Annotated in this window: 102 protein-coding genes and 1 tRNA gene (2 of these 103 cut by a window edge); 49 read left to right on the plus strand and 54 right to left on the minus strand. The window is 70.5% G+C overall.

Annotated elements, in window-relative coordinates; genetic code table 11:
* The 5 genes from FHY03_RS10985 to FHY03_RS11005 all read left to right on the plus strand — a co-directional run.
* Window positions 1–81, plus strand: partial view of a hypothetical protein gene (locus tag FHY03_RS10985; protein ID WP_183930765.1) — the final stretch only. It extends 1,116 nt beyond the left edge of the window; the window shows 81 of its 1,197 coding nt (coding positions 1,117–1,197); its start codon lies beyond the left edge, outside the window; its stop codon occupies window positions 79–81.
* Window positions 82–147: 66 nt separating this feature from the next.
* Window positions 148–507, plus strand: a complete 360-nt coding sequence (locus tag FHY03_RS10990; protein WP_183922324.1) for a hypothetical protein — start codon at window positions 148–150, stop codon at window positions 505–507.
* A complete protein-coding gene (locus FHY03_RS10995) occupies window positions 504–1,232 on the plus strand; it encodes a C39 family peptidase (protein WP_183930766.1) in 729 nt (242 codons plus the stop codon). Before FHY03_RS10990 ends, FHY03_RS10995 begins: the two co-directional genes overlap by 4 nt.
* Window positions 1,229–1,909 (plus strand): hypothetical protein, encoded by a 681-nt coding sequence (locus tag FHY03_RS11000; RefSeq protein ID WP_183930768.1) that lies wholly within the window; start codon window positions 1,229–1,231, stop codon window positions 1,907–1,909. Before FHY03_RS10995 ends, FHY03_RS11000 begins: the two co-directional genes overlap by 4 nt.
* Window positions 1,909–3,246 (plus strand): transporter, encoded by a 1,338-nt coding sequence (locus tag FHY03_RS11005; protein ID WP_183930770.1) that lies wholly within the window; start codon window positions 1,909–1,911, stop codon window positions 3,244–3,246. Before FHY03_RS11000 ends, FHY03_RS11005 begins: the two co-directional genes overlap by 1 nt.
* Window positions 3,247–3,252: 6 nt before the next feature.
* Here FHY03_RS11005 and FHY03_RS11010 read toward each other — a convergent pair whose 3' ends face one another.
* Together FHY03_RS11010 and FHY03_RS11015 are read right to left on the minus strand one after the other, a co-directional pair.
* Window positions 3,253–4,017: a hypothetical protein gene (locus tag FHY03_RS11010; RefSeq protein ID WP_183922315.1), complete on the minus strand. Its 765-nt coding sequence runs from the start codon at window positions 4,015–4,017 to the stop codon at window positions 3,253–3,255.
* A gap of 54 nt (window positions 4,018–4,071) precedes the next feature.
* Window positions 4,072–4,806, minus strand: coding sequence for an SDR family NAD(P)-dependent oxidoreductase (locus tag FHY03_RS11015; protein WP_183922313.1), 735 nt, complete (start codon window positions 4,804–4,806; stop codon window positions 4,072–4,074).
* A 90-nt stretch (window positions 4,807–4,896) separates the two neighbouring features.
* Between FHY03_RS11015 and FHY03_RS11020 the strand changes: the two genes are divergently transcribed.
* The 5 genes from FHY03_RS11020 to FHY03_RS11040 all read left to right on the plus strand — a co-directional run bounded on the left by FHY03_RS11020 (window position 4,897) and on the right by FHY03_RS11040 (window position 7,936).
* Window positions 4,897–5,298, plus strand: a complete 402-nt coding sequence (locus tag FHY03_RS11020) for a helix-turn-helix domain-containing protein (protein ID WP_183922311.1) — start codon at window positions 4,897–4,899, stop codon at window positions 5,296–5,298.
* Between the two features lie 95 nt (window positions 5,299–5,393).
* Entirely contained in the window at window positions 5,394–5,972 is a 579-nt protein-coding gene (locus FHY03_RS11025) for a LemA family protein (RefSeq protein WP_183922309.1), read from the plus strand.
* Window positions 5,973–5,981: 9 nt separating this feature from the next.
* Window positions 5,982–6,791 (plus strand): YgcG family protein, encoded by an 810-nt coding sequence (locus FHY03_RS11030; RefSeq protein ID WP_260158880.1) that lies wholly within the window; start codon window positions 5,982–5,984, stop codon window positions 6,789–6,791.
* The gene (locus FHY03_RS11035; RefSeq protein ID WP_183930771.1) at window positions 6,791–7,450 is read left to right on the plus strand and encodes a TPM domain-containing protein; all 660 of its coding nucleotides are present in this window, start codon (window positions 6,791–6,793) and stop codon (window positions 7,448–7,450) included. Before FHY03_RS11030 ends, FHY03_RS11035 begins: the two co-directional genes overlap by 1 nt.
* 57 nt (window positions 7,451–7,507) lie before the next feature.
* A complete protein-coding gene (locus tag FHY03_RS11040; protein WP_183922306.1) occupies window positions 7,508–7,936 on the plus strand; it encodes a thioesterase family protein in 429 nt (142 codons plus the stop codon).
* Window positions 7,937–7,940: 4 nt separating this feature from the next.
* Here FHY03_RS11040 and FHY03_RS11045 read toward each other — a convergent pair whose 3' ends face one another.
* From FHY03_RS11045 to FHY03_RS11065, 5 genes are all read right to left on the minus strand, one after another.
* Window positions 7,941–8,132 (minus strand): hypothetical protein, encoded by a 192-nt coding sequence (locus FHY03_RS11045; protein WP_183922304.1) that lies wholly within the window; start codon window positions 8,130–8,132, stop codon window positions 7,941–7,943.
* Window positions 8,133–8,179: 47 nt separating this feature from the next.
* A complete protein-coding gene (locus tag FHY03_RS11050) occupies window positions 8,180–8,830 on the minus strand; it encodes a peptidylprolyl isomerase (protein ID WP_183922302.1) in 651 nt (216 codons plus the stop codon).
* Window positions 8,831–8,879: 49 nt separating this feature from the next.
* On the minus strand, window positions 8,880–10,004 hold the full coding sequence (locus FHY03_RS11055; protein WP_183930773.1) for an alpha/beta fold hydrolase: 1,125 nt from the start codon (window positions 10,002–10,004) through the stop codon (window positions 8,880–8,882).
* A 41-nt stretch (window positions 10,005–10,045) separates the two neighbouring features.
* A complete protein-coding gene (locus tag FHY03_RS11060; protein WP_183930775.1) occupies window positions 10,046–11,272 on the minus strand; it encodes a histidine-type phosphatase in 1,227 nt (408 codons plus the stop codon).
* 149 nt (window positions 11,273–11,421) lie between these two features.
* The gene (locus FHY03_RS11065) at window positions 11,422–12,732 is read right to left on the minus strand and encodes a gluconate:H+ symporter (RefSeq protein WP_183930777.1); all 1,311 of its coding nucleotides are present in this window, start codon (window positions 12,730–12,732) and stop codon (window positions 11,422–11,424) included.
* Window positions 12,733–12,855: 123 nt separating this feature from the next.
* Between FHY03_RS11065 and ubiA the strand changes: the two genes are divergently transcribed.
* Complete coding sequence (gene ubiA, locus FHY03_RS11070; protein ID WP_311721370.1) at window positions 12,856–13,761, plus strand: 4-hydroxybenzoate octaprenyltransferase; 906 nt, start codon at window positions 12,856–12,858, stop codon at window positions 13,759–13,761.
* 7 nt (window positions 13,762–13,768) lie between these two features.
* On the opposite strand, the gene msrA is transcribed toward ubiA, so the two are convergent.
* The 4 genes from msrA to pabB form a co-directional block, all read right to left on the minus strand.
* Window positions 13,769–14,431 (minus strand): peptide-methionine (S)-S-oxide reductase MsrA, encoded by a 663-nt coding sequence (gene msrA, locus FHY03_RS11075; protein WP_183930779.1) that lies wholly within the window; start codon window positions 14,429–14,431, stop codon window positions 13,769–13,771.
* 89 nt (window positions 14,432–14,520) lie between these two features.
* Window positions 14,521–14,661, minus strand: coding sequence for a hypothetical protein (locus FHY03_RS11080; protein ID WP_183930781.1), 141 nt, complete (start codon window positions 14,659–14,661; stop codon window positions 14,521–14,523).
* Between the two features lie 205 nt (window positions 14,662–14,866).
* Complete coding sequence (locus FHY03_RS11085) at window positions 14,867–16,066, minus strand: pyridoxal phosphate-dependent aminotransferase (protein ID WP_183930782.1); 1,200 nt, start codon at window positions 16,064–16,066, stop codon at window positions 14,867–14,869.
* Between the two features lie 49 nt (window positions 16,067–16,115).
* Complete coding sequence (gene pabB / locus FHY03_RS11090) at window positions 16,116–17,861, minus strand: aminodeoxychorismate synthase component I (RefSeq protein ID WP_183930784.1); 1,746 nt, start codon at window positions 17,859–17,861, stop codon at window positions 16,116–16,118.
* Between the two features lie 192 nt (window positions 17,862–18,053).
* Between pabB and FHY03_RS11095 the strand changes: the two genes are divergently transcribed.
* The 6 genes from FHY03_RS11095 to FHY03_RS11120 all read left to right on the plus strand — a co-directional run bounded on the left by FHY03_RS11095 (window position 18,054) and on the right by FHY03_RS11120 (window position 22,038).
* Window positions 18,054–18,713, plus strand: coding sequence for an MBL fold metallo-hydrolase (locus FHY03_RS11095; RefSeq protein WP_311721371.1), 660 nt, complete (start codon window positions 18,054–18,056; stop codon window positions 18,711–18,713).
* Between the two features lie 266 nt (window positions 18,714–18,979).
* Window positions 18,980–19,159, plus strand: coding sequence for a 50S ribosomal protein L32 (gene rpmF, locus FHY03_RS11100; RefSeq protein WP_028967316.1), 180 nt, complete (start codon window positions 18,980–18,982; stop codon window positions 19,157–19,159).
* 43 nt (window positions 19,160–19,202) lie between these two features.
* Window positions 19,203–20,237, plus strand: coding sequence for a phosphate acyltransferase PlsX (gene plsX, locus FHY03_RS11105; protein ID WP_183922286.1), 1,035 nt, complete (start codon window positions 19,203–19,205; stop codon window positions 20,235–20,237).
* Window positions 20,234–21,214 (plus strand): beta-ketoacyl-ACP synthase III, encoded by a 981-nt coding sequence (locus tag FHY03_RS11110; protein WP_183922284.1) that lies wholly within the window; start codon window positions 20,234–20,236, stop codon window positions 21,212–21,214. Before plsX ends, FHY03_RS11110 begins: the two co-directional genes overlap by 4 nt.
* 42 nt (window positions 21,215–21,256) lie before the next feature.
* Complete coding sequence (locus FHY03_RS11115; protein WP_311721630.1) at window positions 21,257–21,604, plus strand: integration host factor subunit alpha; 348 nt, start codon at window positions 21,257–21,259, stop codon at window positions 21,602–21,604.
* A 2-nt stretch (window positions 21,605–21,606) separates the two neighbouring features.
* Entirely contained in the window at window positions 21,607–22,038 is a 432-nt protein-coding gene (locus FHY03_RS11120) for a MerR family transcriptional regulator (protein ID WP_183931337.1), read from the plus strand.
* Here FHY03_RS11120 and FHY03_RS11125 read toward each other — a convergent pair.
* On the minus strand, window positions 22,035–22,475 hold the full coding sequence (locus tag FHY03_RS11125) for a MarR family winged helix-turn-helix transcriptional regulator (RefSeq protein WP_183930786.1): 441 nt from the start codon (window positions 22,473–22,475) through the stop codon (window positions 22,035–22,037). The genes FHY03_RS11120 and FHY03_RS11125 overlap by 4 nt on opposite strands.
* 126 nt (window positions 22,476–22,601) lie before the next feature.
* Between FHY03_RS11125 and FHY03_RS11130 the strand changes: the two genes are divergently transcribed.
* Both FHY03_RS11130 and gloA read left to right on the plus strand, forming a co-directional pair.
* Window positions 22,602–23,027 carry an organic hydroperoxide resistance protein gene (locus tag FHY03_RS11130; protein ID WP_183922278.1) on the plus strand — a complete coding sequence of 142 codons (426 nt, stop codon included), beginning with the start codon at window positions 22,602–22,604 and terminating at the stop codon, window positions 23,025–23,027.
* A 13-nt stretch (window positions 23,028–23,040) separates the two neighbouring features.
* Entirely contained in the window at window positions 23,041–23,553 is a 513-nt protein-coding gene (gene gloA / locus FHY03_RS11135; RefSeq protein ID WP_183922276.1) for a lactoylglutathione lyase, read from the plus strand.
* A gap of 146 nt (window positions 23,554–23,699) precedes the next feature.
* On the opposite strand, the gene FHY03_RS11140 is transcribed toward gloA, so the two are convergent.
* From FHY03_RS11140 to argH, 5 genes are all read right to left on the minus strand, one after another.
* Window positions 23,700–24,653 (minus strand): zinc transporter ZntB, encoded by a 954-nt coding sequence (locus FHY03_RS11140; RefSeq protein ID WP_183922274.1) that lies wholly within the window; start codon window positions 24,651–24,653, stop codon window positions 23,700–23,702.
* Window positions 24,650–25,408, minus strand: a complete 759-nt coding sequence (locus FHY03_RS11145) for a bifunctional precorrin-2 dehydrogenase/sirohydrochlorin ferrochelatase (RefSeq protein ID WP_183922934.1) — start codon at window positions 25,406–25,408, stop codon at window positions 24,650–24,652. The genes FHY03_RS11140 and FHY03_RS11145 overlap by 4 nt, the downstream gene beginning before the upstream one ends.
* A 34-nt stretch (window positions 25,409–25,442) precedes the next feature.
* Window positions 25,443–26,699 carry a diaminopimelate decarboxylase gene (gene lysA / locus FHY03_RS11150; protein ID WP_183930788.1) on the minus strand — a complete coding sequence of 419 codons (1,257 nt, stop codon included), beginning with the start codon at window positions 26,697–26,699 and terminating at the stop codon, window positions 25,443–25,445.
* Window positions 26,700–26,910: 211 nt separating this feature from the next.
* On the minus strand, window positions 26,911–27,156 hold the full coding sequence (locus tag FHY03_RS11155) for a hypothetical protein (protein ID WP_183922270.1): 246 nt from the start codon (window positions 27,154–27,156) through the stop codon (window positions 26,911–26,913).
* Entirely contained in the window at window positions 27,153–28,532 is a 1,380-nt protein-coding gene (argH, locus tag FHY03_RS11160) for an argininosuccinate lyase (RefSeq protein ID WP_183931339.1), read from the minus strand. Before argH ends, FHY03_RS11155 begins: the two co-directional genes overlap by 4 nt.
* Before the next feature lie 16 nt (window positions 28,533–28,548).
* Here argH and FHY03_RS11165 point away from each other — a divergent pair, with 16 nt between their 5' ends.
* A complete protein-coding gene (locus tag FHY03_RS11165; protein ID WP_183930790.1) occupies window positions 28,549–29,145 on the plus strand; it encodes a TlpA disulfide reductase family protein in 597 nt (198 codons plus the stop codon).
* A gap of 221 nt (window positions 29,146–29,366) precedes the next feature.
* Here FHY03_RS11165 and FHY03_RS11170 read toward each other — a convergent pair whose 3' ends face one another.
* From FHY03_RS11170 to FHY03_RS11180, 3 genes are read right to left on the minus strand one after another with little or no spacing between them, the layout of a single operon-like run.
* Window positions 29,367–30,482: a lactonase family protein gene (locus FHY03_RS11170; protein WP_183930792.1), complete on the minus strand. Its 1,116-nt coding sequence runs from the start codon at window positions 30,480–30,482 to the stop codon at window positions 29,367–29,369.
* A gap of 19 nt (window positions 30,483–30,501) precedes the next feature.
* Window positions 30,502–30,876 (minus strand): response regulator, encoded by a 375-nt coding sequence (locus FHY03_RS11175; RefSeq protein ID WP_221190127.1) that lies wholly within the window; start codon window positions 30,874–30,876, stop codon window positions 30,502–30,504.
* Window positions 30,873–32,444 (minus strand): sensor histidine kinase, encoded by a 1,572-nt coding sequence (locus FHY03_RS11180; protein WP_183922264.1) that lies wholly within the window; start codon window positions 32,442–32,444, stop codon window positions 30,873–30,875. Before FHY03_RS11180 ends, FHY03_RS11175 begins: the two co-directional genes overlap by 4 nt.
* A 105-nt stretch (window positions 32,445–32,549) precedes the next feature.
* On the opposite strand from FHY03_RS11180, the gene FHY03_RS11185 reads away from it, so the two are divergent.
* On the plus strand, window positions 32,550–34,481 hold the full coding sequence (locus FHY03_RS11185; protein ID WP_183930794.1) for a CocE/NonD family hydrolase: 1,932 nt from the start codon (window positions 32,550–32,552) through the stop codon (window positions 34,479–34,481).
* Between the two features lie 22 nt (window positions 34,482–34,503).
* On the opposite strand, the gene FHY03_RS11190 is transcribed toward FHY03_RS11185, so the two are convergent.
* The 3 genes from FHY03_RS11190 to FHY03_RS11200 all read right to left on the minus strand — a co-directional run bounded on the left by FHY03_RS11190 (window position 34,504) and on the right by FHY03_RS11200 (window position 36,458).
* Window positions 34,504–34,692, minus strand: a complete 189-nt coding sequence (locus FHY03_RS11190) for a hypothetical protein (protein ID WP_132908595.1) — start codon at window positions 34,690–34,692, stop codon at window positions 34,504–34,506.
* Window positions 34,693–34,920: 228 nt separating this feature from the next.
* Window positions 34,921–35,355 (minus strand): NIPSNAP family protein, encoded by a 435-nt coding sequence (locus tag FHY03_RS11195; RefSeq protein WP_183922250.1) that lies wholly within the window; start codon window positions 35,353–35,355, stop codon window positions 34,921–34,923.
* Between the two features lie 80 nt (window positions 35,356–35,435).
* Window positions 35,436–36,458: a serine hydrolase gene (locus tag FHY03_RS11200; protein ID WP_183930796.1), complete on the minus strand. Its 1,023-nt coding sequence runs from the start codon at window positions 36,456–36,458 to the stop codon at window positions 35,436–35,438.
* Between the two features lie 344 nt (window positions 36,459–36,802).
* Here FHY03_RS11200 and FHY03_RS11205 point away from each other — a divergent pair, with 344 nt between their 5' ends.
* The gene (locus FHY03_RS11205) at window positions 36,803–38,875 is read left to right on the plus strand and encodes a M13-type metalloendopeptidase (protein WP_183930798.1); all 2,073 of its coding nucleotides are present in this window, start codon (window positions 36,803–36,805) and stop codon (window positions 38,873–38,875) included.
* A 181-nt stretch (window positions 38,876–39,056) separates the two neighbouring features.
* Here FHY03_RS11205 and FHY03_RS11210 read toward each other — a convergent pair whose 3' ends face one another.
* The 7 genes from FHY03_RS11210 to FHY03_RS11240 all read right to left on the minus strand — a co-directional run bounded on the left by FHY03_RS11210 (window position 39,057) and on the right by FHY03_RS11240 (window position 49,179).
* Window positions 39,057–39,731 (minus strand): GIN domain-containing protein, encoded by a 675-nt coding sequence (locus FHY03_RS11210; RefSeq protein ID WP_183930800.1) that lies wholly within the window; start codon window positions 39,729–39,731, stop codon window positions 39,057–39,059.
* Window positions 39,719–40,489, minus strand: coding sequence for a head GIN domain-containing protein (locus FHY03_RS11215; RefSeq protein WP_183930802.1), 771 nt, complete (start codon window positions 40,487–40,489; stop codon window positions 39,719–39,721). Before FHY03_RS11215 ends, FHY03_RS11210 begins: the two co-directional genes overlap by 13 nt.
* Before the next feature lie 110 nt (window positions 40,490–40,599).
* The gene (locus tag FHY03_RS11220; RefSeq protein WP_132908544.1) at window positions 40,600–41,133 is read right to left on the minus strand and encodes a CarD family transcriptional regulator; all 534 of its coding nucleotides are present in this window, start codon (window positions 41,131–41,133) and stop codon (window positions 40,600–40,602) included.
* Between the two features lie 548 nt (window positions 41,134–41,681).
* The gene (locus tag FHY03_RS11225) at window positions 41,682–43,241 is read right to left on the minus strand and encodes a sulfatase (RefSeq protein WP_183922240.1); all 1,560 of its coding nucleotides are present in this window, start codon (window positions 43,239–43,241) and stop codon (window positions 41,682–41,684) included.
* Window positions 43,242–43,243: 2 nt separating this feature from the next.
* Complete coding sequence (locus FHY03_RS11230; protein ID WP_183930803.1) at window positions 43,244–45,580, minus strand: TonB-dependent receptor; 2,337 nt, start codon at window positions 45,578–45,580, stop codon at window positions 43,244–43,246.
* A gap of 321 nt (window positions 45,581–45,901) precedes the next feature.
* Window positions 45,902–46,441 (minus strand): histidine phosphatase family protein, encoded by a 540-nt coding sequence (locus FHY03_RS11235; protein WP_183922237.1) that lies wholly within the window; start codon window positions 46,439–46,441, stop codon window positions 45,902–45,904.
* Window positions 46,438–49,179: an ATP-dependent DNA helicase gene (locus FHY03_RS11240; RefSeq protein WP_311721376.1), complete on the minus strand. Its 2,742-nt coding sequence runs from the start codon at window positions 49,177–49,179 to the stop codon at window positions 46,438–46,440. The genes FHY03_RS11235 and FHY03_RS11240 overlap by 4 nt, the downstream gene beginning before the upstream one ends.
* 409 nt (window positions 49,180–49,588) lie before the next feature.
* Here FHY03_RS11240 and sucC point away from each other — a divergent pair, with 409 nt between their 5' ends.
* The 9 genes from sucC to FHY03_RS11285 all read left to right on the plus strand — a co-directional run bounded on the left by sucC (window position 49,589) and on the right by FHY03_RS11285 (window position 59,257).
* Window positions 49,589–50,788, plus strand: a complete 1,200-nt coding sequence (gene sucC / locus FHY03_RS11245) for an ADP-forming succinate--CoA ligase subunit beta (protein WP_183930805.1) — start codon at window positions 49,589–49,591, stop codon at window positions 50,786–50,788.
* Window positions 50,789–51,224: 436 nt separating this feature from the next.
* Window positions 51,225–51,974, plus strand: coding sequence for an electron transfer flavoprotein subunit beta/FixA family protein (locus FHY03_RS11250; RefSeq protein WP_183930807.1), 750 nt, complete (start codon window positions 51,225–51,227; stop codon window positions 51,972–51,974).
* A gap of 11 nt (window positions 51,975–51,985) precedes the next feature.
* On the plus strand, window positions 51,986–52,915 hold the full coding sequence (locus FHY03_RS11255; protein ID WP_183922229.1) for an electron transfer flavoprotein subunit alpha/FixB family protein: 930 nt from the start codon (window positions 51,986–51,988) through the stop codon (window positions 52,913–52,915).
* Between the two features lie 212 nt (window positions 52,916–53,127).
* A complete protein-coding gene (locus FHY03_RS11260) occupies window positions 53,128–54,756 on the plus strand; it encodes an NAD(P)/FAD-dependent oxidoreductase (protein WP_183930809.1) in 1,629 nt (542 codons plus the stop codon).
* A gap of 164 nt (window positions 54,757–54,920) precedes the next feature.
* Window positions 54,921–55,322, plus strand: coding sequence for a DUF2147 domain-containing protein (locus FHY03_RS11265; protein WP_183930811.1), 402 nt, complete (start codon window positions 54,921–54,923; stop codon window positions 55,320–55,322).
* Window positions 55,319–55,480, plus strand: coding sequence for a hypothetical protein (locus tag FHY03_RS11270; protein ID WP_183922224.1), 162 nt, complete (start codon window positions 55,319–55,321; stop codon window positions 55,478–55,480). Before FHY03_RS11265 ends, FHY03_RS11270 begins: the two co-directional genes overlap by 4 nt.
* Window positions 55,480–56,220 (plus strand): 16S rRNA (uracil(1498)-N(3))-methyltransferase, encoded by a 741-nt coding sequence (locus FHY03_RS11275; RefSeq protein WP_183930813.1) that lies wholly within the window; start codon window positions 55,480–55,482, stop codon window positions 56,218–56,220. The genes FHY03_RS11270 and FHY03_RS11275 overlap by 1 nt, the downstream gene beginning before the upstream one ends.
* 134 nt (window positions 56,221–56,354) lie before the next feature.
* The gene (locus FHY03_RS11280) at window positions 56,355–57,728 is read left to right on the plus strand and encodes a glutamate--cysteine ligase (protein WP_183922219.1); all 1,374 of its coding nucleotides are present in this window, start codon (window positions 56,355–56,357) and stop codon (window positions 57,726–57,728) included.
* Window positions 57,729–58,039: 311 nt separating this feature from the next.
* On the plus strand, window positions 58,040–59,257 hold the full coding sequence (locus FHY03_RS11285) for an aspartyl protease family protein (protein ID WP_183930815.1): 1,218 nt from the start codon (window positions 58,040–58,042) through the stop codon (window positions 59,255–59,257).
* Between the two features lie 33 nt (window positions 59,258–59,290).
* On the opposite strand, the gene FHY03_RS11290 is transcribed toward FHY03_RS11285, so the two are convergent.
* On the minus strand, window positions 59,291–59,485 hold the full coding sequence (locus tag FHY03_RS11290) for a hypothetical protein (RefSeq protein WP_183931378.1): 195 nt from the start codon (window positions 59,483–59,485) through the stop codon (window positions 59,291–59,293).
* 41 nt (window positions 59,486–59,526) lie between these two features.
* Here FHY03_RS11290 and FHY03_RS11295 point away from each other — a divergent pair, with 41 nt between their 5' ends.
* Window positions 59,527–60,318, plus strand: coding sequence for a class I SAM-dependent methyltransferase (locus FHY03_RS11295; RefSeq protein WP_183930817.1), 792 nt, complete (start codon window positions 59,527–59,529; stop codon window positions 60,316–60,318).
* A gap of 534 nt (window positions 60,319–60,852) precedes the next feature.
* Here FHY03_RS11295 and phaR read toward each other — a convergent pair.
* Window positions 60,853–61,410 carry a polyhydroxyalkanoate synthesis repressor PhaR gene (gene phaR / locus FHY03_RS11300; RefSeq protein WP_183922213.1) on the minus strand — a complete coding sequence of 186 codons (558 nt, stop codon included), beginning with the start codon at window positions 61,408–61,410 and terminating at the stop codon, window positions 60,853–60,855.
* 70 nt (window positions 61,411–61,480) lie between these two features.
* Here phaR and FHY03_RS11305 point away from each other — a divergent pair, with 70 nt between their 5' ends.
* Window positions 61,481–62,503 carry an alpha/beta hydrolase gene (locus FHY03_RS11305; protein ID WP_311721383.1) on the plus strand — a complete coding sequence of 341 codons (1,023 nt, stop codon included), beginning with the start codon at window positions 61,481–61,483 and terminating at the stop codon, window positions 62,501–62,503.
* A 23-nt stretch (window positions 62,504–62,526) separates the two neighbouring features.
* On the opposite strand, the gene alr is transcribed toward FHY03_RS11305, so the two are convergent.
* Window positions 62,527–63,573 carry an alanine racemase gene (alr, locus tag FHY03_RS11310; RefSeq protein WP_183930819.1) on the minus strand — a complete coding sequence of 349 codons (1,047 nt, stop codon included), beginning with the start codon at window positions 63,571–63,573 and terminating at the stop codon, window positions 62,527–62,529.
* Window positions 63,574–63,656: 83 nt separating this feature from the next.
* Between alr and FHY03_RS11315 the strand changes: the two genes are divergently transcribed.
* Window positions 63,657–64,241 (plus strand): NADPH-dependent FMN reductase, encoded by a 585-nt coding sequence (locus tag FHY03_RS11315; RefSeq protein ID WP_183930821.1) that lies wholly within the window; start codon window positions 63,657–63,659, stop codon window positions 64,239–64,241.
* Window positions 64,242–64,263: 22 nt separating this feature from the next.
* Here the strand turns inward: FHY03_RS11315 and FHY03_RS11320 are convergent, their stop codons facing one another.
* The 4 genes from FHY03_RS11320 to FHY03_RS11335 form a co-directional block, all read right to left on the minus strand.
* Complete coding sequence (locus FHY03_RS11320) at window positions 64,264–65,280, minus strand: serine hydrolase (protein WP_183930823.1); 1,017 nt, start codon at window positions 65,278–65,280, stop codon at window positions 64,264–64,266.
* Complete coding sequence (locus FHY03_RS11325) at window positions 65,277–66,797, minus strand: permease (RefSeq protein WP_260158881.1); 1,521 nt, start codon at window positions 66,795–66,797, stop codon at window positions 65,277–65,279. The genes FHY03_RS11320 and FHY03_RS11325 overlap by 4 nt, the downstream gene beginning before the upstream one ends.
* Before the next feature lie 102 nt (window positions 66,798–66,899).
* The gene (locus FHY03_RS11330; protein ID WP_183922205.1) at window positions 66,900–67,271 is read right to left on the minus strand and encodes a response regulator; all 372 of its coding nucleotides are present in this window, start codon (window positions 67,269–67,271) and stop codon (window positions 66,900–66,902) included.
* Between the two features lie 91 nt (window positions 67,272–67,362).
* Window positions 67,363–68,361, minus strand: a complete 999-nt coding sequence (locus FHY03_RS11335) for an SDR family oxidoreductase (protein WP_183922203.1) — start codon at window positions 68,359–68,361, stop codon at window positions 67,363–67,365.
* A gap of 173 nt (window positions 68,362–68,534) precedes the next feature.
* Here FHY03_RS11335 and FHY03_RS11340 point away from each other — a divergent pair, with 173 nt between their 5' ends.
* Window positions 68,535–71,627 (plus strand): PAS domain S-box protein, encoded by a 3,093-nt coding sequence (locus FHY03_RS11340; RefSeq protein WP_183922924.1) that lies wholly within the window; start codon window positions 68,535–68,537, stop codon window positions 71,625–71,627.
* A 383-nt stretch (window positions 71,628–72,010) separates the two neighbouring features.
* Window positions 72,011–72,265: a hypothetical protein gene (locus FHY03_RS11345; RefSeq protein ID WP_183922201.1), complete on the plus strand. Its 255-nt coding sequence runs from the start codon at window positions 72,011–72,013 to the stop codon at window positions 72,263–72,265.
* A 610-nt stretch (window positions 72,266–72,875) separates the two neighbouring features.
* Here FHY03_RS11345 and FHY03_RS11350 read toward each other — a convergent pair.
* Window positions 72,876–75,419: a DEAD/DEAH box helicase family protein gene (locus FHY03_RS11350; RefSeq protein ID WP_183930825.1), complete on the minus strand. Its 2,544-nt coding sequence runs from the start codon at window positions 75,417–75,419 to the stop codon at window positions 72,876–72,878.
* 1,234 nt (window positions 75,420–76,653) lie between these two features.
* On the opposite strand from FHY03_RS11350, the gene FHY03_RS11355 reads away from it, so the two are divergent.
* On the plus strand, window positions 76,654–77,931 hold the full coding sequence (locus tag FHY03_RS11355) for a DUF6575 domain-containing protein (RefSeq protein ID WP_183930827.1): 1,278 nt from the start codon (window positions 76,654–76,656) through the stop codon (window positions 77,929–77,931).
* Here the strand turns inward: FHY03_RS11355 and FHY03_RS11360 are convergent.
* The 4 genes from FHY03_RS11360 to cpdR form a co-directional block, all read right to left on the minus strand.
* Window positions 77,901–78,452, minus strand: a complete 552-nt coding sequence (locus tag FHY03_RS11360) for a recombinase family protein (RefSeq protein WP_183930829.1) — start codon at window positions 78,450–78,452, stop codon at window positions 77,901–77,903. The genes FHY03_RS11355 and FHY03_RS11360 overlap by 31 nt on opposite strands.
* A 1,364-nt stretch (window positions 78,453–79,816) precedes the next feature.
* Window positions 79,817–80,839: a site-specific integrase gene (locus tag FHY03_RS11365; protein ID WP_183930831.1), complete on the minus strand. Its 1,023-nt coding sequence runs from the start codon at window positions 80,837–80,839 to the stop codon at window positions 79,817–79,819.
* A gap of 122 nt (window positions 80,840–80,961) precedes the next feature.
* A tRNA-Val gene (locus tag FHY03_RS11370) sits at window positions 80,962–81,036 on the minus strand.
* Window positions 81,037–81,094: 58 nt separating this feature from the next.
* Window positions 81,095–81,472, minus strand: coding sequence for a cell cycle two-component system response regulator CpdR (cpdR, locus tag FHY03_RS11375; protein WP_183922199.1), 378 nt, complete (start codon window positions 81,470–81,472; stop codon window positions 81,095–81,097).
* A gap of 155 nt (window positions 81,473–81,627) precedes the next feature.
* On the opposite strand from cpdR, the gene FHY03_RS11380 reads away from it, so the two are divergent.
* On the plus strand, window positions 81,628–82,470 hold the full coding sequence (locus FHY03_RS11380; protein ID WP_183930833.1) for an N-formylglutamate amidohydrolase: 843 nt from the start codon (window positions 81,628–81,630) through the stop codon (window positions 82,468–82,470).
* Between the two features lie 195 nt (window positions 82,471–82,665).
* Here the strand turns inward: FHY03_RS11380 and FHY03_RS11385 are convergent, their stop codons facing one another.
* From FHY03_RS11385 to FHY03_RS11395, 3 genes are all read right to left on the minus strand, one after another.
* On the minus strand, window positions 82,666–83,208 hold the full coding sequence (locus FHY03_RS11385) for a cytochrome b (protein WP_183930835.1): 543 nt from the start codon (window positions 83,206–83,208) through the stop codon (window positions 82,666–82,668).
* A 21-nt stretch (window positions 83,209–83,229) separates the two neighbouring features.
* A complete protein-coding gene (locus FHY03_RS11390) occupies window positions 83,230–83,997 on the minus strand; it encodes a SapC family protein (RefSeq protein WP_183922193.1) in 768 nt (255 codons plus the stop codon).
* An 81-nt stretch (window positions 83,998–84,078) separates the two neighbouring features.
* Window positions 84,079–85,494, minus strand: coding sequence for an FAD-binding oxidoreductase (locus FHY03_RS11395; RefSeq protein WP_260158932.1), 1,416 nt, complete (start codon window positions 85,492–85,494; stop codon window positions 84,079–84,081).
* Between the two features lie 109 nt (window positions 85,495–85,603).
* Here FHY03_RS11395 and FHY03_RS11400 point away from each other — a divergent pair, with 109 nt between their 5' ends.
* From FHY03_RS11400 to FHY03_RS11415, 4 genes are all read left to right on the plus strand, one after another.
* Window positions 85,604–86,077: a hypothetical protein gene (locus FHY03_RS11400; RefSeq protein ID WP_183922189.1), complete on the plus strand. Its 474-nt coding sequence runs from the start codon at window positions 85,604–85,606 to the stop codon at window positions 86,075–86,077.
* A gap of 283 nt (window positions 86,078–86,360) precedes the next feature.
* Complete coding sequence (locus FHY03_RS11405) at window positions 86,361–87,818, plus strand: DEAD/DEAH box helicase (RefSeq protein WP_183930839.1); 1,458 nt, start codon at window positions 86,361–86,363, stop codon at window positions 87,816–87,818.
* 66 nt (window positions 87,819–87,884) lie between these two features.
* Complete coding sequence (ppk2, locus tag FHY03_RS11410; protein ID WP_183922185.1) at window positions 87,885–88,661, plus strand: polyphosphate kinase 2; 777 nt, start codon at window positions 87,885–87,887, stop codon at window positions 88,659–88,661.
* A 326-nt stretch (window positions 88,662–88,987) separates the two neighbouring features.
* On the plus strand, window positions 88,988–91,117 hold the full coding sequence (locus tag FHY03_RS11415) for a M3 family metallopeptidase (RefSeq protein WP_183922183.1): 2,130 nt from the start codon (window positions 88,988–88,990) through the stop codon (window positions 91,115–91,117).
* Between the two features lie 215 nt (window positions 91,118–91,332).
* On the opposite strand, the gene FHY03_RS11420 is transcribed toward FHY03_RS11415, so the two are convergent.
* From FHY03_RS11420 to FHY03_RS11430, 3 genes are read right to left on the minus strand one after another with little or no spacing between them, the layout of a single operon-like run.
* The gene (locus tag FHY03_RS11420) at window positions 91,333–93,108 is read right to left on the minus strand and encodes a heparinase II/III family protein (protein WP_183922181.1); all 1,776 of its coding nucleotides are present in this window, start codon (window positions 93,106–93,108) and stop codon (window positions 91,333–91,335) included.
* 4 nt (window positions 93,109–93,112) lie between these two features.
* Window positions 93,113–93,775, minus strand: coding sequence for a ribulose-phosphate 3-epimerase (gene rpe / locus FHY03_RS11425; RefSeq protein WP_183930841.1), 663 nt, complete (start codon window positions 93,773–93,775; stop codon window positions 93,113–93,115).
* 31 nt (window positions 93,776–93,806) lie between these two features.
* Window positions 93,807–95,129 carry an RsmB/NOP family class I SAM-dependent RNA methyltransferase gene (locus tag FHY03_RS11430; protein WP_183930843.1) on the minus strand — a complete coding sequence of 441 codons (1,323 nt, stop codon included), beginning with the start codon at window positions 95,127–95,129 and terminating at the stop codon, window positions 93,807–93,809.
* An 86-nt stretch (window positions 95,130–95,215) separates the two neighbouring features.
* Between FHY03_RS11430 and FHY03_RS11435 the strand changes: the two genes are divergently transcribed.
* Window positions 95,216–95,377, plus strand: a complete 162-nt coding sequence (locus FHY03_RS11435) for a DUF1674 domain-containing protein (RefSeq protein ID WP_183922175.1) — start codon at window positions 95,216–95,218, stop codon at window positions 95,375–95,377.
* A 66-nt stretch (window positions 95,378–95,443) separates the two neighbouring features.
* Here the strand turns inward: FHY03_RS11435 and FHY03_RS11440 are convergent, their stop codons facing one another.
* Entirely contained in the window at window positions 95,444–97,465 is a 2,022-nt protein-coding gene (locus FHY03_RS11440; protein ID WP_221190129.1) for a TonB-dependent siderophore receptor, read from the minus strand.
* Between the two features lie 219 nt (window positions 97,466–97,684).
* Between FHY03_RS11440 and FHY03_RS11445 the strand changes: the two genes are divergently transcribed.
* Window positions 97,685–98,458, plus strand: a complete 774-nt coding sequence (locus tag FHY03_RS11445) for a DeoR/GlpR family DNA-binding transcription regulator (protein WP_183922171.1) — start codon at window positions 97,685–97,687, stop codon at window positions 98,456–98,458.
* Window positions 98,455–99,594 (plus strand): MFS transporter, encoded by a 1,140-nt coding sequence (locus FHY03_RS11450; RefSeq protein WP_183930847.1) that lies wholly within the window; start codon window positions 98,455–98,457, stop codon window positions 99,592–99,594. The genes FHY03_RS11445 and FHY03_RS11450 overlap by 4 nt, the downstream gene beginning before the upstream one ends.
* Window positions 99,595–99,603: 9 nt before the next feature.
* On the opposite strand, the gene FHY03_RS11455 is transcribed toward FHY03_RS11450, so the two are convergent.
* The gene (locus tag FHY03_RS11455) at window positions 99,604–100,989 is read right to left on the minus strand and encodes an alpha-L-fucosidase (protein WP_221190131.1); all 1,386 of its coding nucleotides are present in this window, start codon (window positions 100,987–100,989) and stop codon (window positions 99,604–99,606) included.
* A 300-nt stretch (window positions 100,990–101,289) separates the two neighbouring features.
* On the opposite strand from FHY03_RS11455, the gene FHY03_RS11460 reads away from it, so the two are divergent.
* Both FHY03_RS11460 and FHY03_RS11465 read left to right on the plus strand, forming a co-directional pair.
* Window positions 101,290–103,413 carry a TonB-dependent receptor gene (locus tag FHY03_RS11460; protein WP_183930850.1) on the plus strand — a complete coding sequence of 708 codons (2,124 nt, stop codon included), beginning with the start codon at window positions 101,290–101,292 and terminating at the stop codon, window positions 103,411–103,413.
* Window positions 103,413–104,510: a PepSY domain-containing protein gene (locus tag FHY03_RS11465; RefSeq protein ID WP_183930852.1), complete on the plus strand. Its 1,098-nt coding sequence runs from the start codon at window positions 103,413–103,415 to the stop codon at window positions 104,508–104,510. The genes FHY03_RS11460 and FHY03_RS11465 overlap by 1 nt, the downstream gene beginning before the upstream one ends.
* A 189-nt stretch (window positions 104,511–104,699) precedes the next feature.
* Here FHY03_RS11465 and FHY03_RS11470 read toward each other — a convergent pair whose 3' ends face one another.
* The 3 genes from FHY03_RS11470 to FHY03_RS11480 form a co-directional block, all read right to left on the minus strand.
* Window positions 104,700–106,178, minus strand: coding sequence for a UxaA family hydrolase (locus FHY03_RS11470; protein ID WP_183930854.1), 1,479 nt, complete (start codon window positions 106,176–106,178; stop codon window positions 104,700–104,702).
* 278 nt (window positions 106,179–106,456) lie between these two features.
* A complete protein-coding gene (locus tag FHY03_RS11475) occupies window positions 106,457–107,485 on the minus strand; it encodes a ferritin-like domain-containing protein (protein WP_183922161.1) in 1,029 nt (342 codons plus the stop codon).
* An 11-nt stretch (window positions 107,486–107,496) separates the two neighbouring features.
* Window positions 107,497–108,480: a ferritin-like domain-containing protein gene (locus FHY03_RS11480; protein ID WP_183930855.1), complete on the minus strand. Its 984-nt coding sequence runs from the start codon at window positions 108,478–108,480 to the stop codon at window positions 107,497–107,499.
* Window positions 108,481–108,777: 297 nt separating this feature from the next.
* On the opposite strand from FHY03_RS11480, the gene FHY03_RS11485 reads away from it, so the two are divergent.
* Entirely contained in the window at window positions 108,778–110,511 is a 1,734-nt protein-coding gene (locus tag FHY03_RS11485; RefSeq protein ID WP_183930857.1) for a GMC family oxidoreductase, read from the plus strand.
* Window positions 110,508–111,212, plus strand: a complete 705-nt coding sequence (locus FHY03_RS11490) for a gluconate 2-dehydrogenase subunit 3 family protein (RefSeq protein WP_183930859.1) — start codon at window positions 110,508–110,510, stop codon at window positions 111,210–111,212. The genes FHY03_RS11485 and FHY03_RS11490 overlap by 4 nt, the downstream gene beginning before the upstream one ends.
* A gap of 158 nt (window positions 111,213–111,370) precedes the next feature.
* Here FHY03_RS11490 and FHY03_RS11495 read toward each other — a convergent pair whose 3' ends face one another.
* Window positions 111,371–112,125: the 3' portion of an LL-diaminopimelate aminotransferase gene (locus tag FHY03_RS11495; RefSeq protein ID WP_183922152.1), read on the minus strand. 454 nt of this gene lie beyond the right edge of the window; only the last 755 of its 1,209 coding nucleotides appear in the window; its start codon lies off the right edge, out of view — the gene reads right to left on this strand; its stop codon occupies window positions 111,371–111,373.

Here is a 112,125-nt window from a genome sequence, read left to right on the forward strand (position 1 = left end):
CTCAACCAGAACACCGGCGTCGGTGCCTCGCAGAACGCGAGCGTGTCGGTCGCGGTGTCGACCGGCGACGTCACCTTCTGATGCCCCCCGGGCCGGCGGCGATGCCCCTCGCCGCCGGCCCACCTTCGACCAACCAGGAGCGTGCCGATGCCCCGCCTCATTCCCCTCTGCCTCTGGGCATCGCCGCTGCTCCTCGTCGGCGCGCTCGCCGCCGCGCCCGCCGCAGCACAGACCGAGGCGACGCCGTTCGCCACCGCGGCGCTCGACGAGGACGCGCTGGCGCACATCGCCGGACGCGAGGACACGCGCCAGTCGGCGCTGGCCGAGCAGAACGCCGGCGTCGCGCACAACAGCGTCGGCGACAACGTCCGCACCGGCGACGCCACGATCGACGGTCAGGCGTTTCAGAACATGTCGGGCCTGTCGGTGCTGAGCGTCAACACGGGCAACAATGTCGCGATCAACGCCGCGATGAACGTCACGATCGCGCTCTCGCCCACCCCATGACCTTAGCCGCGCCCGTCCACCGCCAGATCGCGGCCGTGCTGCTGGCGCTCGGCGCCACGGCATGCGCGGGCGACGTCGCGCCCGGCTCGCGCTTCGTCGGCGGCGCCGGCGCCGGGCCGGTCGGCGACTATCGCGTGCCGGTCCGCTCGATGGCGGAGCGGCGCTTCGACGGCATCGTGCGCCAGCGCTACGATTTCAGCTGCGGCTCGGCCGCGCTCGCGACGTTGCTGCGCTATCATTACGACCTCGACGTGCGCGAGGATCTCGCCTTCCGCGGCATGTGGCTGCGCGGCGACCAGCAGCAGATCCGCCGGCTCGGCTTCTCGCTGCTCGACATGAAGCGCTGGCTCGCCAGCCGCGGGCTGCGCGCCGATGGCTACAAGGTGTCGCTCGACAAGGTGCGCCAAACGGGTGTGCCGGGGATCGCCCTGATCGCGATCCGCGACTACCGCCACTTCGTCGTGGTGAAGGGCGTGAGCGCGCGCGAGGTGCTGCTCGGCGATCCCTCGAGCGGCGTCACCGTGATGCTCCGCGCCGCCTTCGAACAGGCGTGGAACGGCATCTATTTCGTGCTCGCCGACGACCAGCCGCTCGCCAAGACGCGGTTCAACCGCGAGGCGCAGTGGCTCGCCTATGCGCGCGCGCCGATCGGCGGCCGCTTCTCCGATCCGGTCAGCCAGCAGGCGCTGTCGATCACCGCGCCGTCGTACGGGGACATATCATGAGCGGCGCGGCGCTGATGCTGCTCGGCCTGGGTCAGGCGCTGTTCGGCGCGCTCGCGCCCGTCCCCGACTCGGCGCTGGCGGAGGAGCGCGGCGGCTTCATGCTGCCGGGCGGGATCGACGTCGCGCTGACGGTGCAGACGCAGACCGCGGTCGACGGCGCGGTCGTGCTGCGCACCGTGTTCCAGGCGAGCCAGGGCACGCCGACGCTGACCGTCTATGCGCCGCGCGCGGGCGAGACCGTCGCCGCCGCGCCCGCGGTGGCGACCAGCGGCGCCGGCGCACGGGCGCCGAGCGTGACATACGACACGCGCACCGGTTTCCAGGTGACGCCCGGCACGAGCGCGCCGGGCGTCGCCGTCGCCGCGGCGGGAGCGGCGGCGTTGCCCGCGGGACTCGAGGCGGTCGCCGGGGGCATGACCGACCATGGCGTGATCACACAGGCGCAGCAGGGGGGCACACGGACGGTGGAACTGAGCGGCAGCGATCTCACGGTGACTCATCTCGCCGGCAACGTCTTCGGCACCGCGATCGCCAACTCGGGAAGCGACCGCGTCATCGACACGCAGACCAGCGTCGCGATCGATCTCGGCGCGGCGGGCGCCGAACTGCTCGCCGGCTCGGCGCTGCTGCGAGTCGGCGAGATCGCGGGCGCCGCCACCGCGATGCGGGCGCAGTGATGCGGCGAGTCGCGCTCGCGCTGCTCGCCACGACGATCATCACCGCTCCCGCCGAGGCGCAGCCGGCACGCCGGCGCGCGCCGCTGCAGCGCCAGCTCGATCAGGCGCTCCAGTTGATCGAGGCGCAGCGCGCGCGGCTCGACGCGCAGGCGGCGGAGCTCGCCGAGCTGCGCCGCCGCGTCGACGCCCAGTCAGAGGCGGTCGCGCGCGCCGAGTCGGCGCCGCTGCCGCAGCTCGCCGCCGCGCCGCCGCGCGCGCCGGCGGTCGCCGCGGCGCAGGGCGCGGCGCCGGGCGCACCGGGCGACGCCGCGGGCGTGCTCCAGCCCCCGCTCGAGAGAGTCGGCCAGGCGCCCGAGGACGCCGAGCAGCCGATCCAGCTCGCGGTGCTCGACAGCCAGTCGAGCGTGGTCACGCGCAAGGGCCAGCTCACCGGCGAGTTCCAGGTCGATTACGCGCGCGCCGATCGCAGCCGCGCGGTGTTCCGCGGCGTCGAGCTGGTCGAGGCGGTGCTGGTCGGCGTATTCGACATCAACGAGAGCCGCCAGGACGTGCTCACCGCCTCGGCGGCGCTGCGCTATGGCCTCACCGACCGGTTCGAACTGGGCGTGCGCGCGCCCTTCATCCACCGCGCCGACGCCTCGATCATCGCGCCGATCGCGGGCAGCACCAACAACGACCAGGCCGCGACGATCGACAGCTCGGTCAAGGGCACAGGCATCGGCGACATCGAGCTGACCGCGCGCTACCAGCTGCTCAGCGGCGGCAACGGCCGGCCCTATCTGATCGGCAACCTCCAGGGCGTGCTCCCGACCGGCACCGATCCCTTCGCGATCCGCCGCGACGACCTCGGCCGGCCGACGCGTGCCGCCACCGGCGCTGGCTTCTGGGGCGTCGCGCCGAGCGTCACCGCGATCCTGCCGAGCGATCCGGTCGTGCTGTTCGGCACGCTCGGCTATACGTTCAACCTGCCGCGCGACGTCAACACGCGCATCCCCCCGGTGGTGATCACCTATGTCGACCCGGGCGACGCGATCTCGGGCTCGGCGGGGATCGGCATCTCGCTCAACCAGCGCACCACGGTGAACTTCGGCTACGCGCATACCTGGGCGTTCGGCACGCGGACGCGCACCATGCTGATCGAGCCCACCGCCGCCTGGCCGGGCGAGCGCGAGACGATCTCGCGCGACCTTCAGATCGGGCGCTTCCTGTTCGGCGTGACCTATCGCGTCACCGACCGCGCCAGCCTCAACTGGTCCGTCGAGGTCGGCGCCACCGAGGACGCGACCGACCTGCGCACCGTGCTGCGCGTGCCTGTGGTGCTGCTGACGGGGCGGTGAGGGGGGTCAGCGCAGCTCGCCGTCGGCGTCGTATTTGAGTTCGAGGTAGCGGCCCTGCACCGCGATCCCGTCGAGCGCGCCGCGGCCGAGCTGCGAGTCGACGCGCGCGAGCTCGCCGTCGAGCAGACGCAGCCCGTTCTCGAGCAGCAGGTCCGGCGCGGGCGCTCCGTCGCGCGCGCTGCCGCGCAGCGAGATCGGCACCGCGCGCCAGCCGTCCACCAGATCGGGCAGCTCGACCGCGATCAGCGCGCGGACCTGCGCCGCCGCCGGGCTGCGCGGGTCGAGCTGGGCGAGCCGCGGCGCGAGCGTCTCGAGCCGCTGCGCCATCGTCTCGCTCAGCCGCAGCGCGGGCGGCGGCAGCCCGCGGCGCTGCGCGGCGAGCCACAGCGCCGCCTCGGCGGCGAGGTCGGGCAACGCCGCGCCGGCGAGCGCCTCGCGCCCCGGCGCGCGCGGTGCCGCGCGGATCAGCACCAGCGTCGTCAGCAGCAGCATCAGCGCCGCGGCGACCGCGAGCGCCACCGCGGGCGCCACCGCGATCGCGAGCAGCGCCCACACCAGCAGCGACGCCGCGGCGGCGAGCACGACCCGCACGAGCAGCCGGCGGTGACGCCGCGCGCGCGCCTCGCGTTCGCGCCGCGCCTGCGCGCGCCCCTCGGGCGAGACGCGGCGCAGCAGCTCCTCGGCCTGGGTGAGGCCGACGTCGGCGAAGCCCGCGGCGACGCTGCGCGCGCGCTCGACCATCGGCGTGCCTTGGCGGGGATCGGGTTCCATCCCCGGAGGTTGCCGCTGTTCGGCGGCGCGGTCCAGTGAGTCGCCGCGGTGTGCTCAGATCTGCGCCAGGCCGCCGTCGGCGAAGACCTCGCTGCCGGTCATAAAGCTGCTGTCGGACGAGGCGAGGAAGGTCGCTACCGCGGCGATCTCGTCGGGCTGGCCGACGCGACCGATCGGCGTGCCCGCGCCCAGCTCCACCATCGCGTCGCGGCCGACCACCTCCTGCGCCAGTTCGGTCAGCGTCGGCCCGGGCGAGAGCACGTTGACGCGGATGCCGGTGCCGCGCAGGTCCTGCGCCCAGCTGCGCGCGAAGTTGCGCACCGCCGCCTTGGTCGCGCTGTAGACGCTGAACGCGGGCGTGCCCATCGAACCGGTCGTCGAGCCGGTGAGGATGATCGAGCCGCCCGCGCGCATCAGCGGCAGCGCCGCCTGCACCGTGAACAGCACGCCCTTCACGTTGATGTCGAAGGTGCGCTGATATTGCTCCTCGGTGATCTCGCCGAGCGGGACGAGGTCGCCGTGGCCGGCGTTGGCGAACAATATGTCGAGCGTGCCGCGCTCGGCCCTCACTTGATCGAACAGCCGCGCGAGGTCGGCGAGGTCCGACACCGATCCCTGCACTGCGCGCGCACTGGCGCCAAGCGCCTCCACCGCGCGGTCGAGCGGCTCTCGTCGGCGCCCGGTGACATAGACGAACGCACCCTCGTCGACGAAGCGCTTGGCAGTGGCGAAGCCGATGCCGGTCCCGCCGCCGGTCACCACCGCGGTCTTGCCATCCAGTTTCTTCATGGTCGTCTGCTCCGTTCTTTTGAACTGGCGCAGAGCTGATCACGTGCCTACCTGGTGACAAGTATGCACCTTTTGGTAAGTACCCGAAATATGACGAACACTACCGATCTTCCCGCGCCCGGCTTCAGCTGCGGGCTCGACGCCACGCTCCGCGTCATCGCGGGCAAGTGGAAGCCACTGATCATCTACTTTCTCATGCAGGGGCCGAATCGCTACGGCGCGCTCAAGCGCGCGGTCCGCGGCGTCAGCGACAAGGTGCTGATCCAGCAGCTTAAGGAACTGGAGGCGGACGGCATCGTCATCCGGCGCGACTATCACGAAGTGCCGCCGCGCGTGGATTACACGCTGACCCCGCTCGGCCACGGCCTCGCCGCCGCGCTGGCGCCGCTGTGCGAGTGGGGCAGCGCGAACATGGCGGCGGTGACGCGCCTGCTCGAGGAGCGCGCGCGCTGGCAGGCGCCACCCCCCGCGCTCGCGCCCGTCGGCGGCTGACGGCCGCGAGAAGATCGTTACTCCCCTGGTAACTTTTACCGCTACGCCCGCGTTGGCGCCGGCGTATAGTTCGCGGGAAACGAGGGGATTACGAGATGATGCACCGCCGCGCCGCCGCGCTCGTGATGGCCCTGCCGCTCGCCGCCTGCGGGGTGAACAGCGTCCCCACCGCCGAGGAGAACGCCAAGGCGCGCTGGGCCGACGTGCAGAACGAATATCAGCGCCGCGCCGACCTGATCCCCAACCTCGTCGCGACGGTGAAGGGCTATGCCAAGCAGGAGTCGGACGTGCTGACCCGAGTCACCGAGGCGCGCGCCTCGGCCAATCGCGTGCAGGTGAGCGGCGACCAGCTCAGCGACCCGGCCGCGGTACAGCGCTACGCCGCCGCGCAGAACGCGGTGACGCTGTCGCTGCAGCGACTACAGGAGGCCTATCCCGACCTCAAGTCGAACCAGAACTTTCTCTCGCTCCAGTCGCAGCTGGAGGGGACCGAGAACCGCATCACCGTCGCGCGGCGCGATTACAACCAGGCGGTGCAGGACTATAACACGCGGATCCGCACCTTCCCCGACGCGGTCGGCGCCAAGATCTTCTACGGCGCCAAGCCGCTGGTCCCGTTCCAGGCGACGAGCCCCGGCGCCGAGCAGGCCCCAACCGTCAACTTCGGCAGCTGAGCCGCGACGATGATCGCGGGCGTGCTCGGGCGCGACTCGATGCGGCGCTGGTGCGCGTTGCTGGTGGCGCTGCTGTGGCTGGCGGTGGCGGCGAGTGCGGCCGCGCAGCAGTTCCCGCCGCTGACCGGCCGCGTCGTCGACGCTGCCAAGCTGCTCGACGCCGACCAGATGCGCCAGCTCGACCAGCTCTCCGCCGCGGTCGAGCAGGCCTCGTCGCGCCAGCTCGTCGTCGCCACCGTGCCGAACCTCCAGGGCTATACGATCGAGGACTATGGCTATCGGCTCGGCCGCGCCTGGGGCATCGGCCAGAAAGGCGCCAACAACGGTGTGATCCTGCTGGTGGCGCCGAATGAGCGCAAGGTGCGGATCGAGGTCGGCTATGGGCTCGAGCCGATCGTCACCGACGCTTATGCCAGCATCGTCGTCAACCAGACCATCCTGCCGCGCTTCCGCGACGGCGACATGGCGGGCGGGATCGTCGCCGGCGCGCAGCAACTCGCCGAGCAACTCAAGCTACCGCTCGAGGCCGCGGAGCGCCGCGCGGCGCAGGCCAGCGCCAAGCCGGCGCGCGCCGAGAACGGCGGCGACTGGATGGTCGCTGCCTTCTGGATCGCGGTGGTGCTCGTCTTCGTGCTGCTGCCGCTGCTGCGCCGCTCCGCCGGGGGGAAGCGCTATCGCGGCGGGTTCGCGCCGGTGGTGATCTGGGGCGGCGGCGGATCGGGCTGGGGCGGCGGCGCGTCGGGGGGCGGCTTCTCCGGCGGGGGTTTCTCCGGCGGCGGCGGCTCGTTCGGCGGCGGCGGCGCGAGCGGTAGCTGGTGATGGCGCGGCTGGTGCTCAGACCTGCGGAGCGCGCCACGGTGACCGAGGCCGTCACCGCGGCCGAGCGCGCCACCGACGGCGAGATCGTCACCGTGGTGAGCGAGCGGTCCGATGCCTATCACGACGTCGCGCTCCATTATGCGCTGCTCGCCATGCTGGCGGCGCCCGCGGTGGCAGCGCTGTGGCCGGCGTCGCTTACGCCCGGGAATGGCTGGGGCGAGTCGCGCGCGACCGCACTGGCGCTGCTGCTCGTGGCACAGGCCGCCACCTTCCTCGTCGCGCGACTGCTGCTCGCCTGGATGCCGCTACGGCTGGCGCTCACCCCGCGCGCGACCAGGCGGCGCCGCGTGCGGCGGCGCGCGCTGCTCTATTTCCGCCTCGCCGCCGAGCGCCGCACCGCCGGGCGCGAGGCGGTGCTGCTCTACCTCTCGGCCGACGAGCGCGCCGCCGAGATCGTCGCCGACCGCGCGGTCCACGCCGCGGTGCCGCCCGAACGCTGGGGCGCGGCGATGGCGGCGCTGGTCGATTCGGTGCGGGCAGGGCAGGCGGGCGAGGGCATGGTCGCGGCGGTGGGGGCGATCGGCGCGATCCTGGCCGAGCAGCTGCCCAAGAGCGCGACCGACGTCAACGAGCTGCCCGACCGCGTGATCGAGCTATAAGGCACGCGGCCCGCCGCGGTTGACCCGACGCCTCCGCGCCCTCACAGCGCGCGGCCTATGACCCGTCCCGGCTTCGCCTTCTCCACCCGCTTCCGCGTGCGCTACGCCGAAATCGACGGTCAGCGCGTCGTCTTCAACTCGCGCTACCTCGAATATGCCGACGTCGCCGCGACCGAATTCTGGCGCGCCAGCGGCATCGCCGAGGCGCTCGGGCCGGTGTGGGAGGACAGCGAGTTTCACATCCGCCGCGCCGAGCTCGACTATCTCGCGCCCTTCACCTGGGGCGACGAGGTCGAGGCGCATGTGCGAGTCGAGAAGCTCGGCACCACCAGCATGACACTGCGCTTCGAGCTGACCAACCCGGCCACCGGCGCGCTGTGCAGCGTGATCACGATGGTGAGCGTCAACGTCCACCTGCCGACCGGCCGGCCGGTGCCGATCGCCGACGCGGTGCGCGCCTATGTCGAGGCGCTGCCACGCGGGTGAGAGGCTATTGGCCGTCGCTCGGTCCACGGCCGGCGCCGACTGCGCTGTCCTCGCCGGTGGCGCGGCCGCCGTCCTTCTTCGGATAGGCCTCGGGCGTGGTGCCGCCCTGGTTCTTGACCGCCTGCTCGTCGCCCGCGTCGCGGACCTTGCCGTCCTGGCGGAAATCGCCGCCCGGCTTGTTCGGCTGTTCGCTCATGTCACTCTCCTTCGCTGCCCCCCTAACGAGCCGAGAGCGCCAGGAGTTCAGCCGTCGCGGCGGCGCTCGATCAGCCAGGGGCGCGGGCGGCCGGTCGGCTTGGCGGTGCCGTCGAGCCGCGTCGCCTTGTTGACGCGGACCGGCTGGAGCATCAGCGTGCCCTTCATCCCGCCCCCGGTGGGCTCGGCCAGGATGCGCTTCACCGTCGCCTGCCCCGCCACCACTCGACCGAAAGCGGCATAGCCCGGGTTGGTCGGTGTCCAGTCCATCGAGGGGATCGCGCCGACGGTGATGAACCAATTGCCGTTCGCCGCGCCGGGTGGGCCGAGTCGCGCCATCGAGATCGTCATGTCGAGATGCTTGATCCCGGTCTGCTTGGTCGATTCGTGCGGGATCGTGTCGAGGAAGCGGCGCGCGTCGGTGCGGATACCCGACTGGACGAAGCCGTAGCGTGGGTCGCGCTTGTTGCGTGCGGTGCGGTAGAAGCTGACGCCGTCGAACCGCCCGTCGTCGACGTAGCGCATGAAATTGGCGGTGGTCACCGGCGCGTGGCGCGCGTCGAGCGCGAGCACGATCGGGCCGTCCGCGGTGTCGAGCCGGACCCGCACCCAGCCGGGCGTGGCGCGATCGGCGCGCTGCGCCGCGGCGGGGGGGGAGAGCAGCGCGGCGAGCGCGACGAGCGGGAGCAGGGGACGCATGCGCTCGGCGCTAGGTCGCGCGGCGCACGCGCGCAAGCCGGCCGCGCGATCAGCGCGGGGCCGAGCGCGCGAGCAGCGCGACGAGGTCGTCCTTCCACAGCCGCGCCCAGGTGTGGCTGCCGTGGCCGCGCGTCGCCACGCTCTCGGGGATCAGCCGAAAGCGGGCATCGCGCATCCGCTTCACCGCCCGGTCGGGATAGTCGAGCGCGCGCGGGTTGATGAAATCGTCCGCCGAGTTGATCCAGGTCAGCGGCGCGGTGATCGCCTCCAGCCGCGGCCACGGATCGTAGCTGCGCGACGAGTCGAGCGCCCAAATCAGGTCGTTGGCGTCGAGCCCCTTGAGCGAGGCGGCGACGCGCTGGCGCGCGTAATCGGCCGCGGCGTCGCGCGTCGGATAGGCGTCCTGAAGGTAGATCGGCGCGCCGCCTGCGACGAACAGCAGCGCGGCCGCGCCGCGCAGCCCGGCGAGCGGCTGCGCCTGATAGCGACCGCCGGCATAGGCCGGGTCGGCGGTGATCGACTCGATCGCGAGCTGGCGCCACATCCGGTTGAGCCCGGCGATCTGTACTGCCTCACAACCGAGCGGCATCAGCGCGCGCGCGGCATCGGGCCAGCGCTCGCCCCACTGCAGCGCGTGCATGCACCCCATCGACGTGCCCATCAGCAGCCGCAGCCGCTTGATCCCGAGCGTCTCGGTCACCAGACGGTGCTGGAGCGCGACCATGTCGTCGTAATCGTAGCGCGGGAACGCGGGGCCCATACCGTCGGACGGCTTGGACGAGCCGCCGTGCCCGATATTGTCGGGCAGGATGACGTAGTAGCGCGTGATGTCGAGCGGCTGGCCGGGGCCGTAGAGCGCGTCGGCGAACTGCGGCTGGAGGAACTGCTTGCCGGTGCCCCCGGTGCCGTGGAGCACCATCACGGCATTGTCGATCTCGCCGCGCGAGTCGCGATGTGGCGTGCCCAACGTCGTGTAATGGAGCCGGACCCGCGCCATCGTCCCGCCCGCGGCGAAGGTCACGTCGCGCAGCTCGGCGTCCGCCTCGCGGGTCGGCCAGATGCGTGCGGCTGCGGGCTGCGGCGCCGCGGCAGTGATCGGCGGGCGCTGGCCCTGCTGCTGGGCGAGCGCGGGCGAGGCGGCGAGCCCGATCAGGGCGAGGAGTGAGCGGATCATGCCACCTTGTCGGCGAGCCGCCGCGGGGGCGCAAGCCGCGCTCAGCCCGCGGTGCGCGCGCGCAGCAGCCGAACGACGTCGCCGAGCGGGCAGCTTCGCTCCGGGCCGCCCGCGCAACTGGGGATCGCGAGCCGGGTCACGGTGCCGCCGCGCGCGAGGCGACGCAGCTGCGTCGGCGACTGGGTGCGATAGGTCGCGCGGACGAAGCGCGCCCCGGCGCGGCCGCGCAGGAGCTCCAACACCAGCGCGCCACCGGGGGCGACGTCGCCGGCGGCATAGCCCGGCGCGGTCAGCGTCACCCCCAGCACCGCAGCGAGCGCGGTGACGTTGGTGTCATGCCCGACCAGCAGCTCGATCGCGGGGCCGTCGCGCGCGGTGAGCCGCTCCTCGATGCGGCGCGCGAGCGGCCCCGCCTGGCGCGCCGCCATGTAGGGCGGTCGCGAGAAGACGTCGAACAGCGCGGCGTGGAGCGCGCCGAGCCGGCGCAGCGCCGCGGCGTCGACCCGCGCCCAGGGCGTGCGCGCGGTCAGCCCCTCGGCATATTGCAGCAGCAGCACCTGCGCGGTGCCCGAGACGTCGCGGATCGGGCCGCTCAACTCGATCGCGCGCCCGTCGGCGCTCGGGCGCAGCGTCGCCGGCGGATCGGGTCTACAGCCGGCCGGATCGCCGCAGCCGAGCGCGCGGTCGAGCTCGGCGCGCTGCGGCCGGAAGCGATCTGCCATCTGCTCGACCCCGCCGGTATAGGCCTGGATCGACTCGATCGCGGCGCGCGGGTCGAACGGCGCCGCCCCCGCGCGCAGCGGTTCGAACAAGGGGTCGACCTCACCCGGGCCGCGATGGCCGACCGGCACGACGCAGCCGGGCACGAGCCCCTCCACCAGCGCGGCGCCGCTCGCGATGGTCCGCTCGGCGGTGTTCGTCCAGACGCTCAGCTGGCCGGGGTCAGGGCAGCGCCCGCGCGCGGTGAGCCCGAGCGAGTCGAGCCAGCGGCGCGCCAGCGCGCCCTCGTTCCGCAGTGCGCGCGCGCCGTGTGGGGTGAGCCGCTCGGGGGCCACCGGCCAGCGCGGCCACGGCGCGTCGGTGCGCGTGCCCTCGGGCACCTCACCCGGGATCGGCGCGCGCACGCCGTGGCGCACCAGCGCGACCACCCGCTCGACGCGGAGCTCGTGCGGTCGCACCGCGCCGCGCGGGGCGGCGTCGAGCGGCGCGGCGAGCAGGAGCGCGAGCGGCGCCAGCGATCGTGTCCAGCGTGTGATCCGTCCCGTCATGCCCGCCTCCGCCACCGCTCGCGGAAAACATTATAGCCGCGCGGTGCTGGCCACCGTTGCAACGGTGTGACGACGATACCGTGACAGCGCGTAATAAACGTCGCCTGAGCACGCGCCGGAGCGCCGCGACGAACCGTCCGCTCGCTCGGTTACACCACCGCGTCGAGCAGCAGCACGAACACCAGCCCGAACGTGCCGACCAGCGTCTCCATCAGCGACCAGGAGCGGAACGTGTCGCGCAGGCTCAGCCCGAAATACTCCTTGAACATCCAGAAGCCCGAGTCATTCACGTGGCTGCACATCAGGCTGCCGGCGCCGATCGCGAGCACCATCAGGTTCGGGTTGGCGCCGCTGGTGGCGAGCAGGGGCGCGACCAGCCCGCCCGCGGTGAGCCCCGCCACGGTCGCCGAGCCGAGCGCGATCCGGATCACGCAGGCGAGCAGCCAGCCCAGCACCAGTGGCGGGATCGGCAGCGTCGCCAGCTCGGCGGCGAGCACGCGGTCGGCGCCGCTCTCCACCAGCACCTGCTTGAGCGCGCCCGCGCCGGCGATGATGAGCAGGATGGGCGCGATGTCGCGCGTCGCGCCGGCGAAGCTCTCCATCATGCGCGGCAGTGGCAGGCCGCTGCCCGCGCCCAGCGCGACCATCGCGATCGCGATCGCCACCAGCAGCACCACGGTCGGGTTGCCGACGAAGCGCACCGCCGCGGCGAGGTCGGGCGACAGCGCGAGATAGCCGAGCGCGGTGGTGCCCGCGATCAGACCGACCGGCAGCAGCGCGCACAGGAAGCTCACCGCGGTGCCGGGCAGCCGGCGCTCGACCGAGTCGTCGCTGCCGAACAGTGCCGAGGGCGGCGACTGGATGTTCTTCAGCGTCATCGCGAACAGCGGCCCCGCGATCAGCAGCGTCGGCACGCCGACGATCAGGCCGTAGATCAGCGTCTGGCCTAGGTCGGCATGGAGCTGCGTCACCAGCGCGGTGGGGGAGGGGTGCGGCGGCAGGAAGCCGTGCGCGATCGACAGGCCCGCGAGCAGCGGCATGCCGACATGCACCGGCGGCAGCTTGGCCCGCGCCGTGATCGAGAAGATCAGCGGCACCATCAGCACGAAGCCGACATTGTAGAAGAGCGGGATGCCGACCAGGAAGCCGGTCGCCGCCATCGCCAGCGGCAGCCGCCGCGGGCCGAACAAGGCGATCAGCGCGTCGGCGATGCGCCGCGCCGCGCCGCTGTCAGCGATCAGCTTGCCCGCCATCGCGCCGAGCACCACGATCACGACCAGCGGGCCGATCGTGTCGCCGATGCCCTTCTCGATCGCCTTGGGGATGGTCTCGAGCGGCACGCCGAGCAGCACGCCCCCCAGCAGCGCGGCGACAACGAACGCGACCAGCGGCGGCGCCTTGGCGAGCGCCACCAGCAGGATCAGCAGCACGATGACGAGCGCGATGGCGAGCAACGTCATGCCGGGCGAGCTACCATGGATATCCTCTCCCGCGGGGACGGTTCACCCGTGACCATGACGGCGGCGCCGTCGCACCGCAACCGCGGCTTTGGTCGCGGGGCGGGACGCGCTAGAGCGACGCGCGTGACCGAGATCGTCCCCGACAGCCAGCACCGCGGCCTCGTCGCCGCGCTCCCGCCGCTCCCGCGCGCGCTCGCGCTGCTCGCGCGGCTCGATCGACCGATCGGCTGGTGGCTGCTGTTCTGGCCGGGCGCCTGGGCGGTCGCGCTCGCCGGTGGTGCGGTGGAGCGCTGGCCGCTGCTGCTGTGGCTGCTGCTCGGCAGCGTGGCGATGCGCGGCGCCGGCTGCGTCTACAACGATATCGTCGACCGCGAGCTGGACGCCAGCGTCGCGCGCACGCGCCACCGCCCGCTCGCCAGCGGGCAGGTGTCGCTCGGCACCGCCTGGGCGTGGCTGGTGGCGCTGTGCCTGATCGGGCTGGTGGTGCTGCTCCAGCTGCATCTCTACGCCGCGATCGTGTCGCTCGCCGCGCTGGCGCCGGTCGCGGCCTATCCCTTCATGAAGCGGATCACCTGGTGGCCGCAGGTGTGGCTCGGGCTGGTCTTCTCCTGGGCGGCGCTGGTCGGCTGGAGCGAGGTGTGGGGCGCGCTCACCATGCCCGGCCTGCTGCTCTACGCCGGCGCGATCTGCTGGGTGGTGGGCTATGACACAATCTACGCGCTGCAGGACCGCGAGGACGACGCGCTGATCGGGATCGGCTCATCCGCGCTGGCGATGGGGCGGCACGTCCGCGCCGGCGTCGCGCTCTGCTACGCGCTCGCGCTGGTGCTGTGGGCAGCGGCCTTCTGGCAGGTCCGCGCCGACCTTCTGGTGCTCGCCGCGCTGGCGCCGATGGCGCTCCATCTCGGCTGGCAGGCGGCAACGCTGGTGCCCGACGACGGCGCCGGCGCGCTCGCGCGCTTCCGCAGCAATCGCTTCGCGGGGCTGCTGATGTTCCTGGCCTGCGCCGCGGTGGGGACGCGCCTGTAGCGCGCGCTCAGCTCGCCAGGCGCGGGAAGCCGGCGCGGAAGGCGGCCACCTTGGGCTTGTCCCAGCGCACGATATAGGGGTGGTACGGGTTGCGCTGGAAGAAGTCCTGGTGCTCCGCCTCGGCCGGGTAGAAGGCGCCGCTCTCCACCTTGGTCGCGATCGGGCGCTGGAACGCGTGCGCGGCGCCGAGCTGCGCGATATAGGCGTTGGCCACCCCGCGCTGCTCGGGCGTCTGCGCGAAGATCGCCGAGCGGTAGCTGGTGCCGACGTCGGGGGTCTGGCGGTTCACCTGAGTCGGATCGTGCGCCACCGAGAAAAAGACGCGCAGCAGCGTCGCGTAGCTCACCACGCGCGGATCGTAGCGGACGCGGATCGCCTCGGCGTGACGCGTCGTCTCACTGCTGACGTCCCGGTAGTTGGCGGTCGCGGCGGTGCCGCCCGCATAGCCGGCAGTGACGTCGCGCACACCGCGGACCTGCTGGAACACCGCTTCCATGCCCCAGAAGCAGCCGCCCGCGAGCACGGCGGTCTGCAAGCCCGGCGTCGGCGCGACGTCGCGCGCGGCGGCGGGGATCGGCACCGCTCGTTCCGCCGCCGCCGCGCCGCAGCCGGTCAGCGAGAGGGCGCCGAGCGCGAGCGCGGCGAGGCGGTAGGAAAGGGGCTTGGTCATGCCGCGGAAGATGGGGAGCGCGCGGCGCGCCGGCAACATGGATCAGCGCCTTTCCTCGCCCGCGCGCGTCGCAAGCGACACGCCGGCGATCAGCGCGCGACGTGGGTCGCGGCGTAGGGGTTGGCGGGCGTCTCGGCCTGGCTGGCGTGAATCCCGAGCATCGCCGCCGCGCCGATCAGGAAGCCGCCGGCGAACTGGCGCGCGAAGCTGGACTTGATGAAGCGGTTCATGGCGTTACTCTCTTCTCTCCGGCCGCTCGCACGGCCGCTCCGGTTCGGCTGGCGCGACACGCGCCTTAGGGCTGGAGGGATACGGATCGGGCGATGAACGGACTCCGATCGAGGCGTTCATCTGGCGCCCATATAGGCGCGGCTTTTCCGCGCCGATATGTCAACGTTCGAACAGAATCGTTTCCGTTCGTAACCGTTACGCCGCTCAGCGCAGCGCGGCGCAGGCTTGCTGGATACGGTGGCACGCCTCGGTCAGCAGCGCCTCGGAGGTGGCGTAGCTGATCCGCATCGCCGGCGAGACGCCGAAGGCGACACCCTGCACCGCGGCGACCTTGGCGTCGTCGAGCAGATAGCCGACGAAGTCGCTGTCGGTCTCGATCTTCCGCCCCGCCGGCGTCGCCTTGCCGATCACGCCGCTCACGTCGGGGTAGACGTAGAAGGCGCCCTCGGGCGTGGGGCAGGTGATGCCGTCCGCATGGTTGAGCATGCCGACGACGAGATCGCGGCGCTTCTGGAAGGCGGCGGCGCGCTCCTTGAGGAACGACTGATCGCCGGTCAGCGCCGCCACCGCGGCGGCTTGGGCGATCGAGCAGGGGTTGCTGGTCGACTGCGACTGGAGCTTGCTCATCGCCTTGATCAGCCACGGCGCGCCGCCCGCGAAGCCGATCCGCCAGCCGGTCATCGCATAGGCCTTGGAGCAGCCGTTCACCGTCAGCGTGCGCTCGTACAGCGACGGGCAGACCTCGGCGATCGTGGCGAAGCGGAAGTCGTCATAGACGATATGCTCGTACATGTCGTCCGCGAAGATCCAGACGTGCGGGTGGCGCTCGAACACCGCGCCCAGCTCCCGCAGCTCGTCGACGGTGTAGGCGGCCCCAGTCGGGTTCGACGGCGAGTTGAGGATCACCCATTTGGTGCGCGGCGTGATCGCCGCCTCCAGCATCGCGGGCGTCAGCTTGTAGCCGACATCGGCGCCCGCGGCGACGATCACCGGGGTGGCGCCGGCGAACTGCACCACGTCGGGATAGCTCACCCAGTAAGGCGCGGGTACGATCACCTCGTCGCCGGCGTCGAGCGTCGCCACCAGCGCGTTGAACAGCGTGTGCTTGCCGCCGACGTTCACACTGATCTGCGCGGGCGTGTAGTCGAGCGCGTTGTCGCGCTTGAACTTGGCGACGATCGCTTCCTTGAGCTCGGGCGTGCCGTCGACGTTGGTGTATTTGGTCTTGCCCGCGCGGATGGCCGCGATCGCGGCCTCCTTGACGAAATCGGGCGTGTCGAAGTCGGGCTCGCCCGCGCCCAGTCCGATCACGTCGACCCCGGCACGCTTCAGCTCCAGCACGCGGCTGGTGATCGCCAGCGTCGGCGAGGGATTGATGCGGTCGAGCGCGGCGGAGGTGTGCATGGCGGGCGCCTTCGTTGAGGAAGCGCGCGTGCCTATGCGACGGGCGTCCTCATTGTGCAACCGCGAGCGTGGCCGGCATCAGCCCGCGCAGCGCATTGCCAAGCAGGAACCCGCCGGCTAGGTCGTCCGGGGTGAGATCACGCTCGATCGCGCGGCCCTGCGCGATCAGCTCGGCGCGCAGCACGCCGGGAAGCAGCGGGCCCGTGCGCGGGGTCACCAGCGTCTCGCCGCGTTCGACGAAGACGGTCGTGAAGCTGCCCTCGGTGAGGCATCCGTCGGGCGCGATGAACACCACCTCGTCCGCGCCCGCGGCGCGGCGCGCGCGATCGTAGAAGCCGCGGTCGCTGGTCTTGTGGCGCAGCCGCCAGTCCTGCGGCGTCACCGGCAGCGGCGCCAGCGCGACGCGCAGCGGGGCGAGCCGCGGCATGGGCGGCGGGGTCACCTCGATCGCGATCGCACCCGAGGGCGCCAGCAACAGCCGCACGCGCGCGCGCTCGCGCAACCGGAAGGTCGCCGCCTGCAGCTCGTTGCGCGCGGCGTGGCGGTCGAAGCCGAAACCGAGCGCCGCCGCGCTCGCCTTCATCCGCGCGAGATGGCGGTCGACCAGCAGCAGTCCCTCGAGCGGGTCGAAGGCGATCGTCTCGATCAGGTCGGGCGTGGTCACCGCGCGCGCGACGAAGGCGGCCTTGGCGAGCGCCTCGTCCCACTCCTCGTCGGCGCGCGAGTCGGCGACGATCCCGCCGCCGACGCCGAGCAGCGCCGCGTCAGCGCCCGCGGCGAGCGTCAGCGTGCGGATCGCGACGCTGAACTGCGCGTCGCCGCCCGCGTCGATCCGCCCGATCGCGCCGGTGTAGACGTCGCGCGCGCTGCCGCGCTCGATCGCCGCGATCGCCTGCATCGCGCGCACCTTCGGCGCCCCGGTGATCGAGCCGCACGGGAACAGCGCGGCGAGCACGTCGGCGGCGTCGCACCCCGGTGCCAGCGCGGCGGTGACCGTCGAGGTGAGCTGGTGGACGCTGGGATAATGTTCCACCGCGAACAGCGCGGGGACGGCGACGCTGCCCGGGGAAGCGACTCGCGCGAGATCGTTGCGCATCAGGTCGACGATCATGAGATTCTCGGCGCGCTGCTTGGGGTCCGCGGCGAGCCGCTCGGCCGCGGCGCGGTCCGCCGCTGGCTCGCTCTCGCGCCGTGCCGTCCCCTTCATCGGGCGGCAGGTGAGCCGGTCGCCGTCGAGCGCGACGAACAGCTCCGGCGAGAAGGACAGCAGCCAGTGCTCCCCTGTGGCGACGATCGCGCCCCAGCCGGCGCGCGCGTGCGGGCGCAGCCGTGCATAGAGTGCGAGCGGGTCGCCCAGCACGGGCACGCGCGCGCGGAAGGTGAGGTTGAGCTGGTAGAGGTCGCCCGCCGCGATCAGCGCCTGCGCTTGGGCGAACATGGCGTCGTAGTCGTCGCGCGTCGGCTCGGGCTCGGGCGCGCCCACCCAGCTCGCCGCCGCCTCGGGCAGCAGCGCGGCGACGTCGTTTACCGTCTGCCAGCCGTCGAACAGCCCGAACCAGGCGAGCGGCGGTGCGCCGTCCGCGCGCGCGACGCCGCCCGCGCTCGGCTCGAAGGCCGCGCCGGCGGCATAAGAGAGGAAGCCCGCGGCGTCAGACCCCGCCGCCTCGCGCAGCACCGCCGGCACTTCCGAGAGCGTGTCGGTGCGCAGCACGCGGCGCGGGTTCGTGTAAAGCCGCGCCGGACCCGCACCCGGTCGCGCGTCGTCGAGCAGCACGAAGGGCGGTTCGAGCACCATCGCACGGTGATGCCCGCGCGCCGCCGCGCCGGCAAGTCGGCTCGCCGCGACTCGTCGCTGCGAAGTCGCGGGAAGAGCGACAATTCGGCTCCGGATGCGCGCGCCGATGGCTGTGACAAGCGCGGGCGCCGCGGCTATGCGGGGCGCGCGCGGCGCTCCGGACCGCGCCAGAAGCGATCTCAGGAGCGAGCAATGAGCGACACCCCGCTGCGCGCGGCGATCATCCCGGTCACCCCGCTTCAGCAGAATTGCACCCTGATCTGGTGCACCGCGACGATGCGCGCCGCGGTGGTCGATCCCGGCGGCGACCTGCCCAAGATCACCGCCGCGATCGCGCGTGCCGGCGTGACGGTAGAGAAGATCCTGCTCACCCACGGCCATATCGACCATGCCGGCGCGGCCAAGCCGCTCGCCGACTCGCTCGGCGTCGCGATCGAGGGGCCGCACGAGGACGATCGCTTCTGGCTGGCGCGGCTCGACGAAGACGGCCGGCAATGGGGCGTCGAGGGCACCGTGTTCGAGCCGAGCCGCTGGCTCGTCGAGGGTGACACGGTGCGCGTCGGCGAGCTGGTGCTCGACGTCTATCACACGCCGGGGCACACTGCCGGCCACGTCATCTTCCACCACGCGCCGTCGCACTTCGCGCAGGTCGGCGACGTGCTGTTCCAGAACTCGATCGGGCGCACCGACCTGCCGCAGGGCAATTTCCCGCAGCTGATCGAGTCGATCGTCACGAAACTGTGGCCGCTGGGCGACGCCACCGCCTTCATCCCCGGCCACGGCCAGCCGAGCACCTTCGCGCACGAACGCCGCCACAACATGTTCGTGAGCGACCGGGTGCTGGCGCAATGATCCTCGGTCGTGAGTGATTCGCGTGAAGGCGCGGGGACTTGCGCTTCGTTGCCGGCGGCATCAATTGCGCCGCTCGCTCGTTGGTGACGCAGCGGAGAGACAGGTGACGGCGACTTGCAACAGTGGCGGAAATCGCTATAGGCGCGGGGCTTCGCGATACGAGCCGATGCCCGGCTGTCCGCCGCGGCCGGCTCATGCGTCGGCCGCGCGGCCTCGGACATCGGCTCGTCGCTGTTACGAACTCTTAGATAGATCAAGGTGCCGCGATGGCCGTCCCCAAGCGAAAGACTTCCCCCTCCCGCCGCGGCATGCGCCGCGCGCACGACGCGCTGTCGGTCGAGGCGTTCCAGGAATGCCCGAACTGCGGCGAGCTGAAGCGCCCGCACAACCTGTGCACCGCGTGCGGTCACTACAACGGTCGCGAGGTCATCGCGGTCGACGCCTGATCGCGGGTCTCCCGCGGTTGAGCATCAGGAGTTGGGTCCAGTGATGTCCGACAGGTCCCGGATCGCCGTCGATGCGATGGGCGGTGACGAGGGGTTGGCGGTCATGCTGGCCGGGGTGGCGCGCGCGCGCCGCCGCTTCGACGACGTCAGCTTCCTGCTGGTGGGCGACGAGGCGGCGATCGCGGAGGGGCTCAAGGGTCACCCGAACCTCTCGCAGCATTCCGAGATCGTCCACGCCCCCGACGTGATCGCGGGCGACGAGAAGCCGAGCCAGGCGATCCGCCGCGCGCGCACCACCTCGATGGGTGTGGCGATCGATCTGGTGAAGCAGGGACGCGCCGGCGCGGCGGTGTCGTCGGGCAATACCGGCGCGCTGATGGCGATGGCCAAGCTGTCGCTCCGCACCATGCCCGGGATCGACCGACCAGCGCTCGCCGCGTTGCTACCGACACTGGGCGACAATGACGTGGTGGTGCTCGACCTCGGCGCCAACACCGAGTGCGACGCGCGCAACCTCGTCCAGTTCGCGGTGATGGGCGCCGCCTATGCGCGCACCACGCTCGATCTCGAGTCGCCGCGGGTGGCGCTGCTCAACATCGGCAGCGAGGACCAGAAGGGCACCGAGGAGATCCGCGACGCCGCGCAGATGCTGCGGGTCGCGGGGCATCTGCCGATGAACTTCACCGGCTTCGTCGAGGGCGACCGGCTGTCGCGCGGCGAGCATGACGTGATCGTGTGCGACGGCTTCTCGGGCAACATCGCGCTCAAGACCGCCGAGGGCACCGCGCGCTTCGTCGGCGACCTGCTGAAGCGTGCCTTCACCAGCTCGGTCCGCTCGAAGCTGGGCTTCCTGATCTCGCGCCCGGCCACCGAGCTGCTGCGCGACCATCTCGATCCCAACAACCACAATGGCGCGGTCTTCCTCGGCCTCAACGGGCTGGTGCTCAAGAGCCACGGCAGCGCCAACGAGCGCGGCGTCGCCACCGCGATCGGCAATGCCGCCAAGATGGTGAAGGCCGATCTGGCGCGCCGCATCGCCGAGGACCTGCGCCACTTCGAAGCGAAAGCCGCCGCATGATCCGGGCCGTGCTGACGGGGACGGGGTCCGCTCTCCCGGCGCGCCGCGTCTCCAACGCCGAGCTGGCCGAGCGGGTCGACACGACGGACGAGTGGATCGTCGAGCGCACCGGGATCCGCTTTCGCCATATCGCGGGCGAGGGCGAGACCACCGCGACGCTGGCGCGCGACGCCGCGGTGGCCGCGATCGCCGCCGCGGGGGTGACGCCGCAGGACATCGACCTGATCGTGCTGGCCACCGCCACGCCCGACAACACCTTCCCCGCCACCGCCACCAAGGTGCAGGCGATGCTGGGGATCAACGACTGTGTCGCGTTCGACGTCGCCGCGGTCTGCTCGGGCTTCCTCTACGCCGTGCAGGTGGCGGACAGCATGATCCGCGCCGGCGCGCACCGCCGCGCGCTGGTGATCGGCGCCGAGACCTTCAGCCGGCTGCTCGACTGGGAGGATCGCACCACCTGCGTGCTGTTCGGCGACGGCGCGGGCGCGATCGTGCTCGAGGCGCGCGACTCGGCCGACGACAATGCCGATCCCGCGGCGCGGGGCATTTTGGCGACGCGGCTCCACGCCGATGGTCGCCACAACGAGTTGCTCTACGTCGACGGTGGTCCCTCGACCACCGGCACGGTCGGCAAGTTGCGCATGAAAGGCCGCGAGGTGTTCCGCCACGCGGTGGTCAACCTCGCCGCGGTGATGGAGGAGGCACTCGTCGCGGCGGGGCTGCCGACCGAGTCGGTCGACTGGGTCGTCCCACATCAGGCCAATGCCCGCATCCTCGACGCCACTGCGCGCAAGCTGTCGCTGCCTGCCGAGAAGGTGGTGATGACGGTCGACCAGCACGCCAATACCTCCGCCGCCTCGGTGCCGCTCGCCCTCGATCAGGCGGTGCGCGACGGACGCATCCGGCCGGGCCATATCGTCGTGCTCGAGGCGATGGGCGGCGGCTTCACCTGGGGCGCCGCGGTGCTGCGCTACTGACCCTGACTGGCGGTCACCGATCGACAAGATAACGATTGCGTTATAACGAACGGGAATGACAGTCATTTAACTTCGAAGGGGGTTGCGGTCATGGTGGAGGCGGGCACGCTCACGCGCGCTGATCTGGCGGAGGCGCTGCACCGGCGCGTCGGTCTCTCGCGCGCGGATTCGGCGCGCATGGTCGAGCAGATCCTCGAGAAGATGTGCGGCGCCCTGGCGGAGGGCGAGAACGTCAAGATCTCGGGGTTCGGCACCTTCGTGCTGCGCGACAAGGGCGAGCGGATCGGGCGCAATCCCAAGACCGGCGTGGAAGTGCCGATCGCGCCCCGCCGCGTGCTGACCTTCCGCGCCAGCCAGATGATGCGCGACCGCATCGCGGGCGCCAGCTGACGATCGTGGCGTCGGACGAGAAATCCGCCGCCGCCTTCCGGACGATCGGCGAGGTCGCCGCGGCGACCGGGGTCGCCCCGCACGTGCTGCGCTACTGGGAGGAACGCTTCCCGCAGCTCCGCCCGGTGACCCGCGCCGGCAACCGCCGTTACTACCGCCCCGCCGACGTCGCCCTGATCGAGCGGATCGCCGCGCTGCTGAACGGTGAGGGCTACACCATCCGCGGTGTCCAGCAGCTGCTCGCGCGCGAGCGCCCCAGCGGTCGCCGCGGCACCACGTCCCCGGCCTCGCCCGCGACGGGCGACCCCGCCGCCTCGACGCTTAGCGAGACGAAGCCGTCGCACGGCGAGTTGCAGGGCGAGGCCGCCACGCTCGCGCGCGTGCGGGTGGTGCGCGACTGGATCGCCGCCGCGTTGCACGACGACCGCGCTTAAGCCCCGCTGCTCTCGACCAGCGCATCGCGTAGCGCCTGCACCTGCCCGTTGAGCGCGGCGAGCTGGTCGATCGACAGGCGCGAGCGCTCCAGCAGCCGCTCCGCCAGGCAGCCGCAGCGCGCGCGCATCGCGTGCCCCGCCGCGGTGAGGAACACCTGCACCTGGCGCTCATCGTCCGGGTTGCGCCGACGCTCGACCAGACCCGCCGCCTCCATCCGCTTCACCAGCGGCGTGATCGTGCTCGACTCAAGCGCGAGCCGCTCGGCGATCGCGCCGACGCTGCGCCCATCCTGCTCCCACAGCGCATGGAGCACGAGATATTGCGGGTAGGTGATGCCGAGCTCGTCGAGCAGTGGCTTGTAGGCGCGCCCGACCGCCATGCTGGCGGCGTAGAGCGAGAAGCAGAGCTGTTGGTCGAGCGGCAGCGGAACGGACATTCACGTCATCCTTTCCCGCCACATAACGCATTCCTTATCGCGATACAAATATCGCTGGACAAGCCTCCCTGGCTCGGATACTACATTGATATCGAGCTAACGATTGCCGCGATAGGAGATTGCATCATGACCGTCGACGTCAAATACAGCACCCGCGCCACCGCCACCGGCGGGCGTGACGGCGAGGCACGTACCGAGGACGGAAAGCTCACCGTCGCGCTCTCGACGCCGAAGGAGCTCGGCGGCGCCGGCGGCGAGGGCGCCAACCCGGAGCAGTTGTTTGCGGCCGGTTACTCGGCGTGCTTCATCGGCGCGCTCAAGGTCGCCGGCCAGCAGCTCAAGGTGAAAGTGCCCGCCGACACCAAGGTGACCGCAACCGTTGGCATCGGTCCGCGTTCGGAGGGCGGGTTCGGCATCACCGCCGACCTGCTCGTCGACCTGCCCGGGGTCGAGCACGCCGTGGCGGAGCGGCTGGTCGAGACCGCACACCAGATCTGCCCCTATTCGAACGCGACCCGCGGCAACGTCGACGTCGGCCTCACGCTCGCCTGACGGAGACTCGCTCATGCCCCGCCCTGCCGGAACCGAGGGGTTCTCGCTCAACCAGACGATGCTGCGGGTGCGCGACCCGGCGGCGTCTCTGGCCTTCTACCAGCAGGTGCTGGGCATGACGCTGCTGCAGCGGCTCGATTTCGAGGACATGCGCTTCTCGCTCTACTTCCTCGCCTTCCTTGGCGAAGACGAGAGCGTGCCGGCGGACCCGGCGGAGCGCGCGCGTTTCGTCTTCACGCGTGAGACCACGCTGGAGCTGACGCACAATTGGGGGACCGAGAGCGACCCCGACTTCGCCGGCTATCACGGCGGCAACGACGAACCGCGCGGCTTCGGCCATCTGGGCGTCTCCGTGCCCGACGTGGCGGCCGCCTGTGCTCGGTTCGAGGAACTGGGCGTGCCGTTCCGCAAGCGCCCGAACGAGGGCAAGATGCGCGACATCGCCTTCGTCACCGACCCGGACGGCTATTGGATCGAGATCCTGTCGCCCGCGAGCATGACCGCGCGCGTCGTCGCGGCGGGGTAGGAGGCGCCTTGGGCGAGTGACGCTGTGCTCCGGCGAACGCCGGAGTCCAGGGCTGCATTGATGGCGCTCGCGGCTCTGGGCTCCTGCGTGCGCAGGAGCACGGCAACGATCGGGGGAGCGATGAAGGGCAATGCCCCCGCCTACGCTCAGCGGAACCAGTGCCGCCGCAGGAAATAGATCACCGTCCCCGCCGCGATCAGCGCGCAGACGCCCATGATCGCGTCGAACGCCCAAGGCTCCTTGGCATAGGGCAGCCCCTCGACATTCATACCGTACAGACCGGTGATGAACGTCAACGGCAGGAACACCATCGCCGCGATCGCGATCACCAGCCCGCGCTGGTCGAGCTGCTCGGCGCGCAGGTCGGTCAGCGCCTCGTGCACCAGCGCGGCGCGCTCGCGGATCGCCTCCACCTCCTCCGCCATGCGCGCCGCACGGTCGGCCGCGGCGGAGAGGTGCGCGCGATCGTCCTCGGCGAGCCAGTCGCCCGGCAGGGTCGCCAGTTTCTCCAGCGCGGCGCGCTGGGGCGCGAGGAAGCGGCGGTAGTTGATCGCCTCCGACCGCACCTTGGTGACCCCTCGGCGCAGCTCGAAGATATGCTCGGCGGCGAGCCTCTGCTCGCAATCGTCCAGCCAGTCGCCGAGATCGCCGACCACGGGATCGAGGTCCTCGGTGATCTCGGTGGCGAAGGCGGCGATCAGGTCGCCCGGGTCGCGGATCGCGCCGCCGCGCATCTGCGTCACCACCTCGTCGAGCGCGACCAGATGCTTGCGCGAGACGCTGACGACCCGTCCCTTCGCCGCCCAGATGCGGATCGAGGCCAGCATGTCGGAGCCGTCCAGCTCCTCGTCGGTGCGTCCGCGCAGGTTGACGAAGGCGGCGTCGGCCAGCTTGTCGGCGCGCGGGCGCGTCTCGGCGGCGGTGAGCGAATCGACGATATAGGGCGGCAGGCCGGCCTCGTCGCGCAGCCACGTCTGCGCGTGCTCGGCGTTGGTGGTGAGGTGAACCCACACGAACGGCGCGCCGCAGCCGAGCGCGCCCTTCACCGATATCTCCTCGACCTTGCCCTCGCCGGTGAGCCGCCAGGCGGTGCCGCTCATCGGTCCTCCTCCATCGCGAGATCGACCACCAACCCGGTCGCGGGGGCGAGCGGCGGCGCGGCGCACTCGACCCGCTCGGCGTCCGCGCGCGCGCGATCGAGGATCGCGGGCGGAACGTCGGCGCGATGCGTCACCACGTCGGCCGCGGCGAGCAGCCGGGCCTGGCGCAGCGTCAGTTCGTCCGGGTCGTGCGAACGTAGGCGGAGGCGGGCGAGGCCGGTGGCGGGCTGCGCCGCGATCACCGCGCCGGCGACATCGTCGAGCGCGGGCGCGCCGAGCGGGTCGAGCGCGCCGCCGGGCGCGAGTGCGGCGCCGATCGCGCGGCGCCGCTCGCCCATGTCGGGCAGCGCGATGCGAAGCGTGGGCCGCGCGGCGTGGAGCGCCTCGGCGAGCCGGCCGAGCGTCGCGGGCAGCAGCGCCTCGAGCCGCTGGCGCAGCGCCGCGGCCAGCCCCGCCGATACGCCCGCGCTGCCGATCGCGACCAGCACCGGCGCGCGGTCGACGATCGCGGGCAGGGTGAAGTCGCACAGCTCCGGCCGGTCGACCGCGTTGACCAGCACGCCGCGGGCCTTGAGCCGCGCCACCGCCGCCTCGTCGTCCGCCACCACGGCGAGCCGTGCCGCGCCATTGTCCTCGCCGACGATCACCGCGCCGGCACGCTCGAGCAGCCGACGCTTTGCCGCGGCGGGCTCGCCCGCGCCGACCAGGATCACGGGCCGTCCCGCCAGCCGCAGGAACACCGGCAGGCTCGGCAGCGCCGCTTCGACCTCGCGCGAGTCGCTCACCGGCTCACAGCCACTCGGGCACCCGCTCGGCGGCGAGGATCGTCTCCGCCGCGATCCGGTCCGCCACCACCGCGAAGCGGTCGCCGTCGACCAGCACCTCGGGCACCAGCGCGCGGCTGTTGTAGGTCGAGGCCATCGTCGCGCCATAGGCGCCGGCGCTGCGGAACACCGCAAGGTCGCCCTTGGCGACGCGGTCGATCTCGCGCGCCATGGCGAAGGTGTCGCCGGTCTCGCACACCGGGCCGGCGATATTGGCGGTGACCCGCTCGCCGCTCGGCACCACCGGATCGAAGTCGTGCCACGCGTCGTAGAGCGCGGGCCGCGCCAGGTCGTTCATCGCGGCGTCGACGATGACATAGGGGTTCACCACGCCAGGCTTCACCCAGATCACGCGGGTGAGCAGCACCCCCGCGTTGGCGGCGATCACACGCCCGGGCTCGAACATCAGCGTGACGTCCCAGTCGCGCGTGACGCGCTCGACCATCGCGCCATAGTCAGCCGGGGAGCGCGGCGTGTCGCCCTCCTTGTAGCGGACGCCGAGCCCGCCGCCGAGATCGACTCGCGTGACGCGGTGGCCGGCGGCGCGCAGGGTGGCCACCAGCTCGCCAACGCGGTGGTAGGCCGCCTCGAGGGGGGCGAGGTCGAACAGCTGGCTGCCGATATGGATCGCGACGCCCTCGAGCGACAGGCCGGGTAGCTCCGCCAGCCGCGCGAACATCGCCGGCGCCTGGTCGATCGGCACGCCGAACTTGTTCTCCTTGCGCCCGGTCGAAATCTTGGCGTGGGTGCCGGCGTCGACGTCGGGGTTGACGCGCAGCACCGCGCGCGCGGTTATCCCCCGTGCCGCGGCGAGCCGGGCGAGCGCCTCGCCCTCCTCCTCCAGCTCGAGGTTGAACTGGCCGATCCCGGCGTCGAGCCCGCGCACCAGCTCCGCCTCGGTCTTGCCCACGCCGGAGAAGACTACCGAGTCGGCCGGCATCCCCGCCGCGAGCGCGCGCGCCAGCTCGCCGCCGGAGACGACGTCGGCGCCATAGCCCTCGGCGGCGAGCAGGCGCAGCACCGCGACGTTGGGGTTGGCCTTGATCGCATAGGCGAGATGCGCGTCACGCACGCCGGCCAAGCCGGCGCGGAACGCGCGCGCATGGTCGCGGAAGGCGTTGGCGGAATAGACGTAGACCGGGGTGCCGACGTCCGCGGCGATGCGCGCGAGCGGCACGCCCTCGCACCACAATTCTCCGTCGCGATAGTGAAAATGGTCCATCGGATCTCTTCTAACGTGGTTCGCGCGTCGGCGTGACACATACGGTGCAGGTTATCGCTCCCGCCACCCGCCCATCTCCTGGCGTCATCCCGAACTCCTTTCGGGATCCACGGTGCCGCACAACCTTCGGCGGCGGCGTATGCGGGCCAGTGGATCCCGAAACAAGTTCCGGCGTGTAGGTGGAGAGCTCCAGACCCATGCCGCCGCGCCCTCACCGCGGCGGCAGATCGTACTCGTCGCTCTGGCGCTCCTGCGAGCGGGTGAGCACCTCGCCGGTGCGGCGCGGGCGCGCCTGGACGCTGGGGGTGAGCAGGTCGTTGATCCCGGGGGTCGCGGCGGCGCCATAAGGCGCCACCGGCAGCGGCGTGCCCGGCGCCGGTTTGAGCGCCTGGGTCGAGCCGCACCCCGCCAGCACGGTCGCCCACGCGAGCGCGACGAGTGATCGGTGCCTCGTCATGCCACCTCTCCCGCCCGCTCCGCGCGCGCGGCGGCGATCGCGGCGCGGACATTGTCGGGCGCGGTCCCGCCGAAGCTGCGCCGGCTCGCCACCGAGGCGTCGACCGACAGCACGTCATACACCGCGTCGGTGATGCGCGGGTCGATCGCCTGCAGCTCCATGAGCGGCACGCGGTCGAGCGTGCAGCCCAGCGCCTCGGCGCGCGCCACCGCGCGGCCGGTGATATGGTGCGCCTCGCGGAACGGCACGTCGGCCTCGCGCACCAGCCAGTCGGCGAGGTCGGTCGCGGTGGCGAAGCCGCTCTCGGACACCTGGCGCATCCGCTCGGTGCGAAAGGTGGCGCTTTCCACCATCCCGGTCATCGCCGCCAGCGACAGCGCGAGCAGGTCGTGCGCCTCGAACACCGGCGGCTTATCGTCCTGCATGTCCTTGGAATAAGCGAGCGGCAGCCCCTTCATCGTGACCATCAGGCTCACCAGGCAGCCGGTGATGCGCCCGCTGTGCCCGCGCACCAGCTCGGCGGCGTCGGGGTTGCGCTTCTGCGGCATGATCGAGCTGCCGGTCGACCATTGGTCCGACAGCGCCACGAAGGCGAAGGGCTGTGACGCCCACAGCACGAACTCCTCCGCGAGCCGCGACAGATGGAGCGCGCACTGGCTCGCCGCCATCAGGTAATCGAGCGCGAAGTCGCGGTCGCTGACCGAGTCGAGGCTGTTGCGCGTCGGGGCGTCGAAGCCGAGCGCGCGCGCGGTGGCGTCGCGGTCGATCGCGAATCCGGTGCCCGCCAGCGCCGCGGCGCCGAGCGGGCAGAGGTTGGCGCGCGCGCGATTGTCGGTGAAGCGCGAGCGGTCGCGCCGCACCATCTCGTGATAGGCCATCAGGTGGTGGCCGAGCGTCACCGGCTGCGCCGACTGGAGGTGGGTGAAGCCCGGCATCACGCTGGCGGCATGGTCCTCCGCCCGCGCGAGCAGCGCGTCGTCGAGCCGGTCGAGCGCGGCGACGACCTGGTCGGTCGCGTCGCGCACCCACAGGCGGAAGTCGGTCGCGACCTGGTCGTTGCGGCTGCGCGCGGTGTGGAGCCGCCCCGCCGCGCCGCCGATCACCTCGCCGAGCCGCGCCTCGCTCAGCATATGGATGTCCTCCATCGCGAGATCGTCGGGCACGCCCTCGGCCTCGTAGCGCTCGGCCACCTGCGCCAGCCCCGCGTCGATCGCGACGGCATCCTCGGCGGAGACGATCCCCTGCGCGCCCAGCATCGCGGCATGCGCGCGGCTGCCCGCTACGTCCTGGCGCCACATCCGCTTGTCGAAGGGGATGGAGGCGTTTATCTCGCGCATGACGGCGGCCGGACCCTCGGCGAACCGCCCGCCCCACATCTGGTTGGAACCGCTCATGGTCTCGCGTGTCGCGATCGTCTGTCTCCTCGGCGCCGCGCTGGCGGTCAGCGCGTGCGATAAGGGCTCGGGAAGCGACGGGCAAGCCGCGGCGGCGGGCAACGCCACCGCCGGCGCGAGCGCAGACGAGGTGCCCGCCACCGGCGCGGCGCGGCCGGACAAGGTCGATCGCAGCCACAAGGGCGAGGCCGCCCCGAACGCCGGCTTCACCACGCTGGCGGGGGCGCCCACGACGCTGGCCGCGCTGGGCGGCGGCAAGCCGCTGCTGGTGAACCTGTGGGCGACCTGGTGCGCGCCCTGCGTCAAGGAAATGCCGACGCTGGACGCCGCGGCGGGGGCGCTCGCCGGCAAGGTGCGCGTCGTCGCGGTGAGCCAGGACATGGAGCCCGCCAAGGCGAAGGACTTCCTCAAGGCGCGCGGATTCACCAGGCTGGAGCCGTTCCTCGACGAGAAGCTGGCGCTGAGCACCGCCTACGGCGCCAACCTGCCGACGACGATCCTCTACGACGCCGCGGGCAAGGAGGTCTGGCGCGTGACCGGCGACCTCGACTGGACCGGGGCACAGGCCAAGGGACTGCTCGCCGAGGCGGGGTGAGGACGCGTTCGGCCCCGTTGGGGAGGAGAGCGCCTCACCCCGCCTGAGGCTTTGCCGTCATCCCGGGCTTGACCCGGGATCCATGCTTCCGCGAGGAAACGACGCGCAGCATGCGCTGCACGATGTTTCCCGAATGGAGCACGGCGTGACGAACCAGGTCGCAGGATAGGTGCCTCGCGCGTCAGCCCCGCATCACGCGGCACACCGACCACGTCGGCCCCTCACACCTCGCCGATGAACGCAACGCCGGGCGCGCGCGCCGCCGCGCCGAAGGGTGCCAGCCGCCCGTCACGGCCTACCGAGAAGCCGTCGATCGTGCCGCTGCGCTCATTGGCGACGAGCAGGCGTGAGTCGAGCACGCGCAGGTGGCGCGGCCAGCGCCCGCCGCCCGCGATATGCTGGATCGGGGTGAGCGCGCCGTCTGCGGCGATGGCGTAGACCGCGACGCTGTCGGCGCCGCGGTTGGAGGCGTAGAGCCAGCGCCCGCGCGGGTCGATCGCGATCGCGCCGGCCTGGCTCTTGCCCGCGAAGCCCGCCGGCAGCGTCGAGTGGCGCGCCAGCGCGGTGAAGCGGGAGTCGGCGCCGCGGCGCAGCACCGTCACGCTATTGTCGAGCTCGGCGACGAGATAGGCGAGCGGCAGCCGCGGGTGGAAGGCGAGGTGGCGCGGGCCGCTGCCCGCAACGGCGCGATAGGCGGGACGGGTCTCGCCCAGCCGCGTGCCGGCGGCGTCGAGCCGGTGCGCGAAGATCGTGTCGGCGCCGAGATCGACCGACCACAGCCACTGCCGGTCCGGGCTGAAGCCGACCCAATGCGCGTGCGGCGCGGCTTGGCGCTCTGCGTCCGGCCCGCGCCCGCGATGCGCCACTACCTGCGCCGCCGCGCGCGGCAGTCCCGTGCGCGGGTCGAGCGCGATCAGCGCGACGCTGCCGCTGCTGTAATTGGCCACCGCCAGCGCGCCGCCGTCGACGCTCAGCGCGAGATGGCACGGGTCCGCGCCGCCCGAGTCGACCAGCGCGAGCCGCTGCCACGCGCCCCCGCGCTGGCGGAGGACCGCGACCTTCCCGGCGCTGCCCTCCTGCACCAGATAGTGCAGCCCGAGTCGCGGGTGGTGCACGCCCCAGGAGGCGTCAGGGGCGGCGGCCACCGCCGCGTGCGCGCGCCAGGCGCCCGCGGCAGGGGCATAGTCGAGCGGCAGCAGCCCCGCGCCGCCCTCCTTGTTGTAGCCCCCCGCGTAGAGCGCGCGGGTCGCGGCGGGGGCGGCCAGCGCGGCGCGGGGCAGCGCGGCTGAAGTGGCGGCGCCGAGCAGGGTGCGGCGCGTCAGTCGGTCGTCGATCATCATCGTCTCCGGGCTCGGCTCATCCTGGCGCGCGTCCCGTCAGCCGCTCGAGGCAGCGTCGCAGCGTCGCCATCGTCAGCGGCTTGTTGAGGTGGGGGGCGTCGGCGAAGGCCGGGTCGCGATCGTCCGCGTCATAGCCGCTGGCGAAGGCGAAGGGCACCGCGGCGGCGCGCAGCGCGGCGGCGACCGGATAGGCCTTCTCGCCGGCGAGATTGAGGTCGAGCACCGCGACATCGGGCAGCGCGCCCGCAGCGAGTGCCGCCAAGGCCGCCGCGACCGAGGGCGCCACCGCGACCACCTCGGCGCCGTCGCGCTGGAGCGCGCGCTCCAGCTGGCGCGCGAGCAGATATTCGTCCTCCACCACCAGCACGCGCAGGCCGGCGAGCGCGGTCACGCCGCGGCGCCGCGCGCCAGCGTCTGCGATACCGGCAGCACCATCGCGCAGCGCACGCCGTCGGCGGTGAGGGCGTAGTCGACCGTCGCCTCGAGCTGATAGGGTACCGCGCGCTCGATCAGGTCGCGCCCCTGGCCGACGCGCTCGGGCGAGTCGCCGCGCACCGGCATGATGACGCCGCGCTCCTCCCAGTCGAAGCGGAGCCGCGGCCGCTCGCCCGCCGCGACCGGCAGCAGCGCCCAGCGCACCGACAGCGTCGCGCCGGGCTGGCTCAGCGCGCCATATTTGAGCGAGTTGGTGATCAGCTCGTGCAGCGCCAGCGCGAGCGTCTGGATCCCGCCCGAGCGCAGCGGGATGCCGCGCGGCCCGGCGAGCGACACGCGTGCGTCCTCGTCCGGTAGCGCACCGAAGGCGGCGAGCTCGCTGCGCAGCAGCTGATCGAAGCCGACCCGTTCCAGCCCCTCGATCCGCGACAGCAGTTGCTGCACGCGTGACAGCGCGTCGAGCCGCGCCGAGAAGGCGCGTTCGAAGTCGGCGAGGTCAGCGCTCGCCTCCAGCGTGCTCTCCGCCACTGCCTGGATCACGCCCATCAGGTTGCGCGTGCGGTGCTGCAGCTCGCCGATCAGCATCTGCAGCCGCGCCGCGGTGTCGCGCTCCTCGGTGACGTCCTGCGCGATGCCGCCGATATGGCTGACGCGGCCGTCGGGCTCGCGCAGCGGGAAAGCGGTGTTCTTGAGCCAGCGCACCTTGCCGCTGCCGGGGATGCGCGCGCGGAAATCGTGCGTGACGCGTTCGCCCTGGCGGACGCGACGCAGCGTGGTGGCGGCGAGCTCGCGATCTTCCGCGATGATCGCGGTCTGCCAGTCGAAGCTCAGCGGTGCGCCGCGCCCGCTCGCCACGCCGACCCCGTACAGCTTGCGCAGCGCCGGGCTGAGATAGGCGAAGCGCGCGCTGTCGATGTCGAATAGCCACAGCACGTCAGACGAGGCCTCGGCGAATTCGCGGAAGCGCGCCTCGCTCGCGCGCAGCGCGGCCTCGACCCGGTCGCGCTCGGTCGTCTCCTCCACCACCGCGCCGATGCCGACGACCTCGTCGCCGCTGCGGATCGGGAAGAAATGCTCGCGCCAGCTGCGCTGCTTGTCGCTATTGGCCGGGGTGCCGCCGTGGACCTCGACGTCGAGCCACGGCTCGCCCGTGGCGATGATCGCGCGCCAGCGCTCCATCAGCGCATCGATCCCGGCGATGTCGGGCAGCAGCTCGCGCGGGGTAAAGCCGATATGCGCCTCGGGCGGCAGGCCGTTCATCTGCGCGAGACTGGCGTTGACGCGGACGAAGCGCATCTCGCGGTCCCAGATGCCGAGCCCGAGCGGCGCGGCGTCGAACAGCGCGTCGAGCGCCGCGGCGGCGCTGGGAGCGGGGGGATGCCCCGGCGGGGGGCCGGCGAGCGACTCGGCCACCGCGGCGCGGAGCGCCGGGCTCCAGCCCTCGGGTGCGCCGAGCGGGGTCGATGCCCAGTCATAGTCACCCAGCGCGGTGACGGCGGGCACAGGAGGATCGGGGACGTGCATGCCGCAACCTATTGTCTCTTCGCGACGAATAGCAGGTCGTGCGGGGCTGCCAAGGGGAGCGCGTCGCGCTTGACCGCGCGCGAGCGTCCCGGCACCTCAGGCGTCATGACCCGCTGCCTCCCGTTCGCCCGCCGCGCCGCCCCGTTCCTGCTCGCCGCCGCGCTGCCGGCGGCACTGAGCGCGCAGCGCGCGCCCACCGATACGATGGCGAACGAGCAGGTCGCGGGCTACGACTGGGTCCGTCCCGAGGCCGATTACGTCCGCCGCACCGAGATGGTGCCGATGCGCGACGGCACGCGGCTGTACACCGTGATCGTCTATCGCAAGGGCGCGCATGACGCGCCGATCCTGCTCAGCCGCACGCCCTATGACGCCGACAAGGCGACCAGCCGCAACCGCAGCCAGCGGATCGAGGAAATTTTGCCCGTCGCCGACGCCGAGTTCGTCGACGACGGTTACATCCGCGTCTACCAGGACGTCCGCGGGCTGGGGAAGTCCGAGGGCGATTACGTGATGAACCGCCCGCTGCGCGGGCCGCTCAACCCCACCAACGTCGATCACGCCACCGACGCCTATGACACGATCGACTGGCTGGTGAAGAACGTGCGCGAGAGCAACGGCAAGGTCGGCATCACCGGCTCGTCGTACCTGGGCTTCACCTCGCTGATGGCGCTGATCGATCCGCACCCCGCGCTCAAGGCGGCGGTGCCGCAGAGCCCGATGGTCGACGGCTGGATGGGCGACGACTGGTTCCACAACGGCGCCTTCCGCACCTTCGGCTTCGACTATGACCTGTCGCAGACGGTCAAGACCGGGGGCGGCGCGGTGCCGAAGGGCGGCGGCGACGAATATGCCGCCTATCTCGCCGCCGGCTCGGCGGGCGATTACGCGCGCCATTACGGGCTGCTCGACCTGCCGGTGGTGCGCAAGGTGCTTGAGCACCCGAGCTATGATTCGTGGTGGCAGGGACAGGCGGTCGACAAGCTGCTCGGCGCCCGCAAGCTGACCGTGCCGACCATGCTCGTCGTCGGTCAGTGGGATCAGGAAGACAGCTACGGCGCCCCCGCGGTCTACCAGGCACTGGAGGGGCAGGATCCCGACAACCGGCTCGTCAGCCTGGTGATTGGGCCGTGGCGCCACTCGCAGGTCAACTATGAGGCGCGTGAGCTCGGCCCGCTGAAGTGGGAGGGCGACACCGGCCACCAGTTCCGCACGCGCTGGATGAAGCCGTTTCTCGACTGCCACCTCAAGACCGAGCCGGCGCCGTGCGACACGCCGCCGGTGCTCACCTACGCCACCGGCGAGGACCGCTGGGAGGTGTCGCCGCGCTGGCCCGCCGGCCAGTACAGGCCACTGTATCTCGCCGGCGGCGCGTCGCTGTCGTGGCAGAAGCCCGCGGCCGGAAGCGACAGCTATGTCTCGGACCCGGCCAAGCCGGTGCCGATGCTGCCGCGGCCGATCCACATGCAGGGCGAAGAGTGGCGCACCTGGCTGGTCCATGACCAGCGCTTCGTCGACGGCCGCCCCGACGTGCTGAGCTATACCGGCGCGGTGCTCGACCGCCCGGTCCACATCAAGGGCGCGCCCAAGGTCGACCTCCGCGCCGCGACGACCGGGCGCGACGGCGACTTCGTGGTCAAGCTGATCGACGTCTACCCGGAAGAGAACAGCGCCGATCCGGCGATGGCGGGCTATCAGCTCGCGCTCGGCATCGAGATCTTCCGCGGCCGCTACGTGGACGGCTTCGCCACACCCGCCGCGCTGACGCCGGGCAAGACCTACAAATTCGACTGGTCGCTACCCAACGTGGACCACGTCTTCCTGCCGGGCCATCGCATCATGGTGCAGGTGCAGTCGTCGCTGTTCCCGCTCTACGATCGCAACCCGCAGAGCTGGGTCCCGTCGATCATGGACGCGCGCCCACGCGACTATGTGAAGGCGACGCAGACGGTGCGCTGGGGCGGGGACGCGGCGAGCGCGGTGTGGCTGCCGGTCGCGGCCGACTCACCCGCGGGCACGGCGACCGCGGCGAACTGAGCGCCGCGGCCGCCTTGCGCGTTCAGCCCCTGCCGCGCAGCGTGTTGAGCACCGCGAGCGCGGCGACGCCGACGAAGGCCGCGCTGGTCCACGGCCGCTCCTTGGCGAAGCCGCGCGCCTTCTCGGTCAGCGGCGCGTCGCCGCCGAAATGCGTCTTGAGCGAGTCGGTGAGCGCGGTCTTCTTGTTCGACGTGGTGGCGGTGTCGGCCATGCGTATGTCTCCTGCTGGATGCGGGGGCACAACGAACGAGGCGCGATGCGGTGCCGTGACGCGCGATAGCGGCGGCCGCGGCGAGATCCTCCCCGCACCGCGGTGAGGGGGACCGCTCGCCGAAGGCGAGTGGTGGAGGGGGCTCTCCACGAAGCGCAGCGTCAGCGGAAATCCCCCTCCACCAGCCTGCGGCTGGTCCCCCTCCCAGCGATGCGGGAAGGATGACCTTCACTTCAGCCGCAGCGGCGGCGAATAATCGGTCATCGTCATGAACACGCTGTCGACCTTGGTCACGATCTTGCCGTTGACCTCGCTCGCCGCGGCGACCTTCTGCCACTCGGGGTCGGCGCCGAACGCCTTCCAGTCGGCGTCGCGCGCGGCACGATCGGGATAGGCGAGCACGTAGACGACGCGCCCCTCGGGATAGTCGGCGCTGGGCAGCTCGTTCCAATAAGCCACGTTGGTCATGCCGTGGCGCTTGAAAATGCCGAGCGTGTGCTCACGGAAGCGCGTGTTGAGCGCCGCCAGTTTGCCGGGCGCGGGATAATAGGTGCGCAGCTCGTAGAGCGCGGTGCGCGGGTCGAGCGACGCCTTGGGTGCGGCGGCGGTCAGCGCCAGCGGCGCGAGCAGGGCGAGAGAGAGCGCGATCAGGGCAGGACGCATGCGGCAGGTCTCCGGACGATGATGTCGCAGGCTGCGCCGGATTTCGGCTCAACGCCAGTGACTCGGATCAATCCGCCGGCTCAGCCGTGCGCGCGCACCACCGCGCGCGTGACGTCGCCCATCAGTCGCAGCCGCGCGCGCAGCGGGGCGTGCGTCCGCGCGATCAGCACCGCCACCGCGTAGCGATGCCCGTCGGGCGCGGTGAGCAGCCCGACGTCGTTGGTGCCCGTCGCGGTGCCCGCCAGCTCCTGCCCGGTGCCGGTCTTGTGCGCGAGCGTCCAGCCGCGCCCCAGTCCCGAGCGCAGCCGCAGCGGGCCGGTACGGCTCGCGCGCATCAGCGCCAGCATCCGCGCGGTCGACGCCCGGCTCAGCAGCCGCCCCTGCGCGAGCCGCGACAGCCCGAGCGTGACGCCGTCGGCCGAGGCGCCGTCGAGCGGGCTGGCGACATAGCGGTCGAGCGCGCGGCGCCGCGCGGCGAGGCTCAGCCGCGCGCGCGCGCGCAGGAAGCCGTCGCCGCCCGCCCACGAATCGCGCCACGTTAGCCCGGCGGTGCGCGCCTGGAGCAGCCGCTCGCCGGGGCCGAAGGTGACGCCGCTGATCCCCTTGCGCGCCAGCGTACGCCGTACCGCGGCGGGGCCGCCGACCTGGCGCAGCAGCACGTCGTTGCAGGTGTTGTCGCTGCGCGTCAGCGCGCAGTCGAGCAGGCCGGCGATCGTGAGGCGCAGCCCGCCCGCGCCGACGCGCGCGCGGATCGGCTGGTGGAACAAGGTGAGGTCGGCGCGGCGCACCGTCACGGTCCTGCGCAGGCTGAGCGCGCCGCGGTCGATCGCGTCGAAGGTGGCGAGCGCGACCCACAATTTGCTCACGCTCTGCTGCGGCCGTCGCGCGCCGCCCTGCCACGAGACGGTCCAGCCGCGGTCGACGTCGCGCACCGAGATGCCGACCGCGCCGGGAAAGCGCTGGCCGAGCGCCTCCACCGCGTTGAGCAGCCGCGCGGGCGGCTGCGGGCGCACCGCGCCGCGGTCGCGCGCGGCGGTGGGCGCGGCCGGTGCGGCCAGCGCGAGCGCGGCGAGCAGCGGGGCGATCAGGCGGCGGGGGGACATGGGTCGGGCAATCTCACTGTCATGACCATTTATCAGGCGCACGGAGTTCTACGCCGCCCATGTCGCGCCAGCGGCCCTGGGCTCCTGCGTGCGCACGAGCACCCGTGAACCGACCGTGTTCCTGCGCACGCAGGAACCCAGCGCCGCGCACGAAGCGGTGCTGGCAACGCACTCCGGTCGCCCGAGCGCCACCGCCTTAACCGCGTCGCGCGAGAAGGGAAGCGTTCGCCGGCCCAGCACGGCCGATGCGAGCCCGTCAGCAGCGCTGGCCTATTGCCTCCCCCGACGGCACGTGCCACCGCCTCCTCATACCAAAAGTTACTATTCTGCCCGGAGACGATCCCGTGACCCTGAAGAGCGTGCTGCTGGCGGCGACCGCCGGCCTCGTCCTCGCCGCCCCCGCGCTGAGCCGCGACCAGCAGCCCGCGCCCACCGCCGCCGCGGCGCCCGACTCGGGCGCGACGCGCTACGGCAGCTGGGGTTTCGATCTCACCGGCATGGACCGCAGCGTCCGCCCCGGCGACGACTGGTTCCGCTTCGTCAACGGCGCCTGGGTGGCGCGCACGCAGATCCCGGCGGACCGCTCCTCCTACGGCGCCTTCGCGGTGCTGCGCGAATTGTCCGAGCAGCGGCTGCGCGCGCTGATCACCGGCTATAGCGCGAGCGACACCGCGCATCCCGACCGCGCCAAGGCGGCGCTGCTCTACACCGGCTTCATGGACACCGCCGCAGCCGAGCGCGCCGACGCCGCGCCGCTGGCCGAGCGGTTGCGCCCGATCGCGGCGGCGGCGAGCAAGGACGATATCGCGCGGCTGATGGGGCGTTCGGTCGGCGGCTTCGGCGCCAGCTTCGTCAGCGCCGGGGTGAGCGACGACGCCAGGCGGCCCGAGGTCTACGCGCTCTACCTGCGCCAGTCGGGGCTCGGCCTGGGCGACCGCGAGCTGTACCTCGACCCGAAGTTCGCGCCGCAGGTGGCGCGCTACCGCCAATATGTCGCGCAGATGCTGACGATGGCGAACTGGCCCGACGCCGCCGCGGCGGCGGAGCGCGTGGTCGACATGGAGACCAAGCTCGCCCAGGCGCACTGGACCCGCGCCGAGAGCCGCGACCGCGACAAGACCTACAATCCGATGACGCTCGCCGAGCTGAAGGCGCAGGCGCCGGGCTTTCCGTGGGACGCTTACTGGCAGGCCGCCGGGCTCGCCGCGGCGGACCGCGCGATCGTCGCGCAGAACACCGCATTCCCCAAGATCGCCGCTCTGTTCGCCGCGACCGATCTCGCCACGCTCAAGGCCTGGGCGGCGTTCCGCACCGCCGACGACGTCGCGCCGCTGCTGTCGCGCCGCTTCGTCGACGCCGAGTTCGACTTCCGCTCCAAGTTCCTCAACGGCCAGCCGCAGCAGCGCGAGCGCTGGAAGCGCGCAGTGGGCTTCACCGAGAACGCCATCGGCGAGGGCATCGGCCGCGACTATGTCGCGCTCTACTTCCCGCCCGAGTCGAAGGCGAAGATGGACACACTGGTCGGCAACCTGCGCGTCGCGCTCGCCGGGCGGATCAAGAACCTGGCGTGGATGAGCCCCGCGACGAAGACTCAGGCGCTCGACAAGCTCCAGGGCTTCACCGTCAAGGTCGGCTACCCCTCGAAGTGGCGCGACTATACCGGGCTGGAAGTGCGCGCGGGCGACCTCGTCGGCAACGCCGAGCGCGCGACCCGCTTCGAGTGGGACTATGACCGCGCCCGCATCGCGCGCCCGGTCGACAAGGCCGAGTGGGGCATGACGCCGCAGACGGTCAACGCCTACTACAGCTCGGTGAAGAACGAGATCGTCTTCCCCGCGGCGATCCTCCAGCCGCCCTTCTTCGACCCCCAGGCCGACGACGCGATCAACTATGGCGGCATCGGCGGCGTGATCGGCCACGAGATCAGCCACGGCTTCGACGACCAGGGCCGCAAGTCGGACGGCCGCGGCGTGCTGCGCGACTGGTGGACCGCCGAGGACGCGACCAAGTTCGAGGCGCAGGCGGCGCGGCTCGGCGCGCAGTACGAGGCCTATAGCTTCCCCGGCCTGCCCGGCGTCCACATCAACGGGCGCGCCTCGATGGGTGAGAATATCGGCGACCTCGGCGGCGTGCTGATCTCGCTCGACGCCTATCACGCCTCGCTCGGCGGCAAGCGCGCGCCGGTGATCGATGGCTTCACCGGCGACCAGCGCTTCTTTCTGGGCTGGGGGCAGGTGTGGCGGACGCTCTTCCGCGACGAGGCGCTGCGCCAGCAGCTGGTCAGCGACCCGCATTCGCCGGGGCAGATCCGCGCGGTCAACCCGCTGCGCAACGTCGACGCCTGGTATGCCGCGTGGAAGATCGACCCGTCGCAGAAGCAATATGTCGCGCCGAAGGACCGCGTGCGGATCTGGTGAGGGGGCGTCGCGTCGTGGCGTGGGTCGGCAGAAGGCCCGTGTTTCCCTTCCCGTCATCCCGGACTTGATCCGGGATTGATGGTGCCGCGAGCGCCGCAGCCGTTGCTCTCGCGGATGGATGGATCCCGGATCAAGTCCGGGACGACGGTGGAGGAGGGACTCCTCACTCAGCAGCAGCACCTCAGCGCGCGCACGCCACCGTCGCCGGCGCGACGGCACGTACGTTGCACCGCTGGTGCCCGGCGACACTGATCTGCGCGTTCTGGATGGCCACCACGGTCGCCGCCTGTGACGCGGCGGCGCGTACGATCGAGTCGCCCGCGCCGCGCACCGTCAGCCGCTGCGTCGCCAGCGCGCGCGCGTCGATCGTGCCGGTACCATTGGCGACCAGCGTCGCGTCGGGCGCTCGGCCCGCCAGCGTGATCGTCGCGTCGCCCGCCAACGTCGCGCTGAGCGCTACCGCCTCGACCGCGGCCACGTCGATCGAGCCCGCCGCGGCCGACAGTCCGACCCGCTCGCCGCGCATCGCCGCGACCGTAACGCGCGCGGGCGTGTAGACCGCGACTCCGGCGAGCCGCGGCGCGACCACCGTCACCACCGCGCCCGCGCTCGCTGGCCCGCCGCGCAGCACCAGCGTGCCCCCGCTCGGCTCCACCTTCAGCGCGTCGAGGGCCGCTGGATCGGCCGCGCTCGCGCTGACGCCCGTGCCCGCTCCGCCCGGTCCTTCGGTAACGACCCGCACCGTCGCGGGGGTCTCCACCCGCAGCCGCTCGACCGTGGCGACCGGCCAGCGCCGCTCCGCCGCGCTCGCCGGCGCGGTAGCGAGCAAGGCCGCGACGAGGATCAGCCGCCGCACCGCACGCTGCCCGAGCCCATCTTGCGCACCGAGCAGCGCGCCCGCGCGCCGAGGTCGACGTCGCCCGACCCCATCGCCATCACCTCTGCCCGGCCGTCGACCGTCGCGCGGACGCTGCCCGAGCCCATCACCTTGATGTCGGCGGCCTTGGCGACCAGCCGCTCGCCGGCCACATCGCCCGAACCAGCGATCGACACCTCGAGGCGATCGCTCTCGCCGGCCAGCGTGGCGCTGCCCGAGCCGGCGATCGACAGGTCGAGCGTGCCCGAGCGGCCGGTGAGGGCGGCGTTGCCGGAGCCGGCGATCGAGACGTCGGCCGCGTCGGTGCGGAGCGCCGCCACGGTGAGATTGCCCGAGCCCGCCAGCTTCGCCTTGAACGCGCGCGCCTCGACGCGATCGACCGAGAGATTGCCCGAGCCCGCCAGGATCGCGCCCGTGATCGCGGGCATCGTCACCGTCACGCGCGCGTGCCCGCGCGAGCGGCCGTTGCGGCGCGACACCCGCAGCGTGTTGCCGTCGTGCGTGATCTTGAGCTTGTCGAGCGCCTCGGCGTCGCCTTCGGCGGTGACGGCGAAGCCGCCGCCGACGCGCACGCTGACATCGTCGCTTCCCGCGAGCTCGACCGAGTCGAAGCCGGCGGCCTGGAAGCTGCGCTGGTTGCCGCTGCCCGTGCCCGGGATGCCGGGGCTATCGTCCTGCGTGAAGCTGTTGCCGCAGGCCGCCAGCGGCAGCAGTGCGGCGGCGATGATCGCGCGCATGTCCTCTTCTCCCCAACGTGTATTGCACCACTAATACACAGCGGCGGGACGCGCAAACGAAAAGGGGCGGCCCGCGGACCGCCCCTCTCTCATCGACCCGATGCGCCGGTTTACGCCGGCACCTTGTCCTTGTTGTAGATCGCCGCGGCCTTGCGCAGGATCTCGAGGATCTTCTCTTGCGCCGCCGGCTCGTCGATCTGCTCCATCGCGGCGAGCTCGCGGGCGAGGCGGCTGCACGCGCCCTCGAAGATCTGGCGCTCGGAATAGCTCTGCTCGGGCTGGTCGTCGGCGCGGAACAGGTCGCGCACCACCTCGGCGATCGAGACGAGGTCGCCCGAGTTGATCTTCGCCTCATATTCCTGCGCGCGGCGCGACCACATCGTGCGCTTGACCTTGGGCTTGCCCTTCAGCGTCTCCATCGCCTCGCGCATCGTCTTGTCCGATGACAGCTTGCGCATGCCGACCGACTCGGCCTTGTTGGTGGGGACGCGCAGCGTCATGCGCTCCTTCTCGAACCGCAGCACGTACAGCTCCAGCTGCATGCCCGCGATCTCCTGTTTCTGCAGCTCGATCACACGGCCGACCCCGTGCTTGGGATAGACGACATAGTCACCGACATCGAAATGCAGAGCCTTGGCAGCCATAGGAGGCCTTTCCAATGTTAGGGCTCCCGCAGCCCGTTGCGACCCGCGCCGGCAAGCACCGCGGAACGGACTGACGAGGGGAGCAGAAGGTTTGACGTCTCCAGGGACGCGAGAACGAATGCGCCCGTGCCGGTCTCATATAGCAACTCGGCAACAAAATTTCCAGCCCCATTGGGGCAGGGAGGCTGACGCGAGGGAACCTTTTTACAGTTTCGCGTCACCCGGTGCGGCGAGATGACCCGTTCCGGTGCGATTGGAGCGTGGTCCGCCGAATCGGAAACACGAGCGTGCGCCTGCGCCAGCGCAGGGCCACGAACGCCGCGTCCGCTACCCCGAGGCTCCAGCTTTCGCGGGAAACCTTTGCAAAACCCACTCGTCATCCCGGACTTGGTCCGGGATCCACCGGGCCGCAAACACATAACGCGTTGCTTTCGCGGTGAAGTGGATCCCGGAACAAGTCCGGGATGACGGAAGAGGAGGAACGTTCCGCAACTTTCGCAAAGGTCCCGCTCTCGTCGGAGCACGCTCCCGCTACAATGGGTCAGACCCTAGCCGGCACTCGGCGGGCGGAAGAAGCCCGCCGGGAAGGGCGCCTGACGCGGCCCCTTCGGATCGCGCAGGTCGTTGCGCACGCCCGCGTCGGCGCTGAGCGGTATCGCCATGCCGCCGGTCGTCTCGAGCAGCGCGAACAGCTTGCCGCTCATCCGCGCGGCGAGGTCCTCGTGGCCGGGCCGCGCCAGCAGATTGTTGCTCTCGTGCGGGTCCGCGGCGAGGTCGTACAGCTCGTCGAGGTCCCAGATGCCGTGAAAGTGCATGTATTTGTAGCGATCCTCGCGGAGCGCGTGGACGGTCGGGGTCTGCGGGAAGTTGCGCTCCCAATAATATTCGTAGAGCAATTCACGCCGCCACGGCACCGCGCCGCCGCGGGCGAGCGGCAGCATGTTCGCGCCCGCCATGTCCGCGGGCGCGCACAGCCCGGCGGCGGCGAGCATGGTCGGCGCGACGTCGATGTTGGCGACCACCTGCTCGACCACGCTGCCCGCGGGAAACAGCGAGGGGCAGCGCGCCAGCATCGGCACGCGCATTGATTCTTCGTACGCGGCGCGCTTGTCGATCAGCCCGTGCTCGCCGAACATGAAGCCGTTGTCGCCCATGTAGAGGATCAGCGTATCGTCGAGCTCGCCGCGCTTCTCGAGCAGGTCCATGATCCGCGCCAGCCCCTCGTCGACCGCGAGCAACGTCTCCATGTAGCGCTTGTAATAGTCGCCGATGTCGAGCGTGCCGTGATAGGGGTAGCCGACGCCGTGCCAGCTGTTGCGCTGGTTCTCGACCCACATCGGCCGCCCCGCCACGCCCGGCTTCATCGACGCCGGGTAGCGGAAGGTCTCCTTGTCGTAGCGGCCCCTGTGGCGCTCGGCCGGGATGAACTCGGAGTGCACCGCCTTGTGCGCGAGGTGCATCATCCACGGCTTGCCCGTGGGCCGCTCGCCGAGCCAGTCGAGCGCGTACTCGGTCAGCTCGTCGGTGATATAGCCCTTCTGCGGCACCTTCCGCCCGTCGACGTTGAGCCCGTTCGCCTCGGGCAGATAGCTGCCCTGGCCGCGAAAGCTGACCCAGCGGTCGAAACCGGGCTGGGGCGAGTCGCCCTCCTCGCCCATGTGCCATTTGCCGATGAAGGCGGTGTCATAGCCGGCGGCCTGGAGGTACTCGGGGTAATAGACCAGCCCGGGCGGGATCGGGTGGTTGTTGTCCACCACCTTGTGCTGATGCGCGTACAGGCCGGTGAAGATCGAGGCGCGGCTCGGCGAGCAGAGGGCGGTGGTGACGAAGGCGTTGCGGAAATGCGTGCCCTCGCGCGCCAGCCGGTCGAGCGTCGGTGTGTCGCCGAAATCCTGTGCCTTCATGAAGCCCATCGCGTCGTAGCGATGGTCGTCGGTCAGCACGAAGAGGATGTTGCGCGGCTTCGTGCCGGGCACGCGCGCGAGCCGGCGCGAGCGGCGCGGCGCGGGCGTCGCCGCCTCCGCCGCGCTCGCCGCCCAGCTGTACAGTCCGAACGCGCCCCCGGTCCCAGCCAGCAATACGCCGCGTCGCGTTGCGTCGTCAGTCATCCTCAAAAATCCTTGCGCAGCAGTAGCCCGGCATAGCGCCGGTCATCGCGCGGCACGAACCGCACCGTGCCAGCGAACGAACCGTTGGCGAGGAAGCTGGCATAGGATTGGTCGGTGATGTTCTTGACGTAGGCGCGCAGCTGCCAGCCTTCGCCGGGGCGGATCAGCGCGACGCTGGCGTTCCAGATCGCATAGGCGGGCTGGATCGTGCTCGGCGTCTGGTTGAGCGAATATTGCGTCTTCGAGCTGAAGCTGACGTCGCTCTGCAGCTCCATCGACAGCGAGTCGCTCAGCGCGAAGCGATAGGCGGCGTTCTCGTACAGCTTCACGCGCGGCGCGAAGGGCAAAGGCTGGCCGTTGATGTTGCAGCTGGTCGGCGCACCGGGCGGGCAGAGGAAGTCGCGCACGGTGGCGTCGGTGAAGGCGCCCGAGAGGTCGACCGTCAGCCCCGCGGTCGGGCGCAGCGTCACGTCGGCCTCGACCCCGCGCGAGCGCACCGAGCCGGCGTTGATCAGCCGGGTAACCTGCGCGCCGTTGACCACGTCGTTGAAATTGGCCTGATAGCCGTCGAAGGTCGTGGTGTAGGCGGCGAGGCTGTAGCTCAGCGCGCGGTCGCCGGTGCTGCCCTTGAGCCCGATCTCGAACGAGTCGCTCGTCTCCGGGCTGAGCGGCAGCTCGTCCAGCAAGGTCGTCGCGTTGAGCGAGCGCATGTTGAAATAGACGTTGTACGCCGGGCCCTTGTAGCCGCGCGAGTAGGTGAAATAGGTCTGCGCGCGCGCGCCGAGATCGAGCTGGAGGCCGAGCCGGTAGCTGTCGCCGCGCCGGTCGGTGCTGCCGCTGGCGTTGTGATAGGCGCGGATCGCGGGGCGATCGAGCGCGGCCGCGCCGCTGTTGGTCGGGTCGTTGCTCGACGTGCGGACGTGGTAGAAGTCGAGCGTGTCCCAGGTCGAGCGATAGCCCGCGATCGCGCGGAAGGCCGCGCTGAAATTGACGTTGGCCTCGCCGAACAGAGCGTAATTGTGGCTGGTGATCCCGTAGTTGGCGACGCCTATGGTGGTGAGCGGCGCGCCCGCGGTCAGCGTGGTGAGCGTGCGCTGGTAGCGCTCGTCGGTCTCGCCGCGCAGGTAATAGGCGCCGACGACATAGTCGATCAGCCCGCCGCGCGGCGAGGTGAGCCGCAGCTCCTGCGAGAATTGCTTGCTGTTCACCGTGCCGTCGTCGAGCCCCTGCGGGAAGGCGGTGCTCAGCCCGGTGAGACCGTCATAGTCCTGGCGCTGGTGATTGAGCCACTGGCGCCACGCGGTGATCGAGGTGACCTGATAGTCGCCCAGCCCGAGCTCGGCGGTGAGCGAGCCGCCGTAATTCTCGTCGCGCACGTCGGTGTCGATGTCGGTGGCGTTGGCCCGGTTGGTCGGCGAGGGGGTGATCCCCTGCGCGCCGAGCGCGGCGAGGAGCGGCGCGGAGGTCGTCACTGCGCGGCTCGGATAGGCGATCTGGCTCGCGGATGAGTAGACCGCCGCCACCGTCTCCTTCGTGTTGAGATAGTCGCCGATCGCGGTGAGCTTGAGCGTCTCGGTCGGGGTGGCGACCAGTTTGGCGCGCACACCGTAGCGGCGCGAGGCGTTGGTGTCGTTGCCGGTCACGACGTTGCGCGTGTTGCCGTCGAAGTCGTCGTAGAGGCCGCCGATCAGCGCGGCGAGCTTGCCCGGGATCAGCGGTCCCGACACGCCCGCCTTGACCCGATACTCTTCGTCGGTGGTGGCGCCGAGCTCGCCGAAGGCCGCGAACGTGTCGCCAGGATCGCGCGTGACGATGTTGACCACGCCGGCCGAGGCGTTCTTGCCGAACAAGGTGCCCTGCGGCCCGCGCAGCACCTCGATCCGCTCGACCTCGCCGAGGTCGAGCGTGGCCTGACCCGGGCGGGTCAGCACCACGCCGTCGAGCACGGTCGAGACCGAGGGCTCGACGCCGGGCGAGGTGGTGATCGTGCCGACGCCGCGGATGAAGATCGTGCGGTCCTTGTTCGACGCGCCGGTGCGGAAGTTGACCGAGGGGATTGCGGCGGTGATCGCCTGGACGTTGTTGAGCTGGCGCTCGGCAAGCGAGGCGCCGCTGAGCGCGGTGATCGCGATCGGCACCTGCTGGAGCGACTCGTTGCGGAACCGCGCGGTGACGACGACGTCGCCGTCGGCGGGGTTGGCAGGGGACGGCGCGGGCGTCGGGGTGGCGGCAGCGGTGTCCTGCGCCGGCGCGTCGGGCGCCTGCTGCGCGGGCGCGGGGAGTGCGACGGCGAGTCCCGCGGTGGTGGTGAGGAACGCGAACAGACGGCGACGGTGCATGGAAACTCCCCTCTACGATCAATGTGCTTGTAAAAGCCGAGTTCGTCGATGGGGAATAAAGAAGCGCATGCACCGCATGCATGCGGGCTTTAGTGCTGCGCGCTAGATCCTCCCCGCACGGCGGGGAGGGGGACCGCCGGCCGCAGGCCGGTGGTGGAGGGGGCTCTGCGCGGGCGAGTCGCTCAGTTGATCGCGTTCCTGCAAAGTAGCGCGCTTGCTGTGCGCAGCGAGCGTGGCGTTCGCGGAGACCCCCCTCCGTCAGCGCTGCGCGCTGCCACTGCCCCTTGCAGGGGAGGATCTCGCGTTTCGCCCGACGATCCGCTACTCCCCGTCCGGCCCCAGCGTCGGGTCGATATCCCGCGGGCGGACAAAGCGCGTCAGCGTCGCGCCGCCCTGCGCCACCGCGCGCCAATCAGTCGCCGCGAAGGTCATCTCGGCCAGCGTGGCAGTCGGATACTTCTCCTCCACCGCGTCGCGCAGCCCGCCCGGCGCGTCGGGCACCAGCGTGAGCACCAGTTCCGCCAACCCGGGATTGTGGCCGATCAGCAGCAGCGTCTCCGCCGCGTTGTCCTGCTCGTGCACCAGGTCGAGCAATGTCGCCGCCGAGGCGAGATACAACCGCCGATCCCACTCCGGCGCCAGCGCGCGGCCGAGCCCGCGCTCGAGCTCGCCGAGCGTCTCGCGCACGCGCACCGCGGGAGAGGCGAGCACGCGGTCGAAGTCGAGCCCGATCGCCCTGATCTCGCGCCCCATCGCCTGTGCGGCGCGGCGTCCCTTGCCGTTGAGCGGGCGGTCGAGGTCGCGCGGCACGGCATCGTCCCAGCCCGACTTGGCGTGGCGCAGCAGCGTCAGCGTCTTCATTCGGGCAGCTCCGCTCGGGCGTCGTCGAGGTCGGCCTCATGCCCGATCGGCCCCGCCGTGGAAAGCCGCTGCCGCACGCGATTCACCGCCTCGTCCAGCGGCACGCGGGACACTCTGACGCCTTGCGGGAAGGCGTCGAGCAGCCGCGACGGCATCGCCGCCGACAGCAGCACGAACATGCCGGCGTCGTCGCCGCGCCGGATCAGCCGCCCGAACGCCTGCGCCAGCCGCGCGCGCACGATGCGGTCGTCATAGGCGCTGCCGCCCCCGGCGAGCCGGCGGGCGGCGTGGAGCACGGTGGGCTTGGGCCAGGGCACGCCCTCCATCACCACCAGCCGCAGCGACTGGCCGGGCACGTCGACGCCGTCGCGCAGCGCGTCGGTGCCGAGCAGGCTGGCGTGGGGATCGTCGCGGAAGATGTCGACCAACGTGCCCGTGTCGATCGGGTCGACGTGCTGCGCGTGGAGCGGCAGCCCGGCGCGCGCGAGCCGGTCGGCGACGCGCGCGTGAACCGCGCGCAGCCGGCGGATCGCGGTGAACAGCCCGAGCGCGCCGCCGCCCGACGCCTCGATCAGCCGCGCATAGGCGTTGGCGAGCGCGGGCACGTCGCCGCGCTTGATATCGGTGACGATCACCACCTCGGCGTTGCGCGCATAGTCGAACGGGCTCGGCGCGGTGAAGCGGCCCGGCGCGCGCTGGAGGTGCGGCGCGCCGACGCGCGCCTCGGCGGTCTCCCAGTCGCCCCCTGCGGTCAGCGTCGCCGAGGTGACGAGCGCGCCGTGGGCGGGCTTGAGCACGGTCTCGGCGAAGGGCAGCGTCGGGTCGAGCCAGCGACGGTGCAGCCCGATGTCATATTCGCGCCCCTCGCCGCGCTCGACCGCGAGCCAGTCGACGTGGCGCGGGTCGGCCGGCCCGCCGACGCGCGCGAGCAGCGCCAGCCACGCCGCGACCGTCTCGGCGCGCCAGCCGAGCGAGGCGATCGCGCCCTCGACCCGCGCGCGCGCCGGCGCGTCCATCCAGTCGGGCGCGTCGGCGAGCACCGCCTCCAGCCTCTTGCCCAGCGCCACCATCGGCCGCACCAACGAATCAAGCGCGTGCGCGGCGGGTGCCGCGGCCTCGATCAACTCGGGGGTCGGTTCGGCTAGCTCGGTCTCCAGGCCGTAGCCCGCGTCGGCGTCCTGCTCGGCGCGCGCATAGGCGACCCCACGCACGGCGGCGAGCAAGGTCTCGATCGCGCCGAACGGCTGTCCCTCGGCGACTCGCTGGAGCCACCCGTCGGCGGCGAGCGCCCCCGCCGCGGCGACGATCTCGGTGATCGCGCGCGCGCCCTGCTCGTCGTAGCTGGCGAGGTCGGACAGTCGCGCCTGGAGCCCGCGCCGCCGCCCGCGTGCGTTGCCCTCGGGGCCGACGATCCAGCGGCGCAGCTCGATCGTCTCCTGCCCGGTCAGGGCGGTGCCGAACATCGCGTCGGCGGCGTCGAACAGGTGATGCCCCTCGTCGAACACGTAGCGTGTCGGCCGCGTGGCGGTCTCGCGCCCGCGCGCGGCGTTGACCATCACCAGCGCGTGGTTGGCGATGACGAGGTCCGCCTCGGCCGAGGCGCGCGCGGCGCGCTCGATGAAGCAGCGGCGATAGTGCGGGCAGCCGGCATAGACGCACTCGCCGCGCCGGTCGGTCAGCGCCGCCGAGCCGTTGCGGCGGAAGAGCGTGACGAGCCAGCCGGGCAGGTCGCCCCCGACCATGTCGCCGTCGTCGCTATAGGCTGCCCAGCGCGCCACCAGATGTGCCAGGATCGCGGCACGCCCGGCGAACCCGCCCTGGAGCGCGTCCTCGAGGTTGAGCAGGCAGAGGTAGTTCTCGCGGCCCTTGCGGGTCACCACGCGCGCCTTGCGCACCGCACGATCGGGGTGGAGCCGCCGCGTCTCATGCCCCAGCTGGCGCTGGAGCGCCTTGGTGTAGGTGGAGATCCACACCGCGCCGCCGGCCTGCTCGGCCCACAGGCTCGCGGGAGCGAGATAGCCGAGCGTCTTGCCGATCCCGGTCCCCGCCTCGGCGAGCACCAGATTGGGCATGTCGCGCGCCATCCGCGGCGCGAAGGCGGCTGCGGCGGCGGCGGCATAAGCGCGCTGGCCGGTGCGCAGCTCGGCGCCGCTGCCGACGAGCGCCGCGAGCCGGTCGAGCACCGCGGCGTCGTCGAGCGTCACCGCGCGCGGCGCGGGGCGCGGCGCGGCCTCCTGCCACTCGGGCAGGCGCGAGAACAGCCAGCGCTCGTGCTGCGCCGGCTTGGCGATCCGCGGCGCGACGATCGGTGCCCAAGGCCAGCGCGCGCGGGTGAGCGACTGCGCCGCGGTCCAGGCGCCCTCGCGCTCGGGCCAGTCGCTCGCCTGCGTCACCGCGAGCAGCTTCTCGGCGGCCGCGGCAAGGAAGGCGGCGACGCCCTCGTCGCGCGCGGGGGCGTCGAGCCCGCTCACCTGCGCGATCCCGCGCGGGGTGGGCACCGCGAAGCGCGCGGGATGGAGGAAGGCGAACAGCTCGAGCAGGTCGAGCCCGGACAGCTCGGCGTAGCCGAGCCGCTGCGCCACCAGCGGCGCGTTGAGCAGGATGACCGGCGTGTCGGCGGCGAGCCGGATCGCCTCGCCACGCGACAGCGCGCGCGTCTCGCCGCCGCGCGCCACCCACACGCCCGAGTGGCTGGCATGGAGCGCGGGATGCGGCAGCGCGGGAAAGGGCGACGTCACGCTCCCGCTGTGCGCCACGCGGAACAGATCGGCAACCGCAAACACGGGACGGTGCCGAGTCCGTTGCCGCGAGGAAGATCGCGAGGAGAAACGCTGCGATGAGTGGAGCCCCTTTGCCCCACTACCTGACCGTCATCCCGGACTTGTTCCGGGATCCACCCGTCCGCGCACTCATCGGCCACTGAGAAGGCGGCGCGGTGGATCCCGGACCAATTCCGGAATGACGAACGGGTAGGGGGTGCTCGCGTCGGTGCCTGGGCTTCCCCGAGAGGCGCTCATTCACCCTATTGCTATCGCCTCGCAACTGCGGTGACTCACCCAGAAACGATAACCCCGGGGTGGATTCCCCGGCCGCAAGCGCCTAAGGCACGCTCCAGTCTAGTCTGTCCTGCTGTCTCGGAGACCGCGCATGAACATCCACGAATACCAGGCCAAGGAGCTGCTCGCGAAGTTCGGCGTGCCGGTGCCCGCGGGCTTCGCCGCGATGAGCGTGGAGGAGGCGGTCGCCGCGTCCAAGAAGCTGCCCGGGCCGCTCTACGTGGTCAAGGCGCAGATCCACGCCGGCGGGCGCGGCAAGGGCAAGTTCAAGGAGCTGCCGGCCGAGGCCAAGGGCGGTGTCCGCCTCGCCAAGACCGAGGAGGAGGTGCGCCACGCCGCCACCGAGATGCTCGGCAACACGCTGGTGACGATCCAGACCGGCGACGCCGGCAAGCAGGTCAACCGCCTCTACGTCACCGACGGCGTCGACATCGCCAAAGAATTCTACCTCGCGCTGCTGGTCGACCGCGCCACCGGCCGGGTCGCCTTCGTCGTCTCGACCGAGGGCGGCATGGACATCGAGACCGTCGCGCACGACACGCCCGAGAAGATCCACACTCTCGCGGTCGACCCGGCGACCGGTTTCCAGCCGCACCACGGCCGCGCCGTCGCGAACGCGCTCGGGCTCACCGGCGACCTCGCCAAGCAGGCGCACAGCCTAGCGGGCAAGGTGTACGACACCTTCCTCGGCACCGACGCCTCGCAGATCGAGATCAACCCGCTCGCGGTGACCGATGACAACAAGCTGATGGTGCTCGATGCCAAGGTCGGCTTCGACGGCAATGCGGTGTTCCGCCACAAGGACCTCGCCGAGCTGCGCGACGAGACCGAGGAGGATCCGGCCGAGCTCGAGGCGTCCAAGTACGACCTCGCCTATATCAAGCTGGACGGCGACATCGGCTGCATGGTCAACGGTGCCGGCCTCGCCATGGCGACGATGGACATCATCAAGCTCAACGGCATGTTCCCCGCCAACTTCCTCGACGTCGGCGGCGGCGCGAGCAAGGAGAAGGTGACCGCGGCGTTCAAGATCATCCTTGCCGATCCCGCGGTGAAGGGCATCCTGGTCAACATCTTCGGCGGCATCATGAAGTGCGACATCATCGCCGAGGGCATCGTCGCCGCGGCGAAGGAAGTGAACCTGTCGGTGCCGCTGGTCGTCCGGCTCGAGGGCACCAATGTGGAGAAGGGCAAGGAGATCCTGTCCACCTCCGGCCTCGCGATCGTCCCCGCCAACGACCTGGGCGACGCCGCGCAGAAGATCGTCGCCGAGGTGAAGAAAGTCGCCTGAGGGGAGATGGGGCGGCGCCTGTTGGGGCCGCCCCTTTTTCTCTCGCGATCGGCACCCGGGTCCATACCGTTTTCCCGGCTCTCTGCCGTCATCCCGGACTTGGTCCGGGATCCACCCTTCCGCGCCCTCATCGGCCGCTGGGTACGCGGCACGGTGGATCCCGGACCAAGTCCGGGATGACGGTTGGGTATGAGCCAAGGCGTAGCGCGCTCCTGCGTCGTCTCTCCACCAGGACGTCGCCGATTGCCGCGGCACGACGCGAAAATCACCCACCCTCGCCACCATGTCCGCGCCCCGCGCGTTGACGCCGCGAACGCTGCCGCTACGGCAACCGCGCTTTCCGTACTGAACTTGCGAAAAGCGCGGAAAACCGCCATGTGGAGCCCATAACGGGGCCGCGAACGCGCGCCCCGACCGCAGGATCGGAAGGACGCTGATGAAGGTCTTGGTGCCGGTCAAGCGCGTGCTTGACTATAACGTGAAACCCCGTGTGAAGGCGGACGGCTCGGGCGTCGACCTCGCCAACGTCAAGATGAGCATGAACCCCTTCGACGAGATCGCGGTCGAGGAGGCGATCCGGCTCAAGGAGAAGGGGACCGTCACCGAGATCGTCGCGGTCTCGATCGGCGAGCTCAAGGCGCAGGACACGCTGCGCACCGCGCTGGCGATGGGCGCCGATCGCGCCATCCTCGTCACCAGCGACACCAAGGTCGAGCCGCTCGGCGTCGCCAAGATCCTTGCCAAGATCGTCGCGGAGGAGCAGCCGCAGCTCGTCATCCTCGGCAAGCAGGCGATCGACGACGACAACAACCAGACCGGCCAGATGCTGGCCGCGTTGCTCGGCTGGGGCCAGGCGACCTTCGCCTCCAAGGTGGAGCTGAGCGCCGAGGCGGTGACGGTGACGCGCGAAGTCGACGGCGGGCTCGAGACCGATCGCTACACGCTCCCCGCGATCGTGACGACCGACCTGCGCCTCAACGAGCCGCGCTACGCCTCGCTGCCCAACATCATGAAGGCCAAGTCGAAGCCGCTCGCGACCAAGACCGCCGCCGACATCGGCGTCGACGTCGCGCCGCGGCTCACCACGGTGAAGGTGGCCGAGCCGGCCAAGCGCACCGCGGGCGTCAAGGTCGCCGACGTCGACGAGCTGGCAGGCAAGCTCAAGTCGCTCGGCATCGCGAAGTAAGGGAGCGCAGCATGAAGACTCTGGTTTGGGTCGAGCACGACGGCCAGTCCGTCAAGGACGCCACGCTCAGCGCGGTGACCGCGGCGGCCAAGCTCGGCGAGGTCCACCTGCTGGTCGCAGGGCAGGGCGTCGACGGCGTCGCGCAGGCGGCCGCCAAGATCGCGGGCGTGGGCAAGGTTCATGTCGCTGACGACGCCGCCTATGCGCACCAGCTCGCCGAGAATGTCGCGCCGCTGGTGGTCGAGCTGATGGGGCACCACGACGCTTTCGTCGCCCCCGCCACCACCACCGGCAAGGCGATCGCGCCGCGCGTCGCCGCTCTGCTCGACGTCATGCAGATCAGCGACGTGCTGTCGGTCGAGGGCGAGGACACGTTCACCCGCCCGATCTACGCCGGCAATGCGATCGCCACGGTGCAGACGCGCGACGCCAAGAAGGTGCTGACGGTGCGCGGCACCGCCTTCGAGAAGGCGTCCCCCGAGGGCGGCAGCGGCACGATCGAGGCGGTGGCGGCCACCGGTGACACCGGGCTGGCGACCTTCGAGGGCGCGGAGATCGCGGCGCTGACCCGCCCCGAGCTGACCAGCGCGCGCGTGATCGTCTCGGGCGGGCGCGCGCTCGGCTCGGGCGAGAAGTTCCACGAGCTGATCGAGCCGCTCGCCGACAAGCTCGGCGCGGCGGTGGGCGCGAGCCGCGCCGCGGTCGACGCGGGCTATGTCCCCAACGACTATCAGGTCGGCCAGACCGGCAAGATCGTCGCGCCGGAGGTCTATGTCGCGGTCGGCATCTCGGGCGCGATCCAGCATCTCGCCGGGATGAAGGATTCCAAGATCATCGTCGCGATCAACAAGGACGAGGACGCGCCGATCTTCCAGGTCGCCGACGTCGGCCTGGTCGGCGACCTGTTCAAGATCGTCCCGGAGCTCACCGAGAAGCTGTGAGACGCGCAAGATCCTCCCCGGCACGGGGGGGGGGACCGCCGCGAAGCGGTGGTGGATGGGGGCATCCACAAGCGCTGCGCTGCGAGGAGAGCCCCCTCCACCACTCGCCTTTGGCGAGCGGTCCCCCTCCCCGCCGCGCGGGGAGGATCTGCAAGGTCTGCCGCCGCCCGACTCACGTTGGCCGCTGCCCACGCGCGGTGTAAGGCGCGGCGATGATCCGGCTCTCCAACCTGCGCCTGCCGCTGCGGCACGACGACGACGCGCTCCCGGCGGCGCTGCACGAGCGGCTCGGCGTCGCCGCCAACGACGTACTCGGCTGGCAGGTGGCGCGCCGCGGGCACGACGCGCGCGGGCGCGGGCGAATCGCCTTGGTCTATTCGGTCGACGTCGCACTGCGCGACGAGGCAGCGGTGATGGCGCGGCTCGGCGCCGACAAGGACGTCCGCCCGACCCCCGACACCTCCTACCGTGCCCCCGTGCTCGCCCCTGGCGGCGGCTCGCGCCAGCGCCCGGTGGTGATCGGCGCCGGGCCGTGCGGGCTGTTCGCCGCGCTGATCCTGGCGCAGGCGGGCTTCCGCCCGATCCTGCTCGAGCGCGGCAAGGTGGTGCGCGAGCGCACCAAGGACACCTGGGGGCTGTGGCGCCGCGGCGTGCTCGTCCCCGAGTCGAACGTGCAATATGGCGAGGGCGGCGCGGGCACCTTCTCCGACGGCAAGCTCTACAGCCGCATCAAGGACCCGCGCCACCTCAACCGCAAGGTGCTCGAGGAATTCGTCGCCGCCGGCGCGCCGGCCGAGATCCTCACCGAGGCGCACCCGCACATCGGCACCTTCCGGCTGGTGACGATGGTCGAGAGCATGCGCGCGTCGATCGAGGCGCTGGGCGGCGAGTATCGCTTCTCGACGCGCGTCGACGGGCTCCACGTCGAGGCGGACGCGCGCGGTGAGCGCCGCGTGCGCGGGCTGCACCTCCACGACGGTTCGTACCTGGAGGCGGAGCACGTCGTGCTCGCGGTCGGCCACAGCGCGCGCGACACGTTCGGCATGCTGGTCGAGGCGGGGGTGCATGCCGAGGCCAAGCCCTTCTCGCTGGGCGTGCGGATCGAGCATCCGCAGTCGTGGATCGATCGCGCGCGCTTCGGCGACGACGCCGGCCACCCCGCGCTGGGTGCGGCCGAATATCATATCTCGCATCACTGTTCGAACGGCCGCACCGTCTACAGCTTCTGCATGTGCCCGGGCGGCACGGTGGTCGCCGCCACCTCGGAGGTGGGACGCGTCGCCACCAACGGCATGAGCCAATATTCGCGTAACGAGCGCAACGCCAACTCCGGGCTGGTGGTCGCGATCGACCCGGCGCGCGACTATCCCGGCGACCCGCTCGCTGGCATCGCGCTCCAGCGGCACTGGGAGGAGCGCGCCTTCGTCGCCGGCGGGCGCGACTATCGCGCCCCGGCGCAGCGCGTCGGCGACTTCCTCGAGGGCCGCGCCTCAATCGCGCTGGGCAGCGTCACACCGAGCTATCGCCCGGGCGTGACGCCGACCGACCTCAGCGCCTGCCTGCCCGATTTCGCGATACAGGCGATGCGCGAGGCGCTGCCGGTGTTCGGTCGCCAGATCCGCGGCTACGACCATCCCGACGCGGTGATGACCGGGGTGGAGACGCGCACCTCCTCGCCGGTACGCTTCACCCGCGGTGCCGACTTCCAGAGCCTCAACACCGCCGGGCTCTACCCCGCGGGGGAGGGTGCGGGCTATGCCGGCGGCATTCTCTCCGCCGCGGTCGACGGGATCAAGGTGGCCGAGGCCGTGGCGGTACGGCTGGCGGCGCAGCCGGGCTGATCGAAAACGTGCCCCGGCGCAGGCCGGGGCCCAGGTGGGAGACGCTGATGGGTCTCACCTCCGCCTTCCCGGTTGGGCCCCGGCCTTTGCCGGGGTACGAGCCCCCGCGATCGACCGACCCGCGCGGACTTAAAACCGCCCGTTTCCGCCCCTATCTCGCCGGCATGCTCCCGCTCGCCCTGCTGCTCGCGCTCGCCCCCGCTCCCGCCGCCGCGGCGGACCCGCTCGCGGGCACGTGGCGCAACGCGACCGACAGCGTCCGCATCCGAGTCGCGCCGTGCCGCGGCGAGCCGGGCATGTGCGGCACCGTCGTGGCCGCGAGCGAGAAGGCGCGCGCCGACGCCGCGGCGGGTGGCACCGAACGGCTGATCGGCACCGCTTTGTTCCGCGGCTTCGAGCGCGGCGAGGACGGACAATATGCCGGTACCGTCTTCGTCCCCGACATCGGCAGCGAGGTCGACGGCACGCTGCACCTGGAGGGTCGCGACACGCTGGTCGCCGAGGGGTGTCTCTTCGCCGGCTTCGGGTGCCGCGAGCAGCGCTGGTCCCGCGTGACAGGGAGGTGATCCATCTCTCGGTCGCGCTCGGTCGATTCTTCGAGGCCCTGTTCTACGCGATCCTGCGGGTGGCGGGGGGCATCGCGGTGAGCGTCATCGGCATCGCGCTGCTCGGCGGCGCTGCGTTCCTGATCGCGCGGCTGCTGCTCGCGCGCGGGCGCCGCTGATGGGCGCGACTCCCGCCTGGCCGCCGCGCTCGACCCCGCGGCTGTACGTCGAGGCGCCGCTCGCCCCCGGCCCGCGCGCGCTCGCCGGAGCGCAGGCGCACTATCTCATCGCGGTGATGCGACTGCGCGCCGGCGATCCGGTGCGGCTGTTCGACGACGTCACCGGCGAGTGGCTCGCCACCGCGGCGAGCGTCGGCAAGCGCGACCTGGTGCTGGACGTCACCGAGCGGCTGGCCGAGCGCGAGCCGGTGCCCGACCTGTGGCTCGCCGCCGCGCCGCTCAAGAAGGGGCGAGTCGACTGGCTCGCCGAGAAGGCGTGCGAACTCGGCGTGGCGCGGCTGGTGCCGGTGGTGACGCGGCGCACCGTGGTCGACAAGCCCAATGCCGAGCGGCTGCGCGCACACATGATCGAGGCGGCCGAGCAGTGCGGGCGAACCGCGGTGCCCGAGCTGGCGCCGATGGTGAAGCTGCCCGCGCTGCTGCGCGACTGGCCGGCGGAACGCGCGTTGTTCTTCGCCGACGAGACCGGCGGTGTGGCCGCCGCGGCGGCGATGCGCGCGCACGCGGGGCCGGCGGCGATCCTGATCGGTCCCGAGGGCGGCTTCGACGACGAGGAGCGCGCGCTGATCCGGGCACTGCCGCAGGCGGTGGCGATCACGCTCGGCCCGCGCATCCTGCGCGCCGATACCGCCGCGGCGGCGTCGGTGGCGCTGTGGATGGCGGCGGCGGGGGATTGGTGAGGCCTAGCCAACACGATCGTCCAGGCGATCCGACGTGGCTGCTGCTCAAGGCCTGCTTGCCGCCGCTCGACCTGCGTCAAGCCGACGTCGATCGGCTCTAGCGCGCTCGTTCATCCGCGCGTAAGCGCGGCGCCATGACGACGAAGACCGTTTCGGATCACAACGCGGCGGTCATCGAATCGCGCGACCAACTGATCGCTCATCTCGCCTCGGGGGAGAAGCCGGCGCCGCGCTGGCGCATCGGCACCGAGCATGAAAAGTTCGTCTACGCGCTCGGCGACCATCACGCACCCTCCTATGACGAGCCCGCCGGCATCCGCGCGCTGCTCGGCGAGCTGGTCCAGCACGGCTGGCGCCCGGTCGAGGAGGGCGGGAACGTCATCGCGCTCAGCGGCGCCGACGGCAGCGTCAGCCTCGAGCCCGCGGGGCAGTTCGAGCTCTCGGGCGCGCCGCTCGAGAATCTGCACCAGACCTGCGCCGAGACCGGGCGCCACCTCGCCCAGGTCAAGGCCGCGGGCGAGGCGCTGGGGATCGGCTTCCTCGGGCTCGGCATGTGGCCCGACAAGACCCGCGCCGAGCTGCCGATCATGCCCAAGGGCCGCTATGCGATCATGCTGCGCCACATGCCGCGCGTCGGCACGATGGGGCTCGACATGATGCTGCGCACCTGCACCATCCAGGTGAACCTCGACTATGCGTCCGAGGCGGACATGGCGAAGAAGTTCCGGGTAGGCCTCGCGCTCCAGCCGCTCGCCACCGCGCTGTTCGCCAACTCGCCTTTCACCGAGGGCAAGCCCAACGGCTTCCTCTCCTATCGAAGCCATATCTGGTCCGACACCGACCCGGCGCGCACCGGCATGCTGCCGTTCGTGTTCGAGGACGGCTTCGGCTACGAGCGCTACGCCGACTATATGCTCGATGTGCCGATGTACTTCGTCTATCGCGAGGGCCGCTACATCGACGCCGCGGGCCTGTCGTTCCGCGACTTCCTGCGCGGCGAGCTGAGCGTGCTGCCGGGCGAGAAGCCGACGCTCGACGACTGGAACGACCATCTCTCCACCGCCTTCCCCGAGGTGCGGCTGAAGACCTTCCTCGAGATGCGCGGCGCCGACGGCGGGCCGTGGAACCGGATCTGCGCGCTGCCGGCTCTGTGGGTCGGCCTGCTCTACGACCAGGGCGCGCTCGACGCCGCCTGGGACCTCGTCAAGGACTGGACGCTCGACGAGCGCCAGACGCTGCGCGACTCGGTGCCGCGGCTGGGGCTCGCCGCGCCGCTCCCGCGCGGCGGCACGCTGCGCGACATCGCGGGCGCGGTGCTTGACATCGCCACGCTCGGCCTGCGCGCGCGTGGGCGCACCAATGCCGCAGGGGACGACGAGACCGGCTTCCTCGAGCCGCTGCGCGAGATCGTCCGCAGCGGCAAGGTCCCCGCCGAGCAGCTGCTCGAGCGCTATCACGGTGCGTGGGGCGGCGACGTGTCGAAGGTCTATGCCGAGGCGAGCTTCTAGAGGGCCCTGCCGCATAGGTGGGCGACACAGGTCGGGGGCAGCCTCGACTCTGTCGTCATCCCGGACTTGGTCCGGGATCCACTTGCCCGCATGAGCAACGGGTCCTGAGTTCGCGGCACGGTGGATCCCGGAACAAGTCCGGGATGACGGAACGGGTAGGTGGCCCTTTGGTCCGAGAACAGATGCGCCTGGGGCCACCCCTCGACGCGCACAAAGCTAAGGGTGGTGGCCGATCTGCCCGGAGGTAAGGACGGCCCGACACCCATAGCGACACACCCGTCCTCCCGCTCTGCCCGTGACTCGTCGCGGCGATGCGCTACACCCGCGCGGTGCGCGCCCGATCCCTCCTGTTGCTGCCGCTGCTGCTCGCCGCCGCGGCGCCGCCGCTGCCCGAGCCGCGCGCCGCCTGGGCGGGCAGCAGCGCACTCGCGCCCGACGCGGAGGCGCGCTGGGTCGATTTCGACCTGACTCCCGGCAACCAGATCCGCTTCCGCATGACGCTCGACGGCCGCGACGTCATCGCGGTGCTCGACACCGGGGTGAGCTACTCGGTGCTGGCCAAGCGCTATGCCCTTGCCAATCGGCTGACGGTGCGGGCCGAGGGGCAGGCGACGGTGATCGGCGGCAGCGTCGACGTCGGACGCGTCGACACCGCGACGCTGGCGCTCGGCGGGCTCACGCGGCGCGGCGGCAGCCTCGCGGTGGCCGAGCTGCCCGCCGCCGCGACCGGCAGCGCCACCCCGGTCGACCTGCTCGTCGGGCGCGACCTCACCGCCGCCTACGCGCTCGACATCGACTATGGCGCGCGACGCTTCCGCCTGCTGCGCAGCGGGCGCGTGCCCTTCGCCGGGCTGAGCGCGCCGCTCGCGATCGCGCCCGACCGGCTGGTCTACGTCAGCGAGGTGGCGCTCGGGCGCGCGCGGCTGCGCCCGATGGTGGTCGATACCGGCGACGGCTCGTCGATCACCCTCGGCGCCGAGTCCTGGGCGACGGTGGGCATGGCGGCGCGCGCGGTGCCGACCACCACCACCGTCTCCTACGGGCTGGCCGGGGCGGTGGTGAGCGAGCTCGCGATCGTGCCGCGGCTGCAGGTCGGTCGGGTAGCGGCACGCGACGTCGAGCTGCGCGTCGAGCCCGCCGGCGGCTTCTCCGACACGATCGGGGTGGCGGGGCGGATCGGCTCGGGCTTCCTCCAGCGCTATCGCGTGCTGCTCGATCCGGGCGCGGGGCACATGCTGCTGCGCGCGCTGCCGGGTGGCACGGCAGTGGCGCGCTCGACCAGCGGGTTGCTGCTCGGGCTGGCGAGCGACCGGCTCAAGGTGCTCCACGTCATGCGCGGCGGCCCCTCCGCGGCGGCGGGCTGGCGCGTGGGCGACACGATCTGCGCGGTCGACGGCGCCGCCGTCGGGCCGGGCTATGCGAGCCAGCCGGTCGCCGGCTGGGCGACGGGGGCGCCGGGACGCGCGGTGCGGCTCACCTTGTGCGACGGCGCCGGCGAGCGCGTGCTGGTGCTGCGGCGCTTCTACTGAGCGCGGGCTGCCCGCCGCCGTTCCCGCCCAGCCTCACCCTTTCAGCGCGACATAGCCCGACACCGCCAGCGCGATCAGCGCCGCCATCTGCACCAGCGTCCAGTCGACCCAGCCGACCGCGTCGGGGTCGGCGCGGCGCGTGCGGCGGTGCGCGCGCCAGCCGGCGAACAGCGCCAGCGCGAACGCCAGCAAGGCGATCGCGACGAGCGAGGCTTGCGCATCGCTCACGCGCGCGTCAGCCTGTGCGTCATCGTCCCGGAGGATCGCCGATGCATCGTCTCGCCTGCTCCCTGCTGCTCGCCGCCCCGTTGCTCGTCGCGGCCAGCACTCCCAATGTCCCCGCGCCGATCGCCGCCGCGGTCGCCGCGCCGACGCGCACCGCCGCCAACGTGGCGCGCGACCGCTACCGCCATCCGGCGCAGACGCTCGCCTTCTTCGGGGTCAAGCCCGGCGACACGGTGGTGGAAGTGTGGCCGGGCGGCGGCTGGTACACCGAGATCCTCGCCCCGCTGACCTCGCGCGCCGGCGCCTATTATGCCGCCGGCCCATGGGAGAAGGGACTTGGCGCGGTGCGGGCGCTGCAGGCGAAGGACACCGCCACCTACGGCAAGGTCAAGCTCGCCGCCTTCCCGACGGAGGCGGGCCAGCCCGGCGTGCCCGACGGCAGCGCCGACGTGGTGCTGACCTTCCGCAACGTCCACAACTGGCGCTTCGGCGGCGAGGATCGCGCGCGCGCGATGTTCGCGGCGATGTACAAGATGCTCAAGCCGGGCGGCACGCTCGGCGTGGTCGAGCACCGCCTGCCCGAGTCGCGCTCCAGCGCGGCGGAGGAGAAGAGCGGCTATATGAAGCCCAGCTCGGTGATCGGCTTCGCCATCGCGGCGGGGTTCAAGCTGGCGGGCCGCTCCGAGATCAACGCCAATCCCAAGGACAGCGCCGACTGGCCCGAGGGCGTGTGGACGCTGCCGCCGAGCTACGCGCTCAAGGACAAGGACCGCGCGCGATATGCGGCGATCGGCGAGAGCGACCGGATGACGCTCCGCTTCGTCAAGCCGCGCTGAGGGAGTGCCGCAGCTCCCCTATCGCTCGGCGTCATCCTGAGCTTGTCTAGGATCCACCGTGCCGCGAATCCAGGTGCTGCTGGGTTCGTCCTTGTTCCACCACCGTCATCCCGGCCTCGAGCCGGGATCCCTGCCTCCGCGCGGGCAACGCCCTCAGCTCTTCATGCCGGACCCGTCGATCTCGAGCCGAGCTCAGGATGACGCCCTAAGGAGTTGAGGCCTGCCGACACCGGCACGCGGCGCGTTCGCGAGGCGGTGGAAGGCGCGATCTGCGCGGTGCAGCCTTCGTGGTGGCGCCGGTGCGTCGGCCTGAACGATGCTTCGCGTGCCCCGCGCCGTCACGCACACGACGAGCGCTGTCCTACGCTACCCAACCCCTGGTAGACGGGCCGGGTGACGCCTTCCTCGATCCTCGCGCCTCAACACGCTCCCGCGACTCAACGATCGCCCGACACGCGCCAGCGACTCAACATTCGCAACATTCGCGCCGCGGGCCCGTCGCCGCAGGGACGTGTTACCGTCCGGCCAACGCCCTCACTCGCCCAGCTTGTCGACCTTGTCGCGCAGCTGCGCCAGCTCGGCCTTGAGCGCGGCGATCTCGCCGTCCTTGCCTGCCGCGGGTGTGGCGTCCGCCGCCGGCGCCGGGGTGGCGCCCGGCTTGAACGCGTTCGCCGCCGCCTCGAACATCTCCAGGTTGCGCTTGGCGATCTCGGCGAAGGGGGAGCCCGCGAAGGCACCCTCGACCGCGGTCTTGAACTGCGTCTGGTTGCGGCGGAAGCTCTCCATCGACGCCTCGAGATAGTCGGGCACCATCGCCTGCATCGAGTCGCCGTACAGCGCGATCAGCTGGCGCAGGAAGTTGACCGGCAGCATGGTCTGGCCGCGGCTCTCCTCCTCCATGATGATCTGCGTGAGGACGTTGTGGGTGATGTCCTCGTCGGTCTTGGCGTCGACCACCTTGAACTCGCGCCCGGCGCGGGTCATCGCGGCGAGATGCTCGAGCGTGATGTAGGACGAACTCTCGGTGTTGTAGAGCCGGCGGTTGGCGTATTTCTTAATGACGACCACGCCGTCGCCCTGCTGTTTCTTCATCGCGCGAGCCCCCATGACGGATAGTCCCTTCGGTAACGCACAATTTTTCGCGCCGCAACACAAGCGCGACGTGCCTCGCCCGTTGCCGCTGTTCCTCGACATGCTGCGCCGCGAGACCGCAGCATCCTCCGAGCGTCAGACCGCGGCGCTCGCCGGACTGCGGCGCTACCAAGAGGCGCCGCGCGGGCGCCGGCGGATGAAGCCGGTGCGGTATCGCCGCGGTGCGGCACGGCTGCGCGACGGCGGCGGCGCGACCGACGCGCCGCCGGTGGTGCTGGTGCCGTCGCTGATCAACCCGCCCTCTGTGCTCGATCTCGCGCGCGGTCGCTCGCTGGTCGACCATCTCGCCGGCGCCGGCCTGCATCCCTGGCTGCTCGACTGGGGTCATCCGCGCGCGCGCGACGCCGCGCTCGACCTCGCCGGCCATGTCACCGAGCGGCTGCTGCCGCTGCTGGCGCGGCTCCACCGTCCGCCGCTGCTGGTGGGCTATTGCCTGGGCGGCACGCTGGCGCTCGCCGCGGCGGCGCTGCTCGGCCCACGCTGCGCCGGCGTGGCGACGGTGGCGGCGCCGTGGCGCTTCACCGGCTATGGCGAGCGCGCGCGCGCGGCGATGCGCGCGTCGTGGCAGCAGGCCGAGCCCGCCTGCCGCGCGCTCGGCGTGCTGCCGATGGAGGTGCTCCAGTCGGGCTTCTGGCAGCTCGACCCGGCGCGCACCGTCGCCAAATACGAGGCGCTCGCGACGACGGACGCGGCGACGCTGGCGCGCTTCGTGCTGCTCGAGGACTGGGCGAACGCGGGTGCGCCGCTGACCTATGCGGCGGGGGCGGAGCTGTTCGGCGCGCTGGTGGGAGAGGACGCGCCGGGCGGGGGTGCCTGGCACGTCGGCGGGCGCGCGGTCACGCCCGGCGACCTGGCCTGCCCGTCGATCGAGTTCGTCTCGCTGAGCGACCGCATCGTCCCCGCGGCGACCGCGGCGGGGCTGGACGAGCGGCGCGACGTCGGCGCGGGACACGTCGGGATGATGGTCGGCGGCCGCGCGCAGGCGCTGCTCTACGATCCGCTCGCCGAGTGGCTGCGCGGGGTCGCGGGGTGAGCGCGGCCGCTCGGTCGCCCGCCTCAGGTCCAGCGTCGCTCCAGCCGCCGCCCCAGGCCGGTGAGCAGCTCATACTGGCTCGTTCCGCTCGCCGCCGCCATCGCCGGCAGGTCGGCGTCGAAGCGCAGCCAGTCGCCCTCGTCGACGTCCACCCCCGTCGCGTCGAGTGCGACCAGGTCCATCGAGACCCGCCCGATCACCGGCAGCGGAGCGTCCCCGGCATAGGCGCGGCCGCGATCGGAGAAGGCGCGATAATAGCCGTCGGCATAGCCGAGGTTGGCGATCACCACCGCGGTGTCGGCGCGCGCGCGCCACGTGGCGTTATAGCCCACCGTCTCGCCCGCGCGCACCAGGCGGCGCTGCAACACCTCCGCCGCGACCGTCGCGACCGGGCGCAGGGCATCGCCGAGCGCGGCCACCGGCACCCCGCCGTAGAGCGCGAGGCCGGGGCGGGTGAGGTCGAAGTGATAGTCGACGCCGAGCGCGATGCCCGCCGAATTCGCCAGGCTCAACCGCTTCGCCGCGGTGCGACCGGTCAGCGCGGCGAAGCGCGCGCGCTGCACCGCGTTGAGCGGGTGGCCGGGCTCGTCGGCGCAGGCGAGATGGCTCAGCAGCGTGTCGAGCGCGAGCCCGTCGAGCAGCCCGTCGGCGACCTCCTCCGGCGCCAAGCCGAGGCGGTTCATGCCCGTGTCGACCATCACGTCGCACGCGCGCCCGGCGCCCGCCTCGCGCCAGCGCCGTACCTGCGCTGCGGTGGAGAGGACCGGGCGGACGCCGGGCAGGTCGGCGAGGGCGAGATCGGCCGCGCGCGCGCCGTGGAGCACCGCGATCCGCGCCGGACCGCCGGCGAGCGCGGGGGCGAGCGCGGCCGCCTCGGCCCAGGTCGCGACGTAGAAGTCGCGGCAGCCCGCGTCGGCGAGCCGCGTCGCCACCGCGACCGCGCCGAGGCCGTAGCCGTCGGCCTTCACCGCGGCGCCGCACGCCGCCGCGCCGCTCAGCCGCGCGAGCGCGCGCCAGTTGGCGGTGAGCGCGGCGGCGGAGCAGTCGAGGCGGTGCGGGGCGTCGGTCATCGCGCCTGCGCCTAGCGCGCCCGCGCGCGCGGCGCCACCGCGCGGGGCTTTACCCGACTCGACGCGGCCGGCAGGACGGTGCGATGAACGTCCTGATCCTCTACGGCTCGTATCGCGCCGATCGCACCGGCATCCGGCTGGCGCGCTACCTCGTCGATCGGTTCGCCGCGCGCGGTGACGCGCCGACCTTGGTCGACGCCAAGGACGTGGGGCTGCCGCTGCTCGACCGGATGTACAAGGAATATCCCGCTGGCGAGGCGCCTGCGGCGATGGAGCGGCTGGCCGGCCAGATCCGCGACGCCGACGCCTTCGTGTTCGTGACAGGCGAGTACAACTGGGGTCCGCAGCCGGGGCTGAAGAACCTCACCGACCATTATCTCGAGGAGTGGTTCTGGCGCCCCGCCGCGGTGGCGAGCTACTCGGCCGGACGGCTCGGCGGCGCGCGCAGCAACAGCGCGTGGCACGCGATCCTGCCCGAGATGGGGATGCCGGTGATCTCCAGCACGCTGGTGGTCGGCCCGATCGCACAGACGCTCGACGCGGAGGCGCGCCCGACCGGCGGCGCGGGCGAGTCGCTGGAGCGCCAGTTCGGCCGCTTCGCCGACGATCTCGCCTGGTGGGCGGAGGCGGCCAAGGCGCAGCGCGGGCGGGTCGCGCCGCCGTACTAAGCTCGCGCGCGGCGGTCGCGCCTCACGCGTCCCAGGCCGTCACCAGCGCCTCGCCCACCGCGGGGCGCAGCGTAAAGATGCCGCTGTCGTGATGCCGCGTCGGGTGGACGCGGTTGGTCAGCAGCGTCCAGGCGAGCCCGCGCGCGGGGTCGATCCACAAACCGGTGCCGGTGAAGCCGGTGTGGCCGATCGTCCCAGCCGAGCAGGCCTGACCCCCCGACCAGCCGTCGTGCCGTCTCTCCCAGCCGTGGGTGCGCACGCCCGCGACCGGGGTGCGCATCGCGTCGAGCGCCCTGGGCGAGTCCTGACTGCCGTCGAGCAGCGCCTGCGCCGCGTCGAGCACGCCGTCGATCGTGCCGAACAGACCGGCGTGGCCGGTGCGGCCGCCCATGGCGAAGCAGTTCTCGTCATGCACCTCGCCCTGCAGCACGCGCCCCCGCCACGTGCAGGACTCGGTCGCGACCGCCGGACCGGGCGGCGGCGACCAGGCGAGCCCGTCGCTCCCCAGCGGCAGCTGGTCCAGCCCCGCCCCGGTCAGCCGCTCGAGCGCGATGCCGAGCAGGATGAAGTTGATGTCGGAATAGACCGGCGGCCCGTGGCGCCACTCGCGCTGGAGCACGAAGGCGCGCAGCCGCGCCGGATCGTCGCCATAGGTGTAGATCGGCTCGACCGCGGGCAGGAAGGTGCGGTGCGCGAGACAGTCGCGGAAGGTGATCCGCCGCTCCGCCGCGCCGGCGACGTCATATTGGCGCAGGTCGGGGATCGCGTCGGTGAGCGGGCGGTCGAGGTCGATCCGTCCGGCGTCGGCGAGACGCAGCACATGGCGGGTGGTGGCGAGCACCTTGCTGACCGAGGCGAGGTCGAACCAATGCGCGCGCGTCAGCGGCTCGGGAGCGGGCACGCGGCGCGCCCACCCCCTCCAGCGCACTGCGCGCGCGCCCTCGCGAGTCACCGCGCCGAGCGCGGCGCCGGGGATCCTGCCCGACTCGACCGCCGCCGCGGCGGGAGCGAAGCCGGCCTCGACCGCGCGCTCGATCACGCCGCGTCGCTATCGTCGGCGCGCGGGCGCAGTCGCGCCAGCCACGGCAGGAAGGGCAGCGCCGCCAGGCTCAGCGCGCCCGAGAGCAGGAAGAAGCCGTCATAGCCGATCGCGCCCACCATCGTGCCGCCCGCACCCGCGAGGAGCCGCGGCAGCAGGAAAGCGAAGCCGGTGAGAAAGGCATATTGTGCGCCCGGGAAGCGCGGGTTCACCAGCAGCGAGAGATAGACGACGAACACCGCCCCCGCCATGCCGTTCCCGAACTGGTCCGCCGCGGTGGAGAGGTACAGCACCGGCTCGCCGACCGGCTGGTGCGCGAGCCAGACGAAGCCGAGATTGCCGATCGCCGCCACCCCCGCCCCCAGGGCGAGCGCCAGCGGCATCGGCGCGCGCGTCACCAGCCAGCCCCCGGCACCGACGCCGGCGACGCTGGCGGCGAGCGCGACCAGGCTGTCGGCGCGGCCGATCTGGCTCAGGCTGTAGCCCAGCCCCTTTATCATCGGCTTGGCGAGATTGAGCGCGAGCACGTCTCCCATGCGATAGATCGAGACGAACGCCATCAGCCCGATCGCAGCGCCGCCATAGCGCCAGAAGAAATCGACGTAGGGGCCGAGCGCGGCGGAGCGGCGCAGCCGTGACTCTGGAGTCGCGCGGCGGATCCGCGGCAGCGCCGCCGCCATCGCGACGAACGGCAGCAGGCAGAGCGCGAGCACATAGGGGGTGACGTTGCTCGCGCCGCCCAGCCCCGCGCTGGCGGCGAGCGCCAGCGCGACCCGGCCCAGCGCGGCGGTGGCGATCGCGACCGCGCCGAGGATCACCGCCGCCGCGGCGAGCCCCGCCGCCAGCGCGGCCCAGCGGCCGCCGCGCGCGTCGTGCCCCGGCTGCGCCTCCCCGGCGACGAGCAGCGGGAAGGGCAGGAACGCCGCGGCGGCGATCGCGAGATAGGCGGCGGTCCAGCCGGCGGTGTCGGCGATCAGCAGCGCGCCCGACCCGGCGGCCACCATCGCGCCGCGATAGCCCCACAGGTTGGCGGCGACGATCGGCCCCTGCTGGTCCTGCGTCGGGTAGAGCTCGATGCGCCAGGCATCGGCGGCGATCTCCAGCGTCGTCGTCCAGAAGGCGAGCAGCACCGCGAACAAGGCGGTGAGCGGCAGGCTGGTGTCGGCGGCGGTGAACGCCATCGCCGCGGTGGAGGCGGTGATGCCGAGCTGCGCCAGCATGATCCAGCCGCGCCGCTTGCCCCAGAAGTGCGCGAAGCCGGGCACGTCGTAACGGTCGAGCAGCGGGGCCCAGACGAACTTGAAGGTCGGCAGCAGCTGCACCCAGGCGAAGAAGCCGATCACCCCGAGCGCGACGCCGTGCGCCTGCAGCCGGAGCGCGAGCACGGTGGAGAAGAGGTAGAAGGGCAGCCCCGCGGCGAAGCCGAGCAGCGCGTACAGCGGCATGCCATGCGGCACGGTCGCCGGCGTCGAGGCGGCGGGCTGGGGAAGGTCGAGCGCGACCGCGGCGTCGGTCATCGATGCTCCGCTGGAGACGAGCGGAGGAGCCTCCGCCGCCCCGATGCGTGCGTCAAGCCGCCCGCGACAAGCAAGCGGCGGAACGCGGCGCCGGGCGGACGATCAGTGCGCCAGCAGTTGGTCCAGCTCGCGCGACAGCGCCTCGAAACGGTATGGTTTGGCGAGGAAGCGGCCGTCGTCGGGAATCGCGGCGCCAGTCGGGCGGGTGTCGCCCGAGGTCAGCAGGATGCGGATCGCCGGCCAGCGACGGTGCACCTCACCGGCGAGCTGGAGCCCGTCCATCGACCCGGGCATGCGAATATCGGTGAACAGCACCTGGACATCGTCACTGCGCTCGAGCCGCGCCAGCGCCTCGTCGGCATCGCTCGCCTCGATCACGCGATAGCCTGCCTCGGACAGCGCGTCAGCGCCGATCATGCGGACGAACAGCTCATCCTCGACGAGGAGGACGGTGGTGCCGCATGCCTGACCCATTAGCTGATCTACCCTGTTGATCTATCGGACTAACCCTTCCGACATCCGGGGCGTTCCGCGGCAACCGCCTAACCTAGGTAGAAGCTGGCACTCAGCTTCGCCCGCGCAGCCGCGCCAGCACCGCCAGGCCCAGCCCAGCGCCGACCGCGGTCGCGGCGGCCAACTTGTGGCGGCCGGCGGCGTCGTACAGGCTGATCGAGCGGCCGTGCTGGTCGTGCGAGCGCTCGCGTCCGCCGACGAACGGCGCCGCGAGATTGTCGCGCCGCGTCGGCGCGCGCGTGCGGTCCTGAATCATCGGCAGCAGCTTGTGGCCGAGCTTGTCGAGCAGCGGCGGGAAATGCTCTGCCACCAGCACCTGGAGGCGGCCGGTGCCGCCGACGGTGATGTCACGCTTGGGATGCTGCGCCGCTTCGAGGATCGCCTCGGCCACCAGTTCGGGGGCGTAGACAGGCGGGGGCAGCAGCGCGGCGCCGTCGAGATGATTGGCGGCGTGCTCGGCGATGGGCGTGTCGATTCCGGAGGGCTTCACCAGCGTCACCGAGATCGGCAGGCGATCACCCTCGATCTCGATGCGGAGCGAGTCGACATAGCCCTTCACAGCGTGTTTGCTCGCGGCATAGGCACCCATGCCCGCGGTGGGGATGTCCGACACGATCGAGCCGACGGTGATCAACGCGCCGCCCTCGCGCTGGAGCTGCTCCACCGCGGTGAGGCAGCCGTGCACCGCCCCGAGATAATTGGTGCGCATCAGCCGCTCGTGCTCGTCCATCGGGGTGTCGACCAGCTTGGCATAGATCGCGACGCCCGCAGCGTTGACCCAGGTGTCGATGCGGCCGAAGCGCTCGACCGCCTTGGTGGCGGCGCGCTGGACGTCGCGCAGGTCGCCGACGTCGGCGGTGGCGAACTCGGCCTGCCCGCCCGCCTCCTCGATCTCGCGCGCGATCGTCGCCAGCGCGTCGCTGTCACGCGCGACCAATACCACTTTGGCGCCGCGCTTCGCCGCCGTCCGTGCCGTGACCAGCCCGATGCCCGAGCTGGCGCCGGTGATCAGGACCACCTGCTGGTCGATCGGCTTGAGCTGCGGCGGCATCGGTCATCCTCTCGTGATTGCGCGACAGGTAACCAACGCGAGCAGCGATGGGTTCATCGCGGACCGTCGCCGGCGCGCAGCGTCGTTAACCAAGCCGAAAGGCAATGTAGATCAGACACATCCTTCCCTGACATCGATTGACACAGCGGCGACGGAGGCCAGACATGCCGGGCATGACTCAACGCCCCTCCTGCGACGTGTCGCTCACCCCCGAACTCGAGTCGGTCATCACCGACGCGCTCGCCTCGGGGGAATACGGCAACGCCAGCGAGGTGGTCCGCACCGCGCTCAAGCTGCTGCGCGACCGCGGCACGCCCGGCGCGGCGCCCTCCTGGCCGGTCGGCGGGGGGGAGACCGGCGGGCTGATCCGCGCACGCGATTGGGGGCGCAGCGCGCTCGGTCCGCTCGCGGACTGGACGCCGCAGCTGCGCACCACCGTGGCCAACGTGGTCAACTCGCCCGTCCCTAAGGTGCTGATGTGGGGTCGCGAGGGCGTGATGCTCTACAATGACGCCTATCGCGCGGTCGCGGGCGCCCATCATCCCGCCGCGCTCGGCCAGACCGCGGCGAGCGTCTTTCCCGAGATCTGGGACTGGAACCGCGCCATCCTCGAGCGCGGCTTGAAGGGCGAGATCGTCTCGTATCGCGACCAGCCGCTGACGCTGCTGCGCGACGGCGTGCCCGTCGAGCTGATCTTCGACCTGTTCTACACGCCGGTCTACGAGGCCGACGGCAGCGTCGGCGGCGTGCTGTGCACCGTGATCGACAATACCGGGCGGATCGAGCTGGAGCGCCAGCTCGCCGACAGCGAGGCGGAGCTGCGCACCGTCACCGACGCGCTGCCGCTGCTCGTCTCCTTCATCGACCGCGACCACGTCTTCCGTTTCGCCAATCGCTATTACCTCGACTGGTTCGGGCTGAGCCCCGAGCAGGTCGTCGGCCGCCACGCGTGCGACGTGATCGGCGCGGAGAATTACGCGCAGCGCCGACCGCTGATGGATCGCGCGCTCGCGGGCGAGACGATCGAGTCCGACTCGGCGATCCGCCACGGCGACGGCAGCCTGCGTCGCGCGGACGTGCGCTACCTGCCACGCCGCGCCGCGGACGGGAGCATCACCGGCTTCCAGGTGATCGTCTTCGACATCGAGGATCGCGTCCGCCGCGAAGAGGCGCTCGACGCCAGCAACGCGCGCTTCCGCGCCGCGATGGAGGCGATGCACGGCGTGCTGTGGACCAATGACGCACACGGTCGAATGATCGGCGAGCAGCCCGGCTGGGCGCTGCTGACCGGCCAGCGACTCGAGGACTATCAGGGCCACGGCTGGTCCGCCGCGGTCCATCCCGAGGACGTCGCGCCGACGCTCGCCGCCTGGGAGCAGGCGGTCGCGGCCAAGTCGACCTTCGTGTTCGAGCATCGCGTCCGGCGCCACTGCGGCGTCTGGCGCACCTTCGCGATCCGCGCGGTGCCGCGGCTCGATGACAAGGGCGCGATCGCCGAGTGGGTCGGCGTCCACACCGACATCACGCACCAGCGCGCCGCCGAGGCGGCGCTGCGCGACCATGCCGAGCAGCTCGAGCGCCAGGTGCGCCACCGCGAGCGCGCCGAGGAGCAGTTGCGCCAGCTCAATGAGACGCTGGAGACTCGCGTGATCGACGAGATCGCGACGCGCCGGGCCGCCGAGGCGAAGCTGGCGCAGGCGCAGAAGATGGAGACGGTGGGCAAGCTCACCGGGGGCGTAGCACACGATTTCAACAACCTGCTTCAGGTCGTCTCGGGCAACCTACAACTCTTGCAGAAGGACATCGCGGGCAACGAGCGCGCCGAGACGCGCGTCGCCAACGCGCTGGCGGGCGTGTCGCGGGGGTCGCGGCTGGCAGCGCAACTGCTCGCCTTCGGACGCCGCCAGGCGCTCGAGCCCAAGACGGTCAACGTCACCCGCTTCGTGCGCGGCATGGACGACATGCTGCGCCGCGCGATCGGCGAGGGGATCGAGGTGGAAACGGTGTTCGGCGGCGGGCTGTGGAACACCTTCATCGATCCCGGCCAGATCGAGAACGCGCTGCTCAACCTCGCGATCAACGCGCGCGACGCGATGGAAGGGCAGGGCAAACTCACAATCGAGCTGGCCAACGCGCACCTCGACGACGCCTATGCGCGCCGCCACGACGAGGTGACGCCCGGCCAATATGTCATGCTGGCGGTGAGCGACACCGGCAGCGGCATGACACCGGAGATCATGGAGAAGGTGTTCGAGCCGTTCTTCTCGACCAAGGCCGAGGGCAAGGGCTCGGGGCTGGGCCTCTCGATGGTGTACGGCTTCGTCAAACAGTCGGGCGGGCACGTCAACCTCTACTCCGAGCCCGGTCACGGCACGACGATCCGGCTGTACCTGCCGCGCGCGCTGGAGAGCGAGGATGTCGAGGTGGCGGTCGATACCGGGCCGATCACCGGCGGCAGCGAGACCGTGCTGGTGGTCGAGGACGACGACGAGGTGCGCGCCACCGTGGTCGAGCTGCTCGCCGATCTCGGCTACCGCGTGCTCAAGGCGGTCGACGCGCAGAGCGCGCTCAGCGTGGTGGAGAGCGGCATCGCCATCGACCTGCTCTTCACCGACGTGGTGATGCCCGGCACGCTCAAGAGCCCCGAGCTGGCGCGCAAGGCACGCGAGCGGTTGCCCGAGATCGCGGTGCTGTTCACCTCAGGCTATACCGAGAACTCGATCGTTCACGGCGGGCGGCTCGACGCGGGCGTGGAGTTGCTCTCCAAACCCTACACGCGCGAGGCGTTGGCACGGAAGATCCGGCACGTGCTCGCCAACCAGCGCCAGCGCGCGGCGCTGCGGCCGCGCGCCATTCCGGTCACGAGCCAAGCGCCGGCCGCGACCCCGCCGCGCGCGACGATCCTGCTGGTCGAGGACGACGCCCTGATCCGCTCCGCCACCGCCGAGGTGTTGCAGGAAGCGGGTCAGGTGGTGGTCGAGGCTGCCAGCGCGGAGGAGGCCATGGCGGCACTTCAGACCGCGCCGATCGACGTGCTGATCACCGACATCCACCTGCCGGGCACCTCGGGGCTGGCACTGGCCGAGCGCGCCGTCGAGCTACGCCCGGGTATCCGCGTCGTAGTGGCGAGCGGTGACACCGGCTCGGTCGACGCCGCGGCGGCGGGGGTGCGGCTGCTGCCGAAGCCTTATGGCGCGGCCGACCTTCTGCGCGCGATCGGGGCGACTGGGGCGCCGCGCGCACTGGCGCGCGAGAGCGAGGTCTAGTCCGGCGCCAGCGGCGCCGCGTCGAGCCATCGCCGCGGCCGCCCGCTTCGCGAGGACGCGGGCGGGAAGGACACTCGCTCGGCGTGGGTGACCCTGTGGTCAGATGAGCACGGCTCAGATGACGACCCAGAAAGATGCCGCGAGGTCGGCATCACATCCGGAACGGTGATCGATGTTAGGTCCGGCCATTGACTCGCGCGATGGCGGGTGCATCTTAGATATATGCCGTTCGCTGTTCTCTTTCAGCGCTTTCGCAGCCACGCGGGTCAACTCGCCGCACGCGGTTAGCCCGGGCTCGACGGCTTGCTCGCTCGAGTTCGGGACCTTCCGACCGATCCGCCGGAACGTGACCGACACGTTCTCGGCCTCGAGATTGCGAGAGCATGGACATGGAAAACGGTCTCAGACAGCGCGACCTCGCGGTCGCGTCTTCCCCTCATCGTTCCGGCGACTTGGATGCTGCAGTTGGCCCGCGAGCCGGTCGCTCCGCTGATGCACGCGGTGGGCGTAATGAGGCGGAGGAGCGCAGCGCTGGGTGGAGAGGCGCGCTGGCACGGTTCGTCGACGTCGACCTGCTGCTGATGATCCTCTTCTTCGGCCTGCCCCTGCTGGCCCTCTGCGTGCTCTCGTCCGAGTGACGCATCGATCGCGTCATGCGCCCAGGCAAGCGACGCGGTAAGAGCCCGCAGCGCCGACGATGGTCAAGGATAATGGCGCCAGCGAAGCGGCGAAGTCGCTCTATCCGGTCGCCCAGCTGGAGAGCTGGGCCGACCGGATAGAGCCGACTACGTGGTGGGCGTGGCAAGGATTGAACTTGCGACCCCTGCGATGTCAACACGAACCCCGCAAATGAGCAAGCCCCGCACCCCACCAAAAACTGCCTAAAAATCAGAGCTTTGACCTACGCTCTTCGAAAGCTTACCCGTGGGCGGTGGGCGGTGCAACAGCAGCTTCTTCCCCCGTGTTGTGACAGGATTGTGATTTGCCCAACATGGCCGCTGCCCCATTGCAGACCCTTTTGAACTCCCAACGGGCTTCATCGCCATCGATCTAAGGCCCTTGGCAGTTGGAGTGGAACCACTCCGATAAACGGCGGCCCGATGAGCAGCACATGATCCTCTTTTCTGCCGACCCTCCGCCGCAACCTTGGCTACAGCTCAACACCTGCCCGGCCAGTGCCTTGCCCCCGTCGCGCTTAGCCACTGGAGGAGGGCGGCGCGCAGAAATAATCCCGCGTTTGCCAATCGTTTAAGATCGGGAGTTGCCGGACAGCTTTAGTGGCTGGCTGAGGAGGACCTCCGCCAACCTCTTTAGCTGTAAACCCTCGACCGCGTCTGAGATGAAGCGATCTCGATCGGTGGATGTAATTTCATAGGCATCCCGCAGCAATGCGACGATCTGATCACGGATGCTCCCGAGCTGAGCGACACCGGTCTCGTAAAGCTCTGAGGTTGGGTTGGCTTGATCGTGGCATCCATGCGCCGGTCCCACAAGAACCACTCCAAGGCAATTAGCTCCCTCACTATGGTCTGAGAGCCAGCTAAGGTGGTCAAGCGACTGCGAAACATCGTCCTTTGAATATCGCGATCCATCAAGCTTATCTGTTTTGAGTTCTAGACCGAGAAGGACGCCGTCATCCTTATCTATCCATAGAACATCGGGTCCAGTGCCGTGATCGTTGTCTGGGCGAGACGCGATGAAGCCCAAGGTTTCACCCAAAAGACGAACGGCCTCTTCCATCTGGGCCGGACTGCCGCCGTCGAGTGGTGCAAGATCTCTCTCAAGCCTGGATAACTGACGAGTGAAACTCTCCCGGCCCAAGCTCGTAAGCATAATCAGTTGTGACACGATCCTTCGTGTGGGCATGGCACTTATTTGGCTGACATAGGCGGGACCTGTCGAAACGATAAGATTTAAGCCTAGCTGTCCCCTCGCTCTCACGAAGTGCAGGCGTGATTGGTCTACATCCCTCTCCTGATGAAGAGCGGCGCCGATCCAAAGATTGTGCCAACCCGCCAGCTTCTCATCGGCGCGGGCAGTGTCGGCAACGATTGTGTCTAGCGCCGTTCTGGCGCCTTGAAAATCTCGGTTCCAAATCGCTTTTGCATACTCAGCCTCGGCCTTCGCCGCTTCGAGGTTTCGCTCTTCCGATCGTTTCGCGCGTTCGGTTTTTTCCTCCGCCACGTCTCCGGCATTCAAGAATTGCGAATAATAGTTCAGCCAGCTCTGGTCACGGGGACGCGAGGAAATCACCGTTTCCAAAAGTGACTCCACCGCGGGCAGAGTCCGTACGTTCATCCCATCTTGAACGCTGCGGCCAAGCAGGATCTGACGTTTGAGCAAATCAGGAAGCATCGCAACATGTTTGTCATTTGCGAGCCACGTATTAAGGTCTCTTCCTGCGATCAGGAAGGCCCCGTAATCTGACCTACCGCGATTGATACGACCGAAAAGCTGTACAAGGCGGTTTGCTATACGAGAAGCGGCAAAGGTCCTCATCTGAAGATACTCAAATTGGTACCGTTCAAGCAGGCTTTCGCCTCTGGGTACGCCGTCTAATACCATGACTCGACAAGTGTCATGTGGAAGGTCAATGCCATCAACTCTGTTGACAAGAACAAAGGCGCCACTATTCGACTGCCTAAACATGTTAAGTTCAGCTGAGAAGTTTGCCGGTTGCGGTGGTTTCGCCACAGATTCCCACTCGCGTGCCTTCGGGTAACTTGGAACAGCCACCAGGACCTTATGCTTTCGCTTCAAGCCGCCAACGAATGAAGAGTCGATAGGGGATGCTATTAGCTCCCTCTCCGTTAGAATGAGTCGCTCGCCATTGCCTGCATCGTTTGTAGGTTCAATGATGACGGTAGGTGACCGGCCAAAGGCGCGCACAATATCTGCCTTATTGTGCAGTGTTGCAGATAAATAGATCCGTCTAACCTTGCGATCGAATACATCTAAAGCGAGCGACGGTAAAAAAGGCGGCGTCAGCTCTATGACGCCCGAGCGAACAACAATGGCGCAGTTCGCGAAATGATCCTTCAGATGCTCATAGGCATACTTCAGGTCATCATCTGATCCAGCCTGTGCAGCGACAAAGGCCGCCTCGATCTGCGCCGACACGTTGCTGACCAAGTCAGGCGGCACAAGGACCGCTTGCGGCATTCGCGCTGTGTCAAAGGAATCTCGATAGATCCCCTCTCGGCCAAGCTCACGAAAGCCGGGAAGGAACAGGTTTGCCAAGGAGGCATGTAACTGAGCATGGCTTGCCTGCTTGACGGTCAGGGTGAAAGCGCTTCTCATATTAGCTTCTGCAACATGAGCATCATCGAAGATGATGGCGTCAGGAAAAAAGCGTCGTCGAAGCCCACTTAGACCGTTGAAGACAGCATGATAATTTGTGATGCAGAACGTCTTACCGGATTCAAACAGGTCATTGTCAAACTTCGATTTGATGCGGGTCGTCACGTCAATCCCTACGGCCCGCGCCTGGGCTGCCGTTTGAAGAACGAGGTCATTGGTGGGGCAAACGTATAATACGTTCTCAAGGCCCTCATTGCACAAGCTTTTTGCAATAAGGACACCAACCAGGGTCTTACCTGCCCCAGTGTTTAGAGAAAGCAGAACATCTGTCTTATCCCTTTGACGATGCCAAGACGAGAGGGCGTCTGATTGGCCGCTCCACAAATCGTTTGGCGCGCCTTGCAGGCGCGGCAGGCTAGCAAATATTTTGTATGGGTCGGTTTGAGCTTTCGTGGCTTGCGGAAGCGCGAGCTTGGAGAAATCAAATGTCATAGCCATCCTTGCGACTTCGCGAGCTTCATACCGTGGCTTACTGAGAGGCCTTATTCAATATGGTGCGACGTGGGCGGCTTCTTGCCAAGAGAGGGTTGCCGATCTCGCCACGAGTAAGTAGTTCCGTCTATCTCAAACACTGCCTGTAGGCCAGGTACGCGATACTTGCCGATTGGCGGCGGCAGGCGGAGCTGCCCCGGCTAACCAGTGGCATGGCTAGCAGCGCCGCAAAGCCGTGGCTACGAACCATCTTCATAACGGGGGCAATTTGGTGCCGATGGGCATCGATGGTTGCGGGTAGCCCTCCCTTCAGCCGCCGATGGTGCCGGCAATCACAGCGTGGACAGGGCAATCCGTGATAATCTGGCCTAGCGCATGCTAACGTCTTCGCGGCTTCGATCCGGGCCTTGTGCTAGCGGAGGCGCTAAGTCCCGTTCGCAAAGCGGTGGATCAGCGCTTTAGCTTAGTTCGGGTGTTGTTCCCCTGCGGCCCCCTACAGATATCTTGCTGGCTTGCGGCGGCGGCAGGTACTCTCAGATTTGACCCGGGGGCAGATTCTGCCGCCATCGTTCACAATAAGCTGAATGGAACCGCTCGAATCGCCCGCGGGGTGATTGGCACCACGTGTACCCCCTCCCTTACCTATGGGTAGGACGGGTCATCTGCTTCGGCTGCACTCCAGAGCCTTCAATTGGCTCACGCCCTTGCACGAGCCGGGGCTTCCGCGCAGGATTGCGGGCGAAGAGGTGCAAGGTGCTAGGAGCCAGGGCATACATGGACCAACATCGTCATGGCCAGTAAACGCAGCCTTGTCAGCGCTGAAGCGAGCAAAGCCATGCTCGACAGCTCGAACGAAGTGATTAAGACGACGCTCGGAGATATCATCCGGGGCTGCCCCCCCCGCAGATGCGTTTCCCGGCCCGCGGTATTGTTTCCGAGCGGTACGCCAGATCCCGCCGACTGCCGCCGATTTTCTGACTCCGCACGAGACAGGGAGGTTGCTAGATCGTGACCCTTGTCTCCGTCGCGCGCTATCTGCTTTTGACGCCCTCAAAGATGCCGAAAAGCTGATTGCGACGGTTCCGTTTTTCCGGAAACATAAGGCCGTTGGCGGGACTATCCCGGCTAGCGCGGGCGTTCTCAAGCCGACACCATCCAACGAACACCCTTCTCACGTCTCTTGGTGGCCGAACTCCGCGCACCGCCATGCCCACTTTCACGGGGCTGCAGAGTGATGCCGATCCACGTAGAAGGCGTTGGAACGCTTCGGGAGCGACAAGTCCTGATCGAGTACGATGGACCGCAGCTCGCTGTGTGGAGAGACCAGGTAGGCGGCGATTACCTAGCGCTTCACCTGCCCGACGAGTTGGGCCAAGAGCGTTGGCTTCTGGCCCGGTCAAGCCCCAAGCGCCTGTCACACATCAAAGCCGCACGGCTTGATCTGCGTTCTGCGTTCGCCGACGCCGAATTAGGCGTGGTTCACATCCTAACGCTAATTGGTCCCGCGGCAGCCACTGCCGTGCAGGTGGAACCATCTACGCTGCCAGACGACTTGTTGCCGGAGCGAGAGCAGTTCCTCACACCTCCCGATCAAGCGCGGCAGCTGGCTACCTCTACCGCCGTGGCTGTCGAGCAAGCTTCGATGCCAGTGGAGCTAAGAGATCCGGCTCCGCTCTGGGAGATTTCCCCAGCCGCAATAGCATATCTGAAGTCGATCCGGACTCCTGTCCAAATTTCCTCGGCTCACAGTGGAAGGCTTGTCGCCGATCTTATCCTGCGTCCATCGGACGGCCGTACAGATGTGCCTGTCACGGCTTTAGGAGCATTCCTAACCAGCACCCAAAAGCTCGTGGATGCGTTGGCCTTGGAGGAGGATCACGGGCGGAGAGGGCCTGTGAAGGCGGCAATTAAAACGTGGACCCAACTGGACGCAGTGGCGTCATTTCCCTCTTCCTTCGCTTTGAGGGTAGAGAGTCACTCTGGCAGTGTCGATCCCCTCACGTACGGCAAAGCTGCTTTCAAGAAATTGCTTGCTATGTTAAGTGCTGCAGATGATCGGGAAAAGCTTCTGGTCATTACGAGTGGAATGAGCGGCCGTGCGGTAGCCCATTATCGCGCATTCACTAAGGCCGTGATGAACAGCGAAGCCGGCTTCCGAGCGGTGGTGGGCTTCCCTGACGAGGCTCATGCGTCAGAGGTACAAATAACAGCTGAGCAAGTCGCACGGACGTACCGCCAGCTTGAGGCCAATATAGCCACAGAAACCACCACCGTGACCTTGACCGGGCGTTTGGTGGCCCTGAGCCTAAAAACACGCTTCTTCCTGATTGAGACAGACAACGAAAGCTACTCTGGCAAGGTCGACGAAAACGCTCTATCGAAGGTAAATCTCTCCAGAATTGGAGGGACCTTCATCGCGAAATTGGCTGAGAGCTTCGAGGTTAGCGATGTGACCGGAGAAGCCCTTATTCGTCACACGCTTCAGGATCTGCAGGAAGTTAGCGCGCGATAAACGCTGGCGCGACCAATCCCTAATTCGCGAGCTATCATTGTCGGCCGTTTGCCATCCGCATGCAGCTTGCGAACAAGCTCCATGTCAACAGTTGGTTTTCGCCCTTTATAGATGCCGGCTTCCTTGGCTTTCGCTATTCCATCAGCCTGCCGCTCTTTGCGGATATCCGCTTCGAAGGCGGCCACGGCCCCGAGAATCGCCAGCATCAAACGCCCCGACGAGCTATCCGTGTCCACTCCCGATTGTTGAAGGCATCGGAACTGGACCCGCTTGATGTGCAGATGGTCGATTATCGCGAAGAGATCGCCTACGCTGCGCGCTAGGCGATCGAGTCGGGTGACGACCAGCGTGTCTCCCTCTCGAACAAACTCCAACGCCTCGGCCAGCTCTTCCCGGCCATCACGCGTCCGCCCAGATCGCTTCTCCCCGAACACTCTCGCGCAGCCAGCCGCGCGCAGCAGCTCTAGCTGGATGTCGAGGCTTTGTCCGGTCGAGCTGACGCGTGCGTAACCAACGATCATCTTACTTTCCGTCTCAATAGGGCCTAGACCCTACCGACTCGCACGACCTCACGCCTATGGTCAACCCTAGTGAGACGTCGTCGAGTGTCTCATGGACCGCTTCGCTGGGGTATACCCATTCGGACAGCGAAGCCGATCATGCGGCTGTGGCCCGCTGTCGGGCAGCCGGGCGGCCTGCGAGGCTGCGTATGCCCGAAATTGCCCTAGGAGCGGCGTACGGCGTTAAAAGGATGCGCGGACAAGCCGACCTACCTGACGCAACGCGATTGCCGTCCTGGGCCTTCTGAGAGGCTCGTTGGTATGCGCGCGAGACTCTAGTCGTCTACGGAGTTCTTCGCTCTAAATAAGAGCCTGCGTCCGCGGCGGCATTATGGCCGGGCCTCCACGCCGTCCACCATCCTACGTCTTGGTTCTAGAGCGTAAAGCGTCGTGGCCGGGCGATCCGTCAAATTCCAGCTCAGCTTGGCAGCTGGCGGCTCTCCACAACTAATCAGCGGTGGCGCCGGCGCGAGCTGCGGCGGCGTTCCAGCCGCAGGCTGTTCCCACCTTCTTTCTATTTTCCATTCTGCCTTTCTTCTATATTCTATGAAACCACATTATATGTGGATTAAACCACATTATATGTGGATTGAAACCACATTATATGTGGTTTGAACCACATCATACGCGGTGTTAAACCACATTATATGTGGATTTAAGCCACATTATATGTGGATTTATACCACCTAATATGTGGATTGAGGCCGCAAGAATGGTGTTCTGGTATGGCTTCAGTCGCAGGTTGAAACCACATTGTATGTGGTTTGGATCGTCACAGGTGCTAGCAAATCGCACTAGATGCGGATTGAAGCCGCCGTTTCCGCTCAATGGCGCCTTTGTGTAGGCGGTAAAGGCCCGGCGGATGAGTCTAAATTCGATCGGCAATGCAAAGCGCGTACCTGTTCGAGGCGCCACGTCATTGCTTTGCACCCGTTTTCATCAGGACGGAGTGAAGCTCCGTCTTCTGGCTGCGGAACTTAAGGAATGAGGCAAGCCTCGGCAGCATATTCCTCAGGACCCGTCCACCACTTCGAGCCATGCGATCTAATCAGCGGCATCAACCATCGGCGAGCAGCCTAGATCGCCGACTTCGCAATCAATGGATCAGTTGATTGATCGCTACGTGCCGGCTGCTCGCCGTCTCATCCGCTGCCGCGCGCGACCCAGCGATTGGGGTGTGACCCCCCTGATTGACAGCTGAAGGGGGGTCGAAAGTTGAGGAGTTCCGCCGATTTCCGACAAATTCCCTGCTGGGAGTCGGCCAAAGAGGAAAGGGGTGCGATTGGGTTCCGCTGTCACGAGATCACGCGTTTGAGGCCGCCGCCCTATTTAGCCGTTCGATCCTCCGCGCCGTTGCTCCACCGCCTACCCTGAAGCTTGATTGCCAACTCTGTTGGCCGAAGGTGAGTGTAGCGAAACAACATGCGTGGGTCGCGATGGCCGGAGATGATCGCCACTTCGGGTAGCGAAAGGCCAAGCTCGAAAAATCGGGACACGGCCTCATGCCGGAGGTCATGAAAACGCAAATCGATTAGGCTCGACCGACGCACCGCCCGTGTCCATGCAAGCTTTAACGCGTTAGCGGTGATCGGAAAGACCTTGTCGCCACTGCGATCCAGCCCCTCAAGGATCTGCAACGCGCCGTCGGTCAAAGGTATGGTTCGTGGTTGCCCCGTTTTCGTATGTGGTATGTGTGCCATTCGCTGGCGCATGTCGATCCAGCGCCATTGTAAGTCGATGATCTCTCCGCGCCGCAAGCCGGTCTCAATGGCCAGACGCACGATCGGGCGAAGCCACGTGTTACGCGACATATCGATGGCGGCTTCCAGGCGTTCATACTCTCCCACCTCCAAACGCCGATTCCGAGCATTTCGCAGCGCAGGCTGCCGCACGTCGCGGACGGGATTGCTGGCTAAGCAGTAGCCCCACTCTTTCTGCGCTATGTCGAAGGCGTGCTGGAGTAGCGACAGCTCCCTCCGGATCGTGCCGGCCTTAACGCTAGTAAGGCGCCGGTCGCGGTAGTCCGCTATGTGTCGCGACTCCAATCCGGACAGCGACACACGCCCTAAGCTGTCCCTTTGCATTTGTCGGAGCCGGTATCTCTCGGTAACCTCGCTCCGCTTTTTCGGAGTGACCTCCTCTAGGTAGCGTTCCAGCAGCTGCGCTACCGTAATCGATTGCAATATGCTGCGAGATATTGGCATCTCACCTGCCTCAATCTTCGCTTCTTGAACCGTCGCCCAAGCCGAAGCGGCGGCCTTGGACGAGAAGGTTCGTGATTGCGCCGGCACGCCCTTGCGGCGAATCTGGACGGACCACCGCTGCCCGCGCTTCGTGATTGTAGCCATTCGCTTCCTCGTGTGACAAAATTGCTTCACGAGCGAAGGCCAAGGCTGTTTTCAGCCGATTTCCTCACCGGCTGGTGAGACAAAAAATGCCAACATCCCAAAGGGATGCTGGCATTTTTTGGTGGTGGGCGTGGCAAGGATTGAACTTGCGACCCCTGCGATGTCAACACAGTGCTCTACCACTGAGCTACACGCCCGAGGGTGGCGCCTCTAACCGGCCTCGGCGGCGGGCGCAAGCGCCTTTTCGCGCGCGCCTCAGATCAGCTCGTTGGCGGCGTCGACGTCGAACAGCCGCTCGACCTCGAGGACGAGGTCGCGAAGGTGGAACGGCTTGGAGAGCACGCGCGCCTGCGGCATCGTGTTGCCCGCCTTCAGCGTCACCGCGGCAAAGCCGGTGATGAACATCACGCGCATGCCGGGCGCGAGCTCCTGCGCCTTCTGGGCGAGCTCGATCCCGTCCATCTCGGGCATGACGATGTCGGTGAGCAGCAGGTCGAACCGCTCCTCGGTGATCAGCGGCAGCGCCGCGGTGCCGCGGTCGACCGCGGTGACGGCATAGCCGGATCGCTCCAGCGCGCGCGTGAGATACTCGCGCATCACCGAATCATCCTCGGCCAGAAGAATCCTGATCATCACGTGTCCATGCTCCCGAGCCGACCCTTATGCCCGATCCGCATTGATTTTTCCACCAGCGGACATGGTGAACGAACGGCCTTGCCGTCCCATTAAGCCATAACGAGCGACGATGCGTTGCGGTGCCGCGGCGGGTTCCATAGGGTCGCGCGCAGATGACGCGCAGCTTCCGACTGATCGGCGACACGCCGCCCGCCTCGCCGGTGGTGGTGTCGGTGCCGCACGCCGGGCGCGACTATCCGGTCGCGCTGCGCGACTCGCTGCGCGCGCCGCTGTCCTGCCTCGCCACGCTGGAGGACCGGTTGGTCGACGCGCTCGCGCTCGCCGCGCGCCGCGACGAGACGCTGCTGGTACAGGATACGCCGCGCGCCTGGATCGATCTCAACCGCGCCGAGCACGAGCGCGACCCGCTGCTCGATGACGGCGCGCGCGGCGGCGCGCCGCTCTCGGCCAAGGTGCGCGCGGGCATCGGGCTGGTGCCGCGGCGGACCGCGGCGGCGGGCGAGCTGTGGCGCTGCAAGCTCAGCGCGGGCGAGGTGGAGGCGCGGATCGCGGCGGCGCACCGGCCCTATCACGCCGCGCTCGAGGACGCGCTGACGCAGGCACGCGTGCGCTTCGGCTGCGCGGTGCTGCTCGATGTCCACTCGATGCCGCCGATCGCCGGCGGGCGGACGCGGCTGGTGATCGGCGACCGCTTCGGCCGCGCCGCCGGCGCGCGCTTCGTGGCGCGGGTGGAAGGTGCGGTCCGCGCGGCGCGGCTGGGCTACACGCTCAACACGCCCTATGCGGGCGGCCATATCCTCGAGCGTCACGCGCGGCCGCACCAGGGCGTGCACGCGATCCAGCTCGAGCTCGACCGTTCGCTCTATCTCGACCGCCGTCTCGAGTCGCTCGGCGGGGGGGCGCCAGCGATGGTGGCGCTGCTCCGCACCGTGATCGACTCGCTCGCGGACGAGGCGCTCGCCGCGACCGGCAGCACGCCCCTCGCGGCCGAATAAAAAAAACCACCGCGTGCAAGCACGCGGTGGCCAAGGTTCAGGGAGGAGACACGCCAAAGGCGTGTCATACGGGCTCGCGAAAGGGGGGACACGAGCGCCGTACGCCATTAACTTAGGAACACGGTTTTTGGTTGCAACCCCTTCGACGCGAAATGTCGTCTCGTTGCGATGAGCCGAGCCGACGCGGCCGCGGGCTCACGCGCCCGGCAGCATGCGCGCCAGCACGCGGTCGCGCAGCACGAGGTGGTGCCGAAGCGCCGCGGCGACGTGGAGCAGCACCAGCGCCAGCATCACCCAGCCGAGCAGCCCGTGCGCCTTGGCGGCACCCTCCGCCGCGGGAGAGATGGCGGGCAGGTAGGGCAGGTCGAATGCGCCGAACCAGCTGAGCGGCCGACGCCCCTGCGGCCCCGATACCATCACCCAGCCGCTCAGCGGCAGGGCGACGAGCAGCAGGTAGAGCGTCCAGTGCGTCGCGTGCGCCGCGCCCCGCTCCCAGCTCGGGGTGTCGGCGGGCAGCGGGGGTGGGCGGTGTGCCAGCCGCCAGGCGACGCGCAGCGCGGTGAGTGCGAGCACGGTGAGACCGATCGCCTTGTGCGCCGGCATCAGCGCGCGCAGCGCGGGAATCGGATCGTGTCCAAGCCCCACCACGATGTTGAAGATCACCAGGGCGGCGATGGTCCAGTGGAAGGCGACGGCGACGCGCGAGTAGCGCTCGCCCCGATATGCCCGCGTCGCCATCGCCGTCTCTCCCGCTGGTGGTTACATCGTCAGCTGCGGCTGCGGCATCTTGCCCAGTCGCACCTGCCGCGCGAAGATATCGCGCATCAGCGACAGCGAGAACAGGTGCGCGTAGAGCAGCGGCAGCAGGCCCGACTGCGAGATCTTGCGCAGCTGGTCGCCGCGGAGGTCGACCAGCTTCTGCTCGTCGACCATCTGGAAGCCGCGATACACGAACGGCTGTTCGACGCCGTCCTGCTGGATCGACACCTCGCCCTCCATCAGCAGGCCGAGCTCGCGCACCTCGTTCATGAACTGCGCCGTGCGCGCCGCGGCCTGCTCGAAGTTCTCGTTGAACTGCAGAATATTGCGCGTCAGCTCCGTGGGCTGGCCATTCTCGAACAGCGCGTCGCCCTGGTCGAACGCCCCGATCGTCGGCGAGGTCGGGTCGAAGCACAGCGACAGCTCCTGCGCGTCCGGGGTTAGGCGCGCGAGCATGTAGGGGTAGCGGCGGACATAGGCGGGGACGTAGATCGTCTCCTCAAGCAGCTTGCCGCTGTCGTCGAGGAAGACGTTGACGCCCTCGTTGAGCCCCATCAGCGCCAGCGGGATGGCGTCGTCACCCGAGGAAAAGACGATCGGCATGTGCCGCTGCACCAGCGGAAATTCCTCTACCGTCAGCGGGATGGCGTGCTGGTTGGCGAGGAAGGGCGCGACCGTCGAGGGCTGCACCTTATAGTTGGCGTGCGTCTCGCTCGAGAGCGGCTCGAGGCCGTTGTAGAAGAGCGGCAGTTGCGGCGCGCTGGCCATGCGAATCTCCAAAGGACGGTGAGGGTTGGCAGTCAGGTCGCGGCGCGTCGCCCCCGGTCGCCGCGCGGATGGTCGCCGGGGTTATTCACTGCCGCGGCCGGGCGCAAGCGCGACGAGCTTGCCCGGATTGAACAGCTGGCCCGGATCGAACGCGCGCTTGATCGCGCGCAGCGCGTGGAGCCGCGCCGGCGGGCCGAGCCGCTCGAGCTCGGCACGCTTCATCTGCCCGATGCCGTGCTCGGCCGAGATCGAGCCGCCCGCCGCGGCGACCAGGTCGTGGACGAAGCGCGAGACGACGGGCACCTGCTCGGCATACCAACGCACCGGATCGGTGCCGGGCGCGGCACGAACATGGAAATGGACGTTGCCGTCCCCGAGATGGCCGAAGCCCGAGGCGCGTGTGCCGGGGAAGCGCGCGTCGCACGCCGCGGCGGCCTCGACCATGAAGCGCGGCATCGCCTCGACCGGCACCGAAATATCGTGCTGGGCAGCGGGGCCGGTGGCGCGCTCGGCGTCGGAGATCGACTCGCGCAGCCGCCAGAACGCCTCGGCCTGCGCCTCGCTCTGCGCCAGCGTCGCGTCGGCGATCTCGCCCGCCTCGAGCGCGGCCGCGAGCTGCGCCTCGACCAGCGCGGCGGGGTCATCGCGCGGGTCGTCGGCGGTGACCTCGAGCAGCACGTGCCAGGCTTGGCGCCCGCCGAGCGGCGCGCGCGCGTCCGGCAGATAGGCCAGCACCGCGGCGAGCGACTCGTCGGGCAGCAGTTCGAAGCTCTCCAGCGCGGGCGTGGCGCGCTGGAAGCGGCGCAGCAGCGCCATCGCGGCGTTGGGGGAGGCGACGCCGGCCCAGGCGACCGCGCGCGCCGCGACCGCGGGCACCAGCCGCAGCGTCGCGGCGGTGACGGCGCCCAGCGTTCCCTCGGCGCCGATCAGCAGCTGGTCGAGGTCATAGCCGCGATTATCCTTCTTCAGCGCGGCGAGCCCCTCGTGCAGCGTGCCGTCGGGCAGCACCGCCTCGATGCCGGCGACCAGCCCGCGCATCGTGCCGAAGCGCAGCACCTGCGTCCCGCCCGCGTTGGTCGATACCAGCCCGCCGACGGTGGCGTTGCCCTTGGCACCGAGCGAGAGCGGGAAGCGGCGACCCTGCGCCAGCGCGGCGGCGTGGAGGTCGGCGAGCACCACGCCCGACTCCGCCACCACCAGCCCTGCGGCGGGGTCGAGATGGCGGATCCGGTTCATCCGGCGCAGCGACAGGATCGCGGCGCTGCCGTCCGCCGGTGGGGTTGCTCCGCCCACCATCGAGCTATTGCCGCCCTGCGGCACCAGCGGCACCGCGAGACTGCGCGCGGCGACGACGATCGCCTGCACCTCGGCGGTATCGCGCGGCTGGAGCAGCAGCGCCGCACGGCCCTGCCAGCGCCGCCGCCAGTCGATCAGCCAGGGCGCGATCGCGTCCGGATCGGTGACGATCGCGCCGGGCGCGAGCTGCTGGGCAAGCATTTCGGCGAGGCGGTGTTGCACGTCGGTCACGCTCCGCCTCTTGCCCGACAATGCGCCCGCGTTCAATTCAGCCGGCATTCAACCGACTCTCCGCAACGGGCCGTGCCGCATGCTCCAGCGCTTCGTGCCCGTTCTGACGCTGCTGCTGGCCGCCCCGCTGGCGGTATCGGCGCGCGCGCCCGATCCGGGCTGGGGCGGGGTCCAGTACGCGCAGCTGACGATCCACGAGCGGCTGATCATCCGCATCCCGCGCGTCGCCCCCGCGCCGCGCGGCGCCCGCGTCGTCACCCCCGCGCCGGTCGAATGGCAGGAGAAGCGCGGCCCCGAGTGCCTCCGCGTCACCGCGCTGACCGGCGCGGCGATCGACACCAAGGGTGACGTCGACCTCGTCATCGAGGGCGCGCGCCGCATCCGCGCCAAGCTCGATGACGACTGCCCGACGCTCGACTTCTACGCCGGCTTCTACCTGCGCCCGACGAGCGACGGCCAGATCTGCGCCGGCCGCGACGCGATCCGCTCGCGCTCGGGCGCTTTGTGTCCGATCAGCAAGTTCCGCACCCTGGTGCCGAAGAAGCGGAAGTAGAGGCTGACCTACGGGGGGCGCTCATCTTTCTTCAGCGTCATCCTGAACTCGTTCCAGGATCCACCGCCTTGCAGGCGCCGAGGCACTTGAGTGCGCGGCAGCGTGGATCCTGCAACGAGTTGAGGATGACGGCAGGGGAGAAAACGGGCAAGCGCCAGCGACGGGTCCCCTCCCGCACCGCCGTCGCCCCGCATTCTCCTTGACTTCTCACCGCGGATAGGGAAGCGCTCGGCGCCAGGCTATCCCTGCGGTTCCGCCCGCGCCCCACAGCCCGGACATCTGCATGAGCTTCGCCGATCTCGGCCTCTCCGACGAACTTCTCCGCGCCGTCGGCGACACCGGCTATACCGAGCCGACACCGATCCAGGCGAGCGCGATCCCGCCCGTGCTGATGATGCGCGACATCATCGGCATCGCGCAGACCGGCACCGGCAAGACCGCCAGCTTCGTGCTGCCGATGATCGACATCCTCGCGCACGGCCGCAGCCGCGCGCGCATGCCGCGCAGCCTGATCCTCGAGCCGACGCGCGAGCTCGCCGCGCAGGTCGCGGAGAATTTCACGACCTACGGCAAGTATCACAAGCTCTCGATGGCGCTGCTGATCGGCGGCGTGCAGATGGGCGATCAGGTCAAGGCGCTGGAGAAGGGCGTCGACGTGCTGATCGCCACGCCCGGACGGCTGATGGACCTGTTCGGCCGCGGGAAGATCCTGCTCACCGGCTGCTCGATGCTGGTGATCGACGAGGCCGATCGCATGCTCGATATGGGGTTCATCCCCGATATCGAGGAGATCTGCACCAAGCTGCCGGCGACGCGCCAGACGCTGCTGTTCTCGGCGACGATGCCGCCGCCGATCAAGAAGCTCGCCGATCGCTTCCTCAGCAATCCCAAGACGATCGAGGTGGCGCGCCCGGCCAGCACCAACGTCAACATCACCCAGTGGGTGGTGCCCGTGAAAGGGACCTCGTTCGAGAAGCGTCGCGTGCTGCGCCAGCTGCTCGGCCGGGACGACGTGCGCAACGCGATCATCTTCTGCAACCGAAAGACCACTGTACGCGAGCTCAACAAGAGCCTGCAGCAGCATGGCTTCGCCAGCGGCGAGATCCACGGCGACATGGACCAGCCGGCGCGCCTCGCCGAGCTCGACAAGTTCAAGAAGGGCGAGGTGACGATCCTCGTCGCCAGCGATGTCGCGGCGCGCGGGCTCGACATCAAGGGCGTCAGCCACGTCTTCAACTTCGACGCACCGTGGCATCCGGACGATTACGTCCACCGCATCGGCCGTACCGGGCGCGCCGGCGCGACCGGCGTCGCCTACACGCTGGCGGCGCCCGACGACATCGAGAACATCGAGAATATCGAGAAGCTCACCGGCCAGAAGATCGCGCGACTCGAGGCGCTGCCAGGCGCCGATTCGAGTGCGGGACCGGAAGCGGCCGAAGAGGAGCGTCCTCGCCGCGGACGCGAGCGCAGCCAGCGCCGCGGGCGGAGCGAGGCGGCGCCCGAGCCGATCGCGACCGAGTCCGCCCCGGAGGAGTCGAGCACGCGTCCGCGCCACGCCGCGCGGCCGGCGCGCGACGAGCGCCCGGCCCGCACCGAGCGACCCGCGGCCGAGCCGCGTACTGCCGCGCCGCGGCAGGAGCGCTACGCCGACCGCCGCCGCGAGCGAGACGAGGCGCCCGACGACGGCGGCTGGAACGGCCCCGTGCCCGACTTCCTGCGGGTGACGCTGACGGTCTGAGCGCGCGCGCATCCTCCCGCCCGCGATGCGTTATAGCCGCAGGTGAGGCGACGGAGCGCGAGACGGATGGGCAAGGATCACGGCGACAAGCATGGTGACGGGCACGCTAGCCTGGAGGATCTGCAGCTAGCACTCGTGCACACCCAACAGGCGGCAGCGCGCAGCGGCGAGCGCGTCGTTTTGGTGCTGGAGGGGCGCGACGGCGCGGGCAAGGACGGCGCGATCAAGCGCATCGTCGAGCATAGCTCGGTCCGTGCCACGCGCGTAGTGGCGCTGCCCAAACCGTCTGACCGCGAGCGCACGCAATGGTATTTTCAGCGCTACGTCGCGCATCTGCCCGCCGCGGGCGAGTTCGTGATCTTCAACCGCTCGTGGTACAATCGCGCCGGGGTCGAAGTGGTGATGGGCTTCTCCACCGCTGCCGAGCAGGCGGAGTTCCTGCGCGACGCGCCCGATTTCGAGCGCATGCTGGTGGAGAGCGGGATCAAGCTGGTCAAGCTGTGGCTCGACATCAGCAAGGACGAGCAGCGCGAGCGGCTCGAGGCGCGGCGCGAGGACCCCCTCAAGGCGCTCAAGGTCTCCGACATGGACGCGGTCGCCCAGTCGAAGTGGGACGATTACACCGCGGCACGGGACGTGATGCTGACGCGCACCCACACGCCGCTGGCGCCGTGGCACTGCGTCCGCGCCGACGACAAGAAAGCGGCGCGCCGCGCGATCCTCGCGCACCTGCTCCACCGCGCCGCGCCGCCCGAGATCGCGCGCGAGGTGCCGCTCCCGGACCCCGACGTGCTGTTCACCTTCGAGGCGGCGGCGCTCAAGGACGGCCGGCTGGCGGCCTGAGGCGGACGCCAGGGAGCGACCTTGCGGCAATCCTTCCTTAAAGGCTTCCGCTGCGATCCTCGTCCCGTCATCCCGGACTTGGTCCGGGATCCACCGTGCCGCAGACCCTTGAAGCGTTGCTTTCGCGGACCAGTGGATCCCGGAACAAGTCCGGGATGACGGGAAGTGAAGAGCGCTCCGAGGACAACGGCGGGCGGAGGAGCATCGTCTAGCGGAGGATCAACGGAGTCCGCGGCCGCCCTTACCAACTCATGTTAGGGCAGCACGCTTGCCCCTATCCCCGCGCGGGTGCATCAGGCGCGCATCCTCCAGCTCAAGGAGCAACGATGCGTTCCCTTGCCGTCGCCACCGTCGTGGCGCTGATGTCTTCCTCTGCGGTCGCGCAGACGCTCAGCCCGACCAACCCCTTCGCCCAGCCGAGCACCCTGCCCTATCAGGCGCCTCCCTTCGACAAGATCAAGGACTCGGACTATCTCCCCGCGCTCGAGGCGGGGATGGCCGAGCAGCGCCGCGAGATCGCCGCGATCGTCAACGTGCGCTCGATGCCGACCTTCGAGAATACGATCGCCGCGTTGGAGAAATCGGGCCGGCTGCTCGAGCGCGCGGCGCTCGCCTTCTCGGGCGTCAACGGCGCCAACACCAACGACACGCTCCAGAAGACGCAGGAGGTGCTCGCCCCCAAGTTCGCCGCGCACCAGGACGCGATCAACCTCGATCCGCGCCTCTTCTGGCGGGTGAAGACGCTGTACGACCAGCGCGACACGCTGAAGCTCGACGCCGAGCAGCGCCAGGTGCTGACGCTGACCTATGAGAACATGGTCCATGCCGGCGCGCAGCTGAACGACGCCGACAAGAAGGCGCTGAGCGCGCTCAATGCGCAGCTCTCCACGCTGGAGACCGCGTTCCAGCAGAAGCTGCTCGCCGCCGCCAAGGCGGGCGCTCTGGTGGTTGACGATAAGGCCAAGCTCGCCGGCCTCTCCGACGCCGAGATCGCCGCCGCGGCGGATGCCGCCAAGGAGCGCGGCCTCGCGGGCAAATATGTGCTGACCCTGCAGAACACGACGCAGCAGCCGGCGCTGGCGACGCTCACCGATCGCGCCACGCGCGAGGCGCTGTTCAACGCGAGCTGGACCCGCGCGACCAAGGGCGATGCCAACGACACGCGTGCGACGATCAGCCGGATCGCGGCGCTGCGCGCGCAGAAGGCCAAGCTGCTCGGCTTCGCCACCTGGGGCGACTACGTCCTGTCGGATCAGATGGCGAAGACGCCCAAGACTGCGCTCGCCTTCATGCGCCAGCTCGGCGCGCCGGTCGCGGCCGAGCAGAAGCGCGAGGCGGGCGAGCTCCAGGCGCAGATCAAGGCCGAGGGCGGCAGCTTCGCGCTCAAGCCGTGGGATTGGGATCTCTATTCCGAGAAGCTGCGCAAGGCCAAGTACGACCTCAACCAGGACGAGCTGAAGCCCTATTTCGAGATCAACAAGGTGCTGACCGATGGCGTGTTCTACGCCGCCAACCAGCTCTACGGCGTCACCTTCAAGCGCCGCACTGACATCCCGGTCTACCAGCCCGACGTGATGGTCTATGAGGTGTTCGAGGGCGACGGCCGCACGATCGGGTTGATGTACTTCGATTATTGGAAGCGCGACAACAAGAACGGCGGCGCCTGGATGTCGAACTTCGTCAACCAGGCGAAGCTGCTCGGCACCAAGCCGGTGATCTACAATGTCGGTAATTTCACCAAGCCGGCGGCGGGTCAGCCCGCGCTGATCACCTTCGACGACGTGACGACGATGTTCCACGAGTTCGGCCACGCGCTGCACGGACTGTTCGCGAACCAGACCTATCCGTCGGTCTCGGGCACCAACACCGCGCGCGACTTCGTCGAGTTCCCGTCGCAGTTCAACGAACATTGGGCGCTCGATCCCAAGGTGCTGCCGCACTATGCGGTCAACTATCGCACCGGCGCGGTGATTCCGGCCGAGCTCGTCGGCAAGATCAAGCGCGCCGCGACGTTCAACACCGGCTATTCCTTCGGGGAGGCGCTGGCGGCGGCGGAGATGGACATGAGCTGGCACTCGCTCCCCGCTAGCGCCGGCCAGCAGGACGCCGACGCGTTCGAGGCCAAGGCGCTGGCCGAGACCGGGCTCGACACCGCCGACGTGCCGCCGCGCTATCGCTCGAGCTACTTTCTCCACATCTGGGGCAACGGCTATTCGGCCGGCTATTACGCCTATCAGTGGACCAAGATGCTCGACGCCAATGCCTACGACTGGTTCGAGCGCAATGGCGGCATGACCCGCGCCAACGGCCAGCGCTTCCGCGACATGATCCTGTCCAAGGGGCACACCGAGGACTACGCGCCGATGTTCCGCGCCTTCTACGGCAAGGACCCGGAAGTGGCGCCGCTGCTCCACAACCTCGGGCTCAACGCGGACGGGTCGCGCGTCGCACCATGACGAGGTGCGGGGCCCTGCCGGTGACGCGGGGGTGCTCGGCCGGCAGCCACAGGCATTCGTAAGCTAGCCCCTCCCCTTCAGGGGAGGGGGCGTCATGACGGCCGTGCTGACGTCCCGCGACAGGCTGGCGTGAGGACCGCGCCCAGCGATCCCGGTCTCGACAGGCTCCGTCCGACCGCCCCGTCGACAGCCGACCCGAGCGGCGCCGCTCCCGCCTATCGCGCCCGGCGCAGCACCCAGGCGATCGTCGCGCCGGCGGCGGGGGCGAGCGAGTCGATCACGATCTGCTTGGTTGGCACCAACCGACCGTGCGGGTCGCTCCACACGCTGTCCTCCACCGTCAGCCGGTCGGCGCGCGCGCGCAGCTGCCAGAAGGCGCCCGACGGGGTGCGCAGCATCGCCGCCTGCGCGTCCGCGGTGGCGACCGCATCGACCCCCGGGCCGAGATGGAAGCGCAGTGCCAGCGGTGTCATCGCCCCTTCGACGCGGCGGCCCCAGCGCGCCGGCTGCGGCGCGGGCAGCACCGCATCCTCGCCGCGCAGCTCGCCGCCGTCGGCGGTGAGCAGCAGCGTGCGCTGGTGGACGAAACCGAAGCGACGGGCATAACCGTCATGGCGTGCCTCGATCCGGCTGCCCACGTCCGACTCCTGCCGCGCCAGCTCCACCGCGGTGACGCCGCGGCCGAGCGTGCCGTCGGCGTTGAGCGCGGTCGAGTTGGTGTCGGCGATCACCAGCGTGGAGTGTGCCGCGGTGGTGCGCAGCGCCTGCGCCATCGCGTCGTTGCCGCGCGCGCGGGCGTGGCCCGCGCCGCCGCAGCTGACGATCAGCCGCTCGGCGCCGTCGGAGAATTCCAGTGCGAGCGTCGCGGCGCAGCCGCCGTCGGGTACCAGGGCGGCGGGCGGCGGGGCGGCGTCGACCAGCAGCACCGCGCCGCCCGCGCTCAACCGCTGATAGCCCCAGTCGCGCGACTGGCGCAAAGGTCGCCCGAACGCACCGCTCGCCTGCAAGGCGTCGTTGATCCGCGTGGCGTCGAGCGGCAGCCCGCCCTGCCAGCTCGCCAGACCGCCGTCGCCCATTGCGCTGCCGAGCAGCGCCGGCGTCGCGCGCGTCAGCGCGGCCGCGAGCGCCTCGGGGAGCGGCTCGCGGCGCGAGTCGTAGAGTGCGCGCAGCAGCCCGATCGCCTCCATGACGGAGAGCAGCTGCGCCGGCGAGCGGCTGATCACGCCACCGTCGTCGCTCAGCGCGCCCGCGAGCGCGCGCGTGAAGCCCACCTCGCCGACGCTGCGCCGCGTCTCGCCGCCAGGCAGCAGCAGCCCCGCCGCGACCACGCCGCCCCAGGCCAGCACGCGCGGCGCTCCCGCCGGCGCCTTGTCGGCGGTGCGGTCGAGGTGACGCGCGCCCCGCGCCATCGCGGTCAACACGCGCGAGCGCGCCACGAGGTTGCTCGATGAGAGCAGCAGCGGCGCGTGGAACAGCAGCATCAGCAGCCGCCGCGCGGCGACGTCGGGGCGCCATGCCGGCTCGGTCGGTCGCTCGCCGTGCGCCATCAGCCAGCGCTGCGCCAGCGTCTCGGCGACGGTAGCGGCGCGCTCGCGCTCACCCGTCGCGGCGAGGTCGCGCAGCCACGCGAAGCCGTGAAGATAATCAGTGAAGCCCGGCCGCATCGGGGCGAGCGGGTCGAGCTCGGCGATGGCGCGCTGCTCGCCCGCGGCGAACAGCCAGCCCTCGAGCAGCGCCTCGCCCGCCAGCTCGTCGCCGGGGAAGGGATCGACCGGCACCGCGAGCAGCTTGGGCGGGTGTTGCCCGTCGAGCCGACGGTCGTGCAGCGGGGTGCGCCAGGTCAGTCGCTCGAACCAGCGCACCACCTGCTGCGCCAGCGGCGCGCCGGTCGCGGGGGCGGCGCGCACCAGCCGCTTGCCCGGCTCGATCTCGTCGTGATGTGTCAGTCCCTCGCGCGCCCCGGGGCCGCGACCGTGTCCGTCCGTGCCCATCGTGTCAGTCGCCCCGCAGCGCGCGGATGTTGGCGGCGTAGCACTCGGGCCCGCCACGGAAGGTGGCGGTACCGGCGACCAGCGCGTCGGCGCCGGCGTCGATCGCGCGGCGCGCGGTGTCCCGGTCGATCCCGCCGTCGACTTCGAGGTCGATCGCACGGCCGATCGAGTCGATCATCTTGCGGATCGCGGTGATCTTGCGCAGCTGGCTGTCGATGAAATGCTGTCCGCCGAAGCCGGGGTTGACGCTCATCACCAGCACCAGGTCGACCATGTCGATCAGATAATCGAGCATCTTGGCGGGCGTGGCGGGGTTGAGCACGACGCCGGCGCGCTTGCCCAGCGACTTGACGTGCTGGATCGTGCGGTGGACGTGCGGCCCGGCCTCGGGATGAACCGTGATCGTGTCGGCGCCGGCCTCCGCGAAGGCGTCGAGATAGGCGTCGACGGGGGAGATCATCAGATGGACGTCGAACGGCTTGGCGGTGTGCGGGCGCAGCGCCTTCACCACCGCGGGGCCCATCGAGATGTTCGGGACGAAATGGCCGTCCATCACGTCGATGTGGATCCAGTCGGCGCCGGCGGCGTCGATCGCGCGCACCTCCTCGCCCAGCCGCGCGAAGTCGGCGGAGAGGATCGACGGGGCGATGCGCACGGGTCTGTTCATGCGCGCCGAGGTAGCGCGATGCGGCGTCGGGTTAAAGCCGCGTGAGCCGCGCGACGAAGAAGCCGTCGCACCCGCCTACCGCCTCGACCGTTCCCGGCAGGGTCCGGATCCAGCCTTCGCTGGTCGGGACAACGCCTTGCGGCAGCTCGGCTCCCGTCGGTGCTGCCAGCGCGAAGTCGTCGCGGGCGGCGAGGAAGCGGGTCAGCTGCGCCTCTCCCTCCGCCGGCTCGAGCGAGCAGGTGGCGTAGACGAGAGTCCCGCCCGGCGCGACCCAGTCGGCGGCGCGGTCGAGGATGCGCGTCTGCAGCTCGGCCATCTCCGCGATCGTGGCCTCGCCGGCACGGTGAAGCACGTCGGGGTGGCGGCGGAAGATGCCGGTGGCGCTGCACGGCGCGTCGACCAGCACCGCCTGCGCGGGCGCGTCGGGCGACCAGTCGAGCACGTCGGCGAGCGCGATGTCATAGCCGAGCCCGGTACGATCGCGGTTGTCGCGAAGTCGCGCCGCGCGACTCTCCGACACGTCGACCGCGGTGACGGCATAGCCCGCCGCGGCGAGCTGGAGCGTCTTGCCGCCCGGCGCGGCGCACAGGTCGAGCGCGCGCGCTCCCGGTGCCGCTCCGGTGGCGAGCAGCCGCGCGGGGATCGAGGCGGCGAGGTCCTGGACCCACCAGGCGCCCTCGGCATAGCCGGGCAGCTCGCTCACCGCGCCGGCGCCGGCGGGCAGACGAACATGGCCGGGGGCGAGGCTGGTGCCGCCGAGCCGCTCGACCCAGTCGTCGGTCGTGCCGGAGTCGCGCAGCGTGAGGTCGAGCGGCGGCGGCGCGGCGATCGCGCGCGCCGCGGCGGCGACCATGTCCTCGCCCCAGTGCGCGCGCCAGCGCTCGGAGACCGGGGGGAGCAAGGTCGGCACCTCAGGCAACGTGGCGCCGCCGCGCATCAGTGTGCCGAATACGCCGTGGACCAGTCGCTTGGGACCGCCGTCGACCAGCGGTAGCACCGTGGCGATGGCGGCGTGCGGCGGCGTGCCCAGCGCGAGTGCCTGGACCAGCGCGACACGCAATACGAAGCGGGCCTTGGCGTCGTCGGGCAGGCGCTGGCGCGTCGCCGAGTCGATCAGCGAGTCGAGGTCGGGCAGGCGGCGCAGCGTCTCGGCGGCGATGGCATGCGCGAGCCCGCGATCGGGGCCGCCGGGAAGCGCGCGCGTGGCGAGCGCAAGCGCGGACTCGAGCGGCTCGCCGCGGCGAAGCACCGCGTCGAGAAGGCGTAGCGCGGCGCGGCGCGCGGCGGTGCCGAGCGGGTCGGGGCCGCGGGCGGGGCGGGCGGGCTTGGCCGGTCGGGCGGAGGGGCGCGCCATCTCAGCGCGGCGCGCGCGGGTTGAAGCATGTCATTCCCGCGCATATGTGCCTGTCGACGCGAGCGATCAATCGGAAGGACGTCCGCATGGGCCAGCGCCCCGACCACGTGAAACCGCCGGCGCACCTCAGCCCCAACCCGCCGGTGCCCGCCCCGGAGCCGCTCGACCGGCCCGCCCAGGACCCGCTCGGTCGCGACCCGGTGCGCTACGGCGACTGGGAGCGTGACGGGATCGCGATCGACTTCTGAGGCACGCCGCCTCGCCGTTGGTGTTCGGCCTCTCCTCAGCGCGAAGGGGGCAGACACGGTGTCGCCTCAACCGTCGACCCGCAAGGTCACCAGCACGGTTCGCGGCGCGCCGGGCAGGTTGAGCAGCGGCGAGGTGCCGTGCCCGGCGACGATGTAGTGCGTGTCGCCGAGATTGTAGCCGTTGAGTTGGACGCGCGCCGCGCCGACGCGGCACCAGGCCATCGCGTCAGCGGTGATGTAGCGCGGCAGCACCGTCGTGTTGGCCGGGTCGGCCCAGCGGTCGCCGACATAGTTCAGCCCCCCGCCGATGCCGAACCGGTCGGCCACGTCCTCGGTGACGAAGAGATGGGCGGCGTGGCGTGGGGTAATGGTCGCGCGCTTGCCCGCGAAGGCGGGGTTGGCTGAGGCGGTGACCCGCGCGTCGAGGTAGGAGTAGCCGGCGATCGCGTGGAGCCCCGCGGCGAGGTCGAGCTGTCCGGAGAGCTCGATCCCGCGCGTGCGTTGCGTGCCGATCGGGATCAGTTTGGTCGGCTCCGCCGGGTCGGCGCCCTTGATCCCGGTGCGACGCAGTATGAAACCTGCCGCCTCGAGCGCGAGCCGCCCGCCGAAGAGCGTGTACTTGGCGCCGACCTCACGGTTCACGGTTCGCTCGGGCGCGAGCTCGGCGTTGTTGGCGGCGAGCGCGAAGGTCTCGGCAGAGGGCTGGTAGCTGCGGCTCCACGCGACGTAATAGGATTGCGCCGCGTCGGGCTGGAGCACCAGCCCCGCGCGCGGGCTCCACGTCCGGTCGAGACGCGCGAGATCGGGTTGGCCGGGCAGCAGCTGGCGCGTGCGCTGCGCGAACCAATCGTGCCGCGCGCCGACCAGCGCCTTCACCCCGTGGCCGAGATCGGCGAGATCCTGAAGGTACAGCGCCTGGGTCTCGAGCGTGGTGCTGGTGCGCGCGCTCAGCGCGGTGAAGCTGGCGTTGTCCACCATTGGCAGCACCGGGTCGAACAATGCGGTGCGAGCGACCACGCGGTGCGCGTAGGTGCTCGCGTCCTTGAGCTGGCGCGCCGCTTCATAGCCGTAGAGCAACTGGTGCTGCGTGCCGGCGAGCGCGAGCGTCTGGGTCAGCTCGGCCTGGTTGGACCAGCCCTCCTCGCGCCGATCGATCCGATTGTGGCGCAGCGTCACGGAGAGCGTCTTGGGATCGACCGCGTCGGGCAGCGTACCGTGGCGCTCGAGCGCATAGTCATAGTGGCGAAAGCCGTCGCGGAAACGCAGCCCGTCGGCGATCCAATGTTCGAGCACCGCGGTCTGCGACAGCACCCGGCTCTGCGTGGTGTCGGCGTCGCGGGCGTTGGCGGCGCCGTAATAGGTGCGGGGCGGCACGTCGACGGGCCGGCCGTTCAGCGCGGGGATGCCCATGTCCATCAGCCGGCGGTCGCGGACATAGTCGGCAACGGCGTAGAGGCTGGTCGAGCCGCCCTGCACCAGTAGCGAGGGCGCCAGTGCGACGCGGCGCAGGAACTGCTGGTCGCGGTAGCTGTCGCTGTCCTCATACGCACCGGTGAGGCGCAGGCCGACCCCGCTCGCCGCGGTGTAGCGGCCCAGGTCCCACTCGGCGCGCCGGCGGCCGAAGCTGCCGCCGGTGAGCGTGGCGGAGGTGACGTCCACGTCGGGGTGCTTGAGCACGCGGTTGATCAGTCCGCCCGACGAGCCGCGCCCGTACAATACCGCGGCGGGCCCCTTGATCACCTCGACTCGCTCGATGTTGGAGAGGTCGCGGAAGTAGAGGGCGTCGTCGCGGAAGCCGTTGACATATTGGTCGGCGATCGCGCTGAAGCCGCGGATCGTGACCTGGTCGCGCTGGCCGTCGCCGGTGGAGAAGCCGACGCCGGGCACATTCTTGAGCGCGTCCTGCAATGACAACGCACGCTGGCCGCGCAGCACGGCGGCGGGGACGACGGCGATCGACTGTGGCAGGTCACGCAGCGGCGCGACGGTCTTGGCCGCGGCGGTGTCGACCGCGCCGTAGCCGTCGCGCCTGCCGGTGACGACCACGTCGTCGTCGCCCGGTTCGCCGGCAAGCGCAGTGCCGCTCATGATGAGCAGCGGTACGGTTAGGGCGGTCGCCCAAGGTGCACGCATTGATGGTTCCCGGTTGGACGCACCGTCACCACCCATTTCCATCTCAACCACTAATGCGTGTCAATCTTAACTGGCGATTTGGAGGCTCACTTTGGCGAAGGCATCATCATTGTAGCGTGCATGATTCCGCATGAAGGTGCTTGTTTGATTGCGCAACAGCGCTACAGAACATGCATGAGCAATGATCTTTCGGAGCAAAGGCGCGAGACAATCGCGTCACGCCTAATGGCGGGGCGCCCCGTCGTGGCCGCGGCGCTAGCAGCAGAGTTCGCCGTGTCCGAGGATGCGATCCGGCGCGACCTGCGCGCACTCGCCGCGGAGGGTCGCTGCCGCCGCGTCTACGGCGGCGCGCTCCCGATCACCGCGGCCACCCGGCCGCTCGCGGCGCGCGCCGACGAGGCGACGGCGGCCAAGCGCGCACTGGCGCGTGCCGCGGCCGAGACGATCAGGCCGGGCGAGCGGATCTTCCTCGACGCGAGCAGTACCCATCTCGCGCTGGTCGAGATGCTGCCGGACCAGGCCGAGCTCACGCTCGTCACCAACGCGCCCGACGTCGCCGCGGCGGCGCTGCGGCGCGGTGACGTGGCGGTGCTGCTGCTCGGCGGCATGGTCGACGCAGCGGTCGGCGGCTGCGTCGACGCGGTCGCGGTCCAGGCGGTGGTACAGGTGCGGCTGGACCGCGCCTTCGTCGGGGCCTGCGCGGTCGGCGACGAGGGCGTCGCCGCCTTCCATCACGCCGACGCCAGCTTCAAGCGCGCGGTGATCGCGCGCGCGGGGCAGGTGATCGTGCTCGCCACGACCGACAAGCTCGGTGCCGACGCGGGCTACCATGTCGCCTCGCCCGGCGAGGTCGCGCTGCTGGTGATCGAGGAGGCGACGACCGCCGCGCAGCGCCGTGAGCTCGACGCCGCCGGCTATCCGCGGCTGCTGATCGCGCCGGTGGCATGAGCGCAGCTTCCTCCGCCGACCGGCCCGCGACGCGGCTGGCGACCCGGCTCGCCTTTCTTGTGGCCGGCTTCGGCATCGCCTGCTGGGTACCGCTGGTGCCGCTCGCCAAGGCGCGCCTCGGCGTCGACGACGCCGGACTGGGTCTGCTGCTGCTGTGTATCGGCGCGGGCTCGGTCGCGGCGATGGTGGCCACAGGGCCGCTCAGCGCGCGGCTCGGCAGCCGGCCGGTGATCGTCGCGGGAGGGGTCGCGCTGGCCGTGCTGCTGCCGACGCTGGCCGTGGCCGCCACGCCGATCACGCTCGGCGCGCTGCTACTGCTGTTCGGGGCCGCGCTCGGCTCGCTCGACGTGGCGATGAACATCCACGCCGTCGAGGTGGAGCGCGCCGCGGGGCGGCCGCTGATGTCGGGTTTCCACGCGCTCTTCAGCATCGGCGGCTTCGCCGGGGCCGCGCTGATGACGCTGCTGCTCAGCCGCAGCGTCGCGCCGCTCGCCGCGACGCTCGCCTGCGGGCTGCCGATGGTCGCGGCGATGGCGGTGGCGACGCCGCGGCTGCTCGCCGCGCGCGCCGAGCCGGGGCCGTCGTTCGCGCTGCCGCGCGGCATCGTGCTGCTGCTTGCGCTGCTGGCGATGGTGACCTTTCTGGTGGAGGGCGCGATGCTCGACTGGAGCGCGCTGCTGGTGGTGCAGCGGCGGCTCGCCCCCGCGGCCCAGGCGGGGCTGGGCTATATCCTGTTCGCCGCGGCGATGACCGCAGGCCGGCTCGGTGGTGACGCTCTGGTGGCGCGGCTGGGCGATCGGCGCACCCTCACCGCGGGCGGGCTGCTCGCCTGCGTCGGGCTGGCGGCGCTGCTGGCGCTGCCGGCACCGTTCGCGCTGGGCGGCTTCCTACTGGTCGGTCTCGGTGCCTCCAACATCGTGCCCGTGCTGTTCCGCCGCGCCGGGTCGCAGCGCCGCATGCCGCCCGCGCTCGCGATCGGCGCGATCACGACGCTCGGCTATGCCGGGGTGCTGGTCGGGCCGGCGGGGATCGGCGTCGCCGCCGCGGCGGTGGGGCTGCCCGCATCCTTCTGGGCGCTGGCCGCGCTGCTCGCGCTGGTGCCGCTCACCGCCCGGCGCGCGGCCGGCGAGGCCTGAGGCGGCCGCTCAGCGCCGTATCTGGAGCGCCACCACCTGATCCCAGGCGTCGCCCAGCGGCGGCAGGCCGGCGAGCTCGACCGCGCCGTTCCGCGCGGTGACGGTCACCGCCGCGCCGCCGTCGAGCAGTCGCGCCGAGCGTACCTTCGCCGTCAGCGGCAGCCGCACGCGCCCGTCATGCGCGCGGAGCAGGTGAACGTAGATTGTGTCGCCGCGCTGCGTCGTCACGCCATAGTCGCCGGGCGCGACCGGGCCGCCGCGCGTGCCGTAGATGCTCTCGCCATGGCGCTTCATCCACTCGCCGATGGCGTGGAAGGTGGCGAGATTCTCGGGCTGGATCTCGCCGTTCGGCATCGGCCCGGTGTTGAGCAGGAAATTGGCGTTGCGCCCGGCCGCGCCGACCATCGTGCGCACCAAGGTCTCGGGCGACTTGTAGTTGTCGTCCACCAGGTTGAAGCCCCAGCTGCCGTTCATCGTCTCGGCCATCTCGAGCGGCAGCCGCCCGATCGTCGCCTTGTCGCCGTTGAAGCCCATCGTGTTCTCGCCGGGCAGGTCGCGCTCGAAGGTCTGGTAATCCTCCCCCGGGAAGGGCGCGTGGTGATGGTTGTTGACGATCAGGGCGGCCGGCTGGAGCGAATGGATCAGTGCGTAGGTGCGGTCGAGCCGCCAACGGTCGCGCAGCGCGGTCTTTTCCTGGTCCCACCAGCCGTCGAACCAGATCCCGCCGATCGGGCCGTATTGCGTCAGCAGCTCGCGCAGCTGCGCTTCCTGATAGTCGAGATACCGCTCCCAGTCGCCCGCCTCGGGGCGGCCGGTGGTGTGGCCGGTGCGGCCGCGCGGGAAATAGTCCGGATTGTGCCAGTCGAGCTGCGAGTAATAGAAGAACAGCTTCACGCCCTGGCGGCGGCACGCCGCGGCGAGCTCGGCGATCGGGTCGCGTTTGAAGGGCGTCGCGTCGACGACATTGTAGCGCGACACCTTGCTGCCGAACATCGCGAAGCCGTCATGGTGCTTGCTGGTGATGACGATGTAGCGCGCGCCGGCGTCCTTGAACGAGCGCACCCAGGCGTCGGCGTCGAACCGGGTCGGGTTGAAGAAGTGCGCGAGCCGCTCGTACTTGGCCGCGGGGATCTTGTTCTCCTGCATGATCCACTCGGCCAGCCCGGGCGAACCGCTGCCGCCGAGTTCGCTATACAGCCCCCAGTGGAGGAACACGCCGAACTTCGCGTCCTGGAACCAGGTGCGCGCCGCGAGATTGGCGGCCGCGGGCGTGTAGGTCGGTGCGGCGGGCGGCGGGGCGGGGGTGGACTGCGCGGCCGCGCCGATCGGTGATGACAGCGCCGCCATGATCGCCGCTGCCGCGACCGCGCCCAGGCTCTTCGAACCCCATGCCATATTCGGCTCCCCTCTCCGACGTGTCCGCCTCTGCGACGAGCGTAGCATAGCGATGCGGCGGCGCCAGTGACCGTGATGCAAGATCGCCGGCTTGTACTAATGCGACCGACTTGCATTAGCTTGAAGTGGCGTCTATCCCGCCGTGAAGGATCAACCGCTCGACCCTCAGCTGTTTACCCGCGAGCGCGTGAACCCGCGGCTCAGCAGAGCCACGGTCGGCAGCGCGCAGGGCTGCTGCGCCCCCGCGTGTGGGAGCACGGAGGAGAGGGGCGAGCAGTTGATCCGCGAAAGGGGACGGGAATGCGGATCAGTTTGGGAGTGTTGGCCGGCCTGTGCGCCTCGGGCGCGAGCGCGCAGCTGCCGGGCGAGCCTGCCCGCGCCGATGACGCGCGCGGCGAGGTCGTCGTCACCGCGGCGCGCACCGTCCTGCCCGCGAGCGCGCTGCCGCTGACCGTCGACGTGATCGACCGCGAGACGCTGTCGCGCCAGGTGGCCGTGTCGGGCTCGGTGGTCGACGCGGTGTCGGCGCTGCTGCCCGCTTTCTCGCCGACGCGCGAGAAGATCACCGGGGTGGGCGAGACGCTGCGCGGCCGCTCGCCGCTCTACGCGATCAACGGCATCCCGCAGACCACGCCGATCCGCGACGGCGCGCGCGACGGCTATACGATCGACCCCTTCTTCATCGACCGCGTCGAGGTGATCTACGGCTCGAACGCGCTCCAGGGCATCGGTGCAACCGGGGGCGTGGTCAATCAGGTGACGGTGCGCGCGCCCGAGCGTGACGGCTGGACCGGGCGCACGCTGGTGCAGGGCAACGCAGGCGACAGTTTCTCGGGCGAGTCGCTCGGCGGCAAGCTCGGCGCGCTGGTCAGCTACCGCGCCGGGCGCTTCGACGCGACCGCCGGGGTCGCGGTCGAGCGGCGCGGCGCCTTCCTCGACGGGCGCGGGCGTCGTGTCGGCTATGACGGCAACCAGAGCGAGATCCAGGACACCGACACGCTCTCCTTCTTCGCACGCGCCGGCGTGGCGCTGAGCGACAGCGCGCGGCTGGAGGTGGTGGCGAGCCGCTTCCACCTCAAGGGACGTGACCATTACGTCCCGGTCGAGGGCGATCGCGCGACGGGTGTGCCCGCGACGACGCGGCGCGGCTCGACGCCGGGGCAGCCCTCGACCGGCGTCGCGCAGATGGTCTCGGCCTCGCTCACCGACGGTGCGCTGGCGGGCGGCGCCTTCACGCTGCAGGGCTTCTACAACCGCACCAGCGACACCTTCGCGGGCGGCGTGCTGGCGACATTCCAGGACGCCGCGATCGCGCCGGTCGGCACGCTGTTCGACCAGTCGCGCAACGTCTCGCGCAAGCTCGGCGGGAAGGTGAGCTACGAGCGCGCGGTGCCCGGATGGGAGGCGCTGACGCTCACCGCCGGCTTCGACGCGCTGGTCGACCGCACGGCGCAGACGCTCGTCCAGACGCAGCGCGAGTGGGTGCCGCGGACCGACTTCCGCAGCCTCGCGCCGCTCGCGCAGGGCAACCTCAAGCTGGCGGACGGGCTGGTGCGGCTCGCCGGCGGCGTGCGGTACGAGAACGTCCGGCTCGACGTGCCCGATTACACCACGCTGGCGAGCTCGGGGGCGCGCCGCGTCACCGGCGGCTCGCCCGCGTTCGAGCGCGCGCTTTGGAACGGCGGCGTCGTGGTCGAGCCCGCCGCGGGCATCCGCGCCTACGGCAGCTACGCCGAGGGTTACACGATCGCGGATATCGGCCGCGTGCTGCGCGCGGTGAACCAGCCCAACGTGCGGATCGACGACTTCCTCGACCTGACTCCGGTGATCTCGAACAATCGCGAGGTCGGCGTCGAGCTCAAGCGCGGCCCGCTGACCGCGAGCTCGACTTATTACTGGTCGTCGAGCGAGGCGGGCTCGGTGCTGGTGCGCGGCGACGACGGCATCTTCACCGTGGTGCGCCAGCCGATCGACATCGAGGGGCTGGAGATCAACCTCGACACGCTCACGCCGCTCCCGGGGCTCAACGTCGCGCTCGGCTACAGCCACGTCACCGGCCGCACCGACACCAACGGCGACGACCGGCTCGACGCCGACCTCGACGGCGCCAACATCTCGCCCGACCGGCTCAACCTCAGCGCCGACTATCGTGCCGGGCGCCTCAGCGCGCGGGTGCAGGGGCGCTACTACCTGTCGCGCCGCTTCCAGGGCCAGCCGATTGCCAACGACTTCGGCGGCTACCGCCTGTTCGACGCCTATCTCGCCTATGACGCGCCGGTCGGCCGGCTGATGCTGAGCGTGCAGAACCTCGGCAACACCGACTACGTCACCTACTACAGCGACACGCAGGGCCCGACCGACAACGCGCGCTTCTATACCGGGCGCGGGCGCAACGCGACGCTGAGCTGGCAGGCGAGCTTCTGATGCGCCTGCTGGCGCTGCTGCACCGCTGGGTCGGCGCGATCGGCGGCGCGCTGCTCGCGTTGCTCGGCGCCACCGGCGCGCTGCTGGTGTGGCGCGATCGGCTGACGTCCGTGCCGCACGCCGGCGACGCGGTGTCGCGCGACCCGGCGGCGCTGGCGCGCGTGCTCGATGGGCTCGCCGCGAACGGGCGACCGCTCGATCGCGTGACGCTCGCGGGCGAGGGGCTCGGCGTGCACCAGGTCGTGTTCCGCGACGGCGGCGGCGCGTATTTCAGCCAGAGCGGCGAGATGGTGGCGCACTGGTCAAGCGCGTGGCAGCGGCCCGAGCTGCTGCTGTTCGACCTCCACCATCGCCTGCTGCTCGGCGAGGCGGGCGAGACGGTGAACGGCGTCGGGGCGCTGGTCGGGCTGGTGCTGGTGGTGAGCGGCGTCGTGCTGTGGTGGCGGACGCGCGCGCGCTTCCGCCCGCGGCTGTGGCCGGCGCGGATGACCTCGGGCGCGATCGTCCACCAGCACCGCGATCTCGGCGTGCTGACCGCGCCGCTGCTCGCACTCTCGCTGATCACCGGCGCGATGATGGCGCTGCCGGCGGTGGAGCGGCTGCTGCTGGCGCCGCTCGGCGCGAGCGATCGCGCGCGGCCGCCCAAGCTGGCGACGACCGACCCGGCGGTAGCGGTGCCGAAAAGCTTCGGCCCGCTGCTCGCCGCCGCGGCGCAACGCTTCCCCGGTGCGGAGGTGCGGCGGGTGCAATGGCCGCGCGGTGCGGGCGCGCCGATGGCGCTGCGGCTGCGGCAGCCGTTCGAGTGGACGCCGAACGGGCGCACCTTCGTCTACGCCGATCCGGCGACGCTGCGCATGGTCGACGTCGCCGATCCCGCGACCGGCGGGGCGCATGAGCGCGCGCGGGAGAAGCTCTACCCACTCCACGCCGCCAAGGTCGGCGGCCTGGCGTGGAAGCTGGCGATCACCGCCTCGGGGCTGGCGCTGGCGCTGCTCGGCAGCCTCGCGGTCTACGGCTTTTGGGCGACGCGGGCGCGGGTGAGCGCGTCGCGGCGGGGGAGGCGCTCTGTTAGGTTGCTCAAGCGGAGCGCCCTGTAGATCCGGGACGGCCGCAAGCTGATCCTCCCCTGCAAGGGGAGGTGTCAGCGCGAAGCGCTGACGGAGGGGTGTCGCCGCTGGTGACTGTCGCGCTCACTCGCCGACCGGGTCACCCCTCCGACGCGCTGCGCGCGCCACCTCCCCTTTCAGGGGAGGATTGGTAAGGACGTCAGACGAGTAGTCGGCGCCTCACAGCGTCACGCCGCGCTTCCAGATCGCGATCTCGCGCTCGCCGTTGCGCTCGGCGGCGGTGGGCTCACCCGAGGCGATCGCGACGATGCGCGCCAGCAGCGCGTCGGCGGTGACGTCGAAGCCGCGCGCCAGCACCGCGCCCGCGTCGAAGTCGATCCAGCCCGGCTTGCGCTCGGCCAGCCCGCTGTTCGAGGCGATCTTCACCGTCGGCACGGGAAAGCCGAGCGGCGTGCCGCGCCCAGTGGTGAACAGGATCACGGTCGCGCCAGCCGCCGCCAGCGCGGTCGAGGACACCGCGTCGTTGCCCGGCGCCTCGAGCAGCGTCAGCCCGCGCGCGCGCGCCGCGGCGCCATAGCCGATCACGTCGCTGATCGGCCCGCGCCCGGCCTTCTGCACCGCACCGAGCGACTTCTCCTCGAGCGTGGTGATGCCGCCAGCGACGTTGCCGGGCGAGGGGTTCTCCGAGACCGTCTCGCCATGGTCGAGGAAGTAGCGCTTGAAGCCGTTGACCAGCCCGGTGATGGCGTCGAACACCCGCGCGTCGCTGGCGCGGTCCATCAGCGACTGCTCGGCGCCGAAGATCTCGGGGATCTCGGTGAACACCACGCTGCCGTCCGCGGCGACGACGCGGTCGCTGATACGACCGACCAGCGGGTTGGCGGTGAGCCCCGAGAGACCGTCCGAGCCGCCGCACTTGACGCCGAGCACCAGCTCGCCGAGCGCGCAGGGCTCGCGCGTCGCGCGCGCCGCCTCGGCCAGCGCGGCGACGATCGCGACGCCGTCCTCCACCTCGTCCGCGCTCGCCTGTGCGGTGAGCGCGCGTACCCGGCCACGCGCCGCGGGCGGGATCGCCTCGACCAGCGCGGCGACCTGGTTCTCCTCGCAGCCGAGCCCGACGATCAGCACCCCGCCCGCGTTGGGATGCGCCGCCAGCGCTGCGAGGATCGCGCGCGTCCCGCCCAAATCTTGTCCCAGCTGCGAGCAGCCGTGCGGGTGGGTGAAGGCGTGGACGCCGTCGACCGCGTCGCCGACCAGCGCGGCGGCGCGCGCCGCGATCCGCTCGGCGGTACGCGCGACGCAGCCGACCGTCGGCAGCACCCAGATCTCGTTGCGCGTCGCCACGCGGCCGTCGGCGCGGCGATAGCCGAGGAAGCTCGCCTCGGCCGGGCGCTCCAGCGTAGCGGGCGGCGCGGGCGCGTAGTGGTAGTCGAGCGTGGCGTCGAGCGCGGTGGCGAGGTTGTGCGAGTGGACGTGCTCGCCGGGGCGGATCGGCGCGGTGGCATGGCCGATCGGATAGCCGTATTTGATCACCGCCTCGCCCGGCGCGAGCGCGGCCACCGCCACCTTGTGCCCGCGCGCCACGTCCTGCGTGAGCGTCAGCCTTGCCTCGGCAAGCGTGAGCGTCTCGCCCGCGCGCGCGTCGTCGAGCAGGGTGACGACGCTGTCGCCGGGCGCGATCTTGAGGGCGCTGGCCATCTCACCTCCGGGTCCGGACCGATCGCCAAGCCACTAGCGCATGATCCGTCCGGTTTGAACCACCCGCGAGGTGCCGTGCGGGAAGCTGGGTCGATGGACGATCGAGCTGCCCCGTCCCGCAAGGGAGATGGCAGGCCGGAGGCCTGACGGAGGGGTGTCGCGGGCGGTACTCCGTCCCGCCTTGCCAGCGCTGAAACCCCTCCGTCGCGCGGCGCACGCCACCTTATCGTGCAGGGGAGGACGAGAAGGTTGCTTCCGGTCCCGCGCGCGCCGCGCGCTCAGCCAGCGCCGCTCGTCAGGATCGTGCCGTTGAGCCCGGCGGGGAAGAAGCCGCCGCCCGTCACCGCGGCGCTGCTCTGAAAGACGACGTTGAGCACCTGCGTCGCGGTGCGCCCCAGCACCAGCCCGTCGCTGTCGGTCGGCACGAGGTTGGCGGCCGCGGCGGTGCCGATGTCCTGGTCGGTGTCGCCGGCGCCGTCGAGCGAGTCGCGCAGCGCCGAGATCTGGCTCACCCGCGTGTAGATGCTCGGCACGGTCAGCCCGCGGCGCCACAGCTCGGCGCGGATCGTCGCGTCATGGTAGCATTCGGCGGCGAGGATGCCCGCGCTCGCCTCGAGATAGGTCTTGTTGGTGAGCAGTCTGGCGGCGCCGCGGTAGGCGCTGACGCCGACGTCGGTGAGCAGGTAGGCGCCGATCAGGAAGTTCTCGTCGCTGGCGTAGGGGTCGAACACGTCGCCCGTGCCGATCACCCCGGCGGCGCGCGCCGCCGCGGTGAAGGCGCCGACCGCGGTGGTACCGCCGACCGTCACGCTCGCGCTGCCCGAGATGTTGATCGCGGGCTGCGCGACGCGCGCGCTGCCCAGCGTCTCGCGCAGGAAACGGATGTGGCCGATCTCGTCGGCGGCGATCTCGCGCGCGTACTCGGCGACCACGTCGTCGCTGAAATCCACCGCGCGCGCCGCGCCGGCGCCGCTGCCGGTCGCCACCGGCCCCTGCGTGCCCATGCCGGTCAGCAGCGCGCTGTCGACGCCGCTGCCCGACACCGCATAAGCGTAATAGGCGCCCTCCAGATATTCGAGCTGGAGCGCGAAGTTGAGCACCGCGACATCGGTGATCGCGCCGCTCGGCGTCGGCGTGGGGGAGGGCGCCGGGGAGCCGTCATCATTGTCGTCACCGCAGCCCGACAGCAACGTCAGCCCGCCCGTCATCGCCGCGGCACCGCCGCACAGCCGAATGAAGCGGCGGCGCGCCTGGCGCTGCTGCTCGGCACGCTCCATGAGGTCGAGGAACTCGATCGGATCGCTCATCGCCGTGCTCCTCAGTTCGCGCCGGAGCGACGCAGCGCCGCATTGGCATTGTTGGTCCCCGCCGGGAAGAAACCGCCCGCGCTGACCTGCTTGTCGGTGAGATAGGCGATGTTGTGGACCTGCTCGACGGTGCGGCCGAACACCAGCCCGCGCCCGTCGGTGGGGACGACGTTGGCGGCGCGGCCGTAGATCGAGGTGACCGGGGAGATGCCCTGGTCGTCGTCGTCGACGCGGCGCGGCGGGCCGTCCGACTCGTCGTCTCCGTCGAGATCGTCGCGCGCGTCGGAGAGCTTGTCCGCCTTCTCGCGCAGGTCGTCGACGTCGACGCCGCGGCGGTAGAGCGCGCTGCGGATCAGCCCCGCGTGGAACGCCTCGGCGGCGAGCAGCCCCGCCGCGGCGTCGACGATCGCGACGTCGCTGAGCAGCGGCGCGGCGCCCTTGTAGGCGGTGACGCCGACGTCCTCGAACAGGAAGGCGGCGAGGAGGAAATTGTCATCGCTGGCGTACGGGTCGAACACGCCGCCGCTGGCGTCGAGGTCGATGTCGGCGGCCTTGGCGGCGGCGGTGAAGACCGTGGTCGACAGGTCGATCGCGGGCTGCGCCACCGCCGCGCTGCCGAGCACGCGGCGCAGCACGGCGACATGGGCGACCTCGTCGGCGGCGATCTCGCGCGCGTACTGGATCACCGCCGGGTCGCTCAGCGCGGCGCGGCGCGCGCCTGTGACCGCGCCCTGCGTCTGCGTGCCGGTGAGCTGGTCCGCCGCCAGCCCGATCCCGGAGACCGCGTAGCTGTAGAATTGCGCCTCGAGATATTCGAGGTTGAGCGCGAAGTTGAGGATGTCGGCGTCGCTCGGCGCGGTCTGCGCGCTGGCCTCGCGCGCCAGTATCAGCCCGCCCGCGCCGAGCACCGCCACCCCGGCGGCGCCGCGGAAGAAGGCGCGTCGCCCGTCGCGGCGGCGCGCGCGCGCCTCGATCAGTCTCTCGCCCGCTGCCATCCCGCGCTCCCCGTTCACCGACGCGGCGCGATGCCGGCCGCAGGAGGGATACGAGGGGGCGGCGAAAAGGATGCGTCAGGGCCGGACGATCGCGTTCTGACCCGGCGCGGCGACGGTCACCGCTCGGCCAGCGAGTGACTCGCAGCGCGCCGTCCGCGCCGAGCGCATCGGGCTGGACTGTGTCCCATCCGGCTGACATCGCTCGCCTCATGCGCTGACTTCACGGCGATCAAGGGATTGCGCTGAGGTCCGCTGCCATTAGGTAGGACCACGAGCGTGGGTGGAGCGGGAGAGAGCATGTCGACACAGGCCCGAGCGGCGGGCGCCGCACCGGCGCGCGCGGGCGCGACCGATGCGCCCGCGGACGTGATCATCGTCGGGTCGGGCGCCGCCGGCGCGATGGCCGCGCACAGCCTCACCAAGGCCGGGCTGCGCTGCCTGATGCTGGAAGCGGGCCGCGACTATGACCCCAAGGCTGAGGTCAACATGTTCGCGCCGGAGAGCGACGCCCCGCTGCGCGGTGCCTCCACCCCCGACAAGCCGTTCGGCTATTTCGACGCCACCGTCGGCGGCGGCTGGGAGGTCGACGGCGAGCCCTACACCTCGCGGCCTGGCAGCGACTTTCGCTGGTATCGCCCGCGTATGCTGGGCGGGCGCACCAACCACTGGGGTCGCCATTCGCCGCGTTGGGGCCCGTACGACTTCAAGCCGTATTCGCGCGACAAGCTCGGGGTGGACTGGCCGATCGGCTACGACGACGTCGCGCCCTATTACGATCGCGTCGAGCGGATGATCGGGGTGAACGGCGGCAAGCTCGGGCTGGAGAACCACCCCGACTCGCCTGACGGCTGCCTGCTGCCGCCGCCCAAGCCGCGCGTCACCGAGATGATGATCAAGGCCGCGGCGGAGAGCATCGGCATCCCGGTGCGCGCCGCGCATACCGCGGTGCTCACGCGCGACATGCCCGACGACGTCGCGCCGCGCAGCGCCTGCTTCAACGCCACGCCGTGCACGCGCGGCTGCACGATCGGCGCGATGTTCCAGACCACCACCTCGCTGCTGCCGCAGGCGGATGCGACCGGTCGGCTGCGCGTGGTCACCGACGCGATGGTGGCGCGCGTGCTGATGGGCGCGAACGGCCGCGCCACCGGGGTCGAATATGTCGACCGCAAGACGGGGCAGCGCCACCAGGTGAGCGCGCGCGCGGTGGTGCTGGCGGCGGGGACAGGCGAGACCGCGCGACTGCTGCTCAACTCGGGCAGCGACCGGCGCGGGCTGGCCAACGGCTCGGGCGAGCTGGGGCGCAATCTGACCGATTCCACCGGTGCCTCGTTCAGCGCCTACATCCCGAAGCTCGCCGGGCGCCCGCGCTACAACGAGGACGGGATCGGCGGGCAGCACATCTATATTCCGTTCTGGCAGTACAAGGAGCAGGCGCGCGGCGAGCTCGACTTCGCGCGCGGCTATCATTTCGAGATCGGCGGCCGCTTCGACATCCCGCCGCCCGCGACGCTGCCGCGCGCTTATGGCAGCGCCTTGCGCCAGGCGGTGCGCCAGTCCTCGGGCGCGACATTGCGGCTGACGCTGCGGGGCGAGATGATCCCCAACAAGGACACGTTCTGCGAGATCGATCCGGGCGTGAGGGACAAGTTCGGCATCCCCGTGCTGCGCTTCGCGTTCAAATGGTCGCAGAACGAGGTCAACCAGGTAGCGCACGGCCGCCGCTCCGCGCACGCGGTGTTCGAGCGCCTCGGCGGGACGATCCTCAGCCCCGATCTGCCGGTCGAGCAGATCATGACAGCGGGCGGCGAGATCATCCACGAGCTCGGCACGGCGCGCATGGGGGACAGCCCGCGCACCTCGGTGGTGAACAGCTACGGCGAGGCGTGGGACGTGCCCAACCTCGTGCTGATGGACGGCGCGGTGTTCGCCTCGGGCGCGCACAAGAACCCGACGCTGACCATTCTCGCGCTCGCGCTGCGCAACTCCGAGCGGCTGGCGCAACGGATCAAGACGGGAGCTCTCGCGTGACGCTATCGCGCCGTACCACGCTGCAGTGGCTCGCCGCCGCGGCCACCCTGCCGCTGTTCGAGCCGCCCGCCCTGGCGCAGGCCGGCGCTGCCGCGGTCGCGCCGCCCTTCGCGGTGGTCGACTGGCCCGCGCTGCCAGCGGCCAAGCCCGCGCCCGGCTACGGCCGTGATCCCAAGCTGATGGAGCCCAGCGTGCCGTGGCCGCTGACGCTCGACCGCTCGCAGCGCGCCACGCTCGACCTGCTGGGGGACCTGATCCTGCCGCCCGAGGGCGACGCGCCGGGGGCGGGGAAGCTGGGCGTCGCCGCCTTCGTCGACGAATGGGTCAGCGCGCCCTATCCGGTGCAGCGCGCCGACCGCGAGCGGATCCTGCCCGGGCTCGCTTGGCTCGACGCGCAGAGCCGCGCGCTCGGCGGCCGCTCGTTCGTCGCGCTCGCGCCGGTGCAGCGCACGACGCTGATGGACGCGCTGATGGTGCCGACGCCGGCGCCGCGGATGGTCGCGCCGGTCGCCTTCATGGACAAGCTGCGCTACCTCTTCGTCACGGGCTATTACAGCCTGCCCGAGGGCAAGGCCGACATGGGCTATATCGGCGACCAGCCGACCGAGGGGCCGTATCCGGGCCCGACCCCCGAGGCGCTGGCGCATCTCGACCGCGTGCTGGGAGAGCTGAAGCTGTCGCCGGCGGTGGCGCGGAGCTGAGCGGGGCTAGATCGCAGGGTCGTTGCGTTATCTCTCCCCTCCCTTCAGGGAAGGGGGCGGGGGTGGGGCCTCTCCGCGAGCGTCGCGTCTGAGGAAGCGCCCCACCTCAACCCCTCCCCAAAAGGGGGAGGGGCTCAGGAAGACGCTTCGCCCTCAACTCACCCCGCCGCCTTGCCCGGCACATTGACTCCCATGCTCTGCAGGTAGCGCTTCACGTTGCGCGCCGCCTGACGCAGCCGCTGCTCGTTCTCGACCAGTGCGATCCGCACGAAGCCCTCGCCGTTCTCGCCATAGCCGACGCCCGGTGCCACCGCGACCTTGGCGTGGCTGAGCAGCTGCTTGGAGAATTCGAGGCTGCCGAGATGCGCCAGCGCGGGGGGCAGCGGTGCCCAGGCGAACATCGAGGCGCGCGGCGCGGGCACGTCCCAGCCGGCGCGCGCGAAGCTCTCCACCAGCACGTCGCGGCGCTTGTGATAGAGCTGGCGGTTCTTCTCGACGATGTCCTGCGGTCCGTTGAGCGCGGCGCAGGCGGCCGCTTGGACGGGCGTGAACGCGCCATAGTCGAGGTAGGACTTCACCCGCGTCATCGCCGCGATTAGCTTGCGGTTGCCGACCGCGAAGCCGATCCGCCAGCCCGCCATCGAATAGGTCTTGCTGAGGCTGGTGAACTCCACCGCGACGTCGCGCGCGCCCGGCACCTGGAGGATCGAGACGGTCGGCTTGCCGTCATAATAGAGCTCGGAATAGGCCAGGTCGGAGATCACCCACACCTCATTCTCGCGCGCCCAGGCGACCAGCCGCTCGTAGAAGGCAAGGTCGACGGTCTCCGCCGTCGGGTTCGAGGGATAATTGACCACGAGCACGCTCGGCCGTGGCACGGTGAAGGCGACGGCACGGTCGAGGCTCTCGAAAT

It is taken from the genome of Sphingomonas sp. BK345, assembly GCF_014193845.1.
Taxonomy (GTDB): Bacteria; Pseudomonadota; Alphaproteobacteria; order Sphingomonadales; family Sphingomonadaceae; genus Sphingomonas.

Excerpts from the sequence above, each read along its gene's own strand:
- FHY03_RS10990 (WP_183922324.1), top strand. The coding sequence starts at position 148 with ATGCCCCGCCTCATTCCCCTCTGCCTCTGGGCATCGCCGCTGCTCCTC.
- FHY03_RS10995 (WP_183930766.1), top strand. The coding sequence starts at position 504 with ATGACCTTAGCCGCGCCCGTCCACCGCCAGATCGCGGCCGTGCTGCTG.
- FHY03_RS11000 (WP_183930768.1), top strand. The coding sequence starts at position 1,229 with ATGAGCGGCGCGGCGCTGATGCTGCTCGGCCTGGGTCAGGCGCTGTTC.
- FHY03_RS11005 (WP_183930770.1), top strand. The coding sequence starts at position 1,909 with ATGCGGCGAGTCGCGCTCGCGCTGCTCGCCACGACGATCATCACCGCT.
- FHY03_RS11010 (WP_183922315.1), bottom strand. The coding sequence starts at position 4,017 with ATGGAACCCGATCCCCGCCAAGGCACGCCGATGGTCGAGCGCGCGCGC.
- FHY03_RS11015 (WP_183922313.1), bottom strand. The coding sequence starts at position 4,806 with ATGAAGAAACTGGATGGCAAGACCGCGGTGGTGACCGGCGGCGGGACC.
- FHY03_RS11020 (WP_183922311.1), top strand. The coding sequence starts at position 4,897 with ATGACGAACACTACCGATCTTCCCGCGCCCGGCTTCAGCTGCGGGCTC.
- FHY03_RS11025 (WP_183922309.1), top strand. The coding sequence starts at position 5,394 with ATGATGCACCGCCGCGCCGCCGCGCTCGTGATGGCCCTGCCGCTCGCC.
- FHY03_RS11030 (WP_260158880.1), top strand. The coding sequence starts at position 5,982 with ATGATCGCGGGCGTGCTCGGGCGCGACTCGATGCGGCGCTGGTGCGCG.
- FHY03_RS11035 (WP_183930771.1), top strand. The coding sequence starts at position 6,791 with ATGGCGCGGCTGGTGCTCAGACCTGCGGAGCGCGCCACGGTGACCGAG.
- FHY03_RS11040 (WP_183922306.1), top strand. The coding sequence starts at position 7,508 with ATGACCCGTCCCGGCTTCGCCTTCTCCACCCGCTTCCGCGTGCGCTAC.
- FHY03_RS11045 (WP_183922304.1), bottom strand. The coding sequence starts at position 8,132 with ATGAGCGAACAGCCGAACAAGCCGGGCGGCGATTTCCGCCAGGACGGC.
- FHY03_RS11050 (WP_183922302.1), bottom strand. The coding sequence starts at position 8,830 with ATGCGTCCCCTGCTCCCGCTCGTCGCGCTCGCCGCGCTGCTCTCCCCC.
- FHY03_RS11055 (WP_183930773.1), bottom strand. The coding sequence starts at position 10,004 with ATGATCCGCTCACTCCTCGCCCTGATCGGGCTCGCCGCCTCGCCCGCG.
- FHY03_RS11060 (WP_183930775.1), bottom strand. The coding sequence starts at position 11,272 with ATGACGGGACGGATCACACGCTGGACACGATCGCTGGCGCCGCTCGCG.
- FHY03_RS11065 (WP_183930777.1), bottom strand. The coding sequence starts at position 12,732 with ATGACGTTGCTCGCCATCGCGCTCGTCATCGTGCTGCTGATCCTGCTG.
- msrA (WP_183930779.1), bottom strand. The coding sequence starts at position 14,431 with ATGACCAAGCCCCTTTCCTACCGCCTCGCCGCGCTCGCGCTCGGCGCC.
- FHY03_RS11080 (WP_183930781.1), bottom strand. The coding sequence starts at position 14,661 with ATGAACCGCTTCATCAAGTCCAGCTTCGCGCGCCAGTTCGCCGGCGGC.
- FHY03_RS11085 (WP_183930782.1), bottom strand. The coding sequence starts at position 16,066 with ATGCACACCTCCGCCGCGCTCGACCGCATCAATCCCTCGCCGACGCTG.
- pabB (WP_183930784.1), bottom strand. The coding sequence starts at position 17,861 with ATGGTGCTCGAACCGCCCTTCGTGCTGCTCGACGACGCGCGACCGGGT.
- FHY03_RS11095 (WP_311721371.1), top strand. The coding sequence starts at position 18,054 with ATGAGCGACACCCCGCTGCGCGCGGCGATCATCCCGGTCACCCCGCTT.
- rpmF (WP_028967316.1), top strand. The coding sequence starts at position 18,980 with ATGGCCGTCCCCAAGCGAAAGACTTCCCCCTCCCGCCGCGGCATGCGC.
- plsX (WP_183922286.1), top strand. The coding sequence starts at position 19,203 with ATGTCCGACAGGTCCCGGATCGCCGTCGATGCGATGGGCGGTGACGAG.
- FHY03_RS11110 (WP_183922284.1), top strand. The coding sequence starts at position 20,234 with ATGATCCGGGCCGTGCTGACGGGGACGGGGTCCGCTCTCCCGGCGCGC.
- FHY03_RS11125 (WP_183930786.1), bottom strand. The coding sequence starts at position 22,475 with ATGTCCGTTCCGCTGCCGCTCGACCAACAGCTCTGCTTCTCGCTCTAC.
- FHY03_RS11130 (WP_183922278.1), top strand. The coding sequence starts at position 22,602 with ATGACCGTCGACGTCAAATACAGCACCCGCGCCACCGCCACCGGCGGG.
- gloA (WP_183922276.1), top strand. The coding sequence starts at position 23,041 with ATGCCCCGCCCTGCCGGAACCGAGGGGTTCTCGCTCAACCAGACGATG.
- FHY03_RS11140 (WP_183922274.1), bottom strand. The coding sequence starts at position 24,653 with ATGAGCGGCACCGCCTGGCGGCTCACCGGCGAGGGCAAGGTCGAGGAG.
- lysA (WP_183930788.1), bottom strand. The coding sequence starts at position 26,699 with ATGGACCATTTTCACTATCGCGACGGAGAATTGTGGTGCGAGGGCGTG.
- FHY03_RS11155 (WP_183922270.1), bottom strand. The coding sequence starts at position 27,156 with ATGACGAGGCACCGATCACTCGTCGCGCTCGCGTGGGCGACCGTGCTG.
- argH (WP_183931339.1), bottom strand. The coding sequence starts at position 28,532 with ATGTGGGGCGGGCGGTTCGCCGAGGGTCCGGCCGCCGTCATGCGCGAG.
- FHY03_RS11165 (WP_183930790.1), top strand. The coding sequence starts at position 28,549 with ATGGTCTCGCGTGTCGCGATCGTCTGTCTCCTCGGCGCCGCGCTGGCG.
- FHY03_RS11170 (WP_183930792.1), bottom strand. The coding sequence starts at position 30,482 with ATGATCGACGACCGACTGACGCGCCGCACCCTGCTCGGCGCCGCCACT.
- FHY03_RS11180 (WP_183922264.1), bottom strand. The coding sequence starts at position 32,444 with ATGCACGTCCCCGATCCTCCTGTGCCCGCCGTCACCGCGCTGGGTGAC.
- FHY03_RS11185 (WP_183930794.1), top strand. The coding sequence starts at position 32,550 with ATGACCCGCTGCCTCCCGTTCGCCCGCCGCGCCGCCCCGTTCCTGCTC.
- FHY03_RS11190 (WP_132908595.1), bottom strand. The coding sequence starts at position 34,692 with ATGGCCGACACCGCCACCACGTCGAACAAGAAGACCGCGCTCACCGAC.
- FHY03_RS11195 (WP_183922250.1), bottom strand. The coding sequence starts at position 35,355 with ATGCGTCCTGCCCTGATCGCGCTCTCTCTCGCCCTGCTCGCGCCGCTG.
- FHY03_RS11200 (WP_183930796.1), bottom strand. The coding sequence starts at position 36,458 with ATGTCCCCCCGCCGCCTGATCGCCCCGCTGCTCGCCGCGCTCGCGCTG.
- FHY03_RS11215 (WP_183930802.1), bottom strand. The coding sequence starts at position 40,489 with ATGCGCGCGATCATCGCCGCCGCACTGCTGCCGCTGGCGGCCTGCGGC.
- FHY03_RS11220 (WP_132908544.1), bottom strand. The coding sequence starts at position 41,133 with ATGGCTGCCAAGGCTCTGCATTTCGATGTCGGTGACTATGTCGTCTAT.
- FHY03_RS11225 (WP_183922240.1), bottom strand. The coding sequence starts at position 43,241 with ATGACTGACGACGCAACGCGACGCGGCGTATTGCTGGCTGGGACCGGG.
- FHY03_RS11230 (WP_183930803.1), bottom strand. The coding sequence starts at position 45,580 with ATGCACCGTCGCCGTCTGTTCGCGTTCCTCACCACCACCGCGGGACTC.
- FHY03_RS11235 (WP_183922237.1), bottom strand. The coding sequence starts at position 46,441 with ATGAAGACGCTGACGCTGCTGCGCCACGCCAAGTCGGGCTGGGACGAT.
- sucC (WP_183930805.1), top strand. The coding sequence starts at position 49,589 with ATGAACATCCACGAATACCAGGCCAAGGAGCTGCTCGCGAAGTTCGGC.
- FHY03_RS11250 (WP_183930807.1), top strand. The coding sequence starts at position 51,225 with ATGAAGGTCTTGGTGCCGGTCAAGCGCGTGCTTGACTATAACGTGAAA.
- FHY03_RS11255 (WP_183922229.1), top strand. The coding sequence starts at position 51,986 with ATGAAGACTCTGGTTTGGGTCGAGCACGACGGCCAGTCCGTCAAGGAC.
- FHY03_RS11260 (WP_183930809.1), top strand. The coding sequence starts at position 53,128 with ATGATCCGGCTCTCCAACCTGCGCCTGCCGCTGCGGCACGACGACGAC.
- FHY03_RS11265 (WP_183930811.1), top strand. The coding sequence starts at position 54,921 with ATGCTCCCGCTCGCCCTGCTGCTCGCGCTCGCCCCCGCTCCCGCCGCC.
- FHY03_RS11275 (WP_183930813.1), top strand. The coding sequence starts at position 55,480 with ATGGGCGCGACTCCCGCCTGGCCGCCGCGCTCGACCCCGCGGCTGTAC.
- FHY03_RS11280 (WP_183922219.1), top strand. The coding sequence starts at position 56,355 with ATGACGACGAAGACCGTTTCGGATCACAACGCGGCGGTCATCGAATCG.
- FHY03_RS11285 (WP_183930815.1), top strand. The coding sequence starts at position 58,040 with ATGCGCTACACCCGCGCGGTGCGCGCCCGATCCCTCCTGTTGCTGCCG.
- FHY03_RS11295 (WP_183930817.1), top strand. The coding sequence starts at position 59,527 with ATGCATCGTCTCGCCTGCTCCCTGCTGCTCGCCGCCCCGTTGCTCGTC.
- phaR (WP_183922213.1), bottom strand. The coding sequence starts at position 61,410 with ATGAAGAAACAGCAGGGCGACGGCGTGGTCGTCATTAAGAAATACGCC.
- alr (WP_183930819.1), bottom strand. The coding sequence starts at position 63,573 with ATGACCGACGCCCCGCACCGCCTCGACTGCTCCGCCGCCGCGCTCACC.
- FHY03_RS11315 (WP_183930821.1), top strand. The coding sequence starts at position 63,657 with ATGAACGTCCTGATCCTCTACGGCTCGTATCGCGCCGATCGCACCGGC.
- FHY03_RS11325 (WP_260158881.1), bottom strand. The coding sequence starts at position 66,797 with ATGACCGACGCCGCGGTCGCGCTCGACCTTCCCCAGCCCGCCGCCTCG.
- FHY03_RS11330 (WP_183922205.1), bottom strand. The coding sequence starts at position 67,271 with ATGGGTCAGGCATGCGGCACCACCGTCCTCCTCGTCGAGGATGAGCTG.
- FHY03_RS11335 (WP_183922203.1), bottom strand. The coding sequence starts at position 68,361 with ATGCCGCCGCAGCTCAAGCCGATCGACCAGCAGGTGGTCCTGATCACC.
- FHY03_RS11340 (WP_183922924.1), top strand. The coding sequence starts at position 68,535 with ATGACTCAACGCCCCTCCTGCGACGTGTCGCTCACCCCCGAACTCGAG.
- FHY03_RS11345 (WP_183922201.1), top strand. The coding sequence starts at position 72,011 with ATGGACATGGAAAACGGTCTCAGACAGCGCGACCTCGCGGTCGCGTCT.
- FHY03_RS11350 (WP_183930825.1), bottom strand. The coding sequence starts at position 75,419 with ATGACATTTGATTTCTCCAAGCTCGCGCTTCCGCAAGCCACGAAAGCT.
- FHY03_RS11355 (WP_183930827.1), top strand. The coding sequence starts at position 76,654 with ATGCCGATCCACGTAGAAGGCGTTGGAACGCTTCGGGAGCGACAAGTC.
- FHY03_RS11360 (WP_183930829.1), bottom strand. The coding sequence starts at position 78,452 with ATGATCGTTGGTTACGCACGCGTCAGCTCGACCGGACAAAGCCTCGAC.
- FHY03_RS11365 (WP_183930831.1), bottom strand. The coding sequence starts at position 80,839 with ATGGCTACAATCACGAAGCGCGGGCAGCGGTGGTCCGTCCAGATTCGC.
- cpdR (WP_183922199.1), bottom strand. The coding sequence starts at position 81,472 with ATGATCAGGATTCTTCTGGCCGAGGATGATTCGGTGATGCGCGAGTAT.
- FHY03_RS11380 (WP_183930833.1), top strand. The coding sequence starts at position 81,628 with ATGACGCGCAGCTTCCGACTGATCGGCGACACGCCGCCCGCCTCGCCG.
- FHY03_RS11385 (WP_183930835.1), bottom strand. The coding sequence starts at position 83,208 with ATGGCGACGCGGGCATATCGGGGCGAGCGCTACTCGCGCGTCGCCGTC.
- FHY03_RS11390 (WP_183922193.1), bottom strand. The coding sequence starts at position 83,997 with ATGGCCAGCGCGCCGCAACTGCCGCTCTTCTACAACGGCCTCGAGCCG.
- FHY03_RS11395 (WP_260158932.1), bottom strand. The coding sequence starts at position 85,494 with ATGCTTGCCCAGCAGCTCGCGCCCGGCGCGATCGTCACCGATCCGGAC.
- FHY03_RS11400 (WP_183922189.1), top strand. The coding sequence starts at position 85,604 with ATGCTCCAGCGCTTCGTGCCCGTTCTGACGCTGCTGCTGGCCGCCCCG.
- FHY03_RS11405 (WP_183930839.1), top strand. The coding sequence starts at position 86,361 with ATGAGCTTCGCCGATCTCGGCCTCTCCGACGAACTTCTCCGCGCCGTC.
- ppk2 (WP_183922185.1), top strand. The coding sequence starts at position 87,885 with ATGGGCAAGGATCACGGCGACAAGCATGGTGACGGGCACGCTAGCCTG.
- FHY03_RS11415 (WP_183922183.1), top strand. The coding sequence starts at position 88,988 with ATGCGTTCCCTTGCCGTCGCCACCGTCGTGGCGCTGATGTCTTCCTCT.
- FHY03_RS11420 (WP_183922181.1), bottom strand. The coding sequence starts at position 93,108 with ATGGGCACGGACGGACACGGTCGCGGCCCCGGGGCGCGCGAGGGACTG.
- rpe (WP_183930841.1), bottom strand. The coding sequence starts at position 93,775 with ATGAACAGACCCGTGCGCATCGCCCCGTCGATCCTCTCCGCCGACTTC.
- FHY03_RS11430 (WP_183930843.1), bottom strand. The coding sequence starts at position 95,129 with ATGGCGCGCCCCTCCGCCCGACCGGCCAAGCCCGCCCGCCCCGCCCGC.
- FHY03_RS11435 (WP_183922175.1), top strand. The coding sequence starts at position 95,216 with ATGGGCCAGCGCCCCGACCACGTGAAACCGCCGGCGCACCTCAGCCCC.
- FHY03_RS11440 (WP_221190129.1), bottom strand. The coding sequence starts at position 97,465 with ATGAGCGGCACTGCGCTTGCCGGCGAACCGGGCGACGACGACGTGGTC.
- FHY03_RS11445 (WP_183922171.1), top strand. The coding sequence starts at position 97,685 with ATGAGCAATGATCTTTCGGAGCAAAGGCGCGAGACAATCGCGTCACGC.
- FHY03_RS11450 (WP_183930847.1), top strand. The coding sequence starts at position 98,455 with ATGAGCGCAGCTTCCTCCGCCGACCGGCCCGCGACGCGGCTGGCGACC.
- FHY03_RS11455 (WP_221190131.1), bottom strand. The coding sequence starts at position 100,989 with ATGGCATGGGGTTCGAAGAGCCTGGGCGCGGTCGCGGCAGCGGCGATC.
- FHY03_RS11460 (WP_183930850.1), top strand. The coding sequence starts at position 101,290 with ATGCGGATCAGTTTGGGAGTGTTGGCCGGCCTGTGCGCCTCGGGCGCG.
- FHY03_RS11465 (WP_183930852.1), top strand. The coding sequence starts at position 103,413 with ATGCGCCTGCTGGCGCTGCTGCACCGCTGGGTCGGCGCGATCGGCGGC.
- FHY03_RS11470 (WP_183930854.1), bottom strand. The coding sequence starts at position 106,178 with ATGGCCAGCGCCCTCAAGATCGCGCCCGGCGACAGCGTCGTCACCCTG.
- FHY03_RS11475 (WP_183922161.1), bottom strand. The coding sequence starts at position 107,485 with ATGAGCGATCCGATCGAGTTCCTCGACCTCATGGAGCGTGCCGAGCAG.
- FHY03_RS11480 (WP_183930855.1), bottom strand. The coding sequence starts at position 108,480 with ATGGCAGCGGGCGAGAGACTGATCGAGGCGCGCGCGCGCCGCCGCGAC.
- FHY03_RS11485 (WP_183930857.1), top strand. The coding sequence starts at position 108,778 with ATGTCGACACAGGCCCGAGCGGCGGGCGCCGCACCGGCGCGCGCGGGC.